Raw genomic sequence first — 114,654 nt, 5'->3', positions numbered from 1 at the left:
TCGCCGCCCGCCTCGCCACGCCCGAGCAGTGCGAGGAGCTCACCCGGCACGCCCTCGGCATGGTCTCCACCTCACGCGGCCAGCAGCTCGGCGCCTACCTGGTCCACGACGTGGCCTTCCACCGGGTGATCCTGCGCGCCTCCGGCAACGAGATGTTCGCCCGCCTGGGCGACGTCGTCGCCGAGGTCCTCACCGGCCGCACCGAACACCAGGTCATGTTCACCGACCCGGACCCCGCCGCCGTCACCCTCCACGTCCGCGTCGCCGAAGCCGTACGGGAACGCGACGCCGCCCGCGCGGAGGCGCTGACGCGCGAGATCACGGCCGGCGCGATGGCGGAACTGGACATCCTCGCGCCGTAACGGGGTCGTGGCAGGGCCGTAGCAGCGTCGTAGCGGGAGTGTCCCGGCCGCGCCACAAAACAACAGAGGTGCGACAAAATGATCGCCATCTCGAACGACCGTCCGTAGCCTGACCCCATGCGCCACGAGAACGACCACGCCCGGGATCGCGCCCACGACGGCGAAGACCAGCCCGTCTTCATCCGCCAGCGCTACGGCACCCGCTGGGTCTACAACCACCGCAACCCGGTGGGCCTCGCCCTCATCATGATCGTCCCGATCGTGGCCATCGGGGCGCTGCTGCTGATGACCCGCGGGACGGGGCGGTAGGGCGGATGCGGCCCTTGGTGGCGCCCGCCCACGGCTCCGTCCCCGGCGCCGCGGCGGGGGTGGCCGGTGAGACACAGGTGCTCTGGTGAGGCGAGGGGCCGCCCTTCTCCGGCCACTTGTACGCCGTGCACGCCCCGAGCAGGGTGACTTCCGGCCCGAGACTGACACCACCCGCCACCCGCGGCCGGACGGCGGGGCCTGTGAGGCGCGGGCTGCGGGGTGGTGCCGCTGAGGCATGCGGCCTGCGCCCCAGGCGCACTTGTACGCCGCGCATGACCGCCGGGTCGGCGGATTTCCGCGCCGGGAGGGCACCAGCCCCCACTATCCGCAGTCGGCCGTTCAGCCACGACGGTGGCGAGCTGAGCGAATGCGCCCACGAGACGGGCCCAAGCCCCCCTCCCCCGCTGCCAGCCTGTCCTGACCCGCAGTCACAGCACGGATCTCAGCCGCGGCCGGTCCCCGCCTTGAGGGTGCGTATCAGTGCGCCGAGGGCGGGTGGGGTGGTCCGCACGACGGTGCGGGGGGGGTCGCTCTCGCGGAGGGCGATCGCGGCGCCAGCCGCGGCGACCTCCACGCAGTCGTTGTTTTCTCCGTTTCCGGAGTAGGTGGACTTCTGCCAAGCGTCATCCATGGCCCGCTCCCCCTTTGAGGGTACGTATCAGTGCGCCGAGGGCTGACGGGGTGGTCCGCACAATGGTGACGGGGGTGTCGCTCTCGCGGAGGGCCATCACCTCCCCTATCGCGGCGACTTCCACACAGTCGTTGGTCTGCTCGTTCCCTGAGAACGTGGACTTCTGCCAGGCAACCGTATGCATCGTCAGCCCCTCACAGCTCGCGTGCGATCCGATGGATGAGGTCGCGCGTCTCCCGCGGGCCGAGCGCTGCACGCTCCACCTTGTTCCAACGGTTGCGATATTTGGTGAGTTGCTCCTCAGCGTGAAAGAAAACGCCGCCGTGGAGATGGTCTACCTGGACCGTATCGAGGGTGGCCACGCGGTCGGCCGCATAGAGCATCGAGTACCCCATACCCGCGAAGCCCTCAGCCTCGAACGGCACAACCCGGATTGTGACCTCCGACCGGTCAGATGCAGCCAGCAGAAAGTGGAGTTGATCGCGGGCGACTTTACGATCGCTCACCCTCATGCGCAGCGCAGCCTCATGCATGATTGTGGAGATGGCCGGAGGATTGTCGCGTTCGAGTACCGCTCGGCGCTGCAAGCGAAATGCAGTGACCGTATCGACATCGACGTCATCCGACTCAAGTTCATCAGCCACGTAGGCAAACAGGGACCTCACGTAGTCCTCAGTCTGCAGTAGTCCCGGCACGTTGACGATCTGCACGCTCTGTAGGGCACTCGCGTGCCATTCCAGCTCCGCCAGGTCCAGAGCCTGACTCCTCATGCGTCCCCGGTACTTTTCCCACCACCCCCGCGATCGCTCCGCCGCCCGCTCCGCGAGAGCATCGACCAAGGCGGCATCCTCCACGCCATAGCGCGCCGCAAGGAGACGCGTCCGCTCGGCGCCCACCGCCGCGTTGCCCGCCTCGATGTGGGACAGCCACGCCTGGTCGCGCCCGACAGCCGTGGCAGCGTCCCGCGCCGAAACGCCCGCCCGCTCGCGCAGCTTCCGCAGCTCGGCGCCCAGCCGCTCCTGCCGGGCCGTGACGATGGTCCGCCTCGCCATGTCGTCCTCTTTCTCGCGCGCTTGCGGCGCCAATGTGTCACAGCGAGCCCCGATGGGGCGAACTTCACAGGATCGGTTGCGCAGTTCCAAATTTGGCACCTACGTTGAGTGTCGCGCAGCTCACACCGCGAGCTCACCGCCCACCCGGAAGCGCACCGCCCCGCCCTGCCCCCACGCAGTGGCACCGCGGCAATGACACCGGGGGCGGCACCACTTCACCCCACCCCGCCGGAGGCGACATGCTCCTGCCTGCTCCAAAGCCCGCCGTTGCTCCTGAGATCGAGCCGTTCGAATACCGGCTGCGCGTGCCGAACGATGCCCGCGCCCTTCCCATCGCGCGCGGCACCGTCCGTGCCGTGCTCACCGCCCACGAGCTGGCTGATCTGGTCTCCCGCGCCGAGCTGTTGGCGAGTGAGCTGATCACCAACGCGATCGTGCACACCGTCGACGACGCCGAACTCCGCATCTCCTGGTCGCAGTGGGACGTACTCACGCTGACTGCGTGGGACACCGATGACCTCCCGCCGGCGCCGCGCGCGGTTCCCCACCCCTACGACGTCGGCGGTCGCGGACTGGCCCTCCTCCGTTCACTCGCCGACCACTGGGGGCATTTCTCCGAGGCCCACGGATTCACGTGCGGTTCCTCCAAGGCCGTCTGGTGTTCGATCACCCGTGCAGCCATCCCGTAGACAGGCCTCGGGCGGCGCTCGAACCAGCGCTCCTCCGCCTCCAGTTGGGCCGCGAGTGAGATGAGCCGCGGCTCGCTGTCGGCCGGGCCGAGGAGCTGGGCGCCCAAGGGGAGGCCGGTGGTCGTGAAGCCGGCCGGGACGCTCATGCCCGGCCAGCCGAGGACGTTCCACGGCCAGGAGTACGGGCAGGCCGCGATCATCGTCGCGTCCGTACGGCTGCTGGACAGGCCGGACAGGTCTCCGATGCGCAGGGGCGGGACCGCCGTGGTCGGGGTCAGGACGACGTCGAAGCGGTCGAAGATCTCTCCCACGCGCCGCCGCAGCGGCTCCTCCGCGGCGCGGGCCACGCGCAGGATCCCGCCGCCCAGCAGCAGCCCGCCGCGGGCGTTGACCTTCGTGCGGGCGTCGAGCAGGGCGGGATCGGGGACGCGCCCGGCCCATTCCCGTACGCCGGACATCGAGCGCGGCACGAAGGTGAGCCCGATCAGCCCGTAGCGCGGCTCTTCCTCGACCACCTCGTGGCCGAGGGCCGCCAGCCGTTCGGCGATGCGGAGGGTCGCGGCCCGGGCCTCGGGGTCGAGCCGCTGGCGGGCGGCGGCGAAGGCGGGGCGCAGGGAGAGCGCGATCCGCAGCCGGCCGGGGTCGCGGTCGGCGGCGCTGAGGACGTCCACAGGGCGCGGCCGGTGGAGGTCCCCGGCGTGGCTGCCGCTCGCCGCGTGGAGCAGGAGGGCGGCGTCGGCGACCGTACGGGCGAGGGGTCCGTAGCAGGTGATGCCGCGGAAGGACTCCGGCTCGGGCCAGGTGGAGACGCGTCCGCGCTGCGGTTTGATGCCGACCAGGTGCGTCCAGGCGGCGGGGATCCGGAGCGAGCCGGCGCCGTCCGAGCCGAGGGCGGCCGGTACGAGGCCTGCGGCGACGGCTGCCGCGGCGCCGCCCGAGGAGCCGCCGGGCGTGTGCTCCGTACTCCACGGATTGCGGGTCGCGCCGAACGCCGGGCCTTCCGTGACGGGCCACTGCCCGAGCTCCGGCGTGTTCGTCTTGCCGACGATGACCGCGCCCGCGGCGCGGAGCCGTCGTACGGCCTCGCTGTCGGCGGATTTCGGCGGGAAATCGCCTGCGCAGCCGAAGGCGGTGGGCTCCCCTGCGACGTCGACGTCGTCCTTTACGGCGACGGGGACGCCCAGCAACGGGGCTCGCCCGCCGTCCGCCAGCCGCCGGTCCGCCGCGTCCGCCTCGGCGAGCGCGGCCCCGGCCCGTACGCGGCGGAACGCGTTGAGCAAGGGCTGTGTCTCCGCGATACGGGCCAGCGCGCGCTCGACGAGCTCGCGCGAGGAGACGTCGCCCGCGGCCAGTGCCCGTGCCTGCGCGGCCAGCCCACTGTCCGTCAGGTCCGTTAAGCCCGTGGTGTCTGCCATCCGGTCCCTCCCCCGTGGTTCGGAGCTCTTCGCTCCGAATACCGTGAGTGCACCTCTGGCCTCATTTTGTACCCTTCCTCTGGGTTGGGGAGGCGAGAGTTGACGTCATCGACGGCATTGAGGGACGAAATCCGCGCACTGTACGCGGAGGAGGGGCGGCCGGCCGCGTTGGTGGGCTGGTTCCGGCGGACGGCGGTGCTGGTACCGACGGACGGTCAGGGTGACCTGCCGGCGGCCGAGTACGGCGGGATCCGGTGGATCTACGCGTTCACGGACGAGGCGGCCCTCGGGCGGTTCGCGCTCGCGCAGGGGGCTGACGGGACGGCGGACTGTGCGTACCGGACGGTGCTGGGCGCGCGGCTGCTGGACGTGGTCGTGCCGGCGGTCGGCGTACCGGCGGGCGTCGTGCTCGATGTCGGCGGCCCGCAGCCCGTGCTGTTCCCGCCGGTGGTCGGGATCGTGCCGGACGCGTACGCCGTTGATGCGGACACGGACGCTGAGGGTGCGGCGTGAACGACCCCAACCTCGCCGCCGACTCGGCCGCGCTCGACAACGTCGCCAAGGGCATCAACGAGGCCATAGGCGAGCTCAAATCCCTCGGTACCCCCGGTGAGGCGGCCGTGGGCCGGGGCTTCGACGAACTCGCCCTCAGCGGCGTGGAACTGGGCCACGAGGGGCTGGCCGCCGCCTTCAAAACCTTCTGCAACCGGTGGGACTGGGGCATCCGTGCCCTGGTCCACGACGGCAGCCAGTTCGCCGAGCGGGTCGGCCTCGCCGCGGGCTACTACCACGAGCAGGACGTGTACATCCGGGACTCATTCAAGGTCGGCGTGAACGCCGCAATGGGCAACCCGCACCTACTGGAAGAGGACGTCGAGAAGAAGTCCATGAGCGAGATCCTCGCCGACAACCCCGTCAACGACTTCCGCAACCCGGACTACAGCGCCGAGTCCTTCCGCAAGGCCGGGGAGAACAGCCGCCAGGTCTGGGCGAACACCCTCCGCGACGCCTCCACCGGCGCGGCCAACGGCTTCGGCAAGGGCCCGCTCGGCCGTCAGGGCACGGACACGGCGAACAAGCTCGCCGACAAGCTGGACGGCGGCATGCCGGAGGAGCGCGGCTGATGGGCCTCTGGGACCCGATCGACGCCATCGGCGAGCTGGCCGAAAAGGGCGTGCACAAGGTCGAGAAGAAAGCCGGCGAAGCCGTCGAGTGGGGCGCGGGCAAGGCCGCCAAGGCCCTCGACAAGATCGGCGCGCACGACGAGGCGCTCGCCGTCCGGTACCTGGGCGATCGCACGGCCTCGGAACTCGGCGCCGAGATCAAGGAACAGCAGCTCGGCCAGACCGAGAACCCGCTGGCCCTGGTCCACGGCGAGCCCTGGGGCATCGAGGCCGCCGCCAAGCACCTGCACGCCTTCCACAAGGCCTTCAACACCGCCCACTCCGGGCTTCAGCGGGTCCACTCCGGGGAGTGGAAGGGCGAGGGCGCGAAGTCGTTCGACACCCATATCGCCCCGGAGGCGAAGAAGTGGGCGCAGGCCGCCGACGCCTGCGAGCACGCCGCGAACGCTCTCACCTCGTACGCGCACACCGTCCGCTGGGCGCAAAAGCAGGCGCTGGAGGCGATCCGCCTCTACAAGCAGGGCAAGAAGGCCACGAAGGAGGCCGCCGACGCCCACAACGACAAGGTCGACGCGTACAACGCGAAGCTGAAGGACGGCAAGGACCCGGGCGAGCGGCCGGGAGAGTTCCACGACCCCGGTGCGGCCGACATCAAGGAAGCCCATCGCATCCTGGACGAGGCGCGCAAGCAGCGCAACACGGCGGCGGGCGAGGCCAAAGCGAAGATCGACAAGGCGGTGGAGGCGGCACCGAAGGAGCCGGCCTTCCACACCCGCATGAAGAACGACGCCCAGGACTTCGCCCAGGGCGGGCAGGTCGAGCTGCTCCACTTCGGCGGCGGCGTCTTCCGGGCCGGTACGGACCTGGTGAAGTTCGGCCGCAGCATGAACCCGCTGGACCCGTACAACGTCACCCACCCCGCGGAGTACCTCAACGGTGTCAGCAACACCGCTGCCGGCCTCATCTCCCTCGCGTCCCACCCGGAGCGCATTCCGGGGGCGCTCCTCGGCCCCGGCTGGGGGTCAGACCCGTCCGAGGCCGGGGGACGCCTCCTCGGCAACTTCCTCCTGTCCCTGCCCAGCGGTGGGGCCGCGGGCGCTGGTACGCGCTTCGGGGCGGGGGCGGCGAGGGAGGGCGCGGAGATCGGTGCGCGGGCGGGGGCTCGGGCAGGGGCGCGAGCAGGTGAGGAGGGGGCGGCGCGGCGCGCGGCCAGGGAGAACCGGGAGGAGCCGAACCACGCCCCCCAGACGGCGGAAACCGGCCCTACGGACCCGGTGGATATCGCAACGGGCCGCATGTTCCTTCCGCAGACGGACGTCGCCCTGCCCGGCAGCCTTCCCCTGGTCTTCTCCCGGCATGTGAAGTCCGGCTACGACTGTGGCCGCTGGTTCGGCCCCTCGTGGGCGAGCACCGTCGACCAGCGCCTGGAGATCGACGACGAGGGCGTGATCTTCGTCGACGAGCACGGGCGGCTGCTGGAGTACCCGCATCCGGTCGCGGGTGTGCCGACACTGCCGGCGAAGGGCCCCCGATGGCCGCTGGCGATCGAGGCGGACGGCGCGTACGCCGTCACCGAACCGGAGACGGGCCGGACACGGCACTTCGTTCCGCACGGGGCGGCCGGTCATGAGGCGCTCCTGCGCCAGCTGACCGACCGCAACGGCCACTGGATCACGTACGAGTACGACGCCGACGGCACGCCCACCGCGCTCGCCCATTCCGGCGGCTACCGCCTCCGCATCACCACGGACGCGGAGGCGGGCCGCATCACCGCCCTGCACCTGGCTGACGACACGGAACTGATCCGCTACGGCTACGACGAGGCCGGCAGCCTCACGAAGGTCTTCAACTCCTCCGGGCAGCCGCTGCGTTTCGGCTACGACGAGCGCGGCCGGATGACATCGTGGACGGACCGGAACGGCACGCACTACACATACGCCTACGACGACAAGGACCGCTGCGTCTTCGAGTCGGGGACAGAGGGGCACATGCGGTGCACCCTCGCGTACGGCACCCCTGACGACGGCGGCCTGCGCGTCACCAAGGTGACCGACGCGCTGGGCCACACGACTACCTACACGATCAACCGGCGCTCGCAGATCGTGGCCGTCACTGATCCCTCGGGTGCCACTACGCAGTCCACCTGGGATCGCCACAACCGTCTTCTTTCGCACACGGACCCCCTGGGTCACAGGACGGAGTTCCGCTACGACGAGGAGGGGCGCCTGGCCGAGGTGTTCCGTCCGGACGGGAAGCGGATCGCGGCCACGTACGACGCCCTCGGCCTGCCCGAGACGACGACCGGTGCGGACGGAACGGTGTGGCGGCACGCGTACGACGCAGCCGGCAACCGCACATCGACGACCGGCCCTTCGGGCGCGGAGACGCGTTACGCGTACGACGCCCTCGGCAACCTCACTTCGGTGACGGACGCCCTGGGTAACACCACCCGCATCACCTGCAATAGGGCGGGCCTCCCGGTCGCGATCACTGACCCGCTCGGTTCCGTCACCTGCTACCGCCGGGATTCCTTCGGCCGCGTGACGACCGTCATCGACCCGCTCGGCTCCACGACCCGCCTGACGTGGACGGTGGAAGGGCAGCTCGCGCGGCGCATCGCCGCGGACGGCGCCGAGGAACGGTGGACGTACGACGGCGAGGGCAACTGCACGGCGCACGCGGATGCCCTCGGCGGCGTCACGCGCTACGAGTACGGGCCCTTCGACGTCCTGACGGCGCGGATCGGCCCGGACGGCGTGTGCCACGAGTTCACGCACAACACCCGCCTGCAGCTCACCCGCGTCACCAACCCGCAGGGCCTGACCTGGGACTACGTCTACGACCCGGCCGGGCGTCCGGCCGCCGAGACCGACTTCGACGGCCGGACGCTGACATACGCGCACGACGCGGCGGGACGACTCGTCTCCCGTACGAACGGGCTGGGCGAGACGATCACGTACGAGCACGACGTGCTGGGGCGTGTGGTGCGGAAGGACGCGGCGGGCGCGGAGACGACGTACGTGCACGACGCGGCAGGACGCCTGGTGGAGGCGTGCGGTCCCGACGCGACCGTTGTCTACAGCCGGGACCGCTCCGGTCGCATCAAGGCCGAGACGGTGAACGATCGGACGACGACCTTCGCCTACGACGCGCTCGGGCGGCGCACGCGCCGGGTGACGCCGGGCGGGGCGGTGAGCACGTGGACGTACGACGCGGCGGGACGGCGCGCGTCGCTGACCGCTTCCGGGCAGGTCTTCGAGGTCGAACACGACGCGGCGGGCCGGGAAGTGGCGCGCCGATTCGGGCAGGGCCTGACCCTGTCGTCGGCGTGGGACGCGGTGGGCCGCCTGGTGTCCCAGGGCCTGGAGGGGGCCGGGGAGGAACTCCTCCAGCACCGCGCCTACACCTACCGGCGCGACGGCCACCTCACCGGCATCACGGACGTCACGAACGGCTCCCGCGCGTTCGACCTGGACGCGGCGGGCCGGGTGACGGCGGTCAACGCGTCGAACTGGCAGGAACGGTACGTCTACGACGAGGCGGGTAACCAGACGGAGGCGACGTGGCCGGCGGGCCACCCGGGCGCGGAGGCGCAGGGGTCGCGTACGTACACGGGCACACGAATATCCCGCGCGGGCTCGATCCGCTACGAGCACGACGCGCAGGGCCGGGTGGTCGTACGGCAGAAGACCCGCCTCTCGCGGAAGCCGGACACGTGGCGCTACGAGTGGGACGCGGAGGACCGCCTGAGGTCGGTGGTGACTCCGGACGGCACGCGCTGGCGCTACGCGTACGACCCCCTGGGCCGCCGCATAGCCAAGGAACGCCTGTCGGCGACGGGCGAGGTGGCGGAACGCGTGGACTTCACGTGGGACGGCGCGGCGCTTGCTGAACAAACCAGCACGGCCGTGGGGTTGCCCAACCCCATCACCCTGACCTGGGACTACCAGGGCCTCCACCCGATAGCCCAAACGGAACGCATCTCGGCAGCGGAGGCGCCCCAACGCGAGGTGGACCGCCGCTTCTTCGCCATCGTGACGGACCTGGTCGGCACGCCGACGGAGTTGATCGACGAGACAGGCCGCACGGCGTGGCGCACCCGCTCCACCCTCTGGGGCACGACGACGTGGCCGAAGAACAGCACGACGTACACCCCACTCCGCTTCCCGGGCCAGTACTTCGACCCCGAAACGGGCCTCCACTACAACTACCACCGCCACTACGACCCGGAATTGGCCCGCTACACCTCTCCGGATCCGCTGGGCCTGGCCCCGGCCCCCAACCCGGCGATGTACGTCCACAACCCCTACACGTGGATGGATCCACTGGGGCTTACCCCATACTCGCCAAGGGTGGGGTATCGCGCACTCAAAGAAGGAGAGGACCCTGCCGAGGGGCTTCATCGCCCCGGCGCAGATACAAACGTCCAACCATGGGAGCATGTAGTTGGCCACAATAATTCACCATGGATATCCCTAACATCGGATCCAGATATCGCCTTTACCAAATACGGAAACAAAGGCGAGCGCCCAATCATCGCGGTGGATGTCAACAGGATTAACTCTGAAACCATCAACGCGGCCGAACATCTCCCGACACCTCACGAGATGTTTGATTTTGCTAAGGATGCTTCACTGAGGGATCGCGAAATACTTGCCAAACATTCCGTTCCCCCCGAAGCCATCCTCAAGAGCTGGCCTGCCGGGACCAGCTGGGAGACAATAGTCAGAGATATTGAGGCAAACGGCTGGCGTTAGCCAGGCACCGGGTCTCGCTTCACGGAACGAGGTAAACGCTAAATGGGCAACAAGTCGTGGAAATTGATGCAGGACGGCACCGTCGTGGGGAGGCTGCTCCTGCTCGAGGTTGATCAGCCGTGGTTCATCTGCCGATTCTCCCCTGCCGAGCACTGGGAGTCGGTCTGTGAGTTCTTCGAAGAGCAGTCCTGCGCCATGAAGTCAGGCGACCCGGAAATGATCGCCGTGTCGATGAGAAAGGTCCGCTCCATGGAGCTACGACTGCTGCCGGAAGTTCCTGCTGGAGAAGAGATCGAGCCGATAATGATTCACGTCGAGGGTGAGACGGCGAAATTTCGCACCTAGTCGTACGACTGTAGCAGGAAATTCTGCAGCAAGATCGTCGCTTCGCGCTTCGCCGGATAATCCTGGGCGTATGGCTGCCCGCCGAAGCGCTTAGCGTCGAGCTGCCCAAGCTGATTTCCGATGTGCTTCGTTTTCGCGTTGCCAACGAGAGACGCAGGGCCGGGCATACTGGAATCAGGGCTCGGTGGGCCGTACCAGCTGGATATCGCTGTGCGGGGCTTCTACTCCCTTCCGAAGGCCAGGAGGAAGTCCAGGATTTCTTCCTCGCGCACCCCGACTGGAAGACGGTGTCTCGGGCGAAGCGTTAACGGACCGTCCCGCTGCTCCGCTGAGCTCGGTGCAAACCACCGCTTCTCCGCAGCACGTGAAAGGCCCCCAGCATGTCGCATCTCCCGTCCCTCGCCCTGCCCTAAGGGCGATCGAGCGTCACGAGGAGGACAGCGATGAGGCCGCACGCCCGGGTATTCCGATGGCCATGTGGAGGCAACCCTCAGCCCCGCATCACACAGTCGATAGAGTTTTCGACCATGAGCATGGTGAACACCGGGGAGGGGCCCGTCGGCACGCCGCCGTCGGCCGTGGTTCCGTCATGGAACGCGCCGAGTGACGTCGAGCACCGCCTCTACGAAGCGAAGATGCGCGGCGACTGGCCCGCTTACTTCGACGTGCTGGCCGGCACCGATCTGTTCCTGGCGGTCTCGCGGCAGCGGGCCGACGCGGCGCCCGACTCCGTGTTCTTCGCCCCGTACTGGAATCCGCAGACGAGGACGCAGTGCCTCGCGGTGTTCACGGAGGGAATGCTGCCGGCGCCGGTCCCCGACCCGGTCTTCGTGGCGCATTCCCTGGGCTGGTACGCCCGCGCCTGGGAGGACGCCGATCCGCCGTTCCTGGCCGTCAATCCCGGCAGTCCTTGTGAGGCGTTGCTGCCGACGACGCCCGCGCACCGGGCCGTCTGGCAGCAGCACCACGACCGCGCCCGCAGTGCCCTCGGGGCCTGCGGCCACTCTCACGCGCACTGCGGCCGGCTGCGCGCTCTCCACGTGGGCGGGCCCCTGCACGGGCCGGTCGCTCACGGGCTGGCCTGCGCGGCGCTGCTGTTCGTGAAGAACGGCGAGTTGTGGAATTCCATGGCCTATCACGGCACGGGCTATCACCACGAGCGGTACCGGCTCAAGGAGTACTGGGGCGTCACCAGCCGGGAAGACTGGTTCCGCGCCCAGGAACGGCTGCTGAACGCGGACATGGTCGGTGACGTGTGGCAGTTCGTCCTGGGCGTCCGGCACGCGCTCGCCCGGGAATTCGCCGGCCCGGTCGCCCTTGAGCACTGGCGCGAGGGCGCCGAGCGCGTGCTGCGGCGCAGCATCGAGGCGGCCGGGGAGGCCCGGATCACGGCCGAGGGGGTCACCCAGGGGCGGAGCGTGTCGGAGGCCGAGGCGGAGTCCCAGGTCGCGGGCGTGCGGCGGATGATCGGGCGCATCGCCCGCTACGAGGCCCGCTTCCGCGCGGACGGACTGCTGACGGAGGGCTCCTTCATCCGGACCACGGAGGCCTGGGACTACGGGCGGGCCTCCGGCATGGCCCGCTGGGGGCTCGGAGCGCGTTTCTGCACCCTGGAGGAGGCCGAGCAGGCGGTGCTCCGCGCCGGCCGTGCCGCACGGTCCGCCTACCGTTCGTGGGATGACTTCTCCGCGGCGTACATCCTTGGGCGCTGTCTCCACTTCGATGAGGAGGAGTTCGGGTCCTGGTACGGCGACATGCTCGACGCGCACCGCATCCTCACCACCGACCCCGCCAGCCCTTGGCTCAACATCCCCTGGAAATAGCACCCAGCGCCCCACGCCCCTGAGATCCCCTACGGGTGAGGCTATCCCCACCACCCGCAAGGGAGTTGGCCTCATGGGCAACCCGATGCACCGTCAGACAGCCTTGTCCGCATGAGATCCCGTACCCGTACAGCCGTGATCGTCACCCTGTCCGCCGCCGCCTGCGCCGGTGCACTGAGCATCCCCGCCCAAGCCACCACCTCCAACTCCCCTACCACCGCCCTCAAGTGGCACCCCTGCACCGCCGACGGCAGCGCCCCCGGATCCGAGTGCGCGACCCTCCCCGTCCCCCTCGACTACCGCAAGCCCTCCGGGCCCACCGTCGACATCGCCGTCTCCCGGCTCCGCTCCGACCGGCCGCAGGCGCGGCGCGGGTCGCTTCTGCTGATAGCGGGCGGGCCCGGCGGGTCGGGGGTCGAGGAGCTCGCTCGCCGGGGAGAGAAGGTGCGCGAGGCGACCAAGGGGGCTTACGACATCGTCAGCCTCGACCCGCGCGGCGCCGGCGGCAGTACCGCCGCCGACTGCGGGGTCTCCGAGGACGACCGGCAGATGCTCAACTTCCGGGCCTGGCCGCGCCCGGACGGCGACATCTCCGACGGTGTCGCCCGCGCCCGCCGCATCGCCGAGGCCTGTGCCCGTAACGGCGGCGACATCCTGCGCAGTCTCACCTCCCGCAACCAGGCGCGGGACATGGACCGGTTCCGCGAGGCCCTCGGCGAGAAGAAGCTGTCCGCCGTCGGCGTGTCCTACGGGACGTACCCCGGCGCCGTCTACGCGCAGATGTTCCCCGAGCGCACCGACCGCTGGGTGCTCGACAGCAGTGGCGATCCCGACCCCGCCCGCGTCGCGCACGGCTGGCTGAACAACATGTCGGGGGGCATCGACGACGCCTTCCCCGACTTCGCCCGGTGGGCCGCCGACCCGGCCCGCGGAAAGGACCGGCTCGCCGAGCGCGCCGAGGACGTCCGCCCGATGTTCCTGGCCCTCGCCGCCGAGCTGGACCGCAAGTCCCGCACGTTCAAGGACACCGGCCACGCCTTCACCGGCAACGTGCTGCGGCAGGTGTTGCAGATGAGCCTGTACGGCAAGGAGGGCTACCCGGCCGTGGCCGGTCTGATGCTGGCCGCCCGCGGCGGCGGTGACGGCCCGGTGACCGCGCCCGACCCCTTCCCCGAGCCGCTCTCGCAGCGCGACGCGGCCGTGTTCGCCGGCATCGTCTGCAACGACGTGGCCTGGCCGCGCGACGTCGCCTCGTACCAGCGGGACGTCGCCGTGGACCGCGTCCGCCATCCGCTCACCGGGGGCATGCCGGCGTCGATCACCCCGTGCGCGTTCTGGAAGGAGGCGCCCGCGGAGAAGACCACCCGCATCACGGACCGGGGCCCGTCCAACATCCTCATGGTGCAGAACCTGCGCGACCCGGCGACTCCCTACCGCGGCGGCCTGAAGATGCGCGAGGCCCTCGGCGACCGTGCCCGCCTCGTCACCGTGGACGCCGGCGGCCACGGCGTGTGGCTCGACACCGGCAACGCGTGCAGCGACCGTGCCGTCAGCGAATTCCTCGTCACCGGCAAGCGGCCGGCCGGGGACACGCTCTGCCCGGCTCAGCGTTCCAGGTAGGCCAGGACCGCCAGCACCCGCCGGTTGTCCGTGTCGCACGCGTGCAGCTCCAGCTTCGTGAAGATGTTCCCGATGTGCTTGGCCACTGCCTTCTCCGTGACGAACAGCGCCTCGGCGATGCCGGCGTTGGAGCGGCCCTGCACCAGGCAGGACAGGACCTCGCGTTCGCGCGGCGTGAGGGCGGCCACGCCGCGGTCGCGGTCCTTGCTCCCGAGGAGCTTGGAGACGACCTCGGGGTCCATGACCGTGCCGCCGCCCGCCACGCACTCCAGCGTCGTCATGAACTCCGTGCCGTTGGAGACCCGGTCCTTCAGGACGTAGCCCACCGCGCCCGCGCCGTCGGCGAGGAGCTCACGGGCGTAGAGCGGCTCGACGTACTGGGAGAGGAGCAGCACCGGCAGGCCGGGCACGGCCCGCCGGGCGGCGAGTGCCGCGCGCAGGCCGTCGTCGGCGAAGCCCGGGGGGAGGCGGACGTCGACGACGGCCAGGTCGGGGCGGTGTGCGGTGAGGGCGGCGAGGAGGCCGGGGCCGCTGTCGACGGCCTCGGCGACCTCGTGCCCGAATGCCTCCAGCAGCCGGATCAGACCGTCCCTCAGCAGGAAATGGTCCTCGGCGAGGACAACGCGCACGGCACCTCCATCGTCACGATCGTCGGCCCGCCCGCGGGGCTGCTCACGGCCAGCACGCCGTCGAAGGTCGCGAGGCGCCGCTCGATGCCGCGCAGCCCGGTGCCGCGCGTCACGTCGGCGCCGCCGCGCCCGTCGTCGGTGACGGTCACCCGCAGCATGCCGTCCGCGTCCTCGTAACGGGCGTCGATCCACGCCCGCCCGGCGCCGGAGTGCTTGGCGGCGTTGGTCAGGGCCTCGGAGACCGCGAAGTACAGGGCGGACTCGACGGGCGGCTCGGGGCGGCCGGGCACCTCGAAGACCACCTCGGTGGTCAGCGGGCTGACCATGGCCAGGGCCCGTACGGCGTCGGGCAGGCCGCGGTCGGCGAGGACCGGCGGGTGGATGCCGCGGACGAGGTCGCGCAGCTCCTCCAGCGCCTTGGCCGACGACTTGCGGGCCTCGGCCAGCAGGCCCCGGACGGCCTCGGGGTTCTTCTCCAGCAGGTGCTCGGCAGCGTCCAGGGTCATGCCCATGGCCACGAGCCGGGCCTGGGCGCCGTCGTGCAGGTCCCGCTCGATGCGCTGGATCTCGGCCATGCGGGCGTCGACGGCGTGTGAACGCGTCGAGGAGAGGTGCTCGATGCGGTGGGTCATCCGGGCCATCCGCTCCGCCTCGCTCGGAGCGAGGATCCTGCGGGTCCACCGTGCGTGGGCGCGTACCGTCCGCGGCGCGACCCAGAGCGCGAGCCCCAGCTCGCACACGCCCAGCACCCCGGCGAGCACGGCCGTGACCGGGCCGTCGACGGGCACGAAGCCGAACCAGACCCCGCCCCACTCGCCCGCGAGCCGCTCCCCCTCGAAGCCCAGGAAGACGCCCCAAAGGCCGCTGAGGACGAGGGCGATCGGCGCGAAGGCGAGGGCTCCGCCCACAACGGGGTCGACGGTCGCCCAGCGCCATTCCCGCCACGTGCGGGCGTCCTTGAGGAGGAGCCGTGCGCGGTCGGCCGCGCCTGCCGCGGGCGGCGGGTCGCACGGGGCGGGGATGTCGACGCCGGACCACCGGCCGGCCAGCTCGCGCTGCCGGTCGGCCAGCCGGCGTACGTTGCACGCGGCGCGCGGCAGCAGTGCCGGCCCGAGTCCGATGCCGAGCGTCGTGACCGCGAGGCCGAACAGGAGGCCCGCCAGGCTCTCCGCCACCGACAGTCCGCTGAGCACCAGGGAGCGCCGCAGTGCCTGGAGTCCGGCCACCGGCCCTCGCCCGGGGGAGAACCCCCGGCTTCTCTTTTCCTTCATCCCGCCCCGCTCCGTTCTCGTACGTCCCCGTCATTCTCAGGGGTGGCACTGACGGAAGTCGGCGGGAAAAACTCCCCTGTTCCGCGGTTCCCCGTTCAGAACAGCTGCTGCTGGCCGTCCATCGGCGGCTCCTCCGGGTCGAACAGCCGCGGTTCCGTCGCCAGCAGCGGCGCCGAGCGGCGCGAGCCCGGGCAGGAGATCAGCTCGTACGAGAAGGAGGGGCGGCGGCCCGGCGGGTCGTGGCGGGCGTAGCGGCCGCCGACGACGGCGATCTCGCGAGTGCATACGGGGCAGGCGCGGCGGGGAGCGGACATACCTTCCAGTGTCTCTTACAGAAGACAGTGGTCAGAAGACGTCCGCCGGGACGTGCGTGCCCCACACCTCCCGCAGCGCGTCGCACACCTCCCCGACCGTCGCCCGCGCCCGCAGCGCGTCCTTCATCGGGGGGAGGACGTTGTCCGTGCCCGCCGCCGCCTTCCGGAGCGCCGCGAGCGCCGTCCGCACCGCCCGGCCGTCCCGCTCCTCCCGCAGCCGCGCGAGCCGCTCGCGCTGCCGGGCCTCGATGGCGGGGTCGACGCGCAGCGGTTCGTACGGCTCCTCCTCGTCGAGCCGGAAGCGGTTGACGCCGACGACGACGCGCTCACCGCTGTCGGTCTCCTGGGCGATGCGGTACGCGTTGCGCTCGATCTCGGCCTTCTGGAAGCCCTGTTCGATGGCGGCGACCGCCCCGCCGCGGTCCTCGACCCGGCCCATGAGCTCCACGGCCGCCTCCTCCACCGCGTCGGTGAGGGCTTCGACCGCGTACGAGCCGGCGAAGGGGTCGACCGTGGCCGTCACGTCCGTCTCGTACGCGAGGACCTGCTGCGTGCGCAGCGCCAGCCGGGCCGCCTTGTCCGTCGGCAGGGCGATGGCCTCGTCGAAGGAGTTGGTGTGCAGGGACTGGGTGCCGCCGAGGACGGCCGCGAGGCCCTGGACGGCGACGCGCACGAGGTTCACCTCCGGCTGCTGGGCGGTGAGCTGGACACCGGCCGTCTGGGTGTGGAAGCGCAGCATCTGCGACTTGGGGTCGCGGGCGCCGAACTCCTCCTTCATCACCCGCGCCCAGATCCGCCGGGCCGCCCGGAACTTGGCGACCTCTTCCAGCAGCGTCGTGCGCGAGACGAAGAAGAAGGACAGGCGCGGGGCGAAGGCGTCGACGTCCATCCCGGCGGCGACCGCCGTGCGGACGTACTCGATGCCGTCGGCGAGGGTGAAGGCGATCTCCTGCGCGGGCGAAGCGCCGGCCTCGGCCATGTGATAGCCCGAGATCGAGATCATGTTCCATTTGGGGAGCTCGGCGCCGCAGTACGCGAAGGTGTCGGCGACCAGCCGCAGCGACGGCTTCGGCGGGAAGATGTACGTGCCGCGGGCGATGTACTCCTTGAGGACGTCGTTCTGGATCGTGCCGGTGAGGCGGTCCGCGGGGACGCCCTGCTCCTCGCCCACGAGCTGGTACATCAGCAGCAGGAGCGCGGCGGGGGCGTTGATGGTCATCGACGTGGAGACCCCGCCCAGCGGGATGCCGCCGAAGAGCACCCGCATGTCCTCGACGGAGTCGACGGCCACGCCCACCTTGCCGACCTCGCCGCTCGCGACGTCCGCGTCGGAGTCGTGGCCCATCTGTGTGGGCAGGTCGAAGGCGACGGACAGGCCGGTGGTGCCGTGCGCGATGAGCTGCCGGTAGCGGGCGTTGGACTCCGCGGCGGTGCCGAAGCCCGCGTACTGGCGCATCGTCCAGGGCCGGCCCGTGTACATCGTCGGGTACACACCCCGCGTGTAGGGGTACGCGCCGGGCGCGCCGAGCCGCTCGGCGGGATCCCAGCCGGCGAGGTCCCGGGGGCCGTAGACGGGCTCGATGGGCAGGCCTGATTCGGTCGACCGGGTCATGGTGCGACGCCTCCCGCTCTCCGCTGCGGAGCGGCCTCGGTTGCGGACGCTTACGGACGTTTGCGTACGTTCCTCAACCGGACTCTAGCGGCGGGGCGCGGAGAAGAGAGGGGGGCGCGGGCAGAGCCGGGGGAAGAGCCCCGCCCGCGCCGATGCGCTTGAGCCGACGGTATGGGGGGAACTCCGGCTCATGCGCAGCCGATGACCAGTCGGCTTCACTTCCTACAGCGCCGCGGGGTCGGAAAACGTCACACCCGGGGCCGGAGCGCCGAAACCCGTACTGCTCCGGACGGGCGGCACAAGGCGGAATACTCCGTTCACACCGCCGTCGCGGATGCCGGTGTCACCCGCGTCGCCACCGGTGACGGAGCCCGTCCGGCCGCCGGTGAGACCGCCGGCTCCGGTGGCCGCGCCGGAACGGGCGGCGTCGTCCGCCTTGACCAGGCGCTCGCAGAAGGCGCGCAGGTCGACGGCGCTGCCGATGCCGGCGGCGCGCTCCAGCGTGCGGACGTCGTCCTCGTCGACGGCGTTGCCGTGGTTCTTCTGGGCGTCCAGGTAGTCGCGGCACATGCGGACGGCCCAGGCCGTGCCGGGCTTCGCGCTGTCACCGCGGCCGGTGTCGTCCTTGCCGCCGCTCTTGCCGGGGCGCGGCGAGGCGGACGGGGAGCCCGCGGGCTCGTTCCTTTCGCCGGGCGTACGGCTCCTGCCCGCGCCGGGCGCGGAGCTGCCGGACCCGTCCGGGGTGCCGCTGCCGCTCGGGCCGCCGTCCCGGCCGCGGGACGGCGAGGCGCCGGGCACGCGGCGGCCGTCCGGGGAGACGCCCCCCGCGGGGTCGTCGCCGAAGGCGGACACGCTGGGCGCGGCCGCGGGCTCCCCGCCCGCCCGGCCGAAGGGCGCGGGCAGCACGCCCGCGCCGGCGGCCACCGCGACCCCGCCGATCGCACAGCCCGCGAGGGCCATGGCCAGCGCGGCCTTGACGGGCTGCCAGCGGGAGAAGAGCCGACGGCGCGGGGCGGCGAGGACGCCGAGCCGCACGGAGGGTTCGGGCTCGGGCGCGGGCTCGGGCGCGACGGGAGCGGCGGCGGCCGCGACGGAGGTCGCCGTGGCGGCCGTGGCCGTGGCGGCCGTGGCGGAGGTCGCCGTGGCGGCCCTCGCCTCCCGGAAGGCGGCCAGCGCGGCCTCCTCCCCGGACAGCGGCACGCCGTCCACGGCCGGCGGCGGCACGAGTTCGCGAAGAGCGGCGACCAGCCGCTCGGCCTCGGCCGGGACGGGGGCGCCGTCCGGCGCGGGGCTGCCGGCGCGGCCGCCCGGCGCGCCCGAGGCAGCACCCGCCGTCCGGTCCGTACTGTCCGGCGCAGCGCCGTCGCGCACGGCGGAGCCGGCGCCGGCCGCCGAGCCGCCAGCGGTGGCACCGGTGCCCGCGGCGGAGCCGTCGCGCACAGCCCCGTTCGCAGGGGCGTCGTCGGCCGGTTCGGCCGTCATGTCTTCGTCGGCAGCTGCGCTGTCCCGCACCGGACCGGCGGCGGGCGAGCCGTTCAGCAAGCGCTCCACGGCGTCGTCGTCCAGCCAGTCTTCCAGCCAGTCGTACCGGTGGTCGTCCGCCATCACATGTCCTTCTGCGTCCGAGCACGCATTTGCGTCACACCGGCAGAAGCGTTCGCTCCGGGGTGGTCCCCGGGGTGTGCCCGCCGCTGCTGGGGGACGGCTTCGGTGACCCGCTTCCCCGCCGGCACCGATCCGTTCGCCCCCACGGTCCCGGTCGCCGCATCGACCCCGTTGGTTCCCGCCGTGACCATTTCGGCCAGCCGGCGCAGCCCGCGGTGCGCGGCGGTGCGCACCGCGCCCGGGCGTTTGCCGAGCACCCCGGCCGCGCTCTTCGCGTCGAGGCCGACGACGACGCGCAGCACGACGGCCTCGGCCTGGTCCTGCGGGAGCTGCGCTATCAGCGCGAGGGTGTTGCCGGTGCCGAGGGCCTCCAGGGCCTCCCCGGCGGTGTCGGCGTCGGCCGCGCGTCCGGCGAGCTCGCTCTCGTCGCCGCCGATGGCCGGGCGCCGGCCGCGCATGCGTATGTGGTCCAGGGCGCGGTTGCGCGCGATGCGCGCGGCCCAGCCCCGGAAGCGGTCCGCGTCGCCGCTGAACCGGCCGAGGTCGCGGGCTATCTGCAGCCACGCCTCGGAAGCCACGTCCTCCGCGTCGGCCTCGCCGACGAGTGTCCGTACGTATCCGAGCAGGCGGGGCTGCACGGAGCGGTAGACCGTACGGAATGCCGTCTCGTCCCCACCCTGGGCCGCGTTCACCGCGGCCGTCAGCTCGGCGTCGTCCCCCTGCACGCCCTCATCCTGCACCACTCGGAGATTCCGTGGCTCAGTAGCCCGCCGGCCCGCTGCCGTAAGGATTCTGCGGCGGGTGGGGCCAGCCGGCCGCGGGGCCGCCGGGCTGCTGCCCGGGGACATACCCGGGCGCGCCGTACGGCACACCGGCAGGCACGGGTCCGCCGTGCGCGCCGGGCATGCCGGGCATGCCGGCCGGGCCCGCCATCGCGCGCTGCTCCTGCAGGCCGCCGAGCTGGCGGACGACGAGGAGGGCCAGGACACCGGCCACGGCCATCAGCAGCGTGCCGAAGCTCGCGACGTTCACCGAGTTCTGCAGCGCCTCGACGTCCTCGCGCCAGGTCGAGCCGTCGTAGCCCTTGGTGGCGATCCGCGCGCTGGCGCCGGCGCTCAGCGCGGACGAGACGATCTTGCAGACCATGGCGGCGATCCACAGCGTCCACCAGGAGTTCAGCAGACCCTTGGGGGCGCGGGCGCCGGGCAGGGCGCTGGCTTTATAGATGTCGTTGGCGATCTGCTTGGGGAACCAGAGGTTGACGACCGGCGTGAACCACGCGCCCGCCGCCCAGCCGGTGCCGAACCGGTGGCCGCCGGGCGCGAAGAACTCGGCGTTGATCCGGGCGCGCCGGAACCAGACGGCCCACAGCGTGGCCGTCGCGGCCGTGGACAGGAAGGACAGCACCGTGGTCACCGTGGCCGCGGCCTGCGCGTCCTGCAGGTCCCCCTCCGTGGTGCCGGACACGCCGTTGTCCAGCATGTCCTGCAGCGCCATGCGCGTCTGCGTGCCGGCCCAGAAGACGGCCAGCGTGACCGCAACGCTCACGCCGAGCGCGACCATCAGCCCGATCCGCAGGCCGCGGCGCAGGTCGACGCCGCCGACGGGCATCGGGGCGGCCGGCATCGCGGGGGCGTACGGGTAGGCGGGCGCGGGACCGGGCGCCATGGCGGCGGCCTGCTGGTAGGCACCGCAGGCGGCACAGCGGCCGTCCGGGCCGACGGCGGCGGCGCGGCAGTTACCGCACGGATACATAGGTGAGAACCCCCTGGGAGTGACCGGCTTCCGGTTCGTCCGGTTTGCCCCGGCCACTGGGACCAACAAGCGAGAGATGCGCACCGGCAGCGGCGCGGACCCGCACGTTACGGGCAGTGACCCGGCTTCGTCCAGAAAGCGTCTCCGGCACCCCGGCGCGGGGGCCGCGCACCGGCCGGTGTGACAGTGTGACGAATTGATGGCCTGCGGCGCTGTAGGAGGTGTGGGCCCCACCAGGGTCCACACCGGACGGCGGTCGGGGCCTCTCCTGTGGGGGGTGGCGGCCCCGGCCGTCTACCGTCCCGGTGGGTCATGACGTACGCGCGCCGGTTCCCCGGCCGGGCGTTCCGCCTGACCCTCGCCGACGTGGTCGCGCGCCGTTGCGGCGGCGGCAGGATCGCCGGCCGCTCCGGCCGAACCGTGCCGCGGCCCGGCGGATCTCCGCCGGGCCGGCCCGCGCGAGCGCTACGCGTCCTCCCGCGCCCCGTTACGACGCGTCCTCCTGCGCCCCGTCCTTCGCCACGTCCTTCACCGTGATCGTCAGGTCGTTCGTCACCGTGAAGTACGGGCGCAGCCGCACCTCGCCGCGGACGGCGCCCGGGAAGGTGTCGACGCCCTTGCGGTCGGCGAAGTCGCCGGCGAGCCGGCCGACGCGCACGAGCGCCGCGCCCGCCTTCGGCCGCACCCACAGGTCCCACAGGTCCTGCTCCTCGTCCGGCTTCTGCCGCTGCTGCATCGGCTCGTAGGGCAGGGTCCCCGAGCCGTCCGCCAGCGGTGCGCGGACGTCGCCGGCCGAGCCGTCGCCGTGGCGCAGCCGCGCGACCAGCTCGCCGCCCTCGCCGAGTTCGGTGCCGTACGCGCGGATGGCGACGCGGATGCCGTCGTCGCCGACGACGACCTCGCCGGCCTCGGCGTGCTCGGGGCGCAGCCAGGTGCGGACGGCGAGGAAGCCGTCGCTCGTCTCGTACGGGACGACGGCGGCGACGCCGGCCGCGGTCTGCGCGAGGTCCAGGCCGAGCAGGCCCTTCTGCTCGACGAGTGCGGCGCTCAGGCGGCGGCGCGACTTGTCGCCGGAGCGCTCGGCGTAGGTGTCCCAGCGGCCGTCGGCCAGGGTGTGCGCGGCGCGGTCGAGGCGGGCCTCGACCCAGGTGCCGGGCTCGCGGCGGGCGGGGAGCGGCACGCGCACGGCCTCCTTGCCCTTGGTGCCGCGGTGGCGCAGGAGCAGGTGCGTGTCAGCGGCGGTGAGCTGGTCGGCGCGCAGCCGGACGACGAGGGAGCCGTCGGCGGCGACGGCGCAGCGGGCCTCCGGGTGGGCGATCTGGCCGGGCGCGGGGACGGCCACGGCCGCCTGCTTCTTGCGGCCGCCGCCGAACAGGCCGCCGAACAGGCCCTTCTTCTTCTCCGCGACGGTCGTGGAGCCCGGGCGCAGCTCCTCGAACAGCTCCTCGTAGCGGGCGGCGATGCGGGAGGGCTCGTAGCGGCCGGCGGTCTCGCGGGCGGCGGCGCCGAGGCGGGCGCGCAGGGCGGCGTCCCCGGTGACCTTCAGCAGGGCGTCGGCGTAGGCGTCGACGGCATCGGAGTCGTCGAGGGGCACGAGCACGCCGTCCGTGCCGTCGGCGAGGATCTCGCGCGGGCCGTACGGGCAGTCGGTCGCGACGACCGGCAGGCCCGCGTGCATGGCCTCGACGATCGTCATGCCGAAGGACTCGGCGTCGGAGGCGACGGCGGCGACGGCGCCCTTGGACCACTCGGTCTCGATGGGCGAGCGGGCGCCCATGAGCGTGATCCGCTCGTACAGGCCGAACTCCTCGATCTGCTTGCGCAGCTTGGCCTTCGCGGGGCCGCGGCCGTAGATGCGCAGGTGCCACTCGGGGCGCTGCGCGGCGACCTTCGCGAAGGCGGCGATGAGCCGGTCGTAGCGCTTGACGGCGACGAGCCGGCCCGCGGAGACGATCAGGTGGGAGGTGCCGTCGGAGGGCTCCGCGGCGGGGGCGGGGACGGCGTTGGGGATGGAGAGGATGCGCGCGCGGGCGTCGGGGAGGGCCTCCCGGTAGTGCCCGGCGTCGGCCTCGGAGACGGTGGCGAAGGCGTCGAGGGCGGAGATCGCCGGGTCCATCACCGCGTGCAGCTCGGGGACGTGGGCCTCGTGCGTGAGGTGCTCCTGGCCCAGGCGCAGGTAGCGATCGGAGCCGTACGTGGAGAGGTAGCCGATCAGCTTGGGGCGGGTGGCGATGACGACGTCGGCGTCAGTGGCGGCGAGGTGGTCGCGCACGCGCTGGTCGGTGAGGGCCGTCGCGGCCATGCGGCCGTTGTCGATGCGCTCGTCCCGGAAGATCGCGCTGGGCTCCTGGTTGAGCGGCGCCTCGTACTCGTCGCCGTCGGTGCCCTCGCGCAGGTCGACCAGGGGCGTGAGGCGCACGCGCGGGTCGATGACCAGCTCGGGCTCGTCCACGGGCCGGTTGACGCTGATGATCCGCACCTCGTGCCGGTCCGCGAGGGCGGCGGCGAGGTTGACGGTCGAGCGGATGGTGCCGCCGATGCCGTACGCGTTGTGCAGCAGGAATTCGATCTTCATCGGGCCCTCGTTCAGATGCGCGTGCCTTCCACCCGGAGGTTAGGCCCTCCGGGTGGGCCTTCGCACGCGCCGTACGAGCCCGGGCGGGCTCGGCACCGCCGGTCGCCGCCGCGGGGGCTGATCGCCGCTGCGGCGGATTCGAGGATGCCGGGCATCCTCGACGTGCCCGCCGCGGCGGAGGCCCGTCCCCGGGCGACGACCCGCACCTTGGATCCCCCGCCACGGCGATCCGCCCCCGCGGCGAGGGTCCGGCGGGATCACGCGCCGCCGGGACCCGTACGCACCCGCTACCGCTACCGCACCCGCGCGTCCAGCGTCGCGAAGTCCCGCCACGGCAGCGCCGGCCGCCGCGCGTCCCACAGCCGCTGGGCCGTCGCCGCGAGCGGCAGCCGGATGCCGGACGCGACCTGCTGCGGCGTCTGCGCGCCGGCCCGGTCGCACCAGACGGCGAGCCGGCCGCCCATCACCCGGTCCGGCCCGGCGGGCGCGGGCACCGGTGCCGTGCCGCGCAGCACGGCCGGCGACCACTGTTCGTAGATGCGCTGTCCGGTGGGGTATCTGAACTGGTTGGGCTCGCCGAGGACGTAATAGAGATATTCGTCGTTGAGGTTGACGAGCTTGCGCCCCTCGTTGAGGTAGTCCTGCGGGGCGCGGGCGCCGATCTCCTTGCCCGTCCAGTACTCGACCTCGATGTCCTTGTTCGCGGTGACGACGCCGCCGGGGAAGAAGCCGTCGTTCCACGCCTTGGCCTTCTTGCCGAGGGTGCGCACGACGGCGGCACGGTCGTTGAGCCAGCCGGTGGCCAGGTCCTGGACGCGGGCGCGCGGCCCGTACTTCTCCTTGGCGCGGGCGGCCAGGCGCGGGTAGGAGGCCTCGGGGTTCTTGGCCATCAGGGCGCGGTATTCGTCGGCGCCGAGGTGGAAGTACGGCCCGGGGAAGAGGGGGGCGTACTCGCGCAGCAGGTCGTCGACGATGCGGGCGGAGTCGGCGTTGGCGATGTCGATCGCGCCGCGGGCGGCGGTGCCGGCGGCGTCGCGCAGCTGCAGCGTGGGGTGGGCGGCGATGACGGCGCCGAGGTGGCCGGGCGAGTCGAGCTCGGGGACGACGGTGACGTGCAGGGACTCGGCGAGGGCCACGATGCGGCGGACCTCGGCCTTGGTGAGGTGGTGCTTGGAGACGATCTCGGGGTGGGAGTCGCTCTCGATGCGGAATCCCTGGTCGTCGGAGAAGTGCAGGGCGAGCTGGTTGAGCTTGAGGGCGGACAGCTCGCGCAGGCGGTCCTCGATCCAGCGGGCGGTGAAGTGCTTGCGGGCGATGTCGAGGTGGAGGCCGCGCTGGGCGCGGTCCGGGGCGTCGCGGACGACGCCTTCGGGGAGTCCGCCGCCGGAGCGCACGGCCTGCAGGAGGGTGCGCGTGCCGTAGAACACGCCGGGCTCGCCGGCCGAGGCGACCAGCACCCTGCCGTCGCGGGCGGTCAGCTCGTAGCCCTCGGCCGCGAGCGGGCCGGTGCCGGAGCTGCCGGGGCGCTGGGCGAGCTCGACGTCGCCGGAGCGGGCGGGGCCGGCGGCCGCGTACTGCAGGTGCAGCTCGCCGGCGAGCCGGCGGCCCTCGTCGGCGAGCGGGCCGGAGGCGATCACTCGGGCGCCGTCGGCGGGCCGCCAGCCGGGGCCGGGGGCGGACTCGGCGGAGCGGACGGCGGGAATGGCGCGGGGGATGCCGGCGGGGACGGGGGCCTGCGCGGAGGACTGCCGGGCGGGCGAGCTGGACACCGAGGGCGAGGCGGAGGAGGCCCGCGGGGAGCGCGAGTCGTCCTGGCCGGGCCGGTTGGTGCCGCCCTCGCGCGGGCAGCCCATGAGCGTCATGGTGACGAGGAGGACGCCGGCGCAGACGGTTCCGCGGACGGCCGACGCCCTTGTCGTCCTGAGGCGCAGTCCCATGGAGCAAGCCTCCTCTTATGAGACCTTTCGGTCTACTTGCCCCAAAACTAATGGCTTTTGTCCGCAAAAGGACTGCCCATGTCCACTGCGCGCCGCAAACCGCCCCCGTCCGAATGAAATTCCTGCACCGCTCGGCCGCTGTCCGATAAGCGTCGCTACGGTGGCGGCCCAGTTTGACTCGACGGAGATCGGGGGCCCGCGCTGTCCCACTTCGAACGTCACGGCGAACGTCACGGCCTCGAACGCCACGGCCTCGACCGGCTCAACTCCGCCGCACCGGGCGCCGCCGAAGCCGCGCTCCTCGCCTGCTGCGGGAGCCGCCGCTGGGCCCGCCGCCTCGCCGACCTGCGGCCCTACCCCGACCTGCGCACCCTGCTGAGCACGGCGGAGCACGCCGCCCGCGAGCTCACCCCCGCCGACCTGGCCGAGGCGCTCGCCGACGAGACGGTCCCCCAGCACCTGTTCACGAGCTCCGGCCGCACGGCCCCCCGTGGCTCCCCGGGCGCCCCGCCCTCCCCCGCGACCGAGGCGGCCCGCCGCGCGTTACGCCGGGCTCACACCGCCTACGAGCACAGATTCGGCCACGTTTTCGTGCTGTGTCTGGACGGCTGCCGTCCGGACGAGGCCCTGGACCGCTCCCTGGCTTCCCTGCGCACCCGCCTGGCCGCCGCCCCGGCGGAGGAGGCCGCCGTCACCGCCGCCGAGCTCTCCCGGCTCGCCCGCGGCCGGCTCGCCCGGCTCGCGCCGGACACCCCGCCCGTGCGGCCGCGCACCGCCCGGCCCTTGCGGACATAACAGGTCCGACCTGGTGGGACATAACACCCATTCAGCCGAACATCGCAGGTCAAGCGGGGGACACTCGGTCCCCCGGAAGCATCCCTTCCGGCCCTTGACCGGCGCGTACATGCCTGTTTGATCACACCTGCGGACCCCGGGACGCCGAACCGACAAGGCGTCGCTACGATGGCCAGGGCCGGTGGACCGTACCCGGCCGGGCCCGACCGACAGAGAAGCCGGCAGGCCCTGATCCCCGCTCCCGGAGGGTTTTCCGTGCCGGCTGGAACGCTGTACCGCGGCCGGGAAGGCATGTGGTCCTGGGTGGCTCATCGAGTCACCGGCGTCCTCATTTTCTTCTTCCTGTTCGTGCACGTCCTGGACACCGCGCTCGTCCGCGTCTCCCCCGAGGCGTACGACGACGTCGTCGCGACGTACAAGACGCCCGTCGTGAATGTGATGGAGTACGGCCTCGTCGCCGCCATCCTCTTCCACGCGCTCAACGGCCTCCGCATCATCGCGGTGGACTTCTGGTCCAAGGGACCGCGGCACCAGAAGCAGATGCTGTGGTGGGTCGTCGGTATCTGGGTCGTGCTGATGGGCGGCGCCTTCTACCCCGTGCTCCAGCACACGCTGCGCACGCTGTTCGGGAGCTGAGTCGCGAAATGTCTGAAACCACCCCCGCCACCGCCGCCGCGGCCGACGTCTCCCTCTACGACGTCGACAACCCCGCCCCGGTCATCGAGGCGCCCCGCAAGCGCACCAAGAAGACCCCGAAGACGACCCGCACCAACTTCGAGCTGTACGGCTGGCTGTTCATGCGGCTGTCCGGCATCGTCCTGGTCGTCCTGGTCCTCGGCCACCTGCTGATCCAGCTCGTCCTCGACGGCGGCGTCAGCAAGATCGGCTTCGCCTTCGTGGCCGGCCGCTGGGCCTCGCCGTTCTGGCAGGCCTGGGACCTGGTCATGCTCTGGCTCGCGATGCTCCACGGCGCCAACGGCCTCCGCACGGTCATCAACGACTACGCGGAGCGCGCGACGACCCGCTTCTGGCTGAAGAACCTGCTGTACGCGGCCACGGTGTTCACCGTCCTGCTGGGCACGCTGGTGATCTTCACCTTCGACCCGAACATCCGCTAGAGCCCGGGGCTGACGACACCATGAAGATCCACAAGTACGACACCGTCATCGTCGGCGCCGGCGGCGCGGGCATGCGCGCCGCCATCGAGTCGACGAAGCGCAGCCGCACCGCGGTCCTGACGAAGCTCTACCCCACCCGCTCCCACACCGGCGCCGCCCAGGGCGGCATGGCCGCCGCCCTCGCGAACGTCGAGGAGGACAACTGGGAGTGGCACACCTTCGACACGGTCAAGGGTGGTGACTACCTGGTCGACCAGGACGCCGCCGAGATCCTGGCGAAGGAGGCCATCGACGCGGTCCTCGACCTCGAGAAGATGGGCCTGCCGTTCAACCGCACCCCGGACGGCACCATCGACCAGCGCCGCTTCGGCGGTCACAGCCGCAACCACGGCGAGGCCCCGGTCCGCCGGTCCTGCTACGCCGCGGACCGCACCGGCCACATGATCCTCCAGACGCTGTACCAGAACTGCGTCAAGGAGGGCGTGGAGTTCTTCAACGAGTTCTACGTCCTGGACCAGCTGATCACCGAGGTCGACGGCGTCAAGAAGTCCGCCGGCGTCGTCGCGTACGAGCTGGCCACCGGCGAGATCCACATCTTCCAGGCGAAGGCCGTCATCTACGCCTCCGGCGGCACCGGCAAGTTCTTCAAGGTGACCTCCAACGCGCACACCCTCACGGGTGACGGCCAGGCGGCCTGCTACCGCCGCGGCCTGCCGCTGGAGGACATGGAGTTCTTCCAGTTCCACCCGACGGGCATCTGGCGCATGGGCATCCTGCTGACGGAGGGCGCCCGCGGTGAGGGCGGCATCCTCCGCAACAAGGACGGCGAGCGCTTCATGGAGAAGTACGCGCCGGTCATGAAGGACCTCGCGTCCCGTGACGTCGTCTCGCGCTCCATCTACACGGAGATCCGCGAGGGCCGCGGCTGCGGTCCCGAGGGCGACCACGTCTACCTCGACCTCACCCACCTGCCGCCGGAGCAGCTGGACGCCAAGCTGCCGGACATCACCGAGTTCGCGCGCACGTACCTCGGCATCGAGCCCTACACGGACCCGATCCCGATCCAGCCCACCGCGCACTACGCCATGGGCGGCATCCCGACCAACGTCGAGGGCGAGGTGCTGGCCGACAACGACACCGTCGTCCCCGGCCTCTACGCCGCCGGCGAGGTCGCCTGCGTGTCCGTGCACGGCGCCAACCGCCTCGGCACCAACTCGCTGCTCGACATCAACGTCTTCGGCAAGCGCGCGGGCATCGCCGCCGCGGAGTACTCCGCGAAGGCCGACTACGTCGAGCTGCCGGAGAACCCGGCGCAGCTCGTCGCCGACCAGGTCGAGCGGCTGCGCAACTCCACCGGCAAGGAGCGGGTCGCCGAGCTCCGCAAGGAGCTGCAGGAGACCATGGACGCCAACGTCATGGTCTTCCGCACCGAGCAGACCATCAAGACGGCCGTCGAGAAGATCGCCGAGCTGCGCGAGCGCTACAAGAACGTGTCCGTCCAGGACAAGGGCAAGCGCTTCAACACCGACCTGCTGGAGGCCATCGAGCTGGGCAACCTGCTCGACCTGGCCGAGGTGATGGCCGTGTCCGCGCTGGCGCGCAAGGAGTCCCGCGGCGGTCACTACCGCGAGGACTTCCCCAACCGCGACGACGTCAACTTCATGCGCCACACCATGGCGTACCGCGAGGTCGACGCGGACGGCAAGGACTCGATCCGCCTCGACTACAAGCCGGTCGTCCAGACCCGCTACCAGCCGATGGAGCGTAAGTACTGATGAGCACCGCGACTCTCGACAAGGTCGAGGCCGAATCCGCGGCCTCGCCCTACATCACGGTCACCTTCCGTATCCGCCGGTTCAACCCGGAGGTCTCGGACGAGGCCATGTGGCAGGACTTCGAGGTCGAGATCGACCCGAAGGAGCGCGTCCTCGACGGTCTCCACAAGATCAAGTGGGAACTCGACGGCACGCTGACGTTCCGCCGCTCCTGCGCGCACGGCATCTGCGGCTCCGACGCCATGCGGATCAACGGCAAGAACCGCCTCGCGTGCAAGACCCTGATCAAGGACATCAACCCCGCCAAGCCGATCACGGTCGAGCCCATCAAGGGCCTCACGGTCCTGAAGGACCTCGTGGTCGACATGGAGCCGTTCTTCCAGGCCTACCGCGACGTCATGCCCTTCCTGATCACCAAGGGCAACGAGCCGACGCGCGAGCGCCTGCAGACCGCCGAGGACCGCGAGCGCTTCGACGACACCACCAAGTGCATCCTGTGCGCCGCGTGCACCTCCTCGTGCCCGGTGTTCTGGAACGACGGCCAGTACTTCGGCCCGGCGGCGATCGTCAACGCCCACCGCTTCATCTTCGACTCGCGCGACGAGGCCGGTGAGCAGCGGCTGGAGATCCTCAACGACAAGGACGGCGTGTGGCGCTGCCGCACGACGTTCAACTGCACGGACGCCTGCCCGCGTGGCATCGAGGTCACCAAGGCGATCCAGGAGGTGAAGCGGGCGCTGATCACGCGCCGCTTCTGACCTCCGGTCCGGTTCACACGGCGTGGGCCCCGTCCTCCCTCCGGGGAGGGCGGGGCCTTCGTCGTGGTCAACGGCTCTCCGCACCCCATTGACTCGGGGAGTTCGAGCACCTTGAGTCCGAGCACCTTTAGTCCGCCGGATCGGTGAAGGCCCACCCGCTCCACTCCGTCACCTCGACCGCCACGACCGGCCCTTCCGGCGGCCGGTCCCGGTACGGCGGGTACTTCTCCGCCAGCAGGGCGAGCGGGGCGCGGCACCGTGCCGGGTCCGTCCGGATGGCCGCGCGGCCGTCCGCGCGGGCCCACCACAGGGTGGTCCAGTCGTCGGCGTAGTGGTCGGCGAGGAGGGCGACGCGGGGGTTCTGTTCGATGTTGCGCAGACGGCGCAGCTCGCGCGTGCGCTTCGGTTTGTGGTCGACGGCGAAATAAACGGTGTCCCCGGCCGCGGCGAACGTGACCGGCACGAGGTGCGGCAGGCCCGTCGGGCCGGCCGTGGCCAGGCGGGCGACCGGCGCCGCCGTGAAGCGCGCTCGAGCCTCGGCGGATCCCAGCCTCATGCCTCGACCGTAGCGCCCTCGCCGCCCTCCCCGAAGCGGGCCAGGGCCAGCGCGCCGACGACCGCGAAAGCGAAGCCCGTGGCGGCGAGAGGGAGCAGGCCCGGGCGGGTGCGGTCGCCCAGCCAGACGATGCCGACCAGGGCCGGGCCGAGCGTCTCGCCGATGACCATGCCGGCCGTGGCGGCCGTCACCGAGCCGCGCTGCAGGGCCGACGTCAGCAGCAGGAACGCCGTGCCGCCGCCGAGCAGCAGCGCGTACGCCGCCGGGTTGCGGATCAGCGCGCCGAAGGAGAGGTCGTCGATCAGCCGGACGGCGACCTCCACCACGCCGAAGCCGAGGCCCGCGCCCAGGCCGAGCGCGGCCGCCCGGGCCCGGCCCGGCAGCCGCCCGGCCGCGCCGCCGAGGGCCAGGACGCCGGCTGCCACGGCCAGCGTGCCGAGACGCAGGGCCATGGAGCCCGTACCGCTGCCCTCCGCGCCCGAGGCCAGCCCCAGCATCGCCAGGCCCCCGCACACCACGGCCACCGCGCCCCACTCGATGCCGCTGAGCCTCACCCGCAGCACCCGCGACGCCACGACGGCCGTCACCGCGAGGCTCGCGGCCAGCGCGGCGCCCACGGCGTAGATCGGCAGGGAGCGGAGCGCGACGAGCTCCAGCAGGAAGCCCGCGGCGTCCAGGGCGAGCCCCACCAGATAGCGCCACTGCCGCAGCACCCGCAGCAGGAGGACGGGGTCCACGCCCGAGCCGCTGCCCGGCGCGGACGCCCGGGCGGCGACGGCCTGCAGGACGGACGCGGTGCCGAAACACACCGCCGAACCCAGCGCGCACAGCATCCCGAGAAGCACCGTTCGACTGTAGGCCGCCCCACCGTCCGCCGTGCGGAAACGCCCCTTAGGGTGAGTGGCCACGTCGCACGCGAGTGCGGCCGTGGAACAACCGATGCAATACCAGGCGAAACGCCAGAAGCAGCACATGACGGGGGTCATCTGCATGACGGAAAAGACGGGCAGGACGGTCAGGACACGGCGCAGGCTGCGCTCGTCCACGGTCATCCTCGGCGGGATGGGCGCGCTCGCCGCCGCCCTCACCTCCTGCGGCTCCGAACCGGACAAGCGCTGCGTCGACCCGTACAGCTACGACGCCGCGCGCGGCGGCTACCGGGTCGTCGACTCCAAGGCCTGCAAGAACAAGAGCGGCGGAAGCAGCGGGACCAGCGGAAGCAGCAGCGGTACGAGCACCAACGGCCGCTGGTACTACGGCTCCGGCAAGTCCGGCGGCTACACCGACAGCGGCACCTTCAGCAAGAGCCAGGCCGCCGACCGCGGCGGATTCGGCTGCTCGAACTCCGGCTCCTCCGGCGGCTGACCGCATGCGCCGCCACCGCACCGAGCCCCGCCCCGGCTGGCAGGCCACCGTGGAGGAGCAGGGGGTCATCTACCCCCTGACCCGCCTCCCCGACGGCTCCCTGCGCCGGTACTGGGACGAGAGCGCGTACTACTCCTTCACCCTCGCCGAGGTCGAGGAACTGGAGGAGACCGTCGCCGAGCTGCACGAGATGTGCCTGGAGGCCGCCGCGCACATCGTGGCGCACGACCGCTTCGCCGACCTCGGCCTCACCGACCCGCGGCTGACCGCCCGGATCGCCGAGTCCTGGCGCCGACGCGACGAAGTTCCCTCCCTCTACGGCCGCTTCGACCTGTGCTACGACGGCGGCGGCCCGGCCAAGCTGCTGGAGTACAACGCCGACACGCCCACCTCCCTGGTGGAGGCGGCGAGCGCCCAGTGGTTCTGGATGGAGGACCGCTTCCCCGGCCTCGACCAGTGGAACTCGCTCCACGAGCGCCTCGTCGACGCCTGGCGGCGCCAGGCCCCGCTGCTGCCGCCCGGCGCGCCGGTGCACTTCGCGCACTCCGCCGCCGACGAGCTCGGCGAGGACCTGATGACGGTGGCCTACCTGCGCGAGACCGCCGAACAGGCCGGCCTGGACACCCGCGCCATCTCGATGGAGAACATCGGCTGGGACAACCTCTCCGGCCGCTTCGTCGACGAGCGCTACTCCTTCATCCGCTCCTGCTTCAAGCTCTACCCCTGGGAGTGGCTGACGGGCGACCGCTTCGGCCCGCACGCCCTGGACACACTCGACAACGGCGGCGGCACGGGCTCCACGCTGTGGATCGAGCCGGCGTGGAAGATGCTGCTGTCCAACAAGGCGCTCCTGGCGATCCTGTGGGAGCTCCACCCCGGCCACCCCAACCTGCTCCCCGCCCACACCGACGGCCCCCAGGAGCTGGCCCGCACCGGCGGCTACGCGGCCAAGCCGCTGCTGGGCCGGGAGGGCGCCGGCATCACCCTGCACGAGGCCGGGGCCGCCGCGGCCCTGCGGGACGAGCCGTGCTGCTACCAGCAGCTGTGCCCGCTCCCGGACTTCGACGGCAACCGCACGGTCCTCGGCGCGTGGGTCGTCGACGGGGAGCCGGCGGGGCTGGGCATCCGGGAGTCGGCGGGCCTGATCACGGACGAGTACGCGCGGTTCGTCCCGCACGTGATCGACGGCTGAGCCGTCAGGCCCGTTCGGTCAATCCGGTCAGTTCAGTCAGTTCGGGCGTGGACAGGTGCAGCACCTCGTACCGCTCGGTGGCGTCGTCGCCGGGCGGTACGGCGTCCTCCCACAGCACGAAGCGCAGCAGCTGCCAGTGGTGCGGGTCGACGGCGAGGGCGGCTGTGTGCACGCCGTCCTGCGCGGCGAGTTCGCGCAGCGCCGCGGCCTCCGCCGCGACCGCCTCGGTCAGCCCCTCGGCGGGCAGCGGCGTCAGCCGCCGTGACGCCGCCCGCGGCACCGTGCCCCGCGCGGGCCCCGCCTCGGCGGCGATCCCCGCCCAGTGCCGCACGACGGGCCGCCCGAAGTCCCGGACGATGCCCTCGAACCCGCCGCCGCCGACGAGGAAGTCGCTCATCGCGGCGGTGTCGTTCCACAGGTAGAACGGCGCGTACTGGTTGACGGGCGAGCCGTCCACACCCCGCTCGCGGATGACGTAGGCCTTCAGGGCCATGCCGGCACGGTCGTCCAGGGCATGGCCACGGGTGGCGACGCGTTCGCGGATGATCCCCATATCGTAGTCGGCGGGGAGGGTGATCTCGTACTGCTTGGCGTACATGGGGCGTTGTGCCTTTCGCGTGCTCAGAGGGCGGGCGTGCTCAGACGACGGGTTCGGCCGGGTAGCAGGCGTCGGTGACGGGTTCGCCGCGCTCGGCCTCGGTGCCGTCCTCGGCGGCCGTCAGGACGGCCAGGTGGGTCATGGACGTCGTGGGCCCGGCGCCGTGCCAGTGCCACTCGCCGGGCGCGATGACGACCCGGTCGCCGGCGTGCACGACCTCGACCGGTCCGCCCCGGCGCTGCACCAGCCCGGTGCCGTCGGTGATGTGGAGGAACTGGCCCACGGGGTGGCGGTGCCAGTGGGTGCGGCTGCCGGGCTCGAAGCGGACGTCGTCGACGCGCAGCCGCGCGGGGCCTTCGGCGGCGGCGATCGACGTGACGTGGACGGTGCCGGTGACCCACTCGGGCGAGGCAGTGGTGGTGGCCGCCTCGGTGCGGGTGATCTGCATGGCCGACTCCGATCAGGGGGTGGTGGACTGGGCGGCGAGGAGCCCGAGCACCCCATCGACGGCCTGCTCGAACGGGGCCGTCGAGCCGGCCGCGCGGGCCAGGACGTAGCCGCCCTGGAGGACGGCGACGACGGTCGCGGCCGTGGCCGCCGGATCGAGGGCGGCGGACAGCTCGCCGCGCGCGACGCCCTCCGCCAGCACCTCGCCGAGCCGCCCCCGCAGCCACACGAACGTCTCGTCCACGGGCGCCCGCAGCGCCGGGTCGGCCATGACGTCGGGGTCCTGGGTCAGCCGCCCGACGGGGCACCCCTTGAGGACGTCCCGCTCGCGCCGCAGATAGGCCGTGATCCGCTCCACGGCCGTGCCCGGCCCGCCGAACTGCTCCTCCGCCTTGCCCCGCATCTCCTCGGCGGTCCGCCGGATGGCCGCCAGCGCGAGGTCCGGCTTTCCGCTGAAGTGGTGGTACATGCTGCCCTGTCCGGCCCCGGCCCGCTGCTGGATGGCCTTAGGGCTGGTGCCGACGTAGCCGCGCTCCCACAGGAGTTCACGCGTGCTCTCGATGAGGCGTTCCGAGGTGCTCATGAAAAGAGTGTACCTACTAGTAGGTACAGAAGATCCACTCCTGGATGCGAAAGAGGGGCCGGCGCGCACGCCGGCCCCTCTTTCACCTCGCAACCGCTCCGTCAGGAGCCCAGCACCGCCCGCAGCTGGTCCAGCCCCCAGTCCAGGTCCTCCTTGCTGATCACCAGCGGCGGGGCGATCCGGATCGTCGAGCCGTGCGTGTCCTTGACCAGGACGCGCCGCTCCATCAGCCGCTCCGAGATCTGCCGCCCCGTGCCGTGGGACGGTGCGATGTCGACGCCCGCCCACAGGCCGCGCCCGCGCACCGCCTCGACCGCGCCACCGCCCACCAGCAGGTTCAGCTCCTGGTGGAGGTGCTCGCCGAGCTCCGTGGCGCGCTGCTGGAACTCGCCGGAATTCAGCATCGCCACGACCTCCAGCGCCACCGCGCACGCCAGCGGGTTCCCGCCGAACGTCGAGCCGTGCTCGCCCGGCCGGTACACGCCGAGGACGTCGCGATTCGCCACCACCGCCGACACCGGCACCACGCCGCCGCCGAGCGCCTTGCCCAGCACGTACACGTCGGGCACGACGTCCTCGTGGTCGCACGCGAACGTTCTGCCGGTGCGGCCCAGCCCGGACTGGATCTCGTCCGCGATGAAGAGCACCCCGCGCTCGGCGGTCAGCCGCCGCACGCCCGGCAGATAGCCGGCCGGCGGCACGAGCACCCCCGCCTCGCCCTGGATCGGCTCCAGCAGCACGGCGACCGTGTTGTCGTCCACGGCCTCCTCCATCGCGGCCAGGTCGCCGTACGGGACGATCTCGAAGCCCGGCGTGTACGGGCCGAAGTCCGCCCGCGCCTCCTCGTCCGTGGAGAAGCTGATGATGGTGGTGGTCCGGCCGTGGAAGTTGTTTCCGGCCACGACGATCTTCGCCTGGCCGTCCGGCACGCCCTTCACCCGGTAACCCCACTTGCGGGCGGTCTTCACGGCCGTCTCGACCGCCTCCGCGCCCGTGTTCATGGGGAGCACCATCTCCTTGCCGCACAGCGCGGCCAGCTCGGTGCAGAACTCGGCGAAGCGGTCGTGGTGGAAGGCGCGCGAGGTCAGCGTCACCCGATCGAGCTGCGCCTTCGCGGCGTTGATCAGCCGTCGGTTGCCGTGGCCGAAATTGAGCGCGGAGTACCCGGCGAGCATGTCGAGATAGCGCCGCCCCTCGACGTCCGTCATCCAGGCGCCCTCCGCATACGCGACGACGACCGGCAACGGATGGTAGTTGTGCGCGCTGTGGGCCTCAGCGGCGGCGATGCTGCGTTCCGTAGATGTCACCGTGTGCTCCGTTCGTGTACGGGCATGCGCGTAAGGGCATTGCCGTGCCCCCTGTTCCACCTTTCTACTACTCGCGGCCCCACCGTCGGACGGAGTCGGGCACCGCACCTGAGAGAATGTGCGCATGGCCCTCGATCGACCGCGCGCTCTCTCCGGTATCCAGCCCACCGCAGGCTCGTTCCACCTGGGGAACTACCTCGGTGCCGTCCGCCAGTACGTGGCCCTGCAGGAGTCCCACGACGCCTTCTACATGGTGGTCGACCTGCACGCGATCACCGTGCCGCAGGACCCGGAGGAGCTGCGGGCCAACACCCGCCTCGCCGCGGCCCAGCTGCTCGCCGCCGGCCTCGACCCGGAGCGCTGCACCCTCTTCGTGCAGAGCCACGTCCCCGAGCACGCCCAGCTCGGCTGGGTGATGAACTGCCTCACCGGCTTCGGCGAGGCCTCGCGGATGACGCAGTTCAAGGACAAGTCCGCCAAGCAGGGCGCCGGTGCCACCACGGTCGGCCTGTTCACGTACCCGATCCTCCAGGTCGCCGACATCCTCCTCTACCAGGCGAACGCCGTCCCGGTGGGCGAGGACCAGCGCCAGCACATCGAGCTCACGCGCGACCTCGCCGAGCGCTTCAACGCCCGCTTCGGCGACACCTTCACCCTCCCGGCCGCGCACATCGTCCGCGAGACCGCGAAGATCTACGACCTGCAGGACCCGTCGGCGAAGATGAGCAAGTCGACGCCGAACCCCAAGGGCCTGGTCAACCTCCTCGACGAGCCCAAGGTCTCCGCCAAGAAGATCAAGAGCGCCGTCACCGACACCGACACGGTGATCCGCTTCGACCCCGAGAACAAGCCCGGCGTCAGCAATCTGCTCACCATCTACGCCACGCTCACCGGTACGGGAATGGCCGAACTGGAGCAGAAGTACGAGGGCAAGGGCTACGGTGCGCTGAAGACGGACCTCGCCGAGGTCATGGTGGAGTGGGTGACGCCGTTCCGCGCCCGCACGCAGGAGTACCTCGACGACCCGGAGACGCTGGACTCCGTCCTCGCCAAGGGCGCCGAGAAGGCCCGCGCGGTCGCGGCGGAGACGCTCGCCCAGGCGTACGACAAGGTCGGCTTCCTGCCCGCCAAGCACTGAGGGCACGGAGAGACCAGGAGCTCTGGCACGGGGTGCGGCACAGCCGTCACACTGGCCACGGGGACTTACAGGCGCACAGGAGGGAGAACGCAATGGGGACCGTGACGCTCGGCGTGTCGATCGCGGTCCCGGAGCCGTACGGCAGCTTCCTGCAGAAGCGCCGCGAGGGCTTCGGGGACCCGCACGCGCACGGCATCCCCACGCACGTCACCCTCCTGCCGCCCACCGAGGCCGACGCGTCCTCGCTGCCCGCGATCGAGGAGCACCTCGCCCGCGTCGCCGCCGAGTGCCGCCCCTTCCCCATGCGCCTCTCCGGGACCGGCACCTTCCGGCCCCTCTCGCCCGTCGTCTACGTGAACGTGGTCGAGGGCTCCGCCTCCTGCGCCTGGCTGCAGAAGCGCGTCCGCGACGCGTCCGGGCCCGTCGCCCGCGAGCTGCAGTTCCCCTACCACCCGCACGTCACCGTCGCCCACGGCATCGCCGAGGAGGCCATGGACCGGGCCTACGCCGAGCTGGCCGGGTTCGAGGCCGCCTGGACGATCGACGCCTTCGCCCTCTACGAGCAGGGCCCGGACGGCGTGTGGCGGCTGGAGCGCGAGTATCCGTTCGGGGAGGGGGAGGGGACGGCGTCGGCCGTCCCCCACCAGACGGGCGTCCGACCGCCCGCCCCTTCGCACTAGCGCCCCCCCCCGGCGTGGGCGTACGCCCACGTCAGGGTGGTAGACGTACGCCATGGAATGGCTGACGCGGCTGCCCGGCATCGGGCCCCTGATCTCCCGCCTGACGCGGACCCACGCCTGGCACTCGTACGAGACCCTCGACCGGGTGAAGTGGACCCGGCTCGCCGCCGCGATCACCTTCACCAGCTTCGTCGCCCTCTTCCCCCTGCTCACCGTGGGCGCCGCGGTCGGCGCGGCCGTCCTCAGCGAGGAGCGCATGCGGGACCTGGAGCGGCGCCTCGCCGAGCAGGTCCCCGGCATCTCCGGCCAGCTCGACCTCAGCAGCCTCGTCGACAACGCGGGCACGGTCGGGCTCGTCGCCGGAGCACTGCTCCTGTTCACGGGCATCAGCTGGATCGGCTCGCTGCGGGAGTGCCTGCGCGCGGTCTGGGAGAAGGAGGAGAGCCCCGGCAACCCCGTCCTCCTCAGGCTCAAGGACGGGGCGCTGCTGCTCGGCCTCGGCGGCGTCCTCCTCCTCTCGCTCGCCTGCTCGGTGTTCGCGTCGGCGGCCGTGGACTGGGCGGTCGGCAAGGCCGGGTTGCAGGGCGTCGGCGGGCTGCTGACCGCGGCCGGCTTCTGCATCGCCGTCCTCGCCGACTTCCTGCTGATGCTCTACGTCCTCTCGCGGCTGCCCGACGTGCAGCCGCCGGTGCGCCGGCTCGTCGTCGGGGCGCTCATCGGGGCGATCGGCCTGGAGGTGCTGAAGCTGCTGCTCGGCGGCTATCTGCGGGGCGTGGCGGCGAAGAGCATGTACGGCGCGTTCGGCACGCCGATCGCGCTCCTCCTGTGGATCAACTTCATGGCGAAGCTGACCTTGTTCTGCGCGGCGTGGACGGCTACGCCGTCGAAGAAGGCCGACCGTACGGGCTGAGGGCGGTTCGGCACCTCCCCCAGCTACCGCTGGGGGTACCCCCAGCGCCGCCGTCGTGGTCGCGCGCCGTGGCGGCGGGAAAAGACCGCGGCGAGGGTCCGGCGGAATGACCCGGCCGCCGGAACCCGTACGCACCGCCTACCCCTTACGCCTTCGGACGGGGCCAGCGACGGTGGACGACGAACGCTCCCGCGCCCAGCGCCACGAGCGCGCCGCCCGCGATCCCCAGGGCCGTCCACATGCCGCCGGAGCCCGAGCCGGCCACCGAGGCCTGCGCGTGGTCGCCGCCGGCCTGCCCGCCGCCGCCCTTGGCGTTGCCGGCGCCCCCCTTCGGGGGAACCAGCATGCCGACCGGCTTGACGTGCCCGGCGGCCTCGAAGCCCCAGTCCAGCAGCCGTGCGGTCTCCTTGTAGACCTCGTGCGGCTCCTGGATGTCCGGGTTCATCACCGTCACCAGCAGCTTGCGGCCGTCGTGCTGGGCGACGCCGGTGAAGGTGTTGCCCGCGTTGGTGGTGGAGCCGTTCTTGACGCCCGCCATGCCCTTGTAGGGGCCGTTCTCCATGCCCTCGCCGGTCAGCAGCCGGTTGGTGTTGATGATGCCGAAGCTCTCGCGCGGCTTGCCCGGCTTCTCCTCGCCGGGGAACTGCGCCGACACCGTCGAGCAGTACTCGCGGAAGTCCGCCTTCTGCAGGCCCGAGCGGGCGAACAGCGTCAGGTCGTACGCGCTGGAGACCTGCTGGTCCGCGTCGTAGCCGTCGGGGGTGACGACGTGGGTATCCAGCGCCTGCAGCTCTTCGGCGTGCGTCTGCATGTCCTTCACGGTCTTCGGGATCCCTCCGTTCATGGACGCCAGCACGCGCACCGCGTCGTTGCCCGAGCGCAGGAACACGCCGAGCCACAGGTCGCGGACGCTGTACGACGACCCTTCCTTGACCCCCACAGCGCTGCTGCCCGCGCCCATGCCCTCCAGGTCAGCGGGGACGACCTTGTGGGTCTTCGCCCGGGGCAGCTTCGGCAGCACGGTGTCCGCGAAGAGCATCTTCAGCGTGGAGGCGGGCGGCAGCTCCCAGTGCGCGTTGTTCGCGGCGAGGATCTCGCCCGACTCGGCGTCCGCCACGAGCCAGGAGCGTCCGCTGAGCTCGGTGGGCAGCTGCGGCGCGCCCGGGCCGAGCTGCACCTGCGGGCCGGGGCGGCCCAGCATCTCCCCGCCCACGGTGGACATCCGGGAGGGCGGCGTCTTGGGCGCGCGCCGGCCGATGCCCTTGCCGTCGTCCTCCCGGCCGGCCACGCCGCCGTTCGCCGGGGCGGCCGGGTTCGCACTGGCACCGGACGGGCTCGGGCTCACGCTGGGGCGGCTCGGGCTCGGGGAGGCCGTGGGGTCGGCCAGGGCGGGGGCGGCGGTCATCAGCGGGGCGAGCAGGGAGGCGGTGGCCGCGAGCGCGGCGGCCCCGCGGCGGCGGCGCGTCGCGGCGGCCCGCGTGGGGTGTGATGTCGTCGTCGGCACGTCCGTGAAACTACCCCGCCACCTGGGGGTTCCAGTCGCCGCCTCACTGGCTCGGATGACGGCCGGGGACCCGATAGGACTATTGCGCTGACCCGAACGCATACTGAAACCCATGCCGAGCACTACGCCTGACGCGCCCGCCGCGGCCCCCGCTCCCGCCGCGTCGCCCGCCCCCGCCGTCCTCTCCCGTCCCGTCTCCTGGTTCCTGCTCGCCTTCGGCGTGTGGAGCTGGGTCATCTGGATCACCTTCGCGAAGAATCTGTGGAAGGACGGCAGCGGTCTCGCCTTTGACGACGCGGGCGACCCGACCGCGTACTTCTGGGTGCATCTGCTGCTCGCGGTCACCTCGTTTCTTCTGGGGACGGCTGTGGGGCTGATCGGGTTGCGCGGGGTGCGGGCGCTGCGGCGCACGTCATAAGGCGCCCGCCATAAGGCGCCCGTCCACAGGGCGCCCGTCCGGGCGGCCCCGGGGCGCGTCCGGGCATGCGCGTCCGGGCCGCCTCAGATGCGGCCGAGCTCCCAGAGCCGCCACAGCCCGGTCCCGTCCGACAGGTACTGCGTCCCGGAGACGGACGACGAGCTCAGCACGTAGTCCTTCTTCTGCCACAGGGGCACCACGGGCACGTCCCGGGCGATGATCTCCTGGATGGCCCGGAAGTCCTTCGTGACGCGGCTGCGCTGGTAGCTGCCCTGCGTGGCCCGGATGAGCTCCTCGACCCTGGGGTTGTCGTAGCCGGAGCGGAAGCTGGAGGACCGGCCGACGAGCGGGGCGGTGAAGTTGTCCGGGTCGGGGAAGTCGGCGAGCCAGCCGACGCAGTACGCGTCGTAGGCGCCTTTGGCGTAGCCCTTCTGGAACTCCGTCCACTCCACGTACTGCGTGGCCACCTCGAACAGCCCGGTGCCCTCCAGCTGCTTCTTGAGCAGGGCCGCCTCCTCCTGCGTGGCGGCGCCCTGCGAGAAGGCGATGGTGAAGCGGACCGGGGTGGCGATGCCGGCCCGGCGGAGGAGGGTGCGGGCGGCCTCCGGGTCGGGCTGGGGGTGGAGGTCGAAGAAGGCAGTGGAGTGGCCCGTGAGGCCCTGGGGGATCAGGGAGTACAGGGGCTCGACGGTGCGGCGGTGGACGTCGCGCGCGAGGGCCTCGCGGTCGATGACGGCGGCGACCGCCTGGCGGACCGGCTGCTCCTCGAACGGGGAGCCGCCGCGCAGGTTGAAGAAGAGGGAGCGGGTCTCGGAGCCGGTGCTCTCCATGAGCTTCACCCCGCTGTCCGACAGGGAGTGCCCGGCGATGTCGGCCGGCGGCATCAGGCGCCCGGCGACGTCGATGGACCGCTCCTTCCAGGCCCGGCTCATCGCCGCCGCGTCGCGGTAGTAGTGGACGCTGACGGCGCCGCCCTTGTGCTTGACGGCTCCCTGGTAGTTCTTGCTGGGCCGCAGCTCGGCGACGGCCTTGGGCCGGTAGCCCTCCAGGCGGTACGGGCCGGAGCCGTCGGCCTCGGTGCCGGTGCGGAGCCGGTCCGCGGGGTAGCGCGCGCTGTCGACGATGGCGCCGGCGCCGGTGGCTATCTTGAACGGGAACGTGGCGTCGGGGACCCGTAATTGGAAGGTGATCGTCCGGTCGTCGGTGGTGACCGACTGCAGGGTGTCGAGCAACGACAGCGGTCCTTGCGGGGACTTGATCCGTTTGATTCGCTCGAAGGAGAACTGCACGTCCTTGACGGTCACTTCACGGCCGTTCCCGAACTTCAGCCCCTCGCGGAGCTCGCACTCGTACGTCCGCAGGTCGCCGCCGCGAAAGCCGCAGCGGCTGGCCGCGTCCGGCACGGGGACGCCGGTGCCGGGGGTGTAGGTCAGTAACGACTGGTAGAGGTTGCTGAACAGCGCCCAGGAGCCGGCGTCGTAGGCCCCGGCGGGGTCGAGCGTGGTGACGGTGTCCGTGGTGCCGATGCTGATCGGCTCCTGGTCGTCGTCCCCCGGGGACATCAGCTCGCACCCCGCCGCCCCGCTGCCCAGCACCACGGCGGCCACTAAGGCCACCCCCGCCCGCACCCCGCGCATCGCCGTGCCCCCTCCGCCCAGTGATGCGCCACACTCAAACACGCCGAACGCACGCGCGTCCGGCGATTCGGCCAAGTGATCGTCAGAGTTCCTTTCGGGCGAGGAAGTCCAGGATCAGCTTCTCCCACTCGCGCGGCTTCTCGGCCATCGGGACGTGCCCGGTGTCCAGCTCGGCGTACTCCGCACCGGGGATGTGCGCCGCCAGGAAACGGGAGTTGGAGGGCGCGACGAGGGTGTCCTGCAGGGTGGCGATCACCAGGGTGGGGACGGAGATGCCGGCGAGGTGGGGCGTGTTGTCGGCCGCCGCGACCACCGCGGACTGCTCGGCGGCGCCGGCCGGGACGCCCTCGGCGATCAGCTCCAGGAACGCCGGCACCTCCCGCTCGGGCACGGCGTTGAAGAACTCCTCCCCGAAGCCGCTCAGCGCGACGAAGTGGGCGAAGCCCTTGGTGTCGCCCGCCGCGAGCAACCGCTGCCAGATCGCCAGGGAGGACCGGGTCCGGTTGTCCGGCCGGGCCAGGCCCGCCGTCAGGACCAGGCCGCGCACCCGGTCCGGGTAGCGGGCCGCCGTCCGCACGGAGACCAGGGTGCCCAGCGAGTAGCCGAGGAGCGTGAAGGTGTCGAGGCCCGCCCCGTCCGCCGCGGCCACGACGCCGTCCACCAGCCCGTCCAGGGTCAGCGGGCCGGCCGGGAGCGGGGTCGCGCCGGAGCCGGGGTAGTCGGGCGCGACCACGGTGTGGTGCGCGGCGAGGGCCGGAATGACCGGCGCGTAGTTGCCCTCGATGCTGCCGCCCGCGCCGTGCGCGAGGAGCAGGCCGGGGCCGGAGCCGTGGACGGTGGTCGAGAATGCGGGAATCTGTGTCATGGCCACGAGGTTGCCGTATGACATCAGTGTCAAGGTCAAGTCCTGACGGGAGAGAACTGCCCATGCGCATCGGAGAGCTGTCGCGCCGCACCGGAGTGAGCCCCCGGCTCCTGCGCTACTACGAGGAGCAGGGCCTGCTCCGCTCCGAGCGGGACACCAACGGCTACCGCAGGTACCACCCGGACGCCGCCGAGCGCGTGGGCCGCATCCGCGAGTTCCTCGACGCCGGCATGACCACGGAGACCATCCGCACCCTGCTGCCCTGCGCCCAGGGCGGCCCCGGCCTGCAGACCTGCACGCACACCGTCCGGGTGCTGGACGACGAGCTCGCCCGGGTGGACGAGGAGATGGCCGAGCTCCGGCGCCGCAAGGAGGCGCTGCTCGGGGTGACCGAGGCGATGGACGCCCGCCGGCGCGAGGACGAGGCCCTCGCCGGAGCGGCGCTGAAGTCCGCCTGACCTGCGCTTCGGCCCGGTGCCGAGGGCCGTTGTCAGTGGCCGCCCCTACTCTCTGCGACATGGCAAAGGTGAGGCTCGTCGACGAGACGACATCGGGGGAGCGCCGCGACGCGTGGGCGCTCGACGTCGCCGAGGAGCGGCTGACGCTACGTGAAGTGATTCGGCGTCGGGTGTTCGTGGAGGTGGCGGAGTTCAACGCGGGCCGCGCGAAGGCGGCTCCGGCGCTGGTTCAGCCGACTGCGGCGGAACGCCTGCTCAACGATCCGGGGAAGCGCGAGGCGGGGCGGCTGCAGCCCCAGCGGTGCTACGAGCGCGCGCTCGCCGCGTTCGCGCGCAACGGCTTCCTGGTGCTCGTCGGTGACCGGCAGGTGACCGACCTGGACGAGGAGCTGGAGTTCGCGACCGCCGCCGAGGTCACGTTCCTCAAGCTCGTCCCGCTGGTGGGTGGCTGATGACGACGGCGCCGGAAACCGCCGCCTGGTTCGAGGAGCTGGGGCGGCAGCACACGACCTACGACTTCGACAACCCCATGTGGGACGCGGCGGCCGCCGCCGTGGACGCCGGGCACCCCCTCCCCGGGCCCGCCGTCGCGACGCTGCGCCGCACCCTCCTCCTCCACCCGTACTGGGTCGGCGGACCGTACCGGAAGGCCATCGCCGCCATGAAGGAGCCGCTGCTCAACCCCGGCGAGGCATGGGCCGACCAGGCCATGACCGAGGTGGCCGGGCCCGGCGGCGGGCCCTGGGAGCGCCTGCTGGCCCACGCCCTCACCGCCCACGGCGCCCGCCCCACCGGCAGGTGGGACAGGGCCGCGCGCACCCTCCTCGACGGGCTCGGCGAGGACCCCGGCGCCGTGCGGCAGCGCCTCCTGTCCTGGCTCGGGCTCGCCACCCGGCCACGCACCCGCCCGTACGTCCCGGGCCACTACGGCGACGCCGATGCCCTGTACGACCCGTACAACGTGGACGCTCTGCGCGGCCTCGCCTGGATGCTGTCGCTCCTGGAGCCCCACCCCGACACCGCCCGCGCCTTGGGCACCCTCGTCACCCACGCGCTGCGCAAGGTGCCCGGCGTCGGCCCCCGCAGCCCCAAGCTGGCCAACGCCTGCGTGCTCGCCCTCTCCCGCACCGACGGCGACGCGTCCCTGGCCGAACTGGCCCGGCTCGCCGCCCGCGTCACCTACAAGGGCACGCTCAAGCAGATCGACACCGCCCTCGCGGCCCGCGCCGAGGCGCTCGGGCTCAGCCGCGACGAGATCGAGGAGCTGGCGGTCCCCTCGTACGGGCTGACCGGGGTCGGCCGCGCCGCCCACGCCCTCGGCGACTGCGCGGCCGAACTGGCCGTCCAGGGCACGAAGACGGTCCTCACTTGGCGCAACGCCACCGGGAAGGCCGTCAAGAGTCCGCCCGCCGCCGTCCGCCGGGACCACGCCGACGAGCTCAAGGAGCTCAAGACGGCGGCCAAGGACATCGAGAAGATGCTCGGCGCCCAGAGCGAACGGCTGGACCGGCTCTTCCTCGCCCGCCGGCAGTGGACGTACGGCGCCTGGCGCGAGCGCTACCTCGACCACCCCCTCGTGGGCACTCTCGCCCGCCGGCTCCTGTGGACCGTCGACGGGCAGGCCTGCGGCTTCGCCGACGGCGGACTGCGCACCCTCGCCGGCGCCGGGGTGACGGCGGGCCCGGACGCCCCGGTCGAGCTGTGGCACCCGGTGGACCGGGAGCCCGCCGAGGTCCTCGCCTGGCGCGAGTGGCTCGAACACCACGGCGTCACCCAGCCGTTCAAGCAGGCCCACCGCGAGGTGTACCTGCTCACGGACGCCGAGCGCGCCACCCGCGTGTACTCCAACCGCTTCGCCGCCCACGTGCTGCGCCAGCACCAGTTCAACTCCCTTGCGGCCGCCCGGGGCTGGCGGCACAAGCTGCGCCTCTGTGTGGACGACGAATACCCGCCCGCCGTGCGCGAACTCCCGCAGTGGGGGCTGCGCGCGGAGTTCTGGGTCGACGGCGTCGAGGACACGACGGGCGCCCACGTCACCGACAGCGGCAGCTATCTGTGGCTCGGCACCGACCAGGTGCGCTTCTATCCGATCGACGCGCCGCAGCACACGGCCCACGCCGGCTCCGGCGAGTACCGCCTAGGCTGGAGCCGGCGGCCGGCCGAGCCGGTACCGCTCGCGGAGATACCGGCCCTGGTCCTGAGCGAAGTCCTGCGCGACGTCGACCTGTTCGTGGGCGTGGCCAGCCTGGGCAACGACCCGGCGTGGCAGGACGGCGGACCCGAGGGCCGCTTCCGGGACTACTGGAACGCGTACGGCTTCGGCGAGCTGTCCCAGAGCGCCGAGACCCGCCGGGACCTCCTCGCCCGGCTCGTGCCGCGGCTCGCGATAGCCGACCGCTGCACGGTCGAGGGCCGCTTCCTGCACGTCCGCGGCGACCTCCACCCGTACAAGATCCACCTCGGTTCGGGCAACATCCTCATCGCCCCGCACGACCGCTACCTGTGCATCGTCCCCAAGGGCACCGGCGGCCCGGACGCGGGTCACCTTCCCTTCGAGGGCGACCGGACGCTGTCCGTGATCCTCAGCAAGGCCGTGCTGCTCGCCGGGGACAAGGAGATCACCGACCCGACGATCACCAGCCAGCTGTGAACGGCCGGCGCACGTGGCCCCGCTCACTCCGCCGGCGGCAGCACCCTCAGCAGCGCCTCCAGGGCGCCCGGGAACGCGTGGTCCGGCGGGGTGCCGTAACCGACGATGAGGCCGTCGGGGGTGGGGGCGGACGTCGCGGGCGGGGTGGCGCGGAGGCGGGCGAGGCCCTCCAGGGCCAGGCCCTCCCAGGCCGCGGCCTGCAGAGTCGGGTACTCGGTGCCCGGCGGGAGTTCGAGGACGACGTGGAGGCCCGCCGCGATGCCGGTGACCTTGATGTGCGGGGCGCGTTCGGCGAGGACCTCGACGAGCCGGTCGCGCCGCCGCCGGTACCGCAGCCGCATCGCGCGGACGTGCCGGTCGTACGCCCCCGACGTGAGGAACTCCGCGAGCGTCAGCTGCTCCAGCGCCCCCGAGCTCCACTCCCCCGCCTGCTTGTGGGCCAGCACCTCGCCGGCGAGGTGCTCCGGCAGCACCGTCCACGCGAGCCGCAGCCCCGGCGCCAGCGACTTGCTCGCCGTGCCGAAGTAGACGATGCGCTCCGGGGCGAGGCCCTGCAGGCAGCCCACGGGCTGCCGGTCGTAGCGGAACTCGCCGTCGTAGTCGTCCTCCAGGATCGTCCCGCCGGTGCGGGCCGCCCAGTCGACGACCGCGGCGCGCCGGTCGGGGTGCAGGGGCACGCCGGTCGGGAACTGGTGCGCAGGGGTGATGAGCACCGACCGCGCGCCCGCCTTGCCGCCCTCCAGCACGCCGACGTCGGCGCCCTCCCGGTCCAGCGGCATCGGCAGGCACCGCAGCCCCGCCCGCTCCAGCGCCTCCCGGTGGAACCACAGCCCGTACTCCTCCACCCCCATCTCCCGCGTCCCGCGCTCCCGCAGCACCCGGCTCACCAGCCCCAGGCCCTGCGTGAACCCCGCGCACACCACGATCCGCTCCGGGTCCGCGTGCACGCCGCGCGCCCGCGCCAGGTAGCCCGCGAGGGCGGTCCGCAGCTCGGGCCGGCCCCGTTCGTCTACGCGCCCGAACGCCTCGTGCGGGGCGGCCGCCATCGCCCGGCGGGCCGCGGCGAGCCACGCGGCGCGCGGGAACGCGGAGACGTCGGCGGTCCCGGGGCGCAGGTCGTAGGAGGCCCGCCGCGGCGTCCGCACGGGCGGCGTCCGGCGCTCGGGCGCCCGCGCCGCCGCCCGCCGGGCCACCCTGGTGCCCGAGCCCTGGCGGGCGGTCAGCCAGCCCTCGGCGACGAGTTCGCCGTACGCGTCGGCGACGGTGTTCCGGGCCAGGCCGAGGTCGGCCGCGAGCGTGCGGGAGGACGGCAGCCTGCTGCCGGGCGCGAGCCGCCCGCTGCGGACGGCCTCGCGCAGGGCGCGGATCAGGGAGGCCCGTACGCCGCCGGGCCCGCTCAGGTCCAGGTGGAAGTCCGCGCCCGCGCCGTCACCGGCGTCCGGGTCCGCTTCCCGCACGGCCTCCGGAGTGGCCCATGATTTCTCCATGGGAATGGACCATACCCGTGGGCTGCCCGCGTCCTAGTGTCGTAGCCATGACGAACACGAACGCACAGGTCACCGGCCACCACCACGCCCCCCGCATGCTGCTCCACGAGGTCGCCCCCGAGGTCGGGAAGGCCATGCTGAGCCTGGAGCGGGCGGCCCGGAAGGGCCTGGAGACCTCCCTCATCGAGCTGGTCAAGATCCGCGCCTCGCAGCTCAACCGCTGCGCCTTCTGCCTGGACATGCACACCAAGGACGCCCGCAAGCTCGGCGAGTCCGAGGAGCGCATCTACCTCCTCAACGCCTGGCACGAGGCTCCCGGCCTCTACACCGAGAAGGAGCAGGCGGCGCTCGCCCTGACCGAGGCGGTCACCCTGCTGCCCGGCGGCGTGTCCGACGAGGTGTACGAGCGGGCCGCGAAGCACTTCCCGCAGCAGGAGCTCGCCCAGCTCATCGCCATGATCACCACGATCAACGCGTGGAACCGGATCGGCGTGACGACGGGGCTGGGACCGGGCGCGTACGCGGTCTGAGCCCGAGCGGCCCGAGCCGGAGCGGCCCGAGCCGGACAAGCGGAAGCGGCGCCGTCCACGGGGGTACGGCGCCGCTCGCGCTCACTGCGTCTCCGGCTCCGGTCGGCCTACGGCAGCCACTTCTTCCACACGTCCGGGTTCTCCTTCACCCACCGCTTCGCCGCCTCGTCCGCGCTCAGCTTGTCCTCGGCGATCATCTGGGCCACGGCGTTCTGGTCCTTCTTCGACCACGCGAAGTTCTTCAGGAACCGGGCCGCCTTGCCGCCCTTCCGCGTGAAGTCCGCGTTGAGGAACTTCTTCAGCGGCGTGGTGGGGTAGGCGCAGTTGACGGTGGACGGGTCCTTCGTGCCCTTGTCCGCGCACTCCTGCGTGTACTCGGGCAGCTTCACCTCCACCATCGGCACCTCGTTGAACAGCCACTGCGGCTCGTACCAGTACGTCAGGAACGGCTTCTTCTCCTTGGCGGACTGCTGCAGCTGCGTGATCTGCGCCGCCTCGGAGCCCGCGAACACGACCTTGTAGTCCAGGCCGAGGTTCGCGACGAGCGCCTTGTCGTTCGTGACGTACGACGGCGAGCCGTCCAGGAGCTGGCCCTTGCCGCCGCTCTCCGGGCCGCGCAGCTGCGAGGCGTACTTGTTGAGGTTCCGCCAGTCGAGGACGTCGGGGTGGGCGTCCGCGAAGTACTTGGGCACCCACCAGCCGATGTGGCCGGTGACGCCGAGGTCGCCGCCGGGGGCGATGGTCTTCTTGTCCTCGACGTACCGCTTCTCCTGCTCCGGGTGGCCCCAGTCCTCCATGATCGCGTCGACGCGGCCCTGGCTGAGCGCGTCCCACGCGGGCACCTCGTCGACCTGCACGGTGTCGACGCGGTAGCCCAGCTCGTGCTCCAGCAGGTACTTGGCGACGGCCGTGTTGGCCCGCGCGCCCACCCAGGACTGCACGGACAGCGTGACGGTCTTCGTGCCCGCCGCGTCCGCGTACGGGGACGCCTGCTTGGTCATGTCGGCCGCGCCGCAGCCGGTGGCCGTGGCGGCGGCGGCCAGGACGCACAGGGCGGATGCCGCCATCATCGTCTTACGCGCCATCACGCGCTCCCTTCGTCGGCTGGGTGACCCGGTCGAGCATCAGCCCCAGGCAGGCGATGGCCACGCCCGCGGTGAGACCGGTCGCCAGGTCGCCCTGCGCGAGGCCGAACACGACCTCGTAGCCCAGCGCGCCGCCGCCCACGAGACCGCCGATGATGACGACGGACAGCACCAGCACCACGGCCTGGTTGACCGCGAGCAGCAACTGCGGGCGCGCCAGCGGGAACTGCACCTGGCGCAGCTGCTGGCCGCTGGTCGCGCCCAGCGACCGGGCCGACTCCATCGCGCCCGGGTTCACCCGGCGCAGGCCCTCGCTCGCGATGCGGACGACGGCGGGCAGCGCGTACACGACGGCGGCCGCGGCGGCCGGGGCCCGGCCGATGCCGAACAGGGCCACGACGGGGATCAGGTACACGAACTGCGGCATGGTCTGGAAGACGTCCAGGACCGGGCGCAGCAGCCGCTCCACGCGCGGGCTGCGCGCGGCGGGCACGGCGATCGCGAAGCCGAGGACGAGCGTGACGGCGACGGCGGCCACCACCTGCGAGAGCGTGTCCATGGACAGCTCCCAGCGGCCCAGCACGCCGATCGCGGCGAGCGAGAGGACTGCCGTCAGGGCCGTGCGCCACGTGCCGATGAGCCAGGCGAGGGCTGCCACGAGGAGGAGGGCGCCCCACCAGGGGAGGGCCTGGAGGCCGTCGCGGAGGGGGTCGAGGACCCAGGCGGTGTAGTGGGCGGCGAGGTCGGCGGTGCCGCCGATGCCGGGGATTCCCGTGTAGAGGTGGTCGACCATCCAGTCCTTGGCGGTGTTCACGGGGGCGGCGATCGCCACCGTCCAGGTGTCGGGCCAGGGCTTCGCGCCCGCGGTGAGGGCGGCTGCCGCCACGACGGCTACGCCTGCAGCCCATGCGGTCGCTCGCCGGGTGCGGGCCGTCGTCCGGGAAGAGCGGGGCGAAGCCGCGCCCGCTGTCGTGCGGTCCAGGACGATCGCGAGCAGGACGATCGGGATGCCGGCGGCCAGGGCGCTGCCCACGTCGACCGTGGACAGGGCCTGGTAGACGCGGTCTCCGAGGCCGTCCGCGCCGATGACGGACGCGATGACGGCCATGGACAGGGCCATCATGATGGTCTGGTTGACGCCCAGGAGCAGCTCGCGCCGGGCGAGCGGCAGCCGGGCCGTCAGCAGGCGCTGCCGGCCGGTCGCGCCGAGGGACTCCACAGCCTCCATGACGCCCTGGTCGGTGGAGCGCAGGCCGAGCGCGGTGAGCCGGGCCATGGGCGGGGCGGCGTAGACGACGGTCGCGAGGACGGCGGGCGCCACGCCGATGCCGAAGACGAGGACGACGGGCAGCAGGTACGCGAACGCGGGCAGCGCCTGCATGGTGTCGAGTACGGGGCGCAGCGCGCGGAACGTACGGTCCGACAGGCCCGCGGCGAGGCCGAGGAGCGCGCCGACGGCGACGGACACCGCCACCGCGACGATCATCAGGGCGAGGGTGCGCATCGTGGGCACCCACATGCCGAGGAGCCCGCAGGCGGCGAACGAGGCGAGGGCGACGACGGCGACCCGTGCGCCCGCGACCCGCCACGCGAGCAGCGCGGCCGTCGCCGTCACACCGGCCCAGCCGAGGGCCAGGAGGACGGTGTAGACGGCGTGCACGGCGCCGATGATCGCGCCGCTGACGTGCCCGAAGAAGTAGAGGAAGGCCCAGTGGCTGTCGCGGTTGTCGATGATCCAGTCGCTGGCCCCGGTGAGGGGCTTGGTCAGGTCGACGGTGAACGCGGAGGGCCAGGTGCCGCTGCCGTGGGTGGCTGCGGCCACGGGCACGAGGACGGCCGCGGCCGCGGCGAGGATGAGCAGCTTGCGGGCGGCGGGCCGGGCCCACAGGGCCTTCAGCACGGCCGCGCCGGCTGCGGCTTCCGGCTCGGTCTTCTTCGCCCTGGCGGCGGCTGCGCGGGCGGGGGTGGTGGCTGTGCTCATGCGGACCGCCTCCGGCGCGGGTACGAAATCCGGTGCGGGTCCGGTGCTGGTTGCGGACGGCCGTTCACGGCCGTCAGGGGCTGCACGGTCATGCCACTGCCCTCCGCGAGGAGTCCAGTCCCGCGACCACGCCCAGCAGGCTGCGGTGGTCGACGACGCCGACGCAGCGGCCGCCCTCGACGACGCGGGCCAGGGTGCCGGTGCGGGCCACCGTCTCGATCGCTTCGGCGACGGTCGTCGTCGGGTCGAGGGTCTCGCCCGTCTCCGATTCGTCCGCGGCGGCGGGGCGCATGGCGCGCCGGACGGTGAGGACCTGTTCGCGCGGGACGTCCCGGACGAAGTCGCGCACGTAGTCGTCGGCCGGGGAGCCGACGATCTCCTCGGGGGTGCCGCACTGCACGACGCTACCGCCGCGCATGAGGGCGATCCGGTCGCCGAGGCGCAGGGCCTCGGACAGGTCGTGGGTGATGAAGACCATGGTGCGGCCCTCGTCGCGGTGCAGGCGGACGACCTCTTCCTGCATGTCGCGGCGGATGAGCGGGTCGAGGGCGCTGAACGGCTCGTCGAACAGGAGGACTTCGGGGTCGGCGGCGAGGGCGCGGGCGAGGCCCACGCGCTGCTGCTGGCCGCCGGAGAGCTGGCCGGGGCGGCGGTCCTCCAGGCCGGCGAGGCCGACCTTCTCCACCATCTCGGCCGCCTTGGCGCGGCGCTCGGCCTTGCCGACGCCCTGGATCTCCAGGCCGTAGGCGACGTTGTCGAGGACGGAGCGGTGCGGGAGCAGCCCGAAGTGCTGGAAGACCATGGCCGCGCGGTGGCGGCGCAGGTCGCGCAGGGCGCCCTTGTCCATGCCGCACACGTCCTCGCCGTCGATGGCGATGGTGCCGGAGGTCGGCTCGATGAGCCGGGTCAGGCAGCGGACGAGCGTGGACTTGCCGGAGCCGGACAGGCCCATGACGACGAAGACCTCGCCCTGGCGGACGTCGAAGGAGACGTCGCGGACGGCGACGGTGCAGCCGGTCTGCTCGCGCAGCTCCTCGGGGGAGAGCCCGGCGTGTTCGCTGCCGGGGACGCGGTCGGCCTTCGGCCCGAAGACCTTCCACAGGTTGCGGACGCTGAAGACGGCCGGGGCGTCGGCCGCGGCCTGCGGCGTGTGCTCGGGCGTACGGTCGGTGGGCGCGCCGGTGCCGGCGTCATTGCCGTTCATCGGGGGTCACCCCCGGTGCCGGGGCCTGCTACAAGCATCTCCGCGCACTTCTCCCCCACCATCAGGACTCCGATCATCGGGTTCACGGCGGGCATCGTCGGGAAGACGGACGCGTCCGCGATGCGGATGTTGGTCAGGCCGCGGACGCGCAGCTCGGGGTCGACGACGGCGAGGGCGTCGTCGGCGGCGCCCATGCGGCAGGTGCCCGCGGGGTGGTAGACGGTGTGCGCGGCCTTGCGGACCAGCTCGCTGATCTCCGCGTCGCCGGTGACGTCCGGGCCGGGGAAGACCTCGCGCTTGAGCCACTTCTTGAACGGCTCGGCCTCGGCGACCTTGCGGGCGAGCTTGATGCCGTCGACGAGGGTGCGGCCGTCGTAGTCGTGCTCGTCCTCGAAGTAGCGGAAGTCGAGGGCGGGCTTGGCCTCGGGGTCGGCGGAGGTGAGGTAGAGGCGGCCGCGGGCGCGGGACTTGGGGATGTTGGGGGTCATGGACACGCCGTGCTCGGGGCGTTCGTAGCCCAGTCGCTCGGGGTTGTCCGTGAAGGGGATCTGGTAGAAGTGGAACATCAGGTCCGGGCCCTGGTGCTCCGGGTCCCGCTTGACGAACAGGCCCGCGTCGGAGTCCATCGCGGAGTTGCCCGGGATGGGCCCGTCGGTCTCCCAGACGATGACCGACTCGGGGTGGTCGATGAGGTTCTCGCCGACGCCCGGCAGGTCGAGCACGCAGGGTATGCCGAGCGCTTCGAGGTCCTTCTTCGGGCCGATGCCGGAGTGCATCAGCAGCCGGGGCGTGTCGACGGCGCCCGCGCACACCAGCACCTCGCGGACGGCCTCGACGTAGATCTCCTCGCCGTCCTTGGTGCGGACGTGGACGCCCTTGGCGCGGGTGCCGTCCAGCTCCAGCTTGTGCGCCCAGGTCTCCAGCATGAGGCGGAGGTTGGGGCGGTCGCCGGCCTCCATGTGGGGGTGGAGGTAGGCGACGGAGGCGGAGGAGCGCTTGTTGTTCTCCGGGTGGTAGGAGAGGTCGAAGAAGCCGACGCCCTCGTCGAAGGGCTTGTCGTTGAAGCCGGTGACCTCGGGGACGCCGAGGGCGGTCTTGACGGCCTCGATCCAGTCGGAGGCGATGGCGTTCTGGTCCTTCTTCGCTACCCGCACGATGTTGTTGCGGAGCTTGCCGAAGTAGGGGTCCATGTCCTTCGCGCCCCAGCCGGCGGCGCCCGCGGCCTCCCACTCGTCCCAGTCGGACGGCAGCGGCTTGAAGGAGATCAGGGTGTTGTGCGAGGAGCAGCCGCCCAGCACCTTGGCGCGGCTGTGCAGGATGTGCGAGTTGCCGCGGGGCTGCTCGGTGGTCGTGTACTCGTAGTCCAGCTCACCGCCCAGCAGGCCGAGCCACTTGCGCAGCGTCAGCACGTCCTCGCGGTCGATGTCGGACGGGCCGCCTTCGATGACGACGACGGAGGTCCCGGGGTCCTCGGCGAGGCGGGAGGCGATGACGGAACCGGCGGTGCCGCCACCGACGACGACGTAGTCGGCCGTGATCTTCTGGGCGGGGGGCATGGGGGTACTCCTCGGGGGCAGGAAGGTTCTTCGCTTACGGGTTGTTCGCTTGCGGTGTTCTTCGCGTGCGGGCTCTTCGCCCGCACGCCGTTCGCTTGCGGTTTCTTCGTGTGCGGTTTCTTCGCCTACGGAACGAGGCCGGATCAGCCTGCGAACCAGCGCACCGGCTCGGGCGCGAGGTTCTGGTAAATGTGCTTCGCCTCTCGGTATTCGGCCAGCCCCGCGGGGCCGAGCTCGCGGCCGGTGCCGGACTTTCCGAAGCCGCCCCACTCCGCCTGCGGCAGGTAGGGGTGGAAGTCGTTGATCCACACGGTGCCGTGGCGCAGCCGGCCGGCGACGCGGCGGGCGCGGCCCGCGTCCTTGGTCCACACGGCGCCGGCCAGGCCGTACTCGGTGTCGTTGGCCAGGGCCACGGCCTCGTCCTCGGTGCGGAAGGTCTCGACGGTGAGGATCGGGCCGAAGGTCTCCTCGCGGACGACCTTCATGGCGCGGTGGCAGTGGTCGAGGACCGTCGGCGCGAAGAAGTAACCGCCCGCGGGGCGGACCTCGTTCGGCTCGGGCTGGGCGCCGCCGCAGCGCAGGGTCGCGCCCTCGGCGAGGGCGGAGGCGACGTACGCCTCGGTCTTGTCGAGCTGCTGCGCGGAGACCAGCGGGCCGCACTCCACGCCGTCCTCGGTGCCCCGGCCGAGGCGGATCTTCTCGGCGCGGCGGGCGAGTTCGGTGACGAAGCGGTCGCGGACGGACTCCTCGACGATGAGGCGGGAGCCGGCCGAGCACACCTGGCCGCTGTGGATGAACGCGGCGTTGAGTGCCTGGTCGACGGCCGTGTCGAAGTCCTCGTCGGTCGCGCAGGCGTCGGCGAAGACCACGTTGGGGTTCTTGCCGCCGAGTTCGAGGGCCACCTTCTTCACGGTGGGCGCGGCGGCCTGCGCCACCTTGACCCCCGAGGTGAGGCCGCCGGTGAAGGACACCAGGTCGACGTCGGGGTGCTCGGACAGGCGGGCGCCCACGGGGTCGCCCGCGCCGGTGACGAGGTTGCCGGCGCCGTCCGGGAGACCGGCCTCCACCAGCAGCTTCATCAGCAGCACGGTGGACAGCGGGGTGACCTCGCTGGGCTTGATGACGAAGGTGTTGCCCGCCGCCAGCGCGGGGGCGACCTTCCAGCTGGCCTGCAGCAGCGGGTAGTTCCAGGGGGTGATCAGCGCGCAGACGCCGACCGGCTCGTGGACGACAATGCTGTGCAGGGTGTCCGAGCCCGCGTCCACGACGCGGCCGGCGCCCTCGCCCACGACGAGGTCGGCGAAGTAGCGGAAGGCGTCGGCGACGCAGTCGACGTCGATGCGGCCCTCTTCGAGGGTCTTGCCGGTGTCCCGGCTCTCGGTCAGCGCGATCTCCTCGCGGTCGCGCTGCAGGAGCTCCGCGACGCGGCGCAGCAGCGCCGCCCGCTCGGCCACGGGCGTCCGCGGCCAGGCGCCCTGCCCGCCGTCGAAGGCGCGGCGGGCCGCGGCGACGGCGGCGTCCGTGTCGTCGGCGCCGCCCTCGGAGACCACGGCGAGGGTCTTGGCGTCCGCGGGGTCGAGCACCTCCCGCTGGGCGCCGGACGCGGCGGCACGCCACACCCCGTCGATGTGGATGGTCTCGGCTGACGACATGTTCTTTCTGCCTTCCGGTTCCTGGACGGTCCCGCTGCCGCCGGGCAGGGCGCTCGGGCGGCAACGGGACGCGCCTAACCAAAAGGCGAAAAGCTATGCCTCATTCTTCACAAAGAGTGACGCGGGTCACTGAGCGTCGCCGCTCGCGCAGTAGCCGGAAGGGCAGAACGAGCCCAGCAGCACACGGAAGATCTCCTGGTGACGCGGCCACTCGTCCTCCGGCCCGGCCACCAGCAGGGCGTACTGCCGGCCGTCGGGACCGGTGAACGCACGGTCGACAACGCGCCGCACGCTCCCGTCGGGCCGGACGTAGGTGTACGCGAGCTCGGCGGCACCGGCCGAGGGGGTGCTCTCCTGTGTCAGCCACAGCTTCCGGTAGCCCGTGTTGCGGGACACCGTCCCCTCGGTCTCCTCCAGCGCCGCGTACGGCGTCGGCTCCGGGCCGCTCAGGGTGAACACCTGGATCAGGCTCTTGCCGTCCGACCGCCTGAAGAAGACGCTGTCGCCTTCCGTGCTGCGCCCCCAGCCGGACGGCAGGTCGGCGCGGAAGCCGGACGGGTCCTGCGTGCGCTCGTAGCCGCTGGGGGTGGTCGCGGTGCCCAGGAAGGGGGTGACCGGCGGGCTCGGGGTGGCACTGCCGGCGGTGGGGCCGGTGATGCTCCCGCCGGCGGTGAAACCACCGCCGAACCCGCCGGTGGTCGTTCCTGTAGTACCCGTCGTCCCTGTGGTGCCCGTAGTGCCCGTAGTGCCCGTCGTCCCCGTGCCTGTGGCGCCCGTCGTCCCCATGGTCGCACCGGACGTCGTGCCGTAGTCGTACGACGGGCCCGGCGTCGGCAGGCCGCTCACGCCGGGGCCCGGTGACGCGCCCCCGTGCCCGCCCGTGTCCGTGCCGTCGTCCCGCAGCATCGCCCAGGCGCCCACGCCGAGGCCGCCCGCGAGGACCACCCCCGCCAGCGCGCCGGCCAGGATCGCCGCGTGCGACGGCCCTTCGGGCAGCCCGTCCGGAGGCCCGGGGAGCAGGTGGACCTCGGGCTCCTCGGCGTCGTACGGGGCGCCGTCCGCGTGCGGTCCGCGCCGCGGCGGGTCGTCCTCCACCCACTGCTGGAGATCCGCGTCCCAGCGGCTCATGCGCCTCGCCCCCTCACGTCAGCAGCCGGCCGGCCGTCTCGGCGACCGCCGCCGCCGAGGCCAGGCCGCCGACGGCCGTGGCTCCACTGCTCAACAGGGCCCGCAGCCGCACCAGGCGGCCGCGCCGCGTACGGCCCGTGCGGCGCGCCTCGGCCTCCAGGCCCGCGAGTTCGTCGCCGACCGCGTCGACGCCGTCGCCCTCGGACCGTACGAGCAGGGGCAGTTGCGCGCGCAGCGCCGTGACGGCCTCCAGCAGCTCGGGCGTCACGGCCAGCAGGTCGTGGGAGACGTCGGCGGCCCGCGCCTCCCGGCCCGCGGCGACCGCGCCGCCGGAGAGCTCGCCGATGGCGATGCCGCCGTCGCGCGGCACGTCCACGGGCACGTTCACGGGCACGTTCACGGGCACCTCCGCGGGCCCGTTGCTTAAGCGGCCGTTCGCTCCGGCGTCCCGGCCGGCGCTCCGCCGCTCCGTGCGGCTCTCGGCCTGCGCCCGCTCCCCTGCGGAGACGGCGCCACCGGTCATCCGCCCGATGGCGATCCCGCCGCCGGTGCCGTTCCCGCCGTCCTGGTGATGGCTGCCTGCCTTGCGATCCGTCATGATCCCCCGTCCTTCGTGGTGTTCTTCGCCTGTGCGCCGCTGCCCGCGGCCACGGCGCCGCCGCTCATCGAGCCGATGAAGACGCCTCCCTCGCTGACCTGCACGATCTGCTGCTCGAACTGGTCGGTCTCGTAGCCCTGGGAGCGCAGTGCGTCCCGCACGCCGCTCGCGATGCGGTCCTGCAGCGTCTTCACGTAGCGGCTGATGTCCATCTCCTGGAACAGCGAGACGGTGGCCACTCCGGCGATCTCCCGCACCGAGCCCGCCGGGCCGTCGGGGACCGCGCGGCGCGGGTCCGCCAGCCACGTACGGAAGCCCGTGACGGCCGTACGCGCCGCCGAGACGGCGGACGCGAACCCGGCGGCGGGCGCGGTCAGCAGGGCGCGGACACCGTCGCGCAGGATGTCGTCCTCGCCGCGGGACGCGATGACGTCGACCGCACGGAACTCCGGCTTGACCGGCTTGAGCACGTGCGGGACGACCTCCAGCACCAGCATGCCGCCCTGGGTGTGCACCCTGACCAGCACGGAGACGACGACCTGCTCGTCCCACGCGCCCACGCGGACCCGCAGGAAGTAGCGGCGCGCCTCGCCGCCCTCGTCCACGGCCTCGTGCAGGTGCTGCAGGACGACGGGGTCGTCGTAGCGGACCTCGGGCCGGTGCGGGCCCACCGGCAGGTAGACGAACTCCTCGATCTCCAGGTCCTTGAGCCGGTCGCGGCTGGTCGCGGCGGCGGAGTCGCGCAGCGCCTCCAGACGCGGCCGGATCAGGTCCACGACGGCGCGGGCGGTGAACGGTGGGCGGGCGTCGCCCTTGCTGCCGTCCCGGGGCTTGAGCTCCAGGACGAGCGACCACGGCTCGTGCGGGCGGCCCATGCCGAGGAAGGGGCGGGAGGGGTCGTAGATGGTCAGCCCCGCGTACTGCTCACGGTCGATCGTCGCGGCGATACGGCTGTGGTGGCGCGAGCGCGGCACCGCCCGGGGCTGGTGGGCGAAGGCCTGCCGGCCGAGCTCCAGCCGCATGACGGCGGCGACGCGCGAGCGGTGCATCCATACGGGCAGGACGAGGAGCAGCGGGAAGAGCACGGCCACCCAGCTGCCCATGTCCTCGAAGAAGGCGACCAGGGTCAGCACCCAGTAGGCGATCTGCAGCACGGGCGGGCCGACCGCACGCAGGGCTCGCAGCGAGGTCCGCCCCTTGACGGCTTCGCGCAGGGTCTTGTTGTCGACCGCGTAGACGGCGCTCCCCCGCCCGGCGGCCGCCTGCCCGATCCACTGGGCCACGCACACCGCGGCGTAGAGGACGGCCCAGGGGAACTGCGTCTGCGGGTCGTTGCCCACGTCGGTCGCGAACCCGACGACGAAGAACGCGACCCATAAGCAGGCCAGCAGCACCGCCGTCAGCACGTCCTGCGCCCGCGCCCGCAGCGCGTGCGTGAGCACCGGCACGACGTCGATGCCGAGCGACGGCGCGATCGGCCGCTCCTCGTGCTCCACCAGCTCTTCGATGACGCGCCGGCGGAAGTCGAGGTCGAGATACGTCCCCGCGCACAACAGGCGGGTGGCTTCGCTGCGCGAGTCGGGCCGCGGAACAGACCTGTCGGTACCGGCCGTTTTCCCAAGCCCGGACGACTTGGCCTGATCAGTTCTTGCCGATCCCGGGGATAATGTCATGAACTCTCCGATCGTCGAACTCACCTGCGAAGAGGCAGGAGTTGACGGATAGTCGGAGAACTCACAATAAGCCAATCCGCTTCTTGCGAACCCCTACTTGCACCCGAATGCCGGGCCGGAAATCGACCTCGTCCGGGCGTATCGCGGCACACCTGTGCGCAAAAAACGGGGGTGCCCCGGCAGCTGTCGCTGCCGGGGCACCCCCGTCGAAGGTGTTGCGGATCAGATGAGGCCGAGGGCGCGGACCGCGTCGCGCTCCTCCACCAGCTCCTGGACCGAGGCGTCGATGCGGGTGCGGGAGAAGTCGTTGATCTCCAGGCCCTGGACGATCTCGTACTTGCCGTCCTTGCAGGTGACCGGGAAGGAGGAGATCAGGCCCTCCGGGACGCCGTAGGAGCCGTCCGACGGGATGCCCATGGAGGTCCAGTTGCCCTCGGCGGTGCCGTTGACCCAGGTGTGGACGTGGTCGATCGCGGCGTTGGCGGCGGAGGCGGCCGAGGACGCGCCGCGGGCCTCGATGATGGCCGCGCCGCGCTTGGCGACGGTCGGGATGAAGGTGTCGGCGAGCCAGGCCTCGTCGTTCACGATCTCCGCGGCGTTCTTGCCGGCCACCTCCGCGTGGAAGATGTCCGGGTACTGGGTCGCGGAGTGGTTGCCCCAGATCGTCAGGCGCTTGATGTCGGAGACGGAGGCGCCCGTCTTCTTCGCCAGCTGCGAGATCGCGCGGTTGTGGTCCAGGCGGGTCATCGCGGTGAAGCGCTCGGCCGGGACGTCCGGCGCGGCGGCCTGGGCGATGAGGGCGTTGGTGTTGGCCGGGTTGCCGACGACGAGGACCTTGATGTCGTCCGCGGCGTGGTCGTTGATGGCCTTGCCCTGCGGCTTGAAGATGCCGCCGTTGGCCTCCAGCAGGTCACCGCGCTCCATGCCCTTGGTGCGCGGGCGGGCGCCGACCAGCAGCGCGACGTTCGCACCCGCGAAGGCGACGTTCGGGTCGTCGGTGATGTCGATGCCGCGCAGCAGCGGGAAGGCGCAGTCGTCGAGCTCCATGGCGGTGCCCTCGGCGGCCTTCAGGCCCTGCGGGATCTCCAGCAGGCGCAGCTTGACCGGCACGTCCGCGCCGAGGAGCTGACCGGAGGCGATGCGGAAGAGCAGCGCGTAGCCGATCTGGCCGGCTGCACCGGTGACGGTGACATTGACGGGAGTGCGGGTCATGGCGATCTCCTGCTGCGAACTGGGGTGGGTGTCCCTGCCCATGATGTTCGGATCTCTCTCGGTATCAAGAGATCCGGCGTCAGGCTATCCGACCCGGCACGCTCCGAACCCCCGGCCCGGTGTGGGACGCCTCACCGTGGCGTCCCCGGACCCTGTCCGGCGTATCACCGGCCGCGCGGGCCGGGCCGGTCCCGGCCCTAGCTCACCGAGGGCGAACCCCCCGACGGCGCGCCGCGAGGGGCCGTGCAGCCCTTCGCCCCCGTCGTCAGCGTCGCGCAGGCCTTCGCCTTGCCCGGTCCCGACACCGCCACCATCGGCGTGTAGCCGTCGGCGTCGCGCACGACCTTGCCGGACTCCGTACGGGCGGGCGCGCCGCCGTCCGCGGCCGCGTCTATCCGGACGGCGTCGCCCGGGACGGCCTGCGTTATCCGCGCCCAGGCCGCGCCGCACACCTGGCTGTAGCGGACCTCGACGTACGACGTGCCGACGGTCGCGGAGCCGGCGGTCGTCGCCCTGCCGCCGCCGCACCCCATGGCCTCGGGGTCCTTGCCGCCGCACTGCGCGCCCGTGCACTTCACCCCGGCGGGCAGGACCGCGGAGGGCGAGACGGGCGGTGCCACGGGGCCGGACCCGTTGTCCGTGCCGCTGCCCACGCCCAGCAGCAGGACGGCCGCCGCGATGACGAGCAGGGCCCCCACGACGCCGGTGACGAAGAGGGCCGCGCGGCGGCGCGGCGCGGGGCCGCCGGCCGGGATGGCGTTCGCGCGGTAGTCCGGCGGCTGCGCCGCCCGCGGGACGGCCTGCGGCCGCGGGGCCGCGCCGGAGGGCCCGGAAAGGTCAGCGGGGGCGGAAGGGCCGGCGGCTGCGGAGGAGGCCGGGAAGGCGCCGCCCCCCGCGGCCCCCGAAGCGCTCTCCTCCGCCGTCGCCCGCCGCGCCGCCTCGTGGCAGAGCGGCTCCGAGATGACCGCCCCCGGCTGCCCCTCGGCCCGGGAGGCCTGTACGGCGCCCTGCACGGCGCCTTGCACCGCGCCCTGCGCCGCCCCCTTCGTCGCGTCCTGCGGCGGGCCGAACTCGCCCAGCGCGGCCCGCGCCCGGGCGATCTGCGACGACTCCAGGGTGGAGTCGTGCCGCAGTTCGCTCCGGCTCCACGCCCGCTCGGCGAGCTCCCACATCGTGCTCAGGTGGACCACGTCGGTCCCGGTCGCTTCGGCGAGCGCCTCGGCGGCCCCCAGCGGCGGCAGCAGCCGCCCGCCGAGATAGCGCTCCCACGACGTCTTGCTGTATCCCGTGCGGTCCGCGACGGCGCCGATGCTCAGCCCGCTGCGCTCCACGAGTCTGCGCAGCTGTTCGGTGAATTCGCGCACTTCCGGGTCGAGTTCCTCCGGTAGCGCCCTCCAACGAGGCATTGCACTCCCCTGTCCCCCGATACGTACGGGTGTCTCCCGTTCCGTAACCCCTGCCGTGACGTACTGACCTGCTGACGTACTGACCTGCTGACGTACCGATGTGCTGACGTACCGATGTGTCGACATGCCGTGGCGCGGCGCCCCATCCGCAGCCCCGGTGCTGGCTACCCAGGGGGATGCCGCAATCCAGCATGACAGTTCCCACGGGCGGGGCGCATCGTGGCATTTGGGTTAATCGGAGGCCCCGGCATGCGCTCTTGTCACATCTGCTGCACAACTGATACGCGACGGCGAACTCGTCGCGGATCCGTCACCTCCCGGCCACAGCAGGCTTGAAGATCTTGAAACCGGAACACCGGTTCAAGATCCTCTTATCCGGGCGGTGGCCGGTCCCCCCACGGGGGTGGAGGACCGGTCACCGCGGCCGCTCACACGACGGCCGCGGGCACCAGCTTCCGCCGCAGGTTCGCGTCGAGGGCCGCGAGGAACTCCTCGGTCGTCAGCCAGGGGGTGTCCGCGCCGACGAGCAGCGCCAGGTCCTTGGTCATCCGCCCGTCCTCGACCGTCTCGACGCACACCCGCTCCAGCTGTTCCGCGAAGGCGGTGACCTCGGGCGTGCCGTCCAGCCTGCCGCGGTGGGCCAGGGCCCGGGTCCAGGCGAAGACCGAGGCGATCGGGTTGGTGGAGGTCTCCTTGCCCTGCTGGTGGCGGCGGTAGTGGCGGGTGACGGTGCCGTGCGCGGCCTCGGCCTCCAGCGTGCGGCCGTCGGGCGTCATGAGGACCGAGGCCATCAGGCCGAGCGAGCCGAAGCCCTGGGCGACCATGTCGGACTGGACGTCGCCGTCGTAGTTCTTGCAGGCCCACACGTAGCCGCCGGGCCACTTCAGCGCGGACGCGACCATGTCGTCGATGAGCCGGTGTTCGTACGTCAGTCCGGCCCGGTCGAACTCCGGTCTGAACTCGGTGTCGAAGACCTCCTGGAAGAGGTCTTTGAACCGGCCGTCGTATTTCTTCAGGATCGTGTTCTTGGTGGACATGTAGACCGGGTAGCCGCGGTCCAGGCCGTAGCGGAACGAGGCGCGCGCGAAGTCGCGGATCGACGCGTCCAGGTTGTACATCGACAGGGCGACCCCGGGGCCCGGGAAGGCGAAGACCTCCAGCTCGACGGGTTCCGAGCCGTCCGCCGGGGTGAAGGTCATGGTGAGCGTGCCCGCGCCGGGGACCTTCAGGTCGGTCGCGCGGTACTGGTCGCCGAAGGCGTGACGGCCGACGACGATGGGCTTCGTCCAGCCGGGGACGAGCCGGGGAACGTTCCCCATGATGATCGGCTCGCGGAAGATCACGCCGCCGAGGATGTTGCGGATGGTGCCGTTGGGCGAGGGGTACATCGCCTTGAGGCCGAACTCCTCGACCCGCGCCTCGTCCGGCGTGATCGTCGCGCACTTCACGCCGACGCCCTGCTCCAGGATGGCGTGCGCGGCGTCGACGGTCACCTGGTCGCCGGTGGCGTCGCGGTGCTCGATGCCCAGGTCGAAGTACTTCAGGTCGATGTCGAGGTGGGGCAGGATCAGCCGGTCCTTGATGAACCGCCAGATGATCCGGGTCATCTCGTCGCCGTCGAGCTCGACGACCGGGCCGACTACCTTGATCTTGGCCATGACGGGGACCGTCCCTCTCGCGGGCAGCACCGGCCCTTCCCCGCCCGTGGGGGCAGGAAAGGGATCACCTCGTCATCAAGCTACTCGAAATCCGGCAAAGCCGGGCAAACAAACTAAACCGTGAAGTGGAGGATGTCCTCCAGGAAGGGCACCTTCAGCCACGGGTGCGGCTGCGCCATCAGGGACAGCAGCAGGATCGCCGCCCCCAGCCCGCCGTACGTGATCATGTCCGTGAAGCGGGAGCGCACGGCCAGCATGCCCACGGACGGCAGGGCCCAGCGCAGCACCGCGCCGCCGATCATCGCCAGCCCGATCAGCAGCGTCCCGACCCGGAACGCGTCGAAGGCGACGATCAGCAGCCCGAGCCCGGTCACGCCCATGACCGCGAGCAGCGGCCACTGGCGCGCCGGCGCCGGGGCGTCCCCGGGGGCGGCGCGCCCGCCGCCCTCGGGGCGGGCGGTGTCCCGCGTGAGCTGGAAGCGGCGGCCTCTGCCGGCACCGGGCTCTCGCCGGGGCTCGCCGGTCCCGGCGGCCCCGTTCGCGCCGGCCGACCCGCCGGCCCCGGCCGATCCGGTCGGCCCGTGGGACCCGGCCGTCCCACGCGGTCCCTCCGGCCCGGCAGGCCCCGCCGGCTCAGCCCGCATTGCCGCCGCCGGCACCCCGCTCCGCGGCCTCCACCACGTTGACCAGCAGCAGGGCCCGGGTCATCGGGCCGACGCCGCCCGGGTTCGGGGAGACCCAGCCGGCGACCTTGGCGACCGCCGGGTCCACATCGCCCATGATCTTGCCCTCGCCGTCGCGGCTGACGCCGACGTCCAGCACGGCCGCGCCGGGCTTGACGTCCTCCGGCTTGATCAGGTGACCCACGCCCGCCGCGGCGACGATGATGTCGGCCTGGCGCAGCTGCGCGGAGAGGTCACGGGTGCCGGTGTGGCAGAGGGTGACCGTGGCGTTCTCGGTCCGGCGGGTCAGCAGCAGGCCGATCGAGCGGCCGACGGTGATGCCGCGGCCGACGACGACCACGTGCGCGCCGTTCAGCTCCACGTCATGGCGGCGCAGCAGCTCGATGATGCCGTTGGGGGTGCAGGGCAGCGGGCCGGGCTCGCCCAGCACCAGGCGGCCCAGGCTCATCGGGTGCAGGCCGTCGGCGTCCTTGGCCGGGTCCATCAGCTCCAGGACGCGGTTGGTGTCGATGCCCTTGGGGAGGGGGAGTTGGACGATGTAACCGGTGCACTCGGGGTTGTCGTTGAGCTCGCGGACGACCGCCTCGATCTCCTCCTGCGTGGCCGTGTCCGGCAGTTCGCGCTGGATCGACGCGATGCCGACCTCGGCACAGTCGCGGTGCTTGCCCGCCACGTACCACTTGCTGCCGGGGTCGTCGCCGACGAGGAGGGTGCCGAGACCGGGCTGGACGCCGCGGGCCTTCAGCGCCTCCACGCGCGCCGTGAGTTCGGACTTGATCGCTGCTGCCGTGGCCTTGCCATCGAGAATCTGGGCGGTCATGACGCCATCCTCCCGGATGGGGTGGCCATGGTTCCAATCAGGGCGGCCCGCGGTTGGTGACGAATTCGCACCGGTTATTCACGGGAGCCCCTGCAGCCCCGCCGATAGGGGTATCGGCTGGACAAAAGTCACAGCCCCGATAACGATGATCCGCGTGCCGCGGGCGAAAACCGGGGGCGAGCCGCCGACACAACTCTCCTCCGAATGCCCGCGCCGTCCCCGCACGACAGCAACGGAGGAAATAGCCAGCCATGAGCTTCGGCGATCAGAACAACCCGTACGGCGCGCCCCAGCAGGCGCCCGGTTACGGCTATCCGCAGCAGCCCCAGGGCGCCCAGCCCGGCCAGCCCTACGCCGCCTACCCGCAGGGGCAGGGCGACTACGCCGGTGCGCCGCAGGGCCCGCAGGTGATGCCGGGCGTCACCAAGGCGGCCCGCATCATGCTGTACGCGATCGCCGCGGTGCACGTGATCGTGGCGGGCCTGTGCGCCGCCGCCGTCGCCGCGATCGGTGACGCGAAGAAGACCCACGGAGGCGGCACGGTCACCACCGCTCAGGGTGACACGGTGGACGCCGACACGGTCTTCGACGCCGGAAAGGGCGTTTTCGCGTTCCTGGCCGCGCTGGCCGTGATCTTTGCGATCCTCGGCATCATTCTCGCGGTGCGTTACGCCAAGGGTGGCAATGGCGTCCGCGTCGGTTCGATCGTCTACGCGGCGTTCGGCATCATCAGCGGCCTGGTCTGCATCGTCTTCTACGGCATCGGCCTCATCGGTCTGATCCTGTCGATCCTGGTGATCGTCTTCGCGGCCAAGCAGGCTTCGAACGAGTGGTTCCGCCGTCCGCGCTACTGAGCCGCGGCCGACGGACCCGGAGGCCCGTATCCCCCGCTGACGAGGGATGCGGGCCTCCGCCCGTATCTCAGTGGAAGAAGTGCCGCGTACCCGTGAAGTACATCGTCACGCCCGCTGCCTTCGCGGCCTCCACGACCTGCTCGTCGCGGACCGAACCGCCCGGCTGCACCACGGCCTTGACGCCGGCGGCCGTCAGGACCTCCAGCCCGTCCGGGAAGGGGAAGAACGCGTCGGAGGCGGCGTACGAGCCGCGCGCCCGCTCCTCGCCCGCCCGCTGCACCGCGAGCTTCGCGGAGTCGACGCGGTTGACCTGGCCCATGCCGACGCCGACGGTCGCGCCGTCCTTGGCGAGCAGGATGGCGTTGGACTTCACGGCGCGGCAGGCGCGCCAGGCGAAGGCCAGCTCGGCGAGCTCGGCGGCGGAGAGCGCCTCGCCCGTGGCGAGCGTCCAGTTGGCCGGGTCGTCGCCCTCGGCCTGGAGGCGGTCCTTGGCCTGGACGAGGACGCCGCCCTCGACGGGCCGGGTCTCGCCGTGCGCCGCGGGCGCGTCGGCGCAGCGCAGCACGCGGATGTTCTTCTTGCGGGCCAGCACCTCGACGGCGCCGTCCTCGTAGGCCGGGGCGACGATGACCTCGGTGAAGATCTCGGCGACCTGCTCGGCCATGGCGGCCGACACGGGCCGGTTGACGGCGATGACGCCGCCGAAGGCGGAGAGCGAGTCGCAGGCGTGGGCCTTGCGGTGGGCCTCGGCGACGTCCGAACCGGTCGCGATGCCGCACGGGTTGGCGTGCTTGATGATCGCGACGCAGGGGTCGGTGTGGTCGTACGCCGCGCGGCGGGCCGCCTCGGTGTCCACGTAGTTGTTGTAGGACATCTCCTTGCCGTGCAGCTGCTCGGCGTGCGCGAGGCCCTTGCCCGTGCCGTCGGTGTAGAGGGCGGCGGACTGGTGGGGGTTCTCGCCGTAGCGCAGGACCTGCTTGCGCTCGTAGGAGACGCCGATGAAGTCCGGCCAGGGGCCCTCGTCGGCACCGTAGCCCTCGGCGAACCAGTTCGCGACGGCCACGTCGTACGCGGCGGTGTGCTGGAACGCCTCGGCGGCCAGGCGCTTGCGCTGCGCGAGGCCGAAGCCGCCGTCGGCGACGGCCTTGAGGACGTCCTGGTAGCGGCCGGGGCTGACGACGACGGCCACGGAGGGGTGGTTCTTGGCGGCGGCGCGGACCATGGAGGGGCCGCCGATGTCGATCTGCTCGACGCACTCGTCGGGAGAGGCGCCGGAGGCGACCGTCTCCTTGAAGGGGTAGAGGTTGACGACGACCAGCTCGAAGGGCTCGACGCCCAGCTCGGTGAGCTGCTCGCGGTGCGCGTCGAGGCGCTGGTCGGCGAGGATGCCGGCGTGGACGCGCGGGTGCAGCGTCTTGACGCGGCCGTCCAGGCACTCGGGGAAGCCGGTCAGCTCCTCGACCTTGGTGACGGGGACGCCGGCCGCGGCGATCCGGGCGGCCGTGGAGCCGGTGGAGACGAGCTCGACACCGGCCTCGTGCAGACCACGGGCCAGCTCCTCCAGCCCGGTCTTGTCGTAGACGCTGACCAGCGCCCGGCGGATGGGCCGCTTCATACCTTCGGCGGTCACGGGATCCTTACCTTTCGTCCCTCTATGCGGTAGCCGTTGCGGGCCAGACGCCCCACGACATCGACGAGCAGCTCGCGCTCGACTTCCTTGATGCGCTCGTGCAGCGCTGATTCGCCTTCCTCGGTGTCCTCTTCCACGACCTCGACCACGCCCTGGGCGATGATCGGGCCGGTGTCGACGCCGTCGTCGACGAAGTGGACGGTGCACCCGGTCACCTTCACGCCGTACGCGAGCGCGTCGCGCACGCCGTGGGCGCCGGGGAAGCTGGGCAGCAGGGCGGGGTGCGTGTTGACGATGCGCCCGCCGTAGTGCGCGAGGAATTCCTTCCCCACGATCTTCATAAAGCCGGCCGAGACCACGAGGTCCGGCTCGTACGCCGCCGTGGCCTCGGTCAGCGCGCGGTCCCAGGCCTCGCGCGAGGGGTGGTCCTTCACCCGGCAGACGAACGTGGGGATCCCGGCGCGCTCGGCGCGCTCCAGGCCGGCGATGCCGTCCCGGTCGGCGCCCACGGCCACGACCCGCGCGCCGTAGCCCTCGGGGTCGGCGGCGATCGCGTCGAGCAGGGCCTGCAGGTTGGTACCGGAGCCTGAGACGAGGACGACGAGGCGGGCGGGGGGCGCGGGAGGCGGGGAGGCCACGATGGGGCCCTTTCTCGCGGGCGGGAGCGGTGTGACGGCCGTATTGATGGTCGTACGGTGGACAGCGCCGTACGGTTTGTATGGTCGTACGAGACGAGGGTGCCGCGAAATACGGGGGACTCTACGAACCCGCCGACCGCCAGCAACGATACCGGCACACCGAACGGCCCCCGCGGGACGGGGGCGGCCGCGGAAGGTAGCGTCTGGAAGCAGTGCCCGGAAAGCGCGGTGCCACATGCACGGAATCCGGGCGCGACGCCGTACGTTCGGAGTGCGGTAGACGACACAAGGGGAAGACACACTCCACATGCCGGACCGACGCCGTGACGCGGCTCACCGCCCCTCCCCGTCCCCGGACGAGCAGCGGGACAACCCCTTCGCGCCGCCGCCCGAGGGACAGCCCGACCGGCCGTGGCAGCCGCGCGAGCCGCAGCGGCCGCAGGGCCGGGGGAACGGCGAGGGCGGCGAGGGCGGCGAGGGCGGCGACGGACCGGAAGGCCCCGGCGGCGCCGAGGGCCCGGAGGGGCAGCAGCCCCCGGCGTGGGGCAGCCAGTGGAGCAGCCGGCAGCCCGGCCGCCACGACGGCGGCTTCGGCGGCGGCCCGGGCGGAAGCGGCGGTCCGGGCGGGGGCGGCCTGCGCTGGGACCCCACGGACCCCGCCCAGCGGCGCGCCCGCTACGCCCTCCTCGCGGGCATGTGGGGCTTCTTCTTCGCCCTCTTCAGCATCCCGTACGTCGCCCTGCTGCTCGGCGCCCTCTCGATCTACTGGGGCGTCAGCTCCCTCCGCGCCAAGCCCCGGCCCCAGCGCACGGACCCCGACATCCCGGCGGGCCCCCCGACTCCGACGCCCGGCGCGTTCAAGCCGCAGACCACGGCGGCGGTGAGCGGACTGGTGACGGGCGGGCTGGCCCTGGCCATCGTGGCGGCGACGTTCGTCTTCCAGATCGTCTACAGCGACTACTACACGTGCGTGGACGACGCCCTGACCCAGAGCTCGCAGCAGGCGTGCGAGCGGCACCTCCCGAAGCAGCTGAGGCCGCTGCTGGGGACCAGGGACTAGCCGCCTCCGGCGCGCCACGACGGACGCGCCACCGGCGGTGCCCGGGCATTCCGCCGCACCCTCGCCGTCGTGGCGATTCAGCGTTGCGGGGCATCCTTCCGCGGGCCGGCAGGTTCTGACCGGCCCGGCAAGGACCCGTCCGCACAGCGCCCGGGGTGCCGGCTCAGGGCGGAGCCCCTGGGATCAGCCCCGGTCCGGGTGCGTCGCGTCCCGCGGCTCGAAGTCCGGCACCAGCCCGCCCCCGGACTCGCGCAGCGCCGCCCACCGCACCTGCCGCGCCCGCGAGTCGTGCCAGGCCGGCACGACCGTCCCGGCCCGGGCGCCCTCGGGCCGCGCCCCCTGTCGCCGGGCCCGGCGACCGAACCAGCCCCGCCGCTCCCCCCGGGCCTCCGGCCCGCACGCGGCGGCCGGCGCCGCCGGGAAGGGCGCGGGCGCCGGCCGCACCGGCAGCGCCTCCACCGGCGTCCGGGTGGCGAAGGACAGCGTCGGCGTGTCGGCGCAGGCGCCCCGGACGGCGCGGGGTGAGCCGAAGCCCAGCCACGCCCCCACCGCCCGCGCGGCCCGCGCCCCGGTCCACCAGCGCCCACGCCGCTCGCGCCGCTCCGGACGCGCCCGCCGGTGGGCGCCGGCGGGAATCCGTACGGCCGCCGCGGGGCGCGGGGGCGACGCGAGGCGCGGGGACACCGGAGCCGTGCCCGCCAGGGCCACGGCCCCCACGGGCCGGGCAGGGGCGACGGCCGCGACCTCCGCGGGCCGCTCCGCCGGCATGCCCCCCAGCGCGACCCGCCGCCGCAGCCACCGCAGCACCAGCGCCCCCGGCACGCTCACGACCGTCGTCCAGGCGAGCGCGGCCGCGCCGACGAGCCGGCACGAGGGCCCGAACGTGGCGAGGACGGACGCGCCCAGCGAGCCGCCCGCCGCGTAGGCCAGCAGGGTGACGGCCAGCGCGCAGAAGAGGGAGCCGAGGGCGGCGATGCCGGCGGTCTCGCCGGCCCCGCTCCGCGCGAGGTCCGCGGAGCGCCGCGGCACGGCGGCGTAGGCGACGGTCACCCCGGCCGCGAGGCTCACCGCGGCCGAGGCCGCGAGCGGCAGCGGCTCGGCGGGGCCCGGCGTGGGGAGGATCGCGAAGAGCGGGAAGGACGGCAGCAGCGGGTAGGCCGTGATCCCGAGGGGCGCGACCGCGCCGGCCGTGCCGACGGCGAAGCCCGGGCCGAGCCCGTAGGCCGCCGCCCAGACCACGGCGTTGGGCAGCAGCGCCAGGCACAGCAGCAGCACCGCGGCGCGGCCCGACCAGGCCGCCGTGATCTGCAGGAGGGACTCGCGGGCGGCGCCCGCGTGGACGGCGAGGGAGCCCGCGAGGAGGACGGCGGCGCCGCTGAGCAGGACGACGGTGCCGGCCGTCGCGGCACCGGCGGACGCCGCGACCCGGTCCCGGGTGAACCAGCCGCGCAGCCGCGCGGGGACGGTGGCGAGCGCGCGGCGGACGAACGGCGGCGGGGACCCGTAGGGGCAGCCCAGGGCGGCCCACGTCCCGGCGGCGACGGACGCGCCCGCCACGACCGGCACGTGCAGCAGGGCGCTCAGCGGCTCGACGCGCACGGGCCCGGAGGAGGCGTAGAGGACGGCGCACACGGCGACGAGCAGGTAGCCGCAGAGGAGGGTCAGGGCGGCCTTGCGCGGGGCGGGTCCGGGGGCCGCTGCGGGCTCGGGGGCGCCGGCCGGCTCCTCGCCGGCCAGCAGCATGACGTCCGGGTACGGAGCGTCGTCCTCGTCGTCCGCGGACTCGTCCGGCGGTTCCAGGGCGTGCCGTGCGGCCCGGTAGAGCAGCCAGCAGGGCAGGACGGTCAGCAGCATCGGCGTGAGGCCGATCGGGGCGGGCGCCCCGGTGAGGGTGTCCGTGCGGACGAGGTCGGCGCCGTGTGCGAGCAGCCACAGGCCGGCGGCGGCGCGCAGGGCCTCGCCCGCGCCGCCGTCCGGGTACGGCGAGGTGATCCACAGCAGCAGGACGACCACGGCCAGCGCCCCGAGCCCCAGGCCCGCGGCGATCGCCCCGCCGACGAACACCGTGCCCGCCGGTGGCGGCGCGCTCGCGGCGGGCCGGCCGGGCGCGGGCAACGGCGGGCTGTGCTCGGCATCTTGGGTCACGTGGTCATGCTGCCAAGAACACGGCTTTCGTTCGGGTAGCAGGTAAATGACCGTCGTGTCGCTTTTGATACGTGGATAAACCTATTTGACGAGCAATTACCCTTATGCAGCCTTACGGGGGCTTGGGGCGCCTTACGGGGCCCTACATAGGCCTACTCAGCCTTGCCCGTGCCCCGGAACGGGCACGGGCCCGCACCCCTCGCGGGGTGCGGGCCCGTACTGCGGAACCGTCAGGCTCAGGCGCCCAGCGCGGCGCGCGCGAGGCGGGCCGTCTCGGACGGGGTCTTGCCGACCTTCACACCGGCGGCCTCGAGGGCCTCCTTCTTCGCCTGGGCGGTGCCGGACGAACCGGAGACGATGGCACCGGCGTGGCCCATGGTCTTGCCCTCGGGCGCGGTGAAGCCCGCCACGTAGCCGACGACCGGCTTGGTGACGTTGGCCTTGATGAAGTCCGCGGCACGCTCCTCGGCGTCGCCGCCGATCTCGCCGATCATCACGATCAGCTCGGTCTCCGGGTCGGCCTCGAACGCGGCGAGCGCGTCGATGTGCGTGGTGCCGATGACCGGGTCGCCACCGATGCCGACGGCGGAGGAGAAGCCGATGTCACGGAGCTCGTACATCATCTGGTAGGTCAGCGTGCCGGACTTGGACACGAGACCGATGCGGCCGGGCTTGGTGATGTCGCCCGGGATGATGCCGGCGTTGGACTGGCCCGGGGTGATGAGACCGGGGCAGTTCGGGCCGATGATGCGGGTCTTGTTGCCCTTCGAGCCCGCGTACGCCCAGAAGGCGGCGGAGTCGTGGACGGCGATGCCCTCGGTGATCACGACGGCCAGCGGGATCTCGGCGTCGATCGCCTCGACGACGGCGGCCTTGGCGAACGCCGGCGGAACGAAGACGACGGTGACGTCGGCACCGGTCTCCTTCATCGCCTCGGCGACCGAGCCGAAGACGGGCACGGACTTGTCGCCGAAGTCGACGCTCGTGCCGGCCTTGCGCGGGTTCACGCCACCGACGATGTTGGTGCCGTCGGCCAGCATGAGCTTGGTGTGCTTCATGCCCGTGGCACCGGTCATCCCCTGGACGATGACCTTGCTGTCCTTGGTGAGGAAGATAGCCATGGTTGTGGAGTCCTCGTCCCTTACTTAGCCGCAGCCAGCTCGGCGGCCTTGTCGGCCGCGCCGTCCATGGTGTCCACGCGCTGGACCAGCGGGTGGTTGGCGTCCGACAGGATCTTGCGACCCAGCTCCGCGTTGTTGCCGTCGAGGCGCACGACGAGCGGCTTGGAGACGTCCTCGCCCTTGCTCTTGAGGAGCTCCAGGGCCTGGACGATGCCCTTGGCGACCTCGTCGCACGCGGTGATGCCACCGAAGACGTTGACGAAGACGGACTTGACGTCCGGGTCGCCGAGGATGATCTCGAGACCGTTGGCCATGACCTCGGCGGAGGCGCCGCCACCGATGTCGAGGAAGTTGGCGGGCTTGACGCCGCCGTGGTTCTCACCGGCGTACGCGACGACGTCGAGGGTGCTCATGACGAGACCCGCGCCGTTGCCGATGATGCCGACCTGGCCCTCGAGCTTGACGTAGTTCAGGCCCTTGGCCTTGGCGGCCGCCTCGAGGGGGTTGGCCGCGGCCTTGTCCTCGAGCGCCTCGTGCTCCGGCTGGCGGAAGTCGGCGTTCTCGTCGAGCGAGACCTTGCCGTCGAGGGCGATGACGTCACCGCTCGCGACCTTGGCCAGCGGGTTGACCTCGACGAGGAGCGCGTCCTCGGCGACGAAGGTCTTCCACAGGGTGACCATGACCTCGGCAACCTGCTCGGCGACCTCGGCCGGGAACTTCGCCTGGGCGACGATCTCGCGGGCCTTCTCGATCGTGACGCCCTCGTTGGCGTTGACCGGGACCTTGGCGAGCTTCTCGGGGGTCGTCGCGGCGACCTCCTCGATGTCCATGCCGCCCGCGACCGAGGCCATGGCCAGGAAGGTGCGGTTGGTGCGGTCGAGGAGGTACGAGACGTAGTACTCCTCGAGGATCTCGGGAGCGGTCTCGGCGATCATCACCTTGTGGACCGTGTGGCCCTTGATGTCCATGCCGAGGATGTCCGTCGCGCGGGCGACGGCCTCGTCCGGGGTGGCGGCGAGCTTCACGCCACCGGCCTTGCCACGGCCACCGACCTTGACCTGGGCCTTGACGACCGACTTGCCGCCCAGCCGCTCGGTCGCCTCGCGGGCCGCCTCAGGCGTGTCAATGACTTCACCGGCCAGCACCGGTACACCGTGCTTGGCGAAGAGGTCCCTCGCCTGGTACTCGAACAGGTCCACGCGCGTCCGTCCCTTTTCCATGGATATCGCGGTTCGTTGTCTGCGCGGGCGTGCCGCAGGGCGGCGTGAGAGCGCGATCTCCGCAGGGTCCGGGGGTTGCGCCCCGGGATAGCACGGGCGAGGGCGGCACACGTTCACCGTTGACGCGGCATGTCCGTCTCGCAGGTTATCCCCGCCGGAGGGGCGGCCCTAAATCACAGGTCACACTACGGCCGTGATTACGCTCACAGATCGCGACTGATTCCGTACGCATCCGGGTTACGTCCCTGCGCATCCGGACTACGGGGAGGGCGCGGCCGCCGGGCGGGCGGCCGTGCCGGGCACGGGCAGCGGGCGCTTCTCCAGGGCCGCGGCCATCACCTCCGGGAAGAGGTCCGGGGTGCAGGCGAAGGCGGGCGCGCCGAGGGCCGCCAGGGCCGCCGCGTGCTCGCGGTCGTAGGCCGGGGCGCCCTCGTCGGAGAGCGCGAGCAGCGTCACGAACCGGACGCCGGCCGCCTTCATGGCCGCCACCCGTTTGAGCATCCCGTCCCGGATCCCGCCCTCGTAGAGATCACTGATGAGGACCACGACGGTTTCCGCCGGGCGGGTGATGCGGGACTGGCAGTAGGCGAGCGCGCGGTTGATGTCGGTGCCGCCGCCGAGCTGGGTGCCGAAGAGCACGTCGACCGGGTCGGACAGCTGGTCGGTGAGGTCCACGACGGAGGTGTCGAAGACGACGAGGCGGGTGTCGAGGGAGCGCATCGAGGCGAGGACGGCACCGAAGACGGAGGCGTAGACGACAGAGGCGGCCATCGAGCCGGACTGGTCGATGCAGAGGATCACGTCCTTCTTCACCGACCGCGCGGCCCGGCCGTAGCCGATGAGGCGCTCGGGGACGACCGTGCGGTACTCGGGCAGGTAGTTCTTGAGATTCGCCCGGATGGTGCGGTCCCAGTCGATGTCGCGGTGGCGGGGGCGGGTGACGCGGGCCGAGCGGTCGAGGGCGCCGGTGAGGGTGGCGCGGGTGCGCGTGGCCAGGCGCTTCTCCAGGTCCTCGACGACCTTGCGGACCACTGCCCTGGCCGTCTCCTTCGTCGTCTCCGGCATCGCCTTGTGGAGCGAGAGCAGCGTGCCGACGAGGTGGACGTCGGCCTCGACGGCCTCCAGCATCTCCGGCTCCAGGAGCAGCGCGGCGAGGCCGAGCCGGTCGATGGCGTCGCGCTGCATCACCTGAACGACGGACGCCGGGAAATACGTGCGGATGTCCCCCAGCCAGCGGGCGACGCGGGGCGCGGAGCCGCCGAGACCGCCCTCGCGCGAGCCCGGCCCCTGGGCGCCCGGGTCTCCCCGGCCGCCGTAGAGCGCCTCCAGGGCGCTGTCCATGGCGCCGTCGGCGCCGCTCAGCGCGGCGAACCCGCCGCCGGCGCCCGCGGCGGAGTCCGCGCCGAGGACGAGCCGCCAGCGGCGGAGGCGCTCGGCGGCGGGGTCGGTGCTTGTGCCTGTGTCTGTACCTGTGCCGGCTTCTGTTTCTGTGCCCGTTTCTGTACGGGTGGCCATGTCCGTGGTCATGGCTGAGGCCGCGTCCGTGGTCGTGGTCGTGGTCGTGGTCATCGTCAGGATCCCCCTGTGTGTGCCATGCCCAGCAGCAGGTGCAGCGTCGGCAGCACCGCCGCCGCGCGTTCCTCGTCGAGGAGCGCGCCGGTCTCCCGCTCCGCCCGGCCGCCGGACGCCGTTCCCGCTGCTTCCGGCCCGCTCCGGCGGATCTGCTGCCCCACTGCGCGGCGCGTTCCCTGGTCGAACGACGAGAAGGTGCGGCGCAGCAGGGGCAGGACACCGGCGAAGGCCGCGGCCGGCACGCCGGTGAGCCAGTCGTCGACGAGGGCGAGCAGGCGCTCGTCGTGGACGAGGAGCATGCCGCCGGGCCCGCCGCTGCCGAGGAAGCCCTCGATCCAGGCGGCGGCCTCGGCCGGCTCCGTAGCGGCGGAGAGGGCGTGCCCCATGAGCCGGGCGGCCCGCCCGTCGGGAAGCAGCCCGTCGTCGAGCAGCAGCCGCACGGCCCGCCCGCGGATCCCGCCGGGCAGCCCGTCCCGCCCGGCGAGCACACCGAGCACGGCGGCCCAGCGGTGCCGGAGGCCGGGCTCCTCGGGAGCGGCCCCGCCTCGGGGGCCGCCGCGTCCTTCCGGGGCGGGCTCCGGCTCCGGGCCTGCCCCGGCCTCGGGGGCGGAGCCGGCCGCCTCCATGCCGGGGCCCGGCTCCGGGGCCAGCAGCCGCACCGCCTGGTGGACCTCGTCCACCAGGCCGCGCATGGTCGCCGCGGCGTCCGCGTCCAGCCCCGCGCACGCGGCGGGCAGGCCGACGAAGACGCGCTCGGCAAGACCCTCGGCCACTTCGCCGAGCGCAGCGGTGTCCGTGCGGCGGACGTCGCCGTAGCGCACGGAGCGGACCAGGGCCGGGAGGGCCTCGGCGAGGTGGGCGACGTCGGTGTCGAGCGCGGCGCGGTCGGCCAGGGCGCGCATCACGGTGGGCAGTGCGCCGGGCAGGTCGGCGAGCAGGCAGTGCTCGGCGAGGGCCGTGACGTCGGCGAGGGCCGCGGTGCCGGCGGCCCGGGCCTCGGCCCGGGCGGTGGCCGCGGTGAGCACGGTCGTGCCCCAGGCGGAGGCCTCGGCGACCCGGACCGCCAGCTCGGGCTCCCAGGTCAGCCGCCAGGACTCGCGGAAGGTGCCGGTCCCCCCGCGGGAGCGGACGGGCTCGCCCCAGTCGACGCCGAGGAGCCGCAGCCGGTGGAGCAGGCGGCTGCGCGCGGCGTCGTTGTCCTTGCGCAGGTCGAACTCCCAGTCGCGGGCGTCCGCTTCGGGCTTGAGGCGCAGGCTGCGCTGGAGGCGGGCGAGGTCGCGCTGCAGGGGGGTGGCGGGGGCCGTGTCGGGGACCTCGCCGAGGACGTTGCCGACGACGAGCCGGTCCCGTACGAGCGCGAGCGGCACGTCGGAGCCGTCGCACATCACGGCCCTGACGGCGTCGGTGGTCTCGGTGAGCCCGGCGAGCGGGCGGCCGCGCAGGGCGGCGAGGGTGCCGGCGAGCCGGACGGCCTCGATGACGTGGGCGGAGGAGACAGGGAAGTCCTCGTCCCGGAGCAGCCGGGCGACCTTGGTGAGCCAGCGTTCGAGGGGCCGGTCGGGGGCGTGGAAGAGGTGGCCGTACCAGCCGGGCGCGTCGATGCCGGCTCCGTAACCACTGTTGCGGGAGAGCCGGCGGTGGGTCCAGGGGACCCAGCTGAGCTCGGTCTTGACCTTCGGCAGGCCCTTGAGGGCCTGCCGGTCGGCGGTGACGGTCCGCTTCGCGGTGAGGGCGGGGACGTGCCAGGCACCGCAGACGACGGCGATCCCGTCGCCGAACCGCCGCCGGGCGTCACGGATTTTGAGCCGCATGCAGGCTTCGCGGACGAGGTCGCGCGCGCCGTCGGGCCCGTCGCCGTCGCCGAAGGCGGTCCGCAGCTCGGCCATGGCCTCGGCGAGCGCGGCGAAGGGCGCGAGGGCGTCGCCGCCGTCGGCACCGCGGCGGTGCTCGACGGCGTCCTCCCACCACAGCTCGGGGTCGTCGTAACCGGCTGCCGCGGCGAGCGCGGCGAGAGGGTCGAGACGGGGGGCGGCGTACGGGGCGGCGGCCGCGTCCGTATCGGCAGGGGCGTCGGCCCGCGGGCCGTCGGAGCCGTCCGGCTCCGGGCCGGACCGCGCCCCGCCGCCGTCGCTCAGCGCGAGCGTGTGCGTCGCCGGCAGGTCGATGAACCGTACGGGCACCCCGTGCGCGAGGGCCCAGCGGATCGCCACCCACTCCGGGGAGAACTCGGCGAGCGGCCAGAACGCGGCGCGGCCCGGGTCGTCCGCCGCGTGGGCGAGCAGGGCGACGGGCGGTCGCATGCCCTCCTCGTCCGCGAGGTGGACGATCGCGTCGGCCTCGGGCGGCCCCTCAATGAGCACGGCCGCGGGCCGGCACTGCTCCAGGGCGGCCCGTACGGCGCGCGCGGAGCCGGGGCCGTGGTGGCGGATGCCCAGCAGGAAGGGGCCGGCGCCGGGGCCGGTCACGCGGAGGCCTCGCGGCAGGCGCGGTAGAAGTCCTTCCAGCCGTCGCGCTCGCGGACGACGGTCTCCAGGTACTCCTGCCAGACGAGCCGGTCCGCGGCCGGGTCGCGGACGACCGCGCCGAGGATCCCGGCGGCCACGTCGCCCGCGCGCAGCACGCCGTCGCCGAAGTGGGCGGCGAGGGCGAGGCCGCCGGTGACGACGGAGATCGCCTCGGCCGTGGAGAGCGTGCCCGAAGGGGACTTGAGCTTCGTGCGGCCGTCGGTGGTGACGCCGTCGCGCAGCTCGCGGAAGACGGTGACGACGCGCCGGATCTCGTCGGTGCCGTCGGGCACGGACGGCAGGTCGAGGGAGCGGCCGATCTGGTCGACGCGCCGGGAGACGATGTCGACCTCGTCCTCGGGCGTGGCGGGCAGGGGCAGGACGACGGTGTTGAAGCGGCGGCGCAGGGCGCTGGAGAGGTCGTTGACGCCGCGGTCGCGGTCGTTGGCGGTGGCGATCAGGTTGAAGCCGCGGACGGCCTGGACCTCCTCGCCCAGCTCGGGGATGGGCAGGGTCTTCTCGGAGAGGATGGTGATCAGGGTGTCCTGCACGTCGGCGGGGATGCGGGTGAGCTCCTCGACGCGGGCGGTCATGCCCTGGGCCATGGCCCGCATGACCGGGCCGGGCACGAGCGCTTCGCGGCTGGGGCCGTGGGCGAGGAGCCGGGCGTAGTCCCAGCCGTAGCGGATGGCCTCTTCCGGGGTGCCGGCCGTGCCCTGGACGAGGAGCGTGGAGTCGCCGCTGACGGCGGCGGCCAGGTGCTCGGAGACCCAGGTCTTGGCGGTGCCGGGCACGCCGAGCAGGAGCAGGGCACGGTCGGTGGCGAGCGTGGTGACGGCGACTTCGACGATGCGCCGCGGGCCCACGTACTTGGGCGTGATCACGGTGCCGTCGGGCAGGGTGCCGCCGAGCAGGTAGGTGGCGACGGCCCACGGCGAGAGCTGCCAGCGCTCGGGGCGGGGCCGGTCGTCGGCGGCCGCGAGGGCCTTCAGCTCGCCGGCGAAGGCGTGCTCCGCGTGCGGGCGCAGGGCTTCGGATCGGGCTTGGGCTTCGGTTCCGGGCACGGTCACAAGTCCCCCTCGGTGTGCGGTTCCGGGATGCGTGAACCACCCTGCACCACCCCACTGACAACGGGCCGGGACGTCGCGAACCTGCAGGTCAGGGCGATTGTCAGTGGGGGGTCCTAGCGTTTGGGCCATGAATCCGCAGGGGGAACGCTGGACGGCGGAAACGGTGCTCGCGCTGGCGCCTGACGCCGCATCACGCAAGGCAGGAAGCAAGCTCGCGGTGCCCGGTCCGTGGGCGGGCGCGGGGGCGCGCCCGGAGGGGGGCGGGGGCGCGGTCTGGGGGGAGTGCTCCGGCAGCGGCAGCACGCCGTACCGCACGGTGGTGGATCTGTCCGGGGAGGGCGGGCCGGGCTTCAACTGCTCGTGTCCGAGCCGCAAGTTCCCGTGCAAGCACGCGCTGGGCCTGCTGCTGTTGTGGGCCGCCGGCGAGGCCGCGGTGCCGGTCGCGCAGGATGCCCCGCCCGGCTGGGCGGGGCAGTGGCTGGACCGGCGGCGGCAGCGCGCCGAGCGGGCCACCGCGGGGCCGGGTGCCGCCGCGCCGGCGACGCCTGCGGATGAGGAAGCGGCCCGGCGGCGAGGGGAGCGCCGGGCCGCGCGAATCTCCGCGGGCGTCACGGAGTTGGAGCAGCGGCTGACGGATCTGCTGCGCGGCGGGCTCGCGGCCGCGGAGGGCACGGGGTACGGGCAGTGGGACGAGACGGCGGCCCGCATGGTCGACGCCCAGGCGCCCGGGCTGGCCTCGCGGGTACGGGAGTTGGCGTCGCTGCGGGGGTCGGGGGCGGACCGGGCGGGGCGGCTGCTGGAGGAGTGCGCTCTGCTGCACACCCTCAATCAAGGCTGGCTGCGCCGGGAGGAGCTACCGGATCCCTTGGCCGCGACGGTCCGGTCGCGGGTCGGCCTGACCACGGACGCCGCGGCGCTGCTCGCGTCCGGTCCGCCGGTCCGCGACCACTGGCTGGTCCTGGCGCAGCGGGACAGCGACGACGGGCGGCTGGTCACGCGCCGCATCTGGCTCCACGGCCGCGGCTCGGGCCGGGCGGCCCTGCTCCTCTCTTACGGCGCGGCCGGACGGACGCCCGAACTGTCGTTGCCCGTGGGCCTGTCCGTCGACGCCGACCTCGTCTACTACCCGGCGGCACGTCCGCTGCGCGCCGTGCTCGGCGCGCGCCATGCGCCGCCCGTGGAGAGCCCCGGACCGCCGCCGGGCGGGAGCGTGGAGGCGGCCCTCTCCGCGTACGGCGAGGCCCTGCGCGACGACCCCTGGCTGGAGGCGTGGCCGGTCGTCCTCGAAGACGTGATCCCGGTCCCGCCGCCGGCCCCGGCCCCGTCCCCGTCTCCGGAGGTCAACGGCTGGCAACTGGCCGATGCGGAGGGCGGGTCCGCGCTCGCGGTCGATCCGCGGACGCGGGACAGCCAGGGCCTGTGGCAGCTGGCGTCGATATCGGGCGGCGCCCCGGTCACGGTCTTCGCCGAGTACGGCCACGGGGGCGCGGTGCCGCTGGCCACGTGGGGTCCGGAGCTGGTGGCGCTCTGACGCCCGGAGAGGCCTCACGACCCTGGCCTCCGGGTGCCGCACACCCGCACACCTGCCCCTTTCCGCCGGGGGCCGGGGTGCCGAACCAGCCTGATGCGGGCACGGCACCACCGACAACGGCCCTGGGGGCTGATCACCGTCGCGGCGGAGACAGAGGCACAGGCGCCCTTGCCCACCCCGCCGCAACGGCGCGCAACCACACACAACGCACCCGGCGGTGCCGAAGCCGCCGCAAGCCCTACGAAAGGCAGGCGCATGAACCGCACTTGGGACGAGCTCGTCACTACCGCTCTGCTCGGGACCACGCGGCGCATGCCGCCCGTGCCGCCCGTGCGGGTCCGGGGCGGGCAGGACGTGGCCTCGGCGCTGCTGGACGCCGCCGCGGTGGAGACCGTGCGGCGGCGCGCCGGGGCCGTGCCGGCCGTGGCGCGGGCCCGGCCGGAGCCGGCGCCCGGGGACGTACGGCCGCCGCTGCCCCCGGCGGCCCGGCGGCGCCTCGCCCTACTGCTCGCCGACCGCGGCAGCACCGGGGGCGGGCGCCGCGGCGCGGCCCCGGATCTCACGGAGCTGCTGCCGCAATGGCTGGCAGCCGCCAACCGGCACGGCTACCAGGCGCCTGCCGCCCTCCTGCCCGCCCTGCTGGAGGCGGCAAGGGCCCGTACGGACCTGCGCTCGGAGGCGCTCGTGCTCGGCGGCCCGAGAGCGCGGTGGCTGGCCGGGCTCAACCCGCAGTGGAAGTACGCGCTGCGGGCCGGCCCCGCCGCGGGCCCGGCCGCCGCGGGGCCCGCGGACAGCCGCGTGTGGGAGGAGGGGCTCTTCGCCGAGCGGGCCGCGTACCTCACATCCCTGCGGCGGCGCGACCCCGCGGCGGCCCGCGAGCTGCTCGCGGGGGCGTGGCCGACGGAGCGGGCCGAGGACCGCCTGATGTTCCTGGACGTGCTGCGCGAGGGGCTGTCCGCGGCGGATGAGCCGTTCCTGGAGCGCACCCTGTCGGACCGCAGCCGCAACGTCCGGGCGACCGCGGCGGAGCTGCTGTCCGCGCTCCCGGGCTCGGCGCTCGCGGCCCGGATGGCGGAGCGGGCCCGCAGCTGCGTGTCCCTGGACCGCACGGGCGGCACGGGCATCACGGGCTTCGGCGAGGGCCCGCGGATCACGGTGGAGGCGCCGCACGAGTGCGACAAGGACATGCAGCGCGACGGCGTCGTCGTGAAGCCGCCCTCCGGGCGCGGGGAGCGCTCGTGGTGGCTGAGCCAGATCGTGGAGGCGGCCCCGCTGGCGGCGTGGCGCGAGCGGTTCGGCGGGCGGAGTCCGGCGGGGATCGTGGCGCTGCCGGTCACCGACGGCTGGCAGCCGGAGCTGCACGCGGCCTGGTGCAGGGCCGCGGTCCGGCAGCGGGACGCGGAGTGGGCGCGGGCGCTGCTCGGCCCGGCGTCGGAGCCGCCCGCGGCCGAGGGCACGTCGTGGAGGGACCCGGCGAAGCTGTTGTCGGCGCTGCCGCCGGAGGAGCGGGCGGAGTGGGTGGCGGAGTTCGTCTCGGCGCACGGCCTGTCGGACGCGTTCCGGCTGCTGGGCGTGTGCGCGGTGCCGTGGGCGGAGCCGCTGGGCCGGGCGATCGTGGACGCCCTGGACACCGCCCGCGACGCGGGCGGCTATCCGTGGAGCTTCAGCGGGGTGATGGGCCTGGCCGAGCGCTGCCTGGACCCGGCGCAGGCCGACCGGCTGGAGGTGCTGACCGCGCAGCCGCAGGAGCCGGACGGCGGCCCGGCCGCACCCGGCGCCGCGGCGGCCGGCGCGGGCGCCTACTGGGGGGAGGCGTTCCAGCGGCTCGTGGGCACGCTGCGGCTGCGCGCCACGATGCTGGCCGAGCTCTCCGGCCCGGCCGGGCGGCCCGCCTGAGGCGGGCCGCGGCGCCGTCAGGCCTCCGTCGGCTGGCGGACGTTCGCGTTGACCCACTCCACGATCGAGGCCGTCGTGGCCCCGGGGGTGAAGATCGCGGCGACGCCCTGCTCCTTCAGCGGCGGGATATCCGCCTCGGGGATGATCCCGCCGCCGAAGACCTTGATGTCCTCCGCGTCGCGCTCGCGGAGCAGCTCCAGGACCTTGGCGAAGAGGGTGTTGTGGGCGCCGGAGAGGATGGACAGGCCGATCGCGTCGGCGTCCTCCTGGATGGCGGTGTCCACGATCTGCTCGGGCGTCTGGTGGAGGCCGGTGTAGATGACCTCCATGCCGGCGTCGCGCAGCGCCCGCGCGATGACCTTCGCGCCGCGGTCATGGCCGTCCAGTCCCGGCTTGGCCACCACTACGCGGATCGGACCGGTCACTCCCATCACTGCCTCCATGTACGACCGCCGGTAACCGGCGCCCAGGGATGTGAACGAACGTTATCTCCAGCATCCCGCACGCGGCTGTTTCGCGGTGCGGAGCGAGGGGGAAATCACACGTGGGACAACACGTCGCTACGCACCGTCCGCGCGCTTCCGCGTCTTACGGGTCGCCCAGCCACCCGCGTCGCCGGGGCGGCGAGTCTTAGGGCGGTCGCGAGGGGAGCCGCGGGTGAGGCCGCCGCACCACTGTGCCGACAGCCGCACGGCACAGCGGTGCGGCCGTCCGCGCGCAGCTGCCCATGGGCGCACACGGGGGACGACAGCCGCGCTTCCCGGGTGCCGTTCGGGAGGCCGGCCATGAGGACCAGAACCCTGCCGTTCATCACCATCCTCGCCGCACTCCTGCGCCCGTCGACCGCGCTCATCCGGTCCTCGGTGCTGGAGCTGGCGATACTCACCGGTCATCTGCTGCTGTACCCGACCGGGGTGGTGCAGGAGCGGCCGCCGCCGCGGCGGGCGCTGCCCGCGCTCCCGGGCGCCGGCGACACGCCCGACACGCCCGCACTGCACGAATCCGTCGAAACAGAACAAGAAGGTCATCTGCCTGTTCTGTTGCTGCACGGCTTCATCGACAACCGTTCGGTGTTCGTCCTGTTGCGCAGATCCCTGCGCCGGCACGGCTGGAAACAGGTCGAATCCCTCAACTACTCGCCCCTGACCTGCGACATCCGCACCGCGGCCCGGCTGCTGGGCCGGCACGTGGAGGACATCTGCGCCCGCACCGGGCAGCAGCGGGTCGACGTAGTGGGGCACAGCCTCGGCGGCCTGATCGCGCGGTACTACGTCCAGCGGATGGGCGGGGACGTCCGCGTCAGGGTCCTGGTCACGCTCGGCACCCCGCACTCCGGCACGCGCGCGGCCTCCCTCCTGACCGCGCATCCCCTGGTGCGCCAGATGCACCCGGGATCGGACGTCGTCGGCGAACTCGCGGGCCCCGCACCGGATTGCGCAACGCATTTCATCAGTTTCTGGAGCGACCTGGACCAATTGATGGTGCCCGTGGAATGCGCGCGCATCGACCACCCGGATCTGAGCGCGCGCAATGTGCGGGTGACGGGCGTGGGACACCTGGCGCTGCCCGTGCACTGGGAGGTAGCGGCCGGCATCCGACAGGCCCTGACCACGGAAGAAACAGCGGAGGATGCTTCGGGAGCGGCTTCCGTCGCCTGAAAACCGAACGCAAGTCGAACGTCAAATCGGTTTTCGTGGGTTCAGTCCGCCAAAAGGCGGCCAAATGCCCGGACCCCCGCCGCCCGAAACGTGACGAAGATTGTCGCCGTACCGTACCGCCGGGTACAGTCGCCGCTAATTCTCCTCCCTCGGCGAAAGAGACGTGGTGGTGAACGACCGTCACCCGGCGGCGGGCCCCGGCCCGTCCGTCCCCGCTCAGGACGGCTCCTACGGGCACTACGCGTCGTACGGTCAGCAGAGCGCACCGCACAACTACACCGGGTACGACGGTTACGACGGCTATGACAGCGGCCAGTGGGAGACCACGGGCTGGGGGCAGTCCCCGGACGGGACCTGGGGGAACAGCACCACGAGCCAGTGGGGCGCCACCGGCCAGACCCAGATCTGGGACTTCAGCGCCTACACCGCCGTGGACACCGGGCAGGCCGACGCCACCGGCCAGTGGGACACCTCCGGCGCCATCGCGACTCCCCCCACGGGGCAGTGGGACACGAGCGCCATGACGCCGAGCGCCTGGGGCGCCGGCGGTGCCTACGACACCTCCGGGCACTGGGAGATGACCGGGCAGGGCGGCTTCTCCGCGCAGCAGCCCGCCGCCGACCCGTCGATGGCGCAGGCGCACGCGCAGGGCCAGAGCTGGGACACGAGCGGCACCGGGCAGTTCTCCTCCTGGGACACCGGCGCCGGGCAGGCCGCCGCACAGGGCCAGTGGGACGTCTCCGGGCAGTGGGACACCTCGGGCGCCCAGAACCAGTGGGACACCGGCGCCGGGCAGACCCAGATCTGGGACACCAGCGCGTACACCGCCACGGACGCGGGCCGGGGCCCCGAGGCCGGCGAGCCGCAGCACGCCCCGACCCTCATGACCGACCTCTCCGGCATCGAGGCGATGGAAGCGGCGCTGGAGGCCGCGGCCGACGCGGGCGCCCCGCAGGCCGGCCCCGAGGGTGGCCTCTCCCCCGCCGGTGCCGTCGCGAACGCCGAGACGCAGGCCATGCTGTTCGTTCCCCCGGCCGGCGACGGCGACGTCCCGGGCCCGGGCGACGACACCCCCGGCGAGGCCCGCCCCCACGGCGGCGAGACCCGCGGCCGCGACGCCCACTCGCGGGCCGGCCGCCGCAAGAGCGCCCCGTCCCGCACCGGCTACCGCCCCCGCCGCAAGGCCCTGCTGACCATCGCCGTGCCCTCGGCCGCCGTCATAGGGGTCGCCGGGATCGCCGCCGCAACCGTCTCCGGCGGGCAGAGCGACAGCAAGCCCCAGGCCGCCTCCGCCCCCGACAACGCCCCCGCCCCGGCCATGGCCAACAGCAAGCTGGACACCCAGCTCGCGAGCCTCAGCCACGGCGCCGACGACTTCGCGACCCGCGCCAACCGCACCCAGGAGCGCATCGACCTCAAGGCGCGCCAGGAAGCGGAGAAGAAACGTAAAGCGGAGGAAGCGGCCCGCAAGGAGGCCGAGCGGCCGAAGTACTCCCTCCCCGTCACGCAGCACGGCCTCAGCGCGATGTACGGCCAGGCGGGCGTCAACTGGATGTCGGTGCACACCGGCATCGACTTCCCCGTCGCCTACGGCACGCCCGTCATGGCCGCCACGGACGGCACGGTCCGCACGCAGTACAACGTGGCCTACGGGAACATGGCCATAGTGACCTCGCCCGACGGCGTCGAGACCTGGTACTGCCACCTGAGCAGCACCAAGCTCCGGTCCGGCCAGGTCAAGGCCGGTGACGTCATCGCCTACTCCGGCAACTCCGGCAACTCCACCGGCCCGCACCTGCACTTCGAAGTGCGGCCCGGCGGCTCGGCCGTCGACCCGCTGCCGTGGCTGCGGTCGCACGGCTTCGACCCGACGTAGCGATCCCGGCCGACGAACGCGCCGGTTGCGGACAGCGTCCATTCCGCCGGACCCTCGCTGTTGTGGTGATCGCCGTTGCGGCGGGCAACTTTCTTCCGCCGCAACGACGAGCAGGCGAGACGGCGTGTCCCGGCGGTGCCGAACCGGGCCGCAGCCCCTGCCGGATATCCGCCGGAAGGGCTACAGCTTCTCGACCGGCGCGTACCGCAGGAGCAGCCGCTTCGGCTTCTCCTCGCCGAAGTCGACCGTGGCCTCGGCGTTGTCACCACTGCCCTTGACGGCGACGACGGTGCCGAGCCCGAACGAGTCGTGCGTGACGCGGTCGCCCACGGCGAGCGCCACCACCGGCCGGTCCTTCGCACGGCGCGTGGCGAAGCCGGACGGGCCGGCCTTGCGCGACGTGAAGCCCGACGTGATCCCGGAGCCCAGCCCACCGCCCGAGCTCCCCGAGCCGATCGAGCTCATCGACGCCGACGGCTTCGACGGCCCGGTGCGCCGCCACTGCACGTACCGGTCCGGGATCTCCTCCAGGAACCGCGACGGAGGGTTGTACGCGGGCTGGCCCCAGGCGCTGCGCATGCTCGCGCGCGTCAGGTACAGCCGCTCGCGGGCGCGGGTGATGCCCACGTAGGCGAGGCGCCGCTCCTCCTCCAGCTCCTTGGTCTGGCCGAGGGCGCGCATGTGCGGGAAGACGCCGTCCTCCATGCCGGTGAGGAAGACGACGGGGAACTCCAGGCCCTTCGCCGTGTGGAGGGTCATCAGCGTGATGACGCCCGTGCCCTCCGCGTCCTCGTCGGGGATCTGGTCGGAGTCGGCGACGAGGGCGACCTTCTCCAGGAACTCGGCCAGCGTGCCGGGGTTCTCGGCGCCCTCCGCGGAGGCGCGCTCCTGCTCGAACTCCAGGGCCACGGCCGCGAGCTCCTGCAGGTTCTCCACGCGGGTCTCGTCCTGGGGGTCGGTGGAGGCCTGCAGCTCGGCGAGGTAGCCGGTGCGCTCCAGGACCGCCTCCAGCACCGTGGCCGGGCCGGCACCGGACTCGACGATGGTGCGGAGCTCCTCCATCAGGACGTTGAAGCGCTTAACCGCGTTCGCCGAGCGGGCGGCCATGCCGTAGGCCTCGTCGACGCGGCGCAGCGCCTGCGAGAAGCTGATCTTCTCGCGCAGCGACAGGGCGTCGATCATGGCCTCGGCGCGCTCGCCGATGCCGCGCTTGGGCACGTTGAGGATGCGGCGCAGCGGGACGGTGTCCTCGGGGTTGGCGAGGACGCGCAGGTAGGCCAGGACGTCGCGGACCTCCTTGCGCTCGTAGAAGCGCACGCCGCCGACGACCTTGTAGGGCAGGCCGACGCGGATGAGGATCTCTTCGAAGACGCGGGACTGGGCGTTGGTGCGGTAGAAGACGGCGACGTCGCCCGCCTTGGCGTCGCCGGCGTCCGTGAGGCGGTCGATCTCGTCGGCGACGAACTGGGCCTCGTCGTGCTCGGTGTCGGCGACGTAGCCCGTGATGTCCGGGCCGGCGCCGGCCTCGGTCCACAGGTTCTTCGGGCGGCGGCTCTCGTTGCGCTCGATGACCGCGTTGGCGGCGCTGAGGATCGTCTGCGTGGAGCGGTAGTTCTGCTCCAGGAGGATCGTCGTGGCGTCGGGGTAGTCCTCCTCGAACTGGAGGATGTTGCGGATCGTGGCGCCGCGGAAGGCGTAGATCGACTGGTCGGCGTCGCCGACGACGCACAGCTCGGCCGGGCCCTCCTCGGGCGTGGTGTCCGTGCCCGCGGTGCCGACGAGCTCGCGCACCAGGGTGTACTGCGCGTGGTTGGTGTCCTGGTACTCGTCGACCAGGACGTGCCGGAAGCGGCGGCGGTAGTGCTCGGCCACGTCCGGGAAGGCCTGGAGCAGGTGGACCGTGGTCATGATGATGTCGTCGAAGTCGAGGGCGTTGGCCTCGCGCAGCCGCGACTGGTACATCGCGTACGCCTCGGCGAGCGTCTTCTCGAAACCGTCGGCCGCCTGCGCGGCGAAGGCCTCCTCGTCGATGAGCTCGTTCTTGAGGTTGGAGATCTTCGCGCTGAAGGACTTCGGCGGGAACTTCTTCGGGTCGAGATCGAGGTCCCGGCAGACGAGCGCCATGAGCCGCTTGGAGTCGGCGGCGTCGTAGATCGAGAAGGAGGAGGTGAAGCCGAGCTTCTTGCTCTCGCGGCGCAGGATCCGCACGCACGCGCTGTGGAACGTCATCACCCACATGGCGTTGGCGCGGGGGCCGACGAGCTGCTCGACGCGCTCCTTCATCTCGCCCGCGGCCTTGTTGGTGAAGGTGATCGCGAGGATCTGGCCGGGGTGCACGTGCCGGGAGCCGAGCAGGTGGGCGATGCGGTGGGTGAGCACGCGCGTCTTGCCGGAGCCAGCGCCGGCGACGATGAGCAGCGGGGAGCCCGTGTGCACCACGGCGGCGCGCTGCTGGTCGTTCATGCCCTCCAGCAGCGCGGCCGGGTCCACGACGGGCCGGTGGGCGCCGTCGCGGTAGTAGGCCTCGCGGGGGACGGGCACGTCGAACGCGCCCTGGAAGAGGTCGTGCGGCACCGGCTCCGGGGCCGCGTCCTCCGGGGGCGGGGGGTGCTCCTCGCCCGCGGGGCCGAGGTCCGCCAGGAAGCTGTCGTCAAAGAGGCTGCTCATCGCCTCCCGAGTCTAGGCCGCCCCACTGACACCCGGCCCCGCATTCCGGGCGACAGTGGTCACCCCCACAGCCGGGGGCGGCGCCCGCCGCTGGTCACACCCACATCACGGCGATGAAGATGTTGGCCGCGGTGAGCGCGCCCACGGTGCCGAAGACCGGGGCCGGGACCTTCTCGTCGTCGCGCTTGACGTAGACGAGGCCGAGGATCACGACGAGCAGCGCCAGCTTGGTGCCGAGCTTGACCATGTTGAGGGTGTCGTCCTGGGACTGGTGGAGGCCCACCAGGGCCACGCCGGTGACCAGCATGGTCAGCGCGCCGTGCAGCATGGCGGGCACCATGCGCGCCTCGCCCTTGCCCATGGCCTTCATCTGGGTCATGAAGCCGCCGAGCAGCGCGCCGATGCCGACGATGTGCAGGCCGACGACGGCGTGAATGAGTACGTCCATGGGGCCGAACCCTAGCCGGGGCCATATCACCCGCCGGCAGCCAGGTGGGGCGCAATCGCCACTTCGGTCACGCGCGGCATGCATCCCTCCGCGGGGGCGGGGCCGACATGATCACCGCTCAGCGCCGCCTGATCGATTTCATCCACTACCGGTCATCCGCGTTCTGGAGCGTGACCTTGCGGAATAGCGTCCTGGCGCAGACGGCGGCGGCCCGCACGCTCCCCCCTCGTGGCGGGCCGCCGCCGGCACCGTCCGGCGGCGGCCACCCGGTCCCGCGGGCGGAGCAGGAACAGCAGGTCTGGAAGGAAGTGACGGCCGGCGTGGCAGCAGCGCACCGCAAGCCCAGGCAGCACCCGCTCACCAGCGGCTCCGTTCGGACCGCGGCCGGCCTCGCCCTCGCGGGCGCCGCCACCGCCACGGTCGCGGGCGGCACCGCGCAGGCCGCTCCCCCGCCTTCCACGGCACAGCTCAGAGCCCAGGTCGACCGGTACTACCAGGAGGCCGAGGAGGCCACCGAGCGCTACAACGGCGCCAAGGAGAAGGCCGACAGGGCCGAGGCCGGCCTGGAGGGGCTGCGGGACCAGGCCGCCCGCAGGACCGAGCGGCTCAACGCCGCCCGCAACGCCCTGGGCTCCTACGCCACCGCCCAGTACCGCGAGGGCGGCATGCCGGCGAGCGTGCAGCTGATCCTGTCCTCCTCCCCCGGCCAGTACCTGGAGCGGGCCTCGCTCGCCCATCAGGCGGGCAGCAGGCAGGCCGTCGCCGTCAAGCGCTACGAGCGCGAGGTGCGGGAGGTGCAGCAGGTCCGTACGGCCGCCGACGCCCGCCTCGCGGAGCTCAAGCACGAGCAGGCCGGCCTCGCCCGCCACAAGCACGACGTCGAGGGCAGGCTCGCGCAGGCGCGGCGCGTGCTGGCGGAGCTGCCGGACGAGGAGCGGGCCGCCGTGGAGCGCGGGGACGCCGCGGGCGCGGTGCGCGGCGCCACGACGGTCGTCCGGGCCGACCGCTCCGACCTGCGGGAGGGCGTGCAGGTCCCCACGGAGCGGGCCGCGCGGGCGGTGGCGTTCGCGTACGCCGCGCTCGGCAAGCCCTACGTGTGGGGGGCGACCGGTCCCGCCGCCTTCGACTGCTCGGGCCTCACCCAGGCCGCCTGGCAGGCGGCCGGCGTCTCGCTGCCGCGCACCACGTACACGCAGATCAACGCGGGCCGGCGGGTCTCCAGGAGCGCGCTCGCCCCCGGCGACCTGGTGTTCTTCTACTCCGGCATCAGCCACGTGGGGCTCTACGTCGGCGGCGGGAAGATGATCCACGCCCCGCACCCGGGTGCGCCGGTACGGGTCGCGCCGGTCGACGAGATGCCGTTCGCGGGGGCGGCTCGTCCTGTGTGACCACGTGTGGCTTGCGGTGGCCGCGCACCCCGCCGGACTCTCGCCGTCGTGGCATTTCGCCGTCGCGGCGGAAGGAATTGCCCGGCGGCGCCCGGCACGCCACAGCCGCGGGCTGTTTCTTCCGCCGCAACGGCGAAGCGCCACAACGCAGGGAACCGGCGGTGCCGGACCCCCGCAGCCCGGTGCGGACCCCGCTGGAGGCGTTACGGCTTGATCTGCTGTGACAGCCACTTGAAGACGTCGGGGACCTGCCGCTTCCACACGGCCGTGCCGTGGCCGCCCGCGCCCGCGGGGACCTTCGTCACCTGCACGGTCGTCGGCGGCTTGGCCGCCTGCTTGAGCGCCACACCGCCCTGGTAGCCGTCGCCCTCCGCGCCGGAGACGAACAGCGCCACGTGCGGCGGCGTCTTGGCGCGCTGGAGGATCTTGAGCGGGTTGTTCTCCTCGCGCAGCCCGGGCGTCTTCGCCGTGAGCGACGAGGGCTCGCCGATGGGGTCGTTGTAGCCGGAGAGGCTCACGCCGGCGCGGTAGCGGTCGGGGTGGGCGACGGCCAGCTTGGCGGCGCAGTGCGCGCCCGCCGAGTAGCCCGCGACGGCCCAGCCGTCGGGCTTCTCCTGCGCGCGGAAGGTGTCCGTGACCATCTTGCGGACGTCGACGCTCAGCCAGGTGTCGGCGTTGACCTTGCCGGGGATGTTGGCGCAGCCGGTGTCGGTGTCGCCGAGGAGGGTGGTGCGGGGCGCCACGATGATGAAGGGCTCGACCTCGCCCTTCTCCATCATCGGCTTGAGCTGGGTATTGACCTCCAGCGTGCCGAACCAGGCCTTCGCCGAGCCCGGGAAGCCCGGGAGGACCTCGACGACGGGGAACTTCTTGTCCTTGTACGCGGGGTCGTCGTACTGCGGCGGCAGCCAGACGTACACCTCGCCCTCGACGCCCGATATGTGGCCCTTGAACTGGGTCTCCTGGACCCCGGGGCCCATCCGCTTGTCGGACGCGGGCGTGAACTTCTGCGGGTGCTTGGGTTCCTCGTCGACCTTCTTGCCGCCGGTGCCGTCGGGGCCGAGGTCGGCCGCGGTCCGGACGTGGTCGCCGGTGCCGAGGAGGTCGTCCCAGTTGTCGAAGAGGCCGTTGGCGTTGTTGACGATCACGAACACCATGGCGATGGCGGTGACCTGGGCGAACAGCAGCATGAACAGCCGCGCCGCGTGCCGCAGCGGCTTGGGGCCGCCGATCCTGCCCCACAGGGCGAGGGGCAGGACGAGGGCCACGACGACCAGCGCGACCGTGGTGAGGAGGAAGGGCGTCCCCGTCAGGCTCATCGGGCTCTCGTTTCGGATCTCGGGCCCCGCGCGGGGCCGGGGCCCTGCGTGAGTGAGAGCCTCTCGTCCGTTCAAGAGGGCCGGTGCGCCGCGGAGGTTCCTCGCCGTCCCCTGTATGGCGCACGCTTATCCGAATTCGGGCCCGGCCGCCGGGGACAATCCGGAAGCCGGGGTTCAGACCAGGCCGTGGGGCTCGAACCCGGCCGGAGGGGACCGGACCGGGCGGGATCAGACCAGGCGGCGCGCGGTCGCCCAGCGGGTGAGCTCGTGGCGGTTGGAGAGCTGGAGCTTGCGCAGCACCGCCGAGACGTGCGACTCGACGGTCTTCACCGAGATGAAGAGCTGCTTGGCGATCTCCTTGTACGCGTAGCCGCGGGCGATCAGGCGCAGCACCTCGCGCTCGCGCTGGGTGAGCCGGTCGAGGTCCTCGTCGACGGGCGGGGCGTCGGTGGAGGCGAAGGCGTCGAGGACGAAGCCGGCCAGCCGCGGGGAGAAGACAGCGTCGCCGTCCTTGACCCGGAAGACCGCGTCGACGAGGTCCGTGCCGGTGATGGTCTTGGTGACGTAGCCGCGGGCGCCGCCGCGGATGACGCCGATGACGTCCTCGGCGGCGTCCGAGACGGACAGCGCGAGGAAGCGGACCGGGCGCTCGGGGTCGGTCATCAGGGAGGCGCTACGGCGCAGCACCTCGACCCCGCCGCCGCCGGGCAGGTGGACGTCGAGCAGGACGACCTCGGGGCGGGTGGCGGTGATGACGGTGACCGCCTGGTCGACGTCGGCGGCCTCGCCGACGACCTCGACGCCCGTCCGGTCGGTGGCCCCGATCTCGGCCTGCACGCCCGTACGGAACATGCGGTGGTCGTCCACCAGCACGACCCGTGCGTGGCGCTGCACCGTCTCTTCGGTCGTCATGACGCGTTCTCCGCCCTCTCCATTTCCAGCTCCACTTCGGTTCCCCCACCGGGCACGGACCGCAGCCGGGCCGTGCCGCCGTTGCGCTGCATCCGGCCGATGATGGACTCGCGGACGCCCATGCGGTCGTCCGGCACCGCGTCCAGGTCGAAGCCGGGGCCGCGGTCGCGCACGGAGAGAAAGACCGTACGCCCCTCGACCTCGGCGTACACCTGGACGGCGCCGCCCTCGCCACCGTACTTGGCGGCGTTGACCATGGCCTCACGGGCGGCTTGCATCTGGGCGGCGAGGCGCTCGTCGAGCGGGCAGTCGCCGACGACGACCACCTCTATGGGCACGCCGTGGTAGTCCTCGACCTCGGCGGCGGTGGCCTTGACGGCCTCGGCCAGGGTGTCGGGCTGCTCGGCCTCGTCCTTCCCGCGGCCCTCCGGCTTGTAGAGCCAGGCGCGCAGCTCGCGCTCCTGGGCGCGGGCCAGGCGGGCCACCTCCCGGGCGTCCTCGGCGTTGCGCTGGATCAGGGTGAGGGTGTGCAGGACGGAGTCGTGGACGTGGGCCGCGACCTCGGCCCGCTCCTGGGCTCGGATGCGCATCGTGCGCTCGGCGGAGAGGTCCTGGGTCATGCGGACGACGGAGGGACCGGCCAGCAGCGCTATGCCGACCAGTACGGCCAGGGATGCCTGCAGGACCGAGCCGAGGTGTGCGGCGGAGCCCTGGAGGACGACGATGCCCGTCACGCCGGCGGCGGCGAGGGCGACGCCGGCCGCGCCGCGCGCGAGCGGCAGGACCCGCTTGCTGCGGCCGACCTCCATCCAGTGCGCCCGGCGGGCGTTGTCGGTCTGGCGCCAGACGAGGGCGACGCCGGCGCCGACCAGCAGCAGCGGCCAGATGTAGGCGTTGGCGCGGCCGAGGTGGAGGTTGTCCACGAAGATCGCGGCGGCGATGACGAGGGCGGCGAGGGCGACGACCTGCCCGCGGTCGGGCTTGCGGGCGAGGAGGCGCCGGCGGCCGTCGGGGGCCGTCTCGGCGGGCACCGGGCGCGGGGCCTCGACGCCGCCCACGCCGAGCGGCACCACGAACCAGAACACCGCGTAGAGCACGGCGCCCATGCCCTGGGCCAGCAGCAGCGCGACGAAGACCAGGCGCACCCAGGACACCGGCAGGCCCAGGTGACCGGCGAGCCCGCGCGCGACACCGCCGAACATGCGGCCCTCGGCGCTGCGGTAGAGCTTGCGCAGCGGCGGGGCGTCGGGGTGCTGCGGACGGGACGGGGCGGTCATGTACTGATCGTCACATGTCCGCAGGGGCCGTGGCATCAGGGTTCGCCCCTGACGGGACCCCTAGTCGGGCGGGGCCGACCGGCGGGAGGCGGTCAGCGGGCGTCGGACCGGTCAGCGGGCGTCGGACCGGAACCCTTCCCTGACCGCGTCGAAGACCGGGCTGTGCTTGTGCCAGTCGGCCTTGGGCGCGGAGAGGTAGATCGCGTACTCCTTCTCGCCGGGGCGCCCGAACCCGAGGTCGGCGGCCCGGTACTCGCGCGCCCGGCCCTTCCAGGAGAACTCCCAGACCGCCGCGGGCATCCCGCGGTACTCCGTGCTCTGCATGCGCAGCTGCGCGTAGCCGGGGAGCTTGCCTTCCTTGAGGGACTTGGCCTCGTCGTCCTTCCAGCGCTGGAGGGGGTCGCTGCTCGCGAGGTCGAGGACGGAGACCCGCAGGCCGACCAGTCCGCTCGGGTCGACGTAGAGGATCTCGTCGCTGTCCTTGAGCTTTCCGCGCTTCCAGCCGTCGGGCACGGGGAAGGAGATCCCGGCCTCCTTCTCCGTCACCAGGTGGTAGCCGGCCGGCGGCGGCTTCGGCGCCGCGCTCGGGCTCGCCTTGCCGCTCGGGTGCGCGGAGGCGTCCTGGCCGGGTGCGGCCTGGGGAGGGGTGTCGTCGTCGTCCGCCTGGCCCTGGGTCAGGAAGAACGCGCCGGCCGCGAGGCCCGCGACGGTGACGAGGGCGAGGGCGCTCCACAGGACGGGGCGGCGGCTGCGACCGGTGGCGGTGGCGGCCGTGGGGGCGGCGGGGGCCGCGGACTTCGTCGGCGCCGTCAGCTCGGTGAGAGCGGCGGGGGCGGCGGCAGCGGTGGGGGCCGTGGCGGCGGTCGCCGTCGTTGTGCCGCGGTCCGGCCGGTCGTCCCAGGGGGCGGTCACGGGGGCGGCGGGGCGGGGCCCGGGGACGGATGCGGCGGACATGTGCGCCGTGTCCGCTTCTGCCGCCGGCTCGCGCAGGATCTGCTCGGCCAGGTCGGCCGGGGGCCGCACGGCCGGGTCCTTGGCGAGCAGGGTCTCGATGAGCCGGGTGAGCTCGCCCGCGTTGCGCGGGGGCTCCAGGGGGTCCATGGCGATCGCGTACGCCGTCTCGACGGCCGTGTCCTTGCGGAACGGCGGGCGGCCCTCCAGGGCCTGGTACAGCGTCGCGCCGAGCGCCCACAGGTCGGAGGCGGGCCCGGGCTTGGCGCCCTTGACCCGCTCGGGCGCGATGTAGTCGATCGAGCCGACCATCTCGCCGGTCTTGGTGAGCGTGGAGGTGCCGGTGGACTGGGCGATGCCGAAGTCGGTGAGGACGACCCGGCCGTCGTCGCCGAGCAGCACGTTGCCCGGTTTCACGTCGCGGTGGAGCACCCCGGCCGCGTGGGCCGCGCGGAGCGCCGCGATCATGCCGCGGCCGATGCGGGCCGCTTCCTCCGGGGTGACGGTCCCGTGCTTGAGGACGTCGCCGAGCGTTTTCGAGGGCACGTACTCCATGACGATGCAGGGCAGGCCGTGGTCGTCGACCACGTCGTGCACGACGACCACGTTGGGGTGGGTGATCCGGGCGGCGCTGCGGGCCTCGCGGCGGGTGCGCTCGTAGAGCGTGGCGAGCTCGTCGTCGTCCAGGTACGGCGAGACGTGCAGCTGCTTGAGCGCGACCTGACGGTCGAGCAGCTCGTCCTGGGCGCGCCAGACCGTGCCCATGCCGCCGCGGCCTATGCGGTCGACGAGGCGGTACCGCCCGGCGACCAGCCGGCCGTGGTCCTGCCACGGACCGGACACCGCCTGTCCGGGCACTGACCCATCCACCCCGAAGCCCTCCGGTTCCCCTGCTGTGCTGTGTCGCGACACGATATACGGCACCTTCTCAGGGGCGATCTCAGGGAACGGCCAGGGTTGCAGAGTGTGCCGCAAGCGCGTTCCGGTTGACACCATGTTCTGTATGACCGACACACCCACACCCCAGGACGCGCATCAGGCGGGTCCGGTTCACGGTGATCCGCAGGACGCCCGGCCGCCGCTGCGGCGCAGCCGTGAGCAGAAGGTGGTCTCCGGCGTGTGCGGCGGCCTCGGCCGCTTCTTCGACGTCGACCCCGTGATCTTCCGGGTGGTGCTCGGTGTGCTGGCGGTCTCCGGCGGCCTGGGCCTGATCCTCTACGGCTTCGCGTGGCTGCTGATCCCCCTGGAGGGCGAGGAGGAGAACGAGGCCCGGCGGATGCTCTCGGGCCGCGTGGACGGCCCGGCGCTGACGGCGGTGCTGTGCGCGCTGGTGGGCTGCGGCCTGTTCCTGTCGATGCTCAACAACAGTGCGGTGATGTCCTTCGCGCTGATGCTGACGGCCGTCATGGCCGGCGCGTCCTACTGGTCGCACCACCGCCACGAGCCCGGCGGCGAGGCCGCCGTGTCCGCGGCGCAGAAGACGCACAAGGCGCAGAAGACGGCGGCACCGCCGCCCGAGACCAAGGCGCCGCCCGCGCCGGGCAGCCCCTCCTGGTGGCGCGACCCGATCATCAAGGACGGCACGACGGGCCCGATCGGCGCCGGCACCGGCTATCTGTGGGGGCCGGACGACGGCCCGCGGGCCGCGGAGGAGCAGGTCCCGCTCAGGCTCCGCCCCGCGCCCGCCGTGACACCGCTCGGGGGCACGCCGCTCGGCGGCTGGACGTTCCTGGTCGCCGTCGTCGCCCTCGCGCTCGGCACCGGCCTCGCCTGGCGCCACCAGCCGCTCGGCACCTGCCTGGAGATCGGCCTGGCCTGCGCGCTGGCCGTCTTCGGCCTCGGCATCACCGTCAGCTCCCGCTACGGCCGCACCGGCGGCGGCACGGTCGTCGCCGCCGTCCTCACCGCCCTCCTGCTGGCAGGCGCTGCGGCCCTGCCGAAGTCGGTCTCCACCCAGTGGACGCACTCCACCTGGCGCCCGGAGACCGTGGCCGCCGTCCGCGACGAGTACCGCGTGGGCAGCGGCGTGGGCGAGCTCGACCTCACCGGCCTGCCGTGGCAGCGGGGCGGCACGGTCAGCACCCGCGCGGAGGTGGGCGCGGGACAGCTCAAGCTGATCGTCCCGGACGATGTCACGGCCCGGATCACCATGGATGTCGGCGTGGGCGACATCCGCCTCCCCGGCGAGGCGCGCGACGACGTCGACGTCCGCCCGGGGCAGAAGAAGCACGTCACGCTGGAGCCGCGGTCCGGGAAGCCCTCCCGCGGCACTCTTGAGATCCGGCTCAAGGCCGGTATCGGTCAGGTGGAGGTGGACCGTGCGTCGTCATGACTTCGAGCCGGGGAAGCTGGTGGTCGGGCTCGTGCTGCTGGTGTGCGCGGCCGCGTACCTGGGGGCGGCCCGCGGAGATCTGCACTTCCCTTCGTACGCGCTGCTGCCCGTGCTGGCGGCGGGGTTCTGCCTCGCGGGCGTGGTGTCGTCGGTGGCGTTCGCGGTACGGCGGCGCCGACGGCACTAGCGTGTGTGCGTGCCGGGCTCCGGTGACCAGGTATTTCGCCGGACCGTCGCCGCGGGGGTACGTCGCCGTGGCGGCGGGGTCATTTCCTGGACCCGCGGGCCGCCTTGCCCGAGGGCTTACCGGCCGGCTTCCCTGCCGCCTTGCCCGAGGGCTTACCCGCCGGCTTCCCTGCCGGCTTGCGGGAGGGCTTGGCCGGCGACTTACGGGGTGACGCGCCTCCCCGCTTGCGCGGCGCCCGGAGCGGGCCCGCGTCCACCGACCACACCGGCGCTCCCGCGACCACCAGCGGCAGCCACGCCATCAGGTAGATCAGGTCGTTGCCGTAGTAGTACGGCGTGGTCTGCCAGCTGACGGTGAGCCAGAGGCTGAGGGAGATGAGCGCGCCGCCGGCCGCGGCGACGCGCGCGAATATGCCGAAGAGGGTGCCGACGCCCACCGCGAATTCGCCGAGGCCTATCGCATAGCCGAAGCCCTCGGGGTTCTTCAGGGCGAGGTCGACCAGATCCGGGACAGCGGAGGTGCCGCGGACCGTGCGCATCAGCTCGCCGATGGAGCCGGGCCCGGTGTCCGCCAGGAAGCCGGAGTCCGTCAGTTTGTCGAGACCCGCGTAGATGAAGGTGACACCGAGGAAAATGCGCAGCGGCAGCAGTGCGTACCGCGCGCTCTCCCCCTGCTTTCCGCGCCCGATGAATGCCATGGCGTTCGCCGCCTCTCCGTTCCGCCCTGTCCGTCCTGGTCGTCATCCGAACCATACGGACGGAAGGCGGAACGCGTTCACCCCTGTGGATAACCTCCTGCGGGCTCCTGCGGGCTCTTGGAGACTCCTGCGGGCAAACCCCGGGACCGTGGTCAGGCGCCGGTGCGGATCCCCAGCGCGCTGTCTTCCAGCCACTCGTCCCAGCTGAGGTTCCAGTCGCCGTAGCCGTTGCCGAAGCGGTCCATCGGCTTCGGCTTGGTGCTGCCGGTGACCTGCACGACGTCGCCCTTGAGGCTCAGCCCGTACAGCCACTTCGCGTCGGCCGTCGACATGCCTATGCAGCCGTGGCTGACGTTCTCCTTGCCGAAGGACTCGGCGTTGTCGGGCGCCGCGTGCACGTACTCGCCGCTGACCGTCTCGCGCATGCTGTAGTCGTACGACCCGTAGAAGCCGTCGGGGTGGTTGCGCGGGATGCCGATGGAGAGCGAGTCCATGACGACCTTGCCCTCCTTGGCGAGGATCGTCTTGATCCCTTCCCGGGTGCCGAAGCCCTTGCTCTCGTCGCCGCCGCTGACCGGGATGGTGCGCAGCGTCTTGCCGTTGCGCACGACGGTCAGCTTGCGGGCCTTGAGGTCGACGGTGCTGACCATCGAGTCGCCGACGGTGAAGGAGACGGTGCGGTCGCCGGCGGCGGCCGTGCCCTCGGCGAGCTTCACACCCGCCAGCCGGGCGTCCAGGGTCACCTTGGTGCCGGCCGGCCAGAACTTCTCGGGCCGGAAGTGGACGCGGGTGTCGCCCTTGGTCTCGTTCCAGTGCCAGGCGCCGGGGACCCGCGGCGAGGTGGAGACCTTCAGCCGGCCCTCGATGCCGGCGCGCAGCTCCTTGGAGACCTTCTGCTGCTTGAAGACGATCGCGACGGGCTGGCCGACGCCGACCTTCTCGCCGTCGGCGGGGGCGATCTCGGGCCGTACGACCCTGGCGGCGCCCTTGAGCAGCGCGGCCTCCGGGGCCGGCTTCTCCGTGACGGGCGCGGGGCTCGACGGGGCGGACGGGGACGGCGCGGAGGACTTCGCCGGCCGCTGCTCGGCCCCGGCTCCCCCACCGCACGCCGTGACGGCCAGGCCGGTCAGGGCGAGGGCGGCGGACAGCCCGGCGGTACGGGTGAGGCGCATGGTTCTCCTACCGGTTCATGGCACGCGGTTCATGGCACGACAGAGCCGAGGCGCGACCGCCTCGGCTCCCGACCATCGTAAACAAGGTAAAAGAACCGCAAAAACCCCCGGAAGAACGAGCCGCCCCCTCCGAACGGCGGGGGTAACGGCACGCCGGAGCCCGCTACCCCAGCAGCTCCGGCTCGCTCCGCGTGATCTGCTGGTACAGCGGCTGGTAGTTGATCCACGCCGCCAGGTCGTTGCCGAGCTGGTCCCGCGTGTGCCGGGCGCTGGCCTGGTCGATGGGGACGGGCTTCCCGGCGGCCTTCGCCGCGAGCTGCACCTGGCAGGAGCGCTCCATGGTGATGAACCACCACGCCGCCGCGTCCACCGTGTCCCCCACGGTCAGCAGCCCGTGGTTGCGCAGGACGACCGCCTTGTGCGGCCCGAGCGCCGCGGCGATCCGGCGCCCCTCCTCCTCGTCCACCACGACGCCCGTGTAGTCGTCGAAGAGGGCGTGGTCCTCGTAGAAGGCACACACGTCCTGCGTGATCGGCTCCAGCAGCTCCCCCAGCGAGGACAGCGCGCGCCCGTACGTGGAGTGGCTGTGCGCGGCGGCCACGACGTCCGGCCGGGCCCGGTGGATCTGCGAATGGATCGTGAACGCCGCCTGGTTGACATGGTGACGGCCCTCGACGACCTGTCCCTTGTGGTTCACGAGGATCAGGTCGCTCACGGTGATGTGCTTGAACGACATCCCGAACGGATTGACCCAGAAGTGATCCGTGAACTCCGGGTCCCGCGCGGTGATGTGCCCCGCGACGCCCTCCTCGAAGCCGAACCGCCCGAACAGCCGCAGCGCCGCCGCGAGCCGCTCCTTGCGGTGGCGCCGCTCCTCCTCAACGGTGTCGTGCTTGGGCGGCATCGCGAACTGAAGCTGATCAGTGGGTACGGGGGCGGGTGCGGGGGCGGCTTCCGGCACGGCCCCGCTCTCAGGCACGGCTGCGGCTGCGGGCTCCTGCCCGGGCGACGTCTGCGACACGATCGGCACTCCTCTGTTCCGTTCGGTACGGAACGGAAGCTACCGCCGGGTACCCGCGGAGAACACCCCTTCGGCGGCTGCCGTGTGCTCCAGGATCACCCCGGCCAGCGGCAGGAGGTGCTCGCGCGGCAGCGCGTGCCCCATGCCCGGCATCGCCACCGTCCGGGCGTTGCCGATCACGTGGGCGATGTGGCGCGGGTGCGGCGGCGGGAAGACGGGCTCGGCGGAGGCGTCGGTCACCAGCACGGGGACGGTGTTGCGCGCCAGCTCCTCCGTGCGGTCCATGCCGGAGTAGTCGGCACGGCCGTGGGCGGTGGAGACGTCGTAGCGCCCCGCGTGCTCGATGATCAGCCGCTCGCGCTCGCGCATCTCGTCCGCGTGGAACGGCAGTTCCTCGCCGCTGAGCACCCGCCAGTGCGCCACGCGCCGGTCCAGCTCGGCCTCCAGGCCGTTGTCTTCGACGGGCAGGGCCCACATCTCCAGGACGCGCGGGTCGATGCCGGGCAGGTCGGCGACGGCGGTCTCCGTGCCGTCGGCCTCGACGAGCGGCTTCTCGCTCAGCGCGCAGGTGCCCATGAGGGTGGCACTGAGGATGCGGTCCGGGTGGTCGGCGAGCAGCAGCTGCGCCAGCATGCCGCCGAGCGACAGCCCGACGATGTGGGCGCGCTCGACGCCATGGGCGTCCAGGACGGCGAGGGCGTCGTCCGCGAGGTCGGTGATGCGGTAGGGCTGCTCGTCGAACGACCACGTGGAGCGGCCGGCGTCGCGGTGGTCGTAGCGGATGACCCGGTGACGGGCGGCGAGGGCGTCGGTGAGCTCCTCGGTCCAGCCGAGGCCGGAGGCCTGCGCGCCCATGATCAGCAACAGGGCCGGGGCATCGGCGGCACCGCGCTCGTCGCTCCACAGGTGGACGCCGGGGGCGACGGTGACGGTACGGGTTCGGGTTTCGGTCCGGGGCATGGCGGGGTCCTTCCTGGGGTTCGTACGCGGGGCGCGCACCTCAGGATTGAAACGATACGTATCGTCTCGCGATCGCGCCACTAATTTGACGGAGCCTGGTCGCGCCAGGGCTCCGCCGTGGGCTACAGCCGGTCGAACTCGGTGAGATCGATGTCGATGTCGAAGGGAGAAGTGAGTTTGAGGGTGTCGTGGTACACCCCGGTCGGGGCGTAGGCGCGCGTCTTGTTGTCGAGCTCGAAGACGTGCACGACCGGCCGGCTATCGGAGGCTGACATCTCGACCAGCCAGAAGTGCGGAATGCCTGCGAGGGCATACTTGTGCGGCTTAGTGTCGCGGTCACGGGACTCCGAGCTCGGCGAGATGACCTCCACCGCGAGCAACACGTCTCTGGCCTGGTAGTACGTCGTCTCCGGGCTGCGCACCGCCCCAGCGCGCAGGACAGAGATGTCCGGCTCCGGCGCATTGCGCTTGTCGATCATCACGACCATCTCTCGTCGCACGCGGAATCCAGCGGGGGCCGTGGCGCGAAGATCTCGCTCCAGAAGGAACATGACGGTCGTATGGAAATCCCTCTGCGGACTCACGAAAACCAGGCTCCCGTCGATCAACTCCGTGTGCGGCGGGAGGTCGGGCAGCGTCAGCAGGTCATTCACGGTGTAACCGTCCTGCGGCGGCACCGGCCAGACGTGCGCGGGCTCAGCGGTCATAAGTCCTCCCATGGACGGGATTCTCGGCCGTACGGCCAGCGTACCCACGGCAAACGCCGGTGCCGCCGCCCAAACGGATGGGCGACGGCACCGACGTTCGACTCAAGCCCCGAGAAGGGGCCCGGGGAGGACTACTCCCACTCGATGGTGCCCGGCGGCTTGCTGGTCACGTCCAGCACCACGCGGTTCACATCGGCGACCTCGTTCGTGATGCGGGTCGAGATGCGGGCCAGCACCTCGTACGGCATGCGCGTCCAGTCGGCCGTCATGGCGTCCTCGGACGAGACGGGGCGCAGCACGATCGGGTGACCGTACGTGCGGCCGTCACCCTGGACGCCGACCGAGCGGACGTCGGCCAGGAGCACGACCGGGCACTGCCAGATCTCGCGGTCCAGACCGGCGGCGGTGAGCTCCTCGCGGGCGATGGCGTCGGCGTCGCGCAGCAGGTCCAGGCGCTCGCGCGTGACCTCGCCGACGATGCGGATGCCGAGGCCCGGGCCCGGGAAGGGCTGGCGCTGGACGATCTCGTCCGGCAGGCCGAGCTCCTGGCCGACCATGCGGACCTCGTCCTTGAAGAGCTGGCGCAGCGGTTCGACGAGCTCGAACTCCAGGTCCTCGGGGAGGCCGCCCACATTGTGGTGGGACTTGATGTTGGCGGTGCCGGTGCCGCCGCCGGACTCGACCACGTCGGGGTAGAGGGTGCCCTGGACGAGGAAGGCGACGTCCTCGCCGCCCGCGCCGGCCTCGGCCACGATCTCGGCCTGGGCCTGCTCGAAGACGCGGATGAACTCCCGGCCGATGATCTTGCGCTTGGTCTCCGGGTCGGAGACGCCGGCGAGGGCGTTCAGGAAGCGCTCCTGCGCGTCGACGACCTTGAGCTGGACGCCCGTGGCGGCGACGAAGTCCTTCTCGACCTGCTCGGTCTCGCCCTTGCGCATCAGGCCGTGGTCGACGTACACGCAGGTGAGCTGCGAGCCGATGGCCTTCTGGACGAGGGCCGCGGCGACCGCGGAGTCCACGCCGCCGGACAGGCCGCAGATGGCGCGCTTGCCGCCGACCTGCTCACGGATGGCGGCGACCTGCTCCTCGATCACGTTGCCCGTGGTCCAGGTCGGCTCGATGCCCGCGCCGCGGTAGAGGAAGTGCTCCAGGACCAGCTGGCCGTGCGTGGAGTGCATGACCTCGGGGTGGTACTGGACGCCGTAGAGCTTCTTCTCGTCGTTCTCGAAGGCGGCGACCGGCACGACGTCCGTGGAGGCGGTGACCGTGAAGCCCTCGGGGGCGGCCGAGCAGGCGTCGCCGTGCGACATCCACACCGACTGCTCGGCCGGGGTGCCCTCGAAGAGGGTCGAGCCGGTCTTGCTGACGTGCAGCGGCGTACGGCCGTACTCGCGCGCGCCGGTGTTGTCGACGGTGCCGCCGAGCGTGGTGGCCATCAGCTGGAAGCCGTAGCACATGCCGAAGACCGGGACACCGGCCTCGAACAGGCCGCGGGCGTCGTCGAGGCGGGGGGCGCCCTCCTCGTAGACCGACGAGGGACCGCCGGACAGGATGATCGCCTTGGGGTTCTTGGCGAGCATCTCGGCCACCGGCATGGTGGACGGGACGATCTCGCTGTAGACCCGCGCCTCACGGACGCGGCGGGCGATGAGCTGGGCGTACTGCGCGCCGAAGTCGACAACGAGCACCGGCTCCGCGGTGTTGTCGTGGGCGGCGGGGGGTGCTGCTGACACGGGAGCGGCCTTCCGGCGGTGGAGGAGGGGTCTGTATTTGTCGATTCTACCGGGGCGCGGGTGCTTGCTTTTGTCTCACCATCCGAAAGCACACCGCACCCGCGTTGGCCCCGGGGGCGCCCGCGGGCCATACTGTCCCCCATGCGCAAGCACCAGACCTTCGTCTTTACCTATGGCATCCGGCCCGTCCGGCTGCCATGGTCGTGCTGCTTGAGCAACTGACAAGCGACTTCCACAGGCGCCCCGGGCCGACAAGGCCCGGGGCGCCTGTCGCTTTTCCCGGGCCGTGCCGCTCCGGGGGGCCGCCGCCCCTTTTTGGAGGATCAGACATGAGCACCCCCACCGCCACCGCCGCCCGCACCGCCGCCGACACCGGCGCCCGCACCGACGAGGCCGCCGGCGTGATCACCGGCGCCCGGCAGCGGATCGACGATCTCGACGGCAGGATCATCGGGCTCATCCAGGAACGGATGGCCGTCTCGGCCGTGATCCAGCAGGAGCGCATCGCCTCCGGGGGGCGCCGGGTGAACCTCTCCCGCGAGATGGAGGTCATCGGCCACTACAGCGGCCAGCTCGGCAAGCCCGGCACCACGCTCGCCATGACGCTGCTGGAGCTGTGCCGCGGCCGCGTCTGACCCAGTCCCCCTTGAAGCGATCCGTGGATCCGTTGAGGCGATCTGGGGATCTGTGCAGGTGCCGCATGCGGGTTCGGAGGACCGGGCCGTCACGTCACCCGGACGGCGCGTGACCGTACGGCGGCCGGCTTCGTTGAGCCGGGTGCCCGCGCCAGCCAGGAGCGGCCCACCTGAAATCCACGCGTGGCTTCCGCCCCTGTTCACCTGGGCGCCCGGCACCGACAGGGCGGATCCACCGGAGTGTGAGACGTGCGAGTGCGCGCGTCGTGGGACCTCACTCCGGTGCACGGCGACCGGTCAGCAGGGGACAGCAGCCCGGTTGCCACCAAGGACGGTCGGTTCCGGGGACGCCTGGAACCGACCGTATCCGGTCGAAACGGTTGCGCCGGGTCCGGCCCATCCCGCACGATGCCAGGAGAGCACCAACCTCCTGGTCCCGCACCGCCATTGGTCGAACCAGTGAGGCAGTACGCTCCCGCACCACCGCGCACCACCCAGGACCAGCGGCGCTCCCCCCGGCGCCGCTCCGCGGCACCGACCTTGCCCTGACCTCGGTGCCGGCAGTCAAGGGCCCCGAGGCCGCCCGCACGCCCCCGCGGAGGCGGCCCGGGGCCCTTCGCCGTTGAACAGTCGGCCCTCAAGTCGCCGAACCTCAAGCGGACGGACACCCGCGCCCGTTGGACGGCCGCCCCTCCGGCGGCTCCACCGGCAGCAGCCGGAGCAGCGGCCGCCCATCCGGCAGCGGCTGCACCGCCCGCACCACCGGCTCCGCGTTCAACTTAAGCTCCCCGTAGGCGCCTTCGGGTACGGCCGGGCGCACCGGCGCGACCGCCTCGATCCGTTCGTACGCCCGCCCCTGCTCCGGCCGCGGATCGGGCTCGCCCTTGTTCGGCCAGAAGGACATGGCCCGTTCCGCCTGGGCCGTGATGGTGAGCGACGGGTTGACGCCGAGGTTCGCGGAGACGGCCGCGCCGTCCACGACCGAGATCCCGGGGTGCCCGTACAGCCGGTGGTACGGGTCGATGACGCCCTGCGAGGCGTCCGCGCCGATCGGGCAGCCGCCGAGGAAGTGCGCGGTCAGCGGGGTGCCCATCAGCTCTCCCACGTTGCTGCCGGGGAAGCCGTTGATCTCCTCGGCGAGGATGCCGGCGGCCATCGCCGCCGCGGGGATCTGCTTGGGGTTGGGCGCCCCGTGCCCCTGCTCGGCGGTCAGCAGGCCCTTGCCCGGGCCGCGCCTGCGCCGGTGCGTGGTCAGGGAGTTGTCGAGCGACTGCATCACGAGCCCGATGATCGTCCGCTCGGACCAGCGCCGGAAGGAGAGCGACCGCAGCAGCTGCACCGGGTGCCGCAGGCAGCCCGCGGCGAAGGCGACGGCCCGCGGCGCCCGCGTCCCCACCGGCACCTGGGGGACGGACAGCACGCCCATCGCGTTCGACCCCTTGCCGTAGCGGACGGGCTCGATGTGCGTGTGGTCGTCCAGATGGGCGGAGGAGGTGATGGCCACGCCCCGCGTGAAGTCCGGCCGGGCGCCGCCGTTCGCCTTGCCGTAGCGGCGGTCGTCGGTCTGCGCGCCCACCAGGGCCTCGGAGTTCGTACGGGTCAGCCGGCCCAGCCCGGCCGGGATGCGGGGCAGCAGGCCCTTGTCCTTCATGGTGTGCAGCAGCGTCTGGGTGCCGTACGTCCCGGCGGCGATCACCACCCGTTCCGCGCGCAGGACCCGCGGCCGGGCGGCCCCGGAGCCGCGCCGCTTGTCGGTCGGGACGGTCACGACGCGGTAGCCGCCGTCCCGGTGCTCGCTCACCGCGACGACCGTGGTCATGGGGTGGACGACGGCGCCCGCCCGCTCGGCGAGGTACAGGTAGTTCTCGTTGAGGGTGTTCTTCGCGCCGTGCCGGCAGCCGGTCATGCACTCGCCGCACTCGGTGCAGGCCCGGCGGGCGGGCCCGGCGCCGCCGAAGTACGGGTCGGCGGTCTCCTCGCCGGGCGACGCCCGGTGCGTGCCGGCGGCGTCCTCGCCGTCCCCGAAGAACACCCCGACCGGCGCCTTGCGGAAGGTCTCCCCCACGCCCAGGCGCTCCGCCGCCGCCTTCAGGTGGACGTCGGAGGGCGTCGTCGTGGGGTTGAGGCGGACGCCGAGCATGCGGCTCGCCTGGTCGTAGTACGGCCGCAGCTCCTCCTCCCAGTCGGTGATGCCGGCCCACTGCCGGTCCTGGAAGAAGGCCTCCGGCGGCACGTAGAGGGTGTTGGCGTAGTTGAGGGAGCCGCCGCCGACCCCGGCGCCCGCGAGGACCATGACGTTGCCGAGGAGGTGGATGCGCTGGATGCCGTAGAGGCCGAGTGCGGGCGCCCACAGGTAGTTGCGCAGGTCCCACGAGTTCCTGGGCAGGTTCTCGCGGATGAAGCGGCGGCCCGCCTCCAGGACGCCCACGCGGTAGCCCTTCTCGGTCAGGCGCAGCGCGGAGACCGCGCCGCCGAAGCCCGAGCCGACGACGATCACGTCGTAGTCGAACACTGCTCTCCGTTCCTCCGGGGTCGTACGAGAAAGTGCGGGCCGTACGAAAACGTGCGGCGCGTGCAGGGGGCGCACGACGGTCAGCGCAGGCGCAGTGCCTTCAGCAGCCGCAGGCCCTGGGTCATGACCTCCGCGTACTTCGCGTCGTCCAGCCCGAAGGCCGGCGCGAGCGGTACGACGCGCTGGTGGGCGACCGTCTGGGCCTCGGTGTACTTGAGGATGCCCTCGGAGCCGTGGCGGCGGCCCAGCCCGGACTCGCCCATGCCGCCCATGGGGGCCCGCGCGCTGCCGTACGCGGCCGCGTAGGCCTCATTGACGTTGACGGTGCCGGTACGGAGCCGCGCCGCGACCGCCCGGCCGCGGCGCCCGTCCGCGGTCCAGACGCTCGCGTTGAGCCCGTACGGGGTGGCGTTCGCGAGGTCGACGACCTCGTCCTCGTCCCGGAAGCGGTAGACGGAGACGACGGGCCCGAAGGTCTCCTCGCCGCACACGGCCATGGACGGCTTCACGCCGTCGAGGACCGTCGGCTCGTAGAAGAACGGGCCGACGTCGGGCCGCGGGCGGCCGCCCGCGAGGACGGTGGCGCCCTGCGCGACGGCGTCATCGACGTGCCGCACCACGGCGTCCAGCTGGCGCTGCGAGGCGAGGGAGCCCATGTCGGCGCCGTAGGCGAGGCCCGTGCCGAGCCGCAGCGCCTTCGCGCGGGCGGTGAAGCGCTCCAGGAACGCGTCGGCGACGGACTCGTGCACGTACAGCCGCTCGATGGAGATGCACAGCTGGCCGGCGGACGAGAAGCAGCCGCGGACGGCGCCCGCGGCGGCCTTCTCGACGTCGGCGTCGTGGAGGACGAGCATGGCGTTCTTGCCGCCGAGTTCGAGCGAGGAGCCGATCAGGCGGGCCGCGGCGCCCTGGGCGACCTCGCGGCCGGTGCGCGTGGAGCCGGTGAAGGAGACGTAGTCGGCGTGCGCGACGAGGGCCGGGCCGACGACCGGGCCGTCGCCGATCACGACCTGCCAGACCTCCTCCGGCAGCCCCGCCTCGACCAGCAGCTCGCGCGCCCACAGGGCGGTCAGGGCCGTCCCGGTGTCGGGCTTCATCACGACGGCGTTGCCGGCCACGAACGCGGGCAGGGCGTCTCCCACGGACAGTTCCAGCGGGTAGTTCCAGGGGGCGATCTGGCCGACGACGCCGCGCGGGTGGCGCAGCTCGGTGACCTTGGTCAGGACGGGGAGGACGCCCGCGTGCCCCTTCGGCCGCAGGTAGGCGGGCCCCCTGCGCCCGTAGTGGCGGGCGCCGACGGCCACGGCCTGCACTTCCTCGTGGGCGTGCAGGCGGGCCTTGCCGGTCTCCGCCTGGATGAGGTCGAGGACCTCGGACTGCCGGTCGAGGAGCAGGTCGTGGAAGCGCAGCAGAACGGCGGCGCGCGCGCCCACGGGCACGGTCGCCCAGTGCTGCTGCGCCTCGCGGGCGCGCGCGAAGGCGGTGGCCACGTCCTCAGGGGTGGACTCGGGCAGCCCGGCGAGTTGCAGGCCGGTCAGGGGCGTGTGACTGACGGTGGCGCCGGAGCCCACGACGGGGCGGGTGAGGCGGGCGACGAGGGCGGGAGTGACGACATCGGCTGGAGTGCGACTTCCGGGCGGGGCAACGGGGTTGCCGCCGGCGGGCGGGCTCCCTGCCGCCGCTGGTGCCGGTGCTGCTGCCACGGGTGCGGTGTGTGCCGAGTCCGTCATACGGGGAGCGTATGACGGACCCGTACCGCTTGAATACCCGTGGGTAATTACTGATCCTGGATCTTCGTGTCCTGGATCTTCAGATACTTGAGGACGTCGTCGAAGAGCTTGTCGCCGTCCTTGCGGGCCTGCCCCTTCTCGGGCATCCGCACTTGCAGCAGCCACATGGCGGTCTTCGTGTCGTTGACGACGACCCACGAGCGCGTGAGGGTCATGGGGTCGGCTTCGTCGGAACCGTTCCGGTGGAAGACGGTGTGGACCTCTGCGGTCTGCATGCCCTGGTACGGGGACGTCTTGACCGTGGTCGCCTTGGCGTCCCGGAGCTTGGTCGCCGAGTCCTCCGTGTTCACCCGGACGATCCTCTTGGCCTCCTCCTCGGCGGAGGCGATGCTCTTCGGCTCCCTGTCCCCCGTGTTCTTCTTCCGCTGTTCGGCGGTGTCCAGGTCCAGTGAGATCCCGAAGACGCCGCTGGGGTCCTGGAAGTAGACCCAGTTGGCGTTGGTGTCGACCGACTTCGTGTAGTCCTCCGGCACCGCCATCGACGCCCGTACGATCTCCGGCTCGTCCCGCACCTTCCAGTGCAGCGGGATGGCCGGCCCGACGGCGAACGGGTTGACGATCAGCAGCGCCGAGGCCGTCGCCACGGCCACCACGCCGGCGCCGAGCCCCCACTGCGCCTTGCGGTTGCCCTGCAGGACGGGCGGGACCCACTTGCTGCCGGTGGGCTGCGTGCGGGAGGCGCTGAAGGCGGACTGCCCGGGCGGCGCCGGGCGGGCGAGCGCCTCCAGGGTCTGCCGGATCTCGGCGGCGCCGGGCCGGGCCGCCGGGTTCTTGTGGAGCATCCGCATGACGAGCGCGCCGAGGACGCCCGCACCGCGGGACGGCATCTGCGGCTCCGCCGACAGGATGGCCTGCATGGTGGCCTGGGTGTTGGAGCGGCGGAACGGGGAGACGCCCTCCACCGCCGCGTACAGCACGACGCCCAGGGACCACAGGTCGGACTCGGGACCCGGCCGCTGCCCCAGGACGCGCTCGGGCGCGACGTACTCGGGTGAGCCGACGAACGCGCCCGTCTCCGTGAGGCCCTGCTCGCCCTCGATCTGCGCGATGCCGAAGTCGGTGAGGACGACGCGGTCGCCGCGGCCGAGGAGCACGTTGTCCGGCTTGACGTCGCGGTGCAGGACGCCGGCCTCGTGGGCGGCGCCGAGCGCGTCGAGGACGGCCAGGCCGATGCGGGCGGCCTCGCGCGGGTCGAGGGTGCCGTCGGACAGCCGGTCGCCGAGCGAGTGGCCGCGGACGAGCTCCATGACGATCCAGGGACGCCCGTCCTCGACGACGACGTCGTGGACGGCGACGACCGAGGGGTGGGCGACGCGGGCCGCGGCGCGGGCCTCGCGCTGCATGCGCTGGTGGACGTTCTCCCGCACGGACGCGGGGAGGTGGTCCGGTACGCGCGGCTCCTTGACGGCGACTTCGCGGTCGACGACCTCGTCGTGGGCCTTCCAGACGGTGCCCATGCCGCCGTGTCCGAGGCGGGAGATCAGCCGGTAGCGGTTGCCGATGCGGCGGCCGGCGCCGGGCTCGGCCGCGGGGGCGGTGTGCGGGCCCGCCGGAGCCGGCGGAGCGGCGGGCGCGGGGGCCGTCGCGACCGCCCGGTTCGGTGGCTGAAGGTCGTAGCTGGTGGGCTCACCGGCGCTGCCGGGCCGGTTCGGCCGTCCCCCGTCGTTCGTCATGGCCCCATCATTACCAAGGGGGCGCAGGCAGGCGCACCTTGAAGGCGCAAACCATCCCCTTACGGGCCTACAGACCTTACAGAAGATACAGAAAGTTACCGAACTTACAGACCTAAGGGCTCGATACGGGCCGGATCCGTATGAACGTCTCCAGGACGACATCGAAGTGCCGTTTCGTCTGCGCCGCTTTCCCCGCCGGGCCCGCGACCCACACCTCGTACATCTTGCCGCCCTCGTCCCAGCAGGTGTCGTACGTCCGCAGCGCCCCGCCCGCCCCGGCTTCGGGGCCGTCCCAGGTGAACTCCCAGGAGGCGCCCGGGTATCCCTTGCGGGTGGTCTCGCGGAGGGTGGCGGCGCGGTAACCCGGATAGCGCTCGGGGGCCGCGGCGGCGGAGGCGCGCAGGGCGGCCGCGGCGCCGCCGGGCTGGAGGTCCTGGATGACGACGGCGAGGCGGGTCTGCCGGTCCGGGGCGTAGTAGAAGACGCGCGGGGGCTCGAAGGAGCGGGTGAAGCCGTCCGGCACGGCGAGCGCGAAGCCGGCCGGGTCCTGCACCGCGTGATAGCCCTCCGGGGCGTCTACGGGGGCGCTGGCCGGGGGTTCGCGGGTGACGGGCGGGCCCGGCGAGCGGACGAGTGGACCGCTGGACACCTGCGCGGGGCGGCCGCCCTCCGTGCCGCGCTCGGTCAGCAGGACGGCGAGGCCGGCGCCGGTGCCGGCGAGGGTGACGACGGCGACGGCGGCCATGAGGACGGTGCGGCCGCGGGGGCTGTACGGGGGGCCGCCCGGCGGGTACGGGGCGGGGCCTCCGCCCGGGCCGTCGCCGACCCTTCCGGAGGCCAGATAGCCCCGTAACAGCCGCTCGGCCTCGTCGGCGCCCATCCGCCGCGCGGGATCGCGCTCCAGCAGCCCCCAAACGACGGGCAGGAGGGGCGCCGCGGCGGCGGGCGGGCGTATCTCGTCGTGGACGACCGCGTGCAGGATGCCGCCCAGCGAGTCGCGACGGAAGGGCGTCACCCCGCTCAGCGCCGCGCACATCAGCACCCCCAGGGACCACAGGTCGGACGCGGGCCCGGCGGAACCGCCCGACATGCGCTCCGGCGCCGTGTACTCCGGCGACCCCACGAACGCGCCCGTCTCGCTGATCGTCGTCGCGCCGCGGACCTGGGCGACACCGAAGTCGGTCAGGACGACGCGGCCGGTCGCCGTCTCCAGGAGGACGTTCGGTGGCTTGATGTCGCGGTGCAGGACTCCGCGGGCGTGCGCGGCGCGCAGGGCGGAGAGCAGGGCGATCGCGATCCGCGCCGTCTCCCGCGGGCCCACCGGCCCCTCGGCGGCCAGCACTTCGGACAGGGCGCGCCCGTCCACGAGCTCCATCACGATCCAGGGCCGGGCGTCCTGCACGACGATGTCGTGGAGCGCGACGACGTTCGGATGACTGATGAGCGCGGCCGCGCGAGCCTCGCGGAGCGTACGGTCGCAGTCGGAGAGACCGGCGGGACAGGTTCCGTTATCGCCGTCACTCTCATCCATCTCATCCATATGGAGCTCTTTGACAGCGACTTGCCGCTCCAGCAGCTCGTCGGTGGCACGCCATACGGTGCCCATGCCGCCGCGCCCTATCCGCCCGGACAGGCGGTACCGGCCGGCGATCAGACCATCGTGCGCAGCGAAGGTCCCCATAGGCCCATCTTGCCCCACACCTTCCCGGCCCACGGCTGCCCGGGTGGACGGGTTCCGGCCAGCCGGACGGGGAGGGTGGGAAGGCGGTGGGAAGGTGGCGGGAGGGCGGTGGGAAGGTGGCGCCCCGGCGTCAGCCCCTCAGCAGGCCGTCGAACTGGACCCAGTTCGACCAGGGGCCGCCGATGGCGGTCTGCCAGCGGTGGAAGGGGTATCCGCCGCTGTTCACGCCGAACAGCTCCACGCGGCCGTCGGCGTTCGTCTCCGCGGCGACCTGGCTCAGCGCGCCGTCGAACTGCGCCCAGGGCGACCAGCCGCCGCCGATGGTGGTCTGGAAGCGGTGGAAGATCGCGTCCCCGCTGTTGGTGCCGAAGATCTCCAGCCGCCCGTCGGCATTGCGCGCTGCCGCGATCGACGTCAGCGCACCGTCGAACTGCTCCCACCCCGACCACGAACCACCCGGCGACGTCTGCCACCGGTGGAAGATGCCTCCTGCGCTGTTCACACCGAACAGCTCCACCCGCCCGTCGGCGTTGGTCTCGGCGGCGACCTGCGTCAACGCGCCGTCGAATTGCGCCCAGTTCGACCAGGGGCCGCCGATGGCGGTCTGCCAGCGGTGATAGACGTTGCCGGCGCTGTTGGCCCCGAAGATCTCCAGCCGGCCGTCGGCGTTACGGGCCGCCGCGATCGACGTCAGCGCACCGTCGAACTGCTCCCACCCCGACCACGCACCACCCGGCGACGTCTGCCACCGGTGGAAGATCGCTCCACCGCCGTTCACGCCGAACAGCTCGGCGCGTCCGTCGGCGTTGGTCTCGGCGGCGACCGCCCGCAGCCCGCCGTCGAACTGCGCCCAGGGCGACCAACTGCCGCCGATGCTGTTCTGGAAGCGGTGGAAGATCGCGTCCCCGCTGTTGGTGCCGAAGAACTCCAGCCGCCCGTCGGCATTGCGCGCCGCGGCGACGGAGGAACCGAAGACGGTGGCCCTGGCCTGGTGCCCCGCTTCGGCCGCCGCGGGCTTGCCCACGCTCCGGGCACCCGCCGAAGCGACCCCGGGCGCGGCCGCGAACAGCACCGCGAGGGCGGCCGCGGCCACGAGTCGCATGGAGCGAGCACGGCTGCCGGTACGGGTGGGTCTGTATCTCTTCCTCATGCGGCTTCCCTCTCTGCGCAGATACGGAGGTCCGTGCGTACGGGAGGTGCTGAACCGGAAGGAGACGGCGGGCCGCACCCTACTGCGCGGGGGCGCCGAAGGACAGCGTCGCCGTGAGGACGAGCCACGGTGGCGGACGCGGATGGGCCGGCGGGCGGCGGGCCGGCGCCGGGCCGTCCCGGGCTTGAACCTCACGCCGCGTGAGGAGGCATCGTTACCTCATGAACGCTTCCGGCACCTGGAAAGTGGGCGCCCTCGCCGAGGCCTGCGGCCTCACCGTGCGCACCCTGCACCACTGGGACACCATCGGCCTGCTCAGCCCCTCCCGGCGCACGCCGGGAGGGCACCGGGAGTACACCGAGGACGACCTCGTCCGCCTCTACCAGGTGCTCGCCCTGCGGAGCCTCGGGCTCGGCCTGGAATCCATCGCCACCTGCCTGGACGGCGGCGTCGATCCGACCCGGCTCGTACGGGACCACCTGGCCGGCGTGGAAGCCGCCCTCGCGTCCCTCACGTCCCTGCGCGAACGCCTCCGGCGCCTGGACACCGAGCTCACCGCGGGCCGCGCCCCCGCGACCACCGACCTCCTCGACGCCCTGCAGGCCACCGGCGCCACCGCCCCGGACCGCGCGCAGGCCCTCCGGGACCGTCTCGACGCGGACCAGCTCCGGCTCCTCCAGGACCACGCCGCCGCCGTGGGCCCCGCCGCGCACTACCTCCTGGAGGTCGAGTGGCCGGAGCTGTACCGCCGGGCCGAGCGGCTCCGTACGGCCGGGGTGCCGGCGACGGACCCCAGGGTGCGGCGACTGGTGGCCCGCATGGACGAACTGAGCGAGCGCTTCCGCGGCGGCGACACCGCCACCTCCGCGGCCGTACGGGGCGCCTGGCGCGAGGCCCCGCACGCCATGTCCGGCGAGCCGCCCGCCGCCACGGAGAGCTGGGGCGACCTGGCCGACTACCTGGACCTCGCCCGCGAAGGAGCATCCGAATGACCCGCCGCAGCCCGCGCACTGCCACCGCCGCAGCCCTGATCCCGGCCCTCCCGACGCTCCTCACGCTGCCGCTCTGCGGTGCTCTGGTAGCGGCCGGACTGCTCCCCTGGAGCGTCCTCCTCTCCGTACCGGTCGCCGTCGCCGTGCTCACGTTCATGCGGATCAAGCGCGGTCACTGAACCGCCGGTTGCCACGGCGGGGCCGTCCGGCGGGGTGGGGTGGTGGGTGGTGGTGGGGTGGGTGCGGATCCGTGGGGTGGGTGCGGGTGAGAGCAGGCTGGCAGCGGGGGGTGGGGTGGGGGGTGCGACTCCGTCGGGTGCCTGTCGCTTGGTGGGTGGTGGGCCGCCGTGCTCCTGCCGTCGCGAGTGCGGGTGCGTGAGGAGACCTTGCGCATGGGTCTGGGCTGGTGGGGAGCGGGCTGCT

The 114,654-nt window shown here is 72.7% G+C and carries 97 protein-coding genes and 2 pseudogenes (1 of these 99 only partly in view); 36 read left to right on the top strand and 63 right to left on the bottom strand.

Annotated elements, in window-relative coordinates; genetic code table 11:
• Together IF61_RS0122215 and IF61_RS0122210 are read left to right on the top strand one after the other, a co-directional pair.
• On the top strand, positions 1–362 hold the 3' portion of the coding sequence (locus IF61_RS0122215; RefSeq protein ID WP_030368253.1) for a FadR/GntR family transcriptional regulator. The gene continues 340 nt to the left of window position 1, outside the view; 362 of the gene's 702 nt are visible here — the last part of the coding sequence; its start codon lies beyond the left edge, outside the window; the stop codon is at positions 360–362.
• 117 nt (positions 363–479) lie between these two features.
• On the top strand, positions 480–671 hold the full coding sequence (locus tag IF61_RS0122210) for a hypothetical protein (RefSeq protein ID WP_030368252.1): 192 nt from the start codon (positions 480–482) through the stop codon (positions 669–671).
• A 442-nt stretch (positions 672–1,113) separates the two neighbouring features.
• Here the strand turns inward: IF61_RS0122210 and IF61_RS0122205 are convergent, their stop codons facing one another.
• The 4 genes from IF61_RS0122205 to IF61_RS36345 form a co-directional block, all read right to left on the bottom strand.
• The gene (locus IF61_RS0122205) at positions 1,114–1,302 is read right to left on the bottom strand and encodes a DUF397 domain-containing protein (RefSeq protein WP_030368251.1); all 189 of its coding nucleotides are present in this window, start codon (positions 1,300–1,302) and stop codon (positions 1,114–1,116) included.
• Positions 1,295–1,486, bottom strand: coding sequence for a DUF397 domain-containing protein (locus tag IF61_RS34430; protein ID WP_078660402.1), 192 nt, complete (start codon positions 1,484–1,486; stop codon positions 1,295–1,297). Before IF61_RS34430 ends, IF61_RS0122205 begins: the two co-directional genes overlap by 8 nt.
• Before the next feature lie 10 nt (positions 1,487–1,496).
• Positions 1,497–2,444, bottom strand: coding sequence for a helix-turn-helix domain-containing protein (locus IF61_RS0122200; protein WP_245684577.1), 948 nt, complete (start codon positions 2,442–2,444; stop codon positions 1,497–1,499).
• 125 nt (positions 2,445–2,569) lie between these two features.
• Complete coding sequence (locus IF61_RS36345; protein ID WP_030368249.1) at positions 2,570–2,794, bottom strand: hypothetical protein; 225 nt, start codon at positions 2,792–2,794, stop codon at positions 2,570–2,572.
• Between IF61_RS36345 and IF61_RS37755 the strand changes: the two are divergent.
• Positions 2,711–2,899, top strand: a pseudogene (locus IF61_RS37755) (ATP-binding protein); the annotation flags it as partial. The gene IF61_RS36345 and the pseudogene IF61_RS37755 overlap by 84 nt on opposite strands.
• Positions 2,900–2,904: 5 nt before the next feature.
• On the opposite strand, the gene IF61_RS0122190 reads toward IF61_RS37755, so the two are convergent.
• Positions 2,905–4,458: an amidase gene (locus IF61_RS0122190; RefSeq protein ID WP_107043094.1), complete on the bottom strand. Its 1,554-nt coding sequence runs from the start codon at positions 4,456–4,458 to the stop codon at positions 2,905–2,907.
• 99 nt (positions 4,459–4,557) lie between these two features.
• On the opposite strand from IF61_RS0122190, the gene IF61_RS0122185 reads away from it, so the two are divergent.
• From IF61_RS0122185 to IF61_RS0122155, 6 genes are all read left to right on the top strand, one after another.
• Positions 4,558–4,971, top strand: a complete 414-nt coding sequence (locus IF61_RS0122185; protein WP_342668016.1) for an SseB family protein — start codon at positions 4,558–4,560, stop codon at positions 4,969–4,971.
• Positions 4,968–5,582 carry a hypothetical protein gene (locus tag IF61_RS0122180; RefSeq protein WP_030368246.1) on the top strand — a complete coding sequence of 205 codons (615 nt, stop codon included), beginning with the start codon at positions 4,968–4,970 and terminating at the stop codon, positions 5,580–5,582. The genes IF61_RS0122185 and IF61_RS0122180 overlap by 4 nt, the downstream gene beginning before the upstream one ends.
• Positions 5,582–10,339 carry a putative T7SS-secreted protein gene (locus IF61_RS0122175; RefSeq protein WP_052392923.1) on the top strand — a complete coding sequence of 1,586 codons (4,758 nt, stop codon included), beginning with the start codon at positions 5,582–5,584 and terminating at the stop codon, positions 10,337–10,339. The genes IF61_RS0122180 and IF61_RS0122175 overlap by 1 nt, the downstream gene beginning before the upstream one ends.
• 42 nt (positions 10,340–10,381) lie before the next feature.
• The gene (locus IF61_RS0122170; protein ID WP_052392922.1) at positions 10,382–10,684 is read left to right on the top strand and encodes a hypothetical protein; all 303 of its coding nucleotides are present in this window, start codon (positions 10,382–10,384) and stop codon (positions 10,682–10,684) included.
• A 527-nt stretch (positions 10,685–11,211) separates the two neighbouring features.
• Complete coding sequence (locus IF61_RS0122160) at positions 11,212–12,507, top strand: DUF1266 domain-containing protein (RefSeq protein WP_030368243.1); 1,296 nt, start codon at positions 11,212–11,214, stop codon at positions 12,505–12,507.
• A gap of 111 nt (positions 12,508–12,618) precedes the next feature.
• Positions 12,619–14,127: an alpha/beta hydrolase gene (locus tag IF61_RS0122155; RefSeq protein ID WP_052392920.1), complete on the top strand. Its 1,509-nt coding sequence runs from the start codon at positions 12,619–12,621 to the stop codon at positions 14,125–14,127.
• On the opposite strand, the gene IF61_RS0122150 is transcribed toward IF61_RS0122155, so the two are convergent.
• From IF61_RS0122150 to IF61_RS0122110, 9 genes are all read right to left on the bottom strand, one after another.
• Positions 14,112–14,756 (bottom strand): LuxR C-terminal-related transcriptional regulator, encoded by a 645-nt coding sequence (locus tag IF61_RS0122150; protein ID WP_030368241.1) that lies wholly within the window; start codon positions 14,754–14,756, stop codon positions 14,112–14,114. The two genes, IF61_RS0122155 and IF61_RS0122150, sit on opposite strands and share 16 nt — an antisense overlap.
• On the bottom strand, positions 14,720–16,027 hold the full coding sequence (locus tag IF61_RS0122145) for a sensor histidine kinase (protein WP_030368240.1): 1,308 nt from the start codon (positions 16,025–16,027) through the stop codon (positions 14,720–14,722). Before IF61_RS0122145 ends, IF61_RS0122150 begins: the two co-directional genes overlap by 37 nt.
• 95 nt (positions 16,028–16,122) lie before the next feature.
• On the bottom strand, positions 16,123–16,341 hold the full coding sequence (locus IF61_RS0122140; protein ID WP_030368239.1) for a hypothetical protein: 219 nt from the start codon (positions 16,339–16,341) through the stop codon (positions 16,123–16,125).
• A 31-nt stretch (positions 16,342–16,372) separates the two neighbouring features.
• Positions 16,373–17,953: an acyl-CoA mutase large subunit family protein gene (locus tag IF61_RS0122135; protein WP_030368238.1), complete on the bottom strand. Its 1,581-nt coding sequence runs from the start codon at positions 17,951–17,953 to the stop codon at positions 16,373–16,375.
• A 222-nt stretch (positions 17,954–18,175) separates the two neighbouring features.
• Entirely contained in the window at positions 18,176–19,558 is a 1,383-nt protein-coding gene (locus tag IF61_RS0122130) for a hypothetical protein (protein ID WP_030368237.1), read from the bottom strand.
• Positions 19,558–20,283: an RNA polymerase sigma factor gene (locus tag IF61_RS0122125; protein ID WP_030368236.1), complete on the bottom strand. Its 726-nt coding sequence runs from the start codon at positions 20,281–20,283 to the stop codon at positions 19,558–19,560. Before IF61_RS0122125 ends, IF61_RS0122130 begins: the two co-directional genes overlap by 1 nt.
• Before the next feature lie 34 nt (positions 20,284–20,317).
• On the bottom strand, positions 20,318–21,313 hold the full coding sequence (locus IF61_RS32545) for a DUF4328 domain-containing protein (RefSeq protein ID WP_052392919.1): 996 nt from the start codon (positions 21,311–21,313) through the stop codon (positions 20,318–20,320).
• A gap of 487 nt (positions 21,314–21,800) precedes the next feature.
• Positions 21,801–23,888, bottom strand: coding sequence for a glycosyltransferase (locus IF61_RS0122115; protein WP_030368234.1), 2,088 nt, complete (start codon positions 23,886–23,888; stop codon positions 21,801–21,803).
• 293 nt (positions 23,889–24,181) lie between these two features.
• Positions 24,182–25,825 (bottom strand): beta-N-acetylhexosaminidase, encoded by a 1,644-nt coding sequence (locus IF61_RS0122110; protein ID WP_030368233.1) that lies wholly within the window; start codon positions 25,823–25,825, stop codon positions 24,182–24,184.
• A gap of 201 nt (positions 25,826–26,026) precedes the next feature.
• Here IF61_RS0122110 and IF61_RS33480 point away from each other — a divergent pair, with 201 nt between their 5' ends.
• The 5 genes from IF61_RS33480 (at position 26,027) to IF61_RS0122085 (ending at position 30,271) form a co-directional block, all read left to right on the top strand.
• Positions 26,027–26,620, top strand: a complete 594-nt coding sequence (locus IF61_RS33480; RefSeq protein WP_052392918.1) for a 2-oxo-4-hydroxy-4-carboxy-5-ureidoimidazoline decarboxylase — start codon at positions 26,027–26,029, stop codon at positions 26,618–26,620.
• Positions 26,621–26,875: 255 nt separating this feature from the next.
• Positions 26,876–27,256, top strand: coding sequence for a succinate dehydrogenase, cytochrome b556 subunit (gene sdhC, locus IF61_RS0122100; RefSeq protein ID WP_043190173.1), 381 nt, complete (start codon positions 26,876–26,878; stop codon positions 27,254–27,256).
• Positions 27,257–27,264: 8 nt separating this feature from the next.
• Positions 27,265–27,738 carry a succinate dehydrogenase hydrophobic membrane anchor subunit gene (locus IF61_RS0122095; RefSeq protein WP_030368230.1) on the top strand — a complete coding sequence of 158 codons (474 nt, stop codon included), beginning with the start codon at positions 27,265–27,267 and terminating at the stop codon, positions 27,736–27,738.
• A 20-nt stretch (positions 27,739–27,758) separates the two neighbouring features.
• Positions 27,759–29,513 carry a succinate dehydrogenase flavoprotein subunit gene (gene sdhA / locus IF61_RS0122090; RefSeq protein ID WP_030368229.1) on the top strand — a complete coding sequence of 585 codons (1,755 nt, stop codon included), beginning with the start codon at positions 27,759–27,761 and terminating at the stop codon, positions 29,511–29,513.
• Positions 29,513–30,271, top strand: a complete 759-nt coding sequence (locus IF61_RS0122085; RefSeq protein WP_030368228.1) for a succinate dehydrogenase iron-sulfur subunit — start codon at positions 29,513–29,515, stop codon at positions 30,269–30,271. The genes sdhA and IF61_RS0122085 overlap by 1 nt, the downstream gene beginning before the upstream one ends.
• A gap of 127 nt (positions 30,272–30,398) precedes the next feature.
• Here IF61_RS0122085 and IF61_RS0122080 read toward each other — a convergent pair whose 3' ends face one another.
• Positions 30,399–30,827: a TIGR03668 family PPOX class F420-dependent oxidoreductase gene (locus IF61_RS0122080; RefSeq protein ID WP_030368227.1), complete on the bottom strand. Its 429-nt coding sequence runs from the start codon at positions 30,825–30,827 to the stop codon at positions 30,399–30,401.
• On the bottom strand, positions 30,824–31,660 hold the full coding sequence (locus IF61_RS0122075) for a DMT family protein (RefSeq protein ID WP_030368226.1): 837 nt from the start codon (positions 31,658–31,660) through the stop codon (positions 30,824–30,826). Before IF61_RS0122075 ends, IF61_RS0122080 begins: the two co-directional genes overlap by 4 nt.
• Before the next feature lie 157 nt (positions 31,661–31,817).
• On the opposite strand from IF61_RS0122075, the gene IF61_RS0122070 reads away from it, so the two are divergent.
• Together IF61_RS0122070 and IF61_RS0122065 are read left to right on the top strand one after the other, a co-directional pair.
• Positions 31,818–32,192, top strand: a complete 375-nt coding sequence (locus IF61_RS0122070) for a hypothetical protein (protein ID WP_030368225.1) — start codon at positions 31,818–31,820, stop codon at positions 32,190–32,192.
• Positions 32,193–32,196: 4 nt separating this feature from the next.
• Entirely contained in the window at positions 32,197–33,384 is a 1,188-nt protein-coding gene (locus IF61_RS0122065; protein WP_030368224.1) for a glutathionylspermidine synthase family protein, read from the top strand.
• Positions 33,385–33,388: 4 nt separating this feature from the next.
• Here the strand turns inward: IF61_RS0122065 and IF61_RS0122060 are convergent, their stop codons facing one another.
• The 4 genes from IF61_RS0122060 to rocD all read right to left on the bottom strand — a co-directional run bounded on the left by IF61_RS0122060 (position 33,389) and on the right by rocD (position 36,319).
• A complete protein-coding gene (locus IF61_RS0122060) occupies positions 33,389–33,982 on the bottom strand; it encodes a DUF4865 family protein (RefSeq protein ID WP_030368223.1) in 594 nt (197 codons plus the stop codon).
• A gap of 40 nt (positions 33,983–34,022) precedes the next feature.
• Positions 34,023–34,430, bottom strand: a complete 408-nt coding sequence (locus IF61_RS0122055; protein ID WP_043190169.1) for a (R)-mandelonitrile lyase — start codon at positions 34,428–34,430, stop codon at positions 34,023–34,025.
• 12 nt (positions 34,431–34,442) lie between these two features.
• Positions 34,443–35,012: a TetR/AcrR family transcriptional regulator gene (locus IF61_RS0122050; protein WP_030368221.1), complete on the bottom strand. Its 570-nt coding sequence runs from the start codon at positions 35,010–35,012 to the stop codon at positions 34,443–34,445.
• A 101-nt stretch (positions 35,013–35,113) separates the two neighbouring features.
• Positions 35,114–36,319, bottom strand: coding sequence for an ornithine--oxo-acid transaminase (rocD, locus tag IF61_RS0122045; RefSeq protein WP_030368220.1), 1,206 nt, complete (start codon positions 36,317–36,319; stop codon positions 35,114–35,116).
• Between the two features lie 124 nt (positions 36,320–36,443).
• Between rocD and trpS the strand changes: the two genes are divergently transcribed.
• The 3 genes from trpS (at position 36,444) to IF61_RS0122030 (ending at position 39,047) form a co-directional block, all read left to right on the top strand.
• Complete coding sequence (gene trpS, locus IF61_RS0122040; protein ID WP_030368219.1) at positions 36,444–37,457, top strand: tryptophan--tRNA ligase; 1,014 nt, start codon at positions 36,444–36,446, stop codon at positions 37,455–37,457.
• Between the two features lie 92 nt (positions 37,458–37,549).
• A complete protein-coding gene (locus IF61_RS0122035) occupies positions 37,550–38,137 on the top strand; it encodes a 2'-5' RNA ligase family protein (protein ID WP_030368218.1) in 588 nt (195 codons plus the stop codon).
• A 52-nt stretch (positions 38,138–38,189) separates the two neighbouring features.
• Positions 38,190–39,047, top strand: a complete 858-nt coding sequence (locus tag IF61_RS0122030) for a YihY/virulence factor BrkB family protein (RefSeq protein WP_030368217.1) — start codon at positions 38,190–38,192, stop codon at positions 39,045–39,047.
• A 145-nt stretch (positions 39,048–39,192) separates the two neighbouring features.
• On the opposite strand, the gene IF61_RS32535 is transcribed toward IF61_RS0122030, so the two are convergent.
• On the bottom strand, positions 39,193–40,551 hold the full coding sequence (locus IF61_RS32535) for a D-alanyl-D-alanine carboxypeptidase family protein (protein WP_425428232.1): 1,359 nt from the start codon (positions 40,549–40,551) through the stop codon (positions 39,193–39,195).
• Positions 40,552–40,756: 205 nt separating this feature from the next.
• Here IF61_RS32535 and IF61_RS37085 point away from each other — a divergent pair, with 205 nt between their 5' ends.
• On the top strand, positions 40,757–40,969 hold the full coding sequence (locus tag IF61_RS37085) for an SCO4848 family membrane protein (protein WP_030368215.1): 213 nt from the start codon (positions 40,757–40,759) through the stop codon (positions 40,967–40,969).
• Positions 40,970–41,052: 83 nt separating this feature from the next.
• On the opposite strand, the gene IF61_RS0122015 is transcribed toward IF61_RS37085, so the two are convergent.
• Together IF61_RS0122015 and IF61_RS0122010 are read right to left on the bottom strand one after the other, a co-directional pair.
• Positions 41,053–42,576, bottom strand: coding sequence for an ABC transporter substrate-binding protein (locus IF61_RS0122015; protein WP_342668014.1), 1,524 nt, complete (start codon positions 42,574–42,576; stop codon positions 41,053–41,055).
• Positions 42,577–42,688: 112 nt separating this feature from the next.
• Complete coding sequence (locus tag IF61_RS0122010) at positions 42,689–43,471, bottom strand: alpha/beta fold hydrolase (protein WP_030368213.1); 783 nt, start codon at positions 43,469–43,471, stop codon at positions 42,689–42,691.
• Positions 43,472–43,533: 62 nt separating this feature from the next.
• On the opposite strand from IF61_RS0122010, the gene IF61_RS0122005 reads away from it, so the two are divergent.
• From IF61_RS0122005 to IF61_RS0121995, 3 genes are read left to right on the top strand one after another with little or no spacing between them, the layout of a single operon-like run.
• Positions 43,534–43,929, top strand: coding sequence for a MerR family transcriptional regulator (locus IF61_RS0122005; protein WP_030368212.1), 396 nt, complete (start codon positions 43,534–43,536; stop codon positions 43,927–43,929).
• Positions 43,930–43,988: 59 nt separating this feature from the next.
• Positions 43,989–44,381, top strand: a complete 393-nt coding sequence (locus tag IF61_RS0122000) for a hypothetical protein (protein ID WP_030368211.1) — start codon at positions 43,989–43,991, stop codon at positions 44,379–44,381.
• Positions 44,381–46,579 (top strand): DUF4132 domain-containing protein, encoded by a 2,199-nt coding sequence (locus IF61_RS0121995; protein WP_052392917.1) that lies wholly within the window; start codon positions 44,381–44,383, stop codon positions 46,577–46,579. Before IF61_RS0122000 ends, IF61_RS0121995 begins: the two co-directional genes overlap by 1 nt.
• Before the next feature lie 23 nt (positions 46,580–46,602).
• Here the strand turns inward: IF61_RS0121995 and pdxR are convergent, their stop codons facing one another.
• Complete coding sequence (gene pdxR / locus IF61_RS0121990) at positions 46,603–48,066, bottom strand: MocR-like pyridoxine biosynthesis transcription factor PdxR (protein ID WP_030368209.1); 1,464 nt, start codon at positions 48,064–48,066, stop codon at positions 46,603–46,605.
• A 47-nt stretch (positions 48,067–48,113) separates the two neighbouring features.
• On the opposite strand from pdxR, the gene IF61_RS0121985 reads away from it, so the two are divergent.
• Positions 48,114–48,596 carry a carboxymuconolactone decarboxylase family protein gene (locus IF61_RS0121985; RefSeq protein ID WP_030368208.1) on the top strand — a complete coding sequence of 161 codons (483 nt, stop codon included), beginning with the start codon at positions 48,114–48,116 and terminating at the stop codon, positions 48,594–48,596.
• A 107-nt stretch (positions 48,597–48,703) separates the two neighbouring features.
• Here the strand turns inward: IF61_RS0121985 and IF61_RS0121980 are convergent, their stop codons facing one another.
• The 13 genes from IF61_RS0121980 to IF61_RS0121915 form a co-directional block, all read right to left on the bottom strand.
• On the bottom strand, positions 48,704–49,681 hold the full coding sequence (locus IF61_RS0121980) for an ABC transporter substrate-binding protein (protein ID WP_030368207.1): 978 nt from the start codon (positions 49,679–49,681) through the stop codon (positions 48,704–48,706).
• Positions 49,671–51,662: an ABC transporter permease subunit gene (locus tag IF61_RS0121975; RefSeq protein ID WP_030368206.1), complete on the bottom strand. Its 1,992-nt coding sequence runs from the start codon at positions 51,660–51,662 to the stop codon at positions 49,671–49,673. Before IF61_RS0121975 ends, IF61_RS0121980 begins: the two co-directional genes overlap by 11 nt.
• Positions 51,663–51,750: 88 nt before the next feature.
• The gene (locus IF61_RS0121970; RefSeq protein WP_030368205.1) at positions 51,751–52,866 is read right to left on the bottom strand and encodes a quaternary amine ABC transporter ATP-binding protein; all 1,116 of its coding nucleotides are present in this window, start codon (positions 52,864–52,866) and stop codon (positions 51,751–51,753) included.
• On the bottom strand, positions 52,863–54,422 hold the full coding sequence (locus IF61_RS0121965; protein ID WP_030368204.1) for a GMC family oxidoreductase: 1,560 nt from the start codon (positions 54,420–54,422) through the stop codon (positions 52,863–52,865). Before IF61_RS0121965 ends, IF61_RS0121970 begins: the two co-directional genes overlap by 4 nt.
• Positions 54,423–54,565: 143 nt before the next feature.
• Positions 54,566–56,074 (bottom strand): aldehyde dehydrogenase family protein, encoded by a 1,509-nt coding sequence (locus IF61_RS0121960; RefSeq protein ID WP_030368203.1) that lies wholly within the window; start codon positions 56,072–56,074, stop codon positions 54,566–54,568.
• A 126-nt stretch (positions 56,075–56,200) separates the two neighbouring features.
• On the bottom strand, positions 56,201–57,202 hold the full coding sequence (locus IF61_RS35955) for a hypothetical protein (RefSeq protein ID WP_043190165.1): 1,002 nt from the start codon (positions 57,200–57,202) through the stop codon (positions 56,201–56,203).
• 13 nt (positions 57,203–57,215) lie between these two features.
• Entirely contained in the window at positions 57,216–57,800 is a 585-nt protein-coding gene (locus IF61_RS0121945) for a hypothetical protein (protein WP_052392915.1), read from the bottom strand.
• On the bottom strand, positions 57,797–59,353 hold the full coding sequence (locus IF61_RS0121940; protein ID WP_245684576.1) for a hypothetical protein: 1,557 nt from the start codon (positions 59,351–59,353) through the stop codon (positions 57,797–57,799). The genes IF61_RS0121945 and IF61_RS0121940 overlap by 4 nt, the downstream gene beginning before the upstream one ends.
• Positions 59,354–59,695: 342 nt before the next feature.
• On the bottom strand, positions 59,696–60,685 hold the full coding sequence (locus tag IF61_RS0121935) for a malate dehydrogenase (protein ID WP_030368199.1): 990 nt from the start codon (positions 60,683–60,685) through the stop codon (positions 59,696–59,698).
• Positions 60,686–60,882: 197 nt separating this feature from the next.
• Positions 60,883–62,091 (bottom strand): helix-turn-helix domain-containing protein, encoded by a 1,209-nt coding sequence (locus IF61_RS0121930; RefSeq protein ID WP_030368198.1) that lies wholly within the window; start codon positions 62,089–62,091, stop codon positions 60,883–60,885.
• A 428-nt stretch (positions 62,092–62,519) separates the two neighbouring features.
• On the bottom strand, positions 62,520–63,749 hold the full coding sequence (locus IF61_RS0121925; protein WP_030368197.1) for an NADP-dependent isocitrate dehydrogenase: 1,230 nt from the start codon (positions 63,747–63,749) through the stop codon (positions 62,520–62,522).
• Between the two features lie 113 nt (positions 63,750–63,862).
• Positions 63,863–64,129, bottom strand: a complete 267-nt coding sequence (locus IF61_RS0121920) for a DUF3017 domain-containing protein (protein WP_397945240.1) — start codon at positions 64,127–64,129, stop codon at positions 63,863–63,865.
• Between the two features lie 253 nt (positions 64,130–64,382).
• Positions 64,383–65,252 carry a bifunctional methylenetetrahydrofolate dehydrogenase/methenyltetrahydrofolate cyclohydrolase gene (locus IF61_RS0121915; RefSeq protein ID WP_030368195.1) on the bottom strand — a complete coding sequence of 290 codons (870 nt, stop codon included), beginning with the start codon at positions 65,250–65,252 and terminating at the stop codon, positions 64,383–64,385.
• 251 nt (positions 65,253–65,503) lie between these two features.
• On the opposite strand from IF61_RS0121915, the gene IF61_RS0121910 reads away from it, so the two are divergent.
• A complete protein-coding gene (locus IF61_RS0121910) occupies positions 65,504–66,106 on the top strand; it encodes a hypothetical protein (protein WP_030368194.1) in 603 nt (200 codons plus the stop codon).
• A gap of 67 nt (positions 66,107–66,173) precedes the next feature.
• Here IF61_RS0121910 and purH read toward each other — a convergent pair whose 3' ends face one another.
• Both purH and purN read right to left on the bottom strand, forming a co-directional pair.
• On the bottom strand, positions 66,174–67,721 hold the full coding sequence (gene purH, locus IF61_RS0121905; protein WP_052392914.1) for a bifunctional phosphoribosylaminoimidazolecarboxamide formyltransferase/IMP cyclohydrolase: 1,548 nt from the start codon (positions 67,719–67,721) through the stop codon (positions 66,174–66,176).
• Positions 67,722–67,732: 11 nt separating this feature from the next.
• A complete protein-coding gene (purN, locus tag IF61_RS0121900; protein WP_030368192.1) occupies positions 67,733–68,374 on the bottom strand; it encodes a phosphoribosylglycinamide formyltransferase in 642 nt (213 codons plus the stop codon).
• Between the two features lie 307 nt (positions 68,375–68,681).
• Between purN and IF61_RS0121895 the strand changes: the two genes are divergently transcribed.
• Positions 68,682–69,434, top strand: a complete 753-nt coding sequence (locus tag IF61_RS0121895) for a hypothetical protein (RefSeq protein ID WP_030368191.1) — start codon at positions 68,682–68,684, stop codon at positions 69,432–69,434.
• Between the two features lie 183 nt (positions 69,435–69,617).
• Here the strand turns inward: IF61_RS0121895 and IF61_RS0121890 are convergent, their stop codons facing one another.
• From IF61_RS0121890 to IF61_RS0121865, 6 genes are all read right to left on the bottom strand, one after another.
• Complete coding sequence (locus tag IF61_RS0121890; protein WP_157848648.1) at positions 69,618–71,579, bottom strand: cell division protein PerM; 1,962 nt, start codon at positions 71,577–71,579, stop codon at positions 69,618–69,620.
• 236 nt (positions 71,580–71,815) lie between these two features.
• Positions 71,816–72,700, bottom strand: coding sequence for a succinate--CoA ligase subunit alpha (sucD, locus tag IF61_RS0121885; RefSeq protein ID WP_030368189.1), 885 nt, complete (start codon positions 72,698–72,700; stop codon positions 71,816–71,818).
• Between the two features lie 20 nt (positions 72,701–72,720).
• Positions 72,721–73,899 carry an ADP-forming succinate--CoA ligase subunit beta gene (gene sucC / locus IF61_RS0121880; protein ID WP_030368188.1) on the bottom strand — a complete coding sequence of 393 codons (1,179 nt, stop codon included), beginning with the start codon at positions 73,897–73,899 and terminating at the stop codon, positions 72,721–72,723.
• Positions 73,900–74,178: 279 nt separating this feature from the next.
• Positions 74,179–75,435, bottom strand: coding sequence for a VWA domain-containing protein (locus IF61_RS0121875; RefSeq protein ID WP_052392929.1), 1,257 nt, complete (start codon positions 75,433–75,435; stop codon positions 74,179–74,181).
• Between the two features lie 56 nt (positions 75,436–75,491).
• A complete protein-coding gene (locus IF61_RS0121870; RefSeq protein ID WP_030368186.1) occupies positions 75,492–77,957 on the bottom strand; it encodes a DUF5682 family protein in 2,466 nt (821 codons plus the stop codon).
• A complete protein-coding gene (locus IF61_RS0121865; RefSeq protein WP_030368185.1) occupies positions 77,954–79,066 on the bottom strand; it encodes an ATP-binding protein in 1,113 nt (370 codons plus the stop codon). Before IF61_RS0121865 ends, IF61_RS0121870 begins: the two co-directional genes overlap by 4 nt.
• Positions 79,067–79,193: 127 nt before the next feature.
• Here IF61_RS0121865 and IF61_RS0121860 point away from each other — a divergent pair, with 127 nt between their 5' ends.
• Both IF61_RS0121860 and IF61_RS0121855 read left to right on the top strand, forming a co-directional pair.
• Positions 79,194–80,597 carry an SWIM zinc finger family protein gene (locus IF61_RS0121860; protein ID WP_030368184.1) on the top strand — a complete coding sequence of 468 codons (1,404 nt, stop codon included), beginning with the start codon at positions 79,194–79,196 and terminating at the stop codon, positions 80,595–80,597.
• A gap of 255 nt (positions 80,598–80,852) precedes the next feature.
• Positions 80,853–82,493 carry a DUF5691 domain-containing protein gene (locus IF61_RS0121855; protein WP_030368183.1) on the top strand — a complete coding sequence of 547 codons (1,641 nt, stop codon included), beginning with the start codon at positions 80,853–80,855 and terminating at the stop codon, positions 82,491–82,493.
• Positions 82,494–82,510: 17 nt separating this feature from the next.
• Here IF61_RS0121855 and icmB read toward each other — a convergent pair whose 3' ends face one another.
• A complete protein-coding gene (gene icmB / locus IF61_RS0121850; protein WP_030368182.1) occupies positions 82,511–82,924 on the bottom strand; it encodes a coenzyme B12-dependent isobutyryl CoA mutase small subunit in 414 nt (137 codons plus the stop codon).
• A 354-nt stretch (positions 82,925–83,278) separates the two neighbouring features.
• Between icmB and IF61_RS0121845 the strand changes: the two genes are divergently transcribed.
• Together IF61_RS0121845 and IF61_RS0121840 are read left to right on the top strand one after the other, a co-directional pair.
• Entirely contained in the window at positions 83,279–84,151 is an 873-nt protein-coding gene (locus IF61_RS0121845; protein WP_030368181.1) for a lipase family alpha/beta hydrolase, read from the top strand.
• A 169-nt stretch (positions 84,152–84,320) separates the two neighbouring features.
• Positions 84,321–86,027, top strand: coding sequence for a M23 family metallopeptidase (locus tag IF61_RS0121840; RefSeq protein ID WP_030368180.1), 1,707 nt, complete (start codon positions 84,321–84,323; stop codon positions 86,025–86,027).
• A 180-nt stretch (positions 86,028–86,207) separates the two neighbouring features.
• On the opposite strand, the gene pcrA is transcribed toward IF61_RS0121840, so the two are convergent.
• Together pcrA and IF61_RS0121830 are read right to left on the bottom strand one after the other, a co-directional pair.
• On the bottom strand, positions 86,208–88,694 hold the full coding sequence (gene pcrA, locus IF61_RS0121835; protein ID WP_030368179.1) for a DNA helicase PcrA: 2,487 nt from the start codon (positions 88,692–88,694) through the stop codon (positions 86,208–86,210).
• Between the two features lie 94 nt (positions 88,695–88,788).
• A complete protein-coding gene (locus tag IF61_RS0121830) occupies positions 88,789–89,142 on the bottom strand; it encodes a hypothetical protein (protein WP_030368178.1) in 354 nt (117 codons plus the stop codon).
• Between the two features lie 308 nt (positions 89,143–89,450).
• Here IF61_RS0121830 and IF61_RS0121825 point away from each other — a divergent pair, with 308 nt between their 5' ends.
• Positions 89,451–90,530, top strand: a complete 1,080-nt coding sequence (locus IF61_RS0121825) for a C40 family peptidase (protein WP_030368177.1) — start codon at positions 89,451–89,453, stop codon at positions 90,528–90,530.
• A 203-nt stretch (positions 90,531–90,733) separates the two neighbouring features.
• Here IF61_RS0121825 and IF61_RS0121820 read toward each other — a convergent pair whose 3' ends face one another.
• The 4 genes from IF61_RS0121820 to IF61_RS0121805 all read right to left on the bottom strand — a co-directional run bounded on the left by IF61_RS0121820 (position 90,734) and on the right by IF61_RS0121805 (position 95,754).
• Positions 90,734–91,849 (bottom strand): alpha/beta hydrolase, encoded by a 1,116-nt coding sequence (locus IF61_RS0121820; RefSeq protein ID WP_030368176.1) that lies wholly within the window; start codon positions 91,847–91,849, stop codon positions 90,734–90,736.
• Positions 91,850–92,077: 228 nt separating this feature from the next.
• On the bottom strand, positions 92,078–92,761 hold the full coding sequence (locus IF61_RS0121815; RefSeq protein WP_030368175.1) for a LuxR C-terminal-related transcriptional regulator: 684 nt from the start codon (positions 92,759–92,761) through the stop codon (positions 92,078–92,080).
• Positions 92,758–94,038, bottom strand: coding sequence for an ATP-binding protein (locus tag IF61_RS0121810; RefSeq protein WP_030368174.1), 1,281 nt, complete (start codon positions 94,036–94,038; stop codon positions 92,758–92,760). The genes IF61_RS0121815 and IF61_RS0121810 overlap by 4 nt, the downstream gene beginning before the upstream one ends.
• 111 nt (positions 94,039–94,149) lie before the next feature.
• Positions 94,150–95,754: a serine/threonine-protein kinase gene (locus IF61_RS0121805; protein ID WP_245684582.1), complete on the bottom strand. Its 1,605-nt coding sequence runs from the start codon at positions 95,752–95,754 to the stop codon at positions 94,150–94,152.
• 238 nt (positions 95,755–95,992) lie between these two features.
• Between IF61_RS0121805 and IF61_RS0121800 the strand changes: the two genes are divergently transcribed.
• Together IF61_RS0121800 and IF61_RS0121795 are read left to right on the top strand one after the other, a co-directional pair.
• Positions 95,993–97,321: a PspC domain-containing protein gene (locus tag IF61_RS0121800; RefSeq protein WP_030368172.1), complete on the top strand. Its 1,329-nt coding sequence runs from the start codon at positions 95,993–95,995 to the stop codon at positions 97,319–97,321.
• On the top strand, positions 97,308–97,508 hold the full coding sequence (locus IF61_RS0121795; RefSeq protein WP_030368171.1) for a hypothetical protein: 201 nt from the start codon (positions 97,308–97,310) through the stop codon (positions 97,506–97,508). The genes IF61_RS0121800 and IF61_RS0121795 overlap by 14 nt, the downstream gene beginning before the upstream one ends.
• Positions 97,509–97,728: 220 nt before the next feature.
• On the opposite strand, the pseudogene IF61_RS0121790 reads toward IF61_RS0121795, so the two are convergent.
• The 6 genes and pseudogenes from IF61_RS0121790 to guaA form a co-directional block, all read right to left on the bottom strand.
• Positions 97,729–98,205: pseudogene (locus IF61_RS0121790) on the bottom strand (DoxX family protein); the annotation flags it as partial.
• 152 nt (positions 98,206–98,357) lie between these two features.
• The gene (locus IF61_RS0121785; protein ID WP_052392911.1) at positions 98,358–99,377 is read right to left on the bottom strand and encodes a L,D-transpeptidase; all 1,020 of its coding nucleotides are present in this window, start codon (positions 99,375–99,377) and stop codon (positions 98,358–98,360) included.
• Between the two features lie 163 nt (positions 99,378–99,540).
• A complete protein-coding gene (locus IF61_RS0121780) occupies positions 99,541–100,338 on the bottom strand; it encodes a class II aldolase/adducin family protein (RefSeq protein ID WP_030368168.1) in 798 nt (265 codons plus the stop codon).
• Positions 100,339–100,437: 99 nt separating this feature from the next.
• A complete protein-coding gene (locus tag IF61_RS0121775) occupies positions 100,438–101,358 on the bottom strand; it encodes an alpha/beta fold hydrolase (RefSeq protein WP_030368167.1) in 921 nt (306 codons plus the stop codon).
• A gap of 122 nt (positions 101,359–101,480) precedes the next feature.
• Complete coding sequence (locus tag IF61_RS0121770) at positions 101,481–102,065, bottom strand: Uma2 family endonuclease (RefSeq protein WP_030368166.1); 585 nt, start codon at positions 102,063–102,065, stop codon at positions 101,481–101,483.
• Positions 102,066–102,196: 131 nt separating this feature from the next.
• A complete protein-coding gene (guaA, locus tag IF61_RS0121765; protein WP_030368165.1) occupies positions 102,197–103,798 on the bottom strand; it encodes a glutamine-hydrolyzing GMP synthase in 1,602 nt (533 codons plus the stop codon).
• Between the two features lie 329 nt (positions 103,799–104,127).
• Here guaA and IF61_RS0121760 point away from each other — a divergent pair, with 329 nt between their 5' ends.
• On the top strand, positions 104,128–104,433 hold the full coding sequence (locus tag IF61_RS0121760) for a chorismate mutase (protein ID WP_030368164.1): 306 nt from the start codon (positions 104,128–104,130) through the stop codon (positions 104,431–104,433).
• A 652-nt stretch (positions 104,434–105,085) separates the two neighbouring features.
• Here the strand turns inward: IF61_RS0121760 and IF61_RS0121755 are convergent.
• The 5 genes from IF61_RS0121755 to IF61_RS0121735 form a co-directional block, all read right to left on the bottom strand.
• Complete coding sequence (locus IF61_RS0121755) at positions 105,086–106,945, bottom strand: GMC family oxidoreductase (protein ID WP_211264918.1); 1,860 nt, start codon at positions 106,943–106,945, stop codon at positions 105,086–105,088.
• Positions 106,946–107,025: 80 nt separating this feature from the next.
• Positions 107,026–108,675 (bottom strand): succinic semialdehyde dehydrogenase, encoded by a 1,650-nt coding sequence (locus IF61_RS0121750; RefSeq protein WP_030368162.1) that lies wholly within the window; start codon positions 108,673–108,675, stop codon positions 107,026–107,028.
• A gap of 47 nt (positions 108,676–108,722) precedes the next feature.
• Complete coding sequence (locus IF61_RS0121745; protein WP_030368161.1) at positions 108,723–110,408, bottom strand: serine/threonine-protein kinase; 1,686 nt, start codon at positions 110,406–110,408, stop codon at positions 108,723–108,725.
• A 112-nt stretch (positions 110,409–110,520) separates the two neighbouring features.
• Positions 110,521–112,089, bottom strand: a complete 1,569-nt coding sequence (locus IF61_RS0121740; RefSeq protein ID WP_030368160.1) for a serine/threonine-protein kinase — start codon at positions 112,087–112,089, stop codon at positions 110,521–110,523.
• A gap of 130 nt (positions 112,090–112,219) precedes the next feature.
• Complete coding sequence (locus tag IF61_RS0121735) at positions 112,220–113,191, bottom strand: PLL family lectin (protein WP_052392909.1); 972 nt, start codon at positions 113,189–113,191, stop codon at positions 112,220–112,222.
• A 269-nt stretch (positions 113,192–113,460) separates the two neighbouring features.
• Here IF61_RS0121735 and IF61_RS0121730 point away from each other — a divergent pair, with 269 nt between their 5' ends.
• Entirely contained in the window at positions 113,461–114,231 is a 771-nt protein-coding gene (locus IF61_RS0121730; RefSeq protein ID WP_030368158.1) for a MerR family transcriptional regulator, read from the top strand.
• Positions 114,228–114,410, top strand: a complete 183-nt coding sequence (locus IF61_RS32525) for a hypothetical protein (RefSeq protein WP_043190146.1) — start codon at positions 114,228–114,230, stop codon at positions 114,408–114,410. Before IF61_RS0121730 ends, IF61_RS32525 begins: the two co-directional genes overlap by 4 nt.
• The last annotated feature ends 244 nt before the right edge of the window (positions 114,411–114,654 follow it).

It is taken from the genome of Streptomyces roseoverticillatus (assembly GCF_000719265.1).
GTDB lineage: Bacteria > Actinomycetota > Actinomycetes > Streptomycetales > Streptomycetaceae > Streptomyces > Streptomyces roseoverticillatus.
This window is presented reverse-complemented; position numbering and strand designations above follow the sequence as displayed.

Coding starts and splice junctions, on each gene's coding strand:
- IF61_RS0121770 (WP_030368166.1), bottom strand. CDS start 102,065: ATGACCGCTGAGCCCGCGCACGTCTGGCCGGTGCCGCCGCAGGACGGT.
- IF61_RS0121735 (WP_052392909.1), bottom strand. CDS start 113,191: ATGCGACTCGTGGCCGCGGCCGCCCTCGCGGTGCTGTTCGCGGCCGCG.
- IF61_RS0121935 (WP_030368199.1), bottom strand. CDS start 60,685: ATGACCCGCACTCCCGTCAATGTCACCGTCACCGGTGCAGCCGGCCAG.
- IF61_RS0121745 (WP_030368161.1), bottom strand. CDS start 110,408: ATGACGAACGACGGGGGACGGCCGAACCGGCCCGGCAGCGCCGGTGAG.
- IF61_RS0121980 (WP_030368207.1), bottom strand. CDS start 49,681: ATGGCGCGTAAGACGATGATGGCGGCATCCGCCCTGTGCGTCCTGGCC.
- pdxR (WP_030368209.1), bottom strand. CDS start 48,066: ATGGAGAAATCATGGGCCACTCCGGAGGCCGTGCGGGAAGCGGACCCG.
- IF61_RS0121830 (WP_030368178.1), bottom strand. CDS start 89,142: ATGGACGTACTCATTCACGCCGTCGTCGGCCTGCACATCGTCGGCATC.
- IF61_RS34430 (WP_078660402.1), bottom strand. CDS start 1,486: ATGCATACGGTTGCCTGGCAGAAGTCCACGTTCTCAGGGAACGAGCAG.
- IF61_RS0121975 (WP_030368206.1), bottom strand. CDS start 51,662: ATGAGCACAGCCACCACCCCCGCCCGCGCAGCCGCCGCCAGGGCGAAG.
- IF61_RS0121800 (WP_030368172.1), top strand. CDS start 95,993: ATGACCGACACACCCACACCCCAGGACGCGCATCAGGCGGGTCCGGTT.
- IF61_RS0121925 (WP_030368197.1), bottom strand. CDS start 63,749: ATGGCCAAGATCAAGGTAGTCGGCCCGGTCGTCGAGCTCGACGGCGAC.
- IF61_RS0122135 (WP_030368238.1), bottom strand. CDS start 17,953: ATGACCCGGTCGACCGAATCAGGCCTGCCCATCGAGCCCGTCTACGGC.
- IF61_RS0121970 (WP_030368205.1), bottom strand. CDS start 52,866: ATGAACGGCAATGACGCCGGCACCGGCGCGCCCACCGACCGTACGCCC.
- IF61_RS32545 (WP_052392919.1), bottom strand. CDS start 21,313: ATGTATCCGTGCGGTAACTGCCGCGCCGCCGCCGTCGGCCCGGACGGC.
- IF61_RS0121930 (WP_030368198.1), bottom strand. CDS start 62,091: ATGCCTCGTTGGAGGGCGCTACCGGAGGAACTCGACCCGGAAGTGCGC.
- IF61_RS0122030 (WP_030368217.1), top strand. CDS start 38,190: ATGGAATGGCTGACGCGGCTGCCCGGCATCGGGCCCCTGATCTCCCGC.
- IF61_RS0122075 (WP_030368226.1), bottom strand. CDS start 31,660: ATGCTGTGCGCGCTGGGTTCGGCGGTGTGTTTCGGCACCGCGTCCGTC.
- IF61_RS0122000 (WP_030368211.1), top strand. CDS start 43,989: ATGGCAAAGGTGAGGCTCGTCGACGAGACGACATCGGGGGAGCGCCGC.
- IF61_RS0121730 (WP_030368158.1), top strand. CDS start 113,461: ATGAACGCTTCCGGCACCTGGAAAGTGGGCGCCCTCGCCGAGGCCTGC.
- IF61_RS0121760 (WP_030368164.1), top strand. CDS start 104,128: ATGAGCACCCCCACCGCCACCGCCGCCCGCACCGCCGCCGACACCGGC.
- IF61_RS0122055 (WP_043190169.1), bottom strand. CDS start 34,430: ATGCAGATCACCCGCACCGAGGCGGCCACCACCACTGCCTCGCCCGAG.
- IF61_RS0121805 (WP_245684582.1), bottom strand. CDS start 95,754: ATGGGCACGGTCTGGCGCGCCCAGGACGAGCTGCTCGACCGTCAGGTC.
- IF61_RS0122010 (WP_030368213.1), bottom strand. CDS start 43,471: ATGACACAGATTCCCGCATTCTCGACCACCGTCCACGGCTCCGGCCCC.
- IF61_RS0122130 (WP_030368237.1), bottom strand. CDS start 19,558: ATGGCGGACGACCACCGGTACGACTGGCTGGAAGACTGGCTGGACGAC.
- IF61_RS0121785 (WP_052392911.1), bottom strand. CDS start 99,377: ATGCGCCTCACCCGTACCGCCGGGCTGTCCGCCGCCCTCGCCCTGACC.
- IF61_RS0122095 (WP_030368230.1), top strand. CDS start 27,265: ATGTCTGAAACCACCCCCGCCACCGCCGCCGCGGCCGACGTCTCCCTC.
- IF61_RS0121855 (WP_030368183.1), top strand. CDS start 80,853: ATGAACCGCACTTGGGACGAGCTCGTCACTACCGCTCTGCTCGGGACC.
- IF61_RS0122155 (WP_052392920.1), top strand. CDS start 12,619: ATGAGATCCCGTACCCGTACAGCCGTGATCGTCACCCTGTCCGCCGCC.
- IF61_RS0121775 (WP_030368167.1), bottom strand. CDS start 101,358: ATGCCCCGGACCGAAACCCGAACCCGTACCGTCACCGTCGCCCCCGGC.
- IF61_RS0122115 (WP_030368234.1), bottom strand. CDS start 23,888: ATGAAGATCGAATTCCTGCTGCACAACGCGTACGGCATCGGCGGCACC.
- IF61_RS0122005 (WP_030368212.1), top strand. CDS start 43,534: ATGCGCATCGGAGAGCTGTCGCGCCGCACCGGAGTGAGCCCCCGGCTC.
- IF61_RS0121810 (WP_030368174.1), bottom strand. CDS start 94,038: ATGACCGCCCCGTCCCGTCCGCAGCACCCCGACGCCCCGCCGCTGCGC.
- IF61_RS0122035 (WP_030368218.1), top strand. CDS start 37,550: ATGGGGACCGTGACGCTCGGCGTGTCGATCGCGGTCCCGGAGCCGTAC.
- IF61_RS0121895 (WP_030368191.1), top strand. CDS start 68,682: ATGCCGGACCGACGCCGTGACGCGGCTCACCGCCCCTCCCCGTCCCCG.
- IF61_RS0121875 (WP_052392929.1), bottom strand. CDS start 75,435: ATGGCCACCCGTACAGAAACGGGCACAGAAACAGAAGCCGGCACAGGT.
- purH (WP_052392914.1), bottom strand. CDS start 67,721: ATGAAGCGGCCCATCCGCCGGGCGCTGGTCAGCGTCTACGACAAGACC.
- IF61_RS0122160 (WP_030368243.1), top strand. CDS start 11,212: ATGAGCATGGTGAACACCGGGGAGGGGCCCGTCGGCACGCCGCCGTCG.
- IF61_RS0122065 (WP_030368224.1), top strand. CDS start 32,197: ATGCGCCGCCACCGCACCGAGCCCCGCCCCGGCTGGCAGGCCACCGTG.
- trpS (WP_030368219.1), top strand. CDS start 36,444: ATGGCCCTCGATCGACCGCGCGCTCTCTCCGGTATCCAGCCCACCGCA.
- IF61_RS0122205 (WP_030368251.1), bottom strand. CDS start 1,302: ATGGATGACGCTTGGCAGAAGTCCACCTACTCCGGAAACGGAGAAAAC.
- sucD (WP_030368189.1), bottom strand. CDS start 72,700: ATGGCTATCTTCCTCACCAAGGACAGCAAGGTCATCGTCCAGGGGATG.
- IF61_RS0121985 (WP_030368208.1), top strand. CDS start 48,114: ATGACGAACACGAACGCACAGGTCACCGGCCACCACCACGCCCCCCGC.
- IF61_RS0122070 (WP_030368225.1), top strand. CDS start 31,818: ATGACGGAAAAGACGGGCAGGACGGTCAGGACACGGCGCAGGCTGCGC.
- IF61_RS0121845 (WP_030368181.1), top strand. CDS start 83,279: ATGAGGACCAGAACCCTGCCGTTCATCACCATCCTCGCCGCACTCCTG.
- IF61_RS0121860 (WP_030368184.1), top strand. CDS start 79,194: ATGAATCCGCAGGGGGAACGCTGGACGGCGGAAACGGTGCTCGCGCTG.
- IF61_RS0121965 (WP_030368204.1), bottom strand. CDS start 54,422: ATGCCCCCCGCCCAGAAGATCACGGCCGACTACGTCGTCGTCGGTGGC.
- IF61_RS0122110 (WP_030368233.1), bottom strand. CDS start 25,825: ATGGGACTGCGCCTCAGGACGACAAGGGCGTCGGCCGTCCGCGGAACC.
- IF61_RS0122085 (WP_030368228.1), top strand. CDS start 29,513: ATGAGCACCGCGACTCTCGACAAGGTCGAGGCCGAATCCGCGGCCTCG.
- IF61_RS0121920 (WP_397945240.1), bottom strand. CDS start 64,129: ATGGGCGTGACCGGGCTCGGGCTGCTGATCGTCGCCTTCGACGCGTTC.
- IF61_RS32525 (WP_043190146.1), top strand. CDS start 114,228: ATGACCCGCCGCAGCCCGCGCACTGCCACCGCCGCAGCCCTGATCCCG.
- sdhA (WP_030368229.1), top strand. CDS start 27,759: ATGAAGATCCACAAGTACGACACCGTCATCGTCGGCGCCGGCGGCGCG.
- IF61_RS0122140 (WP_030368239.1), bottom strand. CDS start 16,341: ATGTCCGCTCCCCGCCGCGCCTGCCCCGTATGCACTCGCGAGATCGCC.
- IF61_RS0121815 (WP_030368175.1), bottom strand. CDS start 92,761: ATGACGACCGAAGAGACGGTGCAGCGCCACGCACGGGTCGTGCTGGTG.
- IF61_RS0121820 (WP_030368176.1), bottom strand. CDS start 91,849: ATGAGCCTGACGGGGACGCCCTTCCTCCTCACCACGGTCGCGCTGGTC.
- IF61_RS0121915 (WP_030368195.1), bottom strand. CDS start 65,252: ATGACCGCCCAGATTCTCGATGGCAAGGCCACGGCAGCAGCGATCAAG.
- IF61_RS0122170 (WP_052392922.1), top strand. CDS start 10,382: ATGGGCAACAAGTCGTGGAAATTGATGCAGGACGGCACCGTCGTGGGG.
- IF61_RS35955 (WP_043190165.1), bottom strand. CDS start 57,202: ATGAGCCGCTGGGACGCGGATCTCCAGCAGTGGGTGGAGGACGACCCG.
- IF61_RS0122175 (WP_052392923.1), top strand. CDS start 5,582: ATGGGCCTCTGGGACCCGATCGACGCCATCGGCGAGCTGGCCGAAAAG.
- IF61_RS0122080 (WP_030368227.1), bottom strand. CDS start 30,827: ATGAGGCTGGGATCCGCCGAGGCTCGAGCGCGCTTCACGGCGGCGCCG.
- pcrA (WP_030368179.1), bottom strand. CDS start 88,694: ATGAGCAGCCTCTTTGACGACAGCTTCCTGGCGGACCTCGGCCCCGCG.
- IF61_RS0122060 (WP_030368223.1), bottom strand. CDS start 33,982: ATGTACGCCAAGCAGTACGAGATCACCCTCCCCGCCGACTACGATATG.
- IF61_RS0121910 (WP_030368194.1), top strand. CDS start 65,504: ATGAGCTTCGGCGATCAGAACAACCCGTACGGCGCGCCCCAGCAGGCG.
- IF61_RS0122050 (WP_030368221.1), bottom strand. CDS start 35,012: ATGAGCACCTCGGAACGCCTCATCGAGAGCACGCGTGAACTCCTGTGG.
- IF61_RS0121995 (WP_052392917.1), top strand. CDS start 44,381: ATGACGACGGCGCCGGAAACCGCCGCCTGGTTCGAGGAGCTGGGGCGG.
- IF61_RS0122145 (WP_030368240.1), bottom strand. CDS start 16,027: ATGAAGGAAAAGAGAAGCCGGGGGTTCTCCCCCGGGCGAGGGCCGGTG.
- IF61_RS0121740 (WP_030368160.1), bottom strand. CDS start 112,089: ATGGGGACCTTCGCTGCGCACGATGGTCTGATCGCCGGCCGGTACCGC.
- IF61_RS0121750 (WP_030368162.1), bottom strand. CDS start 108,675: ATGACGGACTCGGCACACACCGCACCCGTGGCAGCAGCACCGGCACCA.
- icmB (WP_030368182.1), bottom strand. CDS start 82,924: ATGGGAGTGACCGGTCCGATCCGCGTAGTGGTGGCCAAGCCGGGACTG.
- IF61_RS0121945 (WP_052392915.1), bottom strand. CDS start 57,800: ATGACGGATCGCAAGGCAGGCAGCCATCACCAGGACGGCGGGAACGGC.
- IF61_RS0122210 (WP_030368252.1), top strand. CDS start 480: ATGCGCCACGAGAACGACCACGCCCGGGATCGCGCCCACGACGGCGAA.
- IF61_RS0121960 (WP_030368203.1), bottom strand. CDS start 56,074: ATGTCGTCAGCCGAGACCATCCACATCGACGGGGTGTGGCGTGCCGCC.
- IF61_RS0122190 (WP_107043094.1), bottom strand. CDS start 4,458: ATGGCAGACACCACGGGCTTAACGGACCTGACGGACAGTGGGCTGGCC.